The organism is Xanthomonas fragariae, from assembly GCF_017603965.1.
Classification (GTDB): domain Bacteria; phylum Pseudomonadota; class Gammaproteobacteria; order Xanthomonadales; family Xanthomonadaceae; genus Xanthomonas; species Xanthomonas fragariae_A.
Map to the genome: position 1 here is coordinate 973,145 of NZ_CP071955.1, position 115,343 is coordinate 1,088,487.

At 62.1% G+C, this 115,343-nt stretch carries 79 protein-coding genes, 5 other RNA genes, 11 pseudogenes, 1 riboswitch and 1 other annotated feature (2 of these 97 running past the window's edge); of the genes and pseudogenes, 40 read left to right on the plus strand and 55 right to left on the minus strand.

Going from position 1 to position 115,343, the window contains the following annotated elements; all coding sequences use genetic code 11:
• The 4 genes from J5I97_RS04545 to J5I97_RS04560 all read left to right on the plus strand — a co-directional run.
• Positions 1 to 320, plus strand: the 3' end of a protein-coding gene (locus J5I97_RS04545) for an efflux RND transporter permease subunit (protein ID WP_208589419.1). The gene continues 2,806 nt to the left of window position 1, outside the view; 320 of the gene's 3,126 nt are visible here — the last part of the coding sequence; the start codon falls outside the window, past its left edge; the stop codon is at positions 318 to 320.
• A gap of 62 nt (positions 321 to 382) precedes the next feature.
• Positions 383 to 458: non-coding RNA, sX9 sRNA (locus J5I97_RS04550), on the plus strand.
• 137 nt (positions 459 to 595) lie between these two features.
• Positions 596 to 1,492 carry a TrmH family RNA methyltransferase gene (locus J5I97_RS04555; RefSeq protein ID WP_208589426.1) on the plus strand — a complete coding sequence of 299 codons (897 nt, stop codon included), beginning with the start codon at positions 596 to 598 and terminating at the stop codon, positions 1,490 to 1,492.
• A 121-nt stretch (positions 1,493 to 1,613) separates the two neighbouring features.
• Positions 1,614 to 1,689, plus strand: a non-coding RNA gene (locus tag J5I97_RS04560) — sX9 sRNA.
• A 135-nt stretch (positions 1,690 to 1,824) separates the two neighbouring features.
• On the opposite strand, the pseudogene J5I97_RS04565 reads toward J5I97_RS04560, so the two are convergent.
• Positions 1,825 to 2,034 (minus strand): annotated as a pseudogene (locus tag J5I97_RS04565) (transposase); the annotation flags it as partial.
• A 252-nt stretch (positions 2,035 to 2,286) separates the two neighbouring features.
• On the opposite strand from J5I97_RS04565, the gene J5I97_RS04570 reads away from it, so the two are divergent.
• Positions 2,287 to 3,684: a class II 3-deoxy-7-phosphoheptulonate synthase gene (locus tag J5I97_RS04570; RefSeq protein ID WP_208589427.1), complete on the plus strand. Its 1,398-nt coding sequence runs from the start codon at positions 2,287 to 2,289 to the stop codon at positions 3,682 to 3,684.
• 86 nt (positions 3,685 to 3,770) lie between these two features.
• A complete protein-coding gene (locus tag J5I97_RS04575; RefSeq protein WP_208589428.1) occupies positions 3,771 to 4,898 on the plus strand; it encodes a mechanosensitive ion channel family protein in 1,128 nt (375 codons plus the stop codon).
• A 56-nt stretch (positions 4,899 to 4,954) separates the two neighbouring features.
• Here J5I97_RS04575 and J5I97_RS04580 read toward each other — a convergent pair.
• The 3 genes and pseudogenes from J5I97_RS04580 to typA form a co-directional block, all read right to left on the minus strand.
• A pseudogene (locus J5I97_RS04580) lies at positions 4,955 to 5,222 on the minus strand (amidase family protein); the annotation flags it as partial.
• Positions 5,223 to 5,339: 117 nt separating this feature from the next.
• On the minus strand, positions 5,340 to 5,753 hold the full coding sequence (locus J5I97_RS04585) for a DUF2127 domain-containing protein (RefSeq protein WP_208591557.1): 414 nt from the start codon (positions 5,751 to 5,753) through the stop codon (positions 5,340 to 5,342).
• Between the two features lie 69 nt (positions 5,754 to 5,822).
• Complete coding sequence (gene typA, locus J5I97_RS04590; RefSeq protein ID WP_208589432.1) at positions 5,823 to 7,652, minus strand: translational GTPase TypA; 1,830 nt, start codon at positions 7,650 to 7,652, stop codon at positions 5,823 to 5,825.
• Positions 7,653 to 7,870: 218 nt separating this feature from the next.
• Here typA and J5I97_RS04595 point away from each other — a divergent pair, with 218 nt between their 5' ends.
• The 3 genes from J5I97_RS04595 to J5I97_RS04605 all read left to right on the plus strand — a co-directional run bounded on the left by J5I97_RS04595 (position 7,871) and on the right by J5I97_RS04605 (position 18,029).
• On the plus strand, positions 7,871 to 8,365 hold the full coding sequence (locus tag J5I97_RS04595; RefSeq protein WP_208589440.1) for a peptidylprolyl isomerase: 495 nt from the start codon (positions 7,871 to 7,873) through the stop codon (positions 8,363 to 8,365).
• Between the two features lie 115 nt (positions 8,366 to 8,480).
• The gene (locus J5I97_RS04600) at positions 8,481 to 9,467 is read left to right on the plus strand and encodes a malate dehydrogenase (RefSeq protein WP_208589442.1); all 987 of its coding nucleotides are present in this window, start codon (positions 8,481 to 8,483) and stop codon (positions 9,465 to 9,467) included.
• An 816-nt stretch (positions 9,468 to 10,283) separates the two neighbouring features.
• Entirely contained in the window at positions 10,284 to 18,029 is a 7,746-nt protein-coding gene (locus J5I97_RS04605; protein ID WP_208589444.1) for a hypothetical protein, read from the plus strand.
• Positions 18,030 to 18,193: 164 nt separating this feature from the next.
• On the opposite strand, the pseudogene J5I97_RS04610 reads toward J5I97_RS04605, so the two are convergent.
• The 7 genes and pseudogenes from J5I97_RS04610 to J5I97_RS04635 form a co-directional block, all read right to left on the minus strand.
• Positions 18,194 to 18,748: pseudogene (locus J5I97_RS04610) on the minus strand (transposase); the annotation flags it as partial.
• Complete coding sequence (locus J5I97_RS20500) at positions 18,690 to 18,956, minus strand: hypothetical protein (protein ID WP_371885831.1); 267 nt, start codon at positions 18,954 to 18,956, stop codon at positions 18,690 to 18,692. The gene J5I97_RS20500 and the pseudogene J5I97_RS04610, both read right to left, overlap by 59 nt.
• A gap of 212 nt (positions 18,957 to 19,168) precedes the next feature.
• Positions 19,169 to 19,288 (minus strand): annotated as a pseudogene (locus J5I97_RS04615) (glutathione S-transferase family protein); the annotation flags it as partial.
• Positions 19,289 to 19,525: 237 nt separating this feature from the next.
• Positions 19,526 to 19,987, minus strand: coding sequence for a cell wall hydrolase (locus tag J5I97_RS04620; RefSeq protein WP_208589446.1), 462 nt, complete (start codon positions 19,985 to 19,987; stop codon positions 19,526 to 19,528).
• Between the two features lie 581 nt (positions 19,988 to 20,568).
• The gene (locus J5I97_RS19780; RefSeq protein ID WP_238135640.1) at positions 20,569 to 20,805 is read right to left on the minus strand and encodes a hypothetical protein; all 237 of its coding nucleotides are present in this window, start codon (positions 20,803 to 20,805) and stop codon (positions 20,569 to 20,571) included.
• Between the two features lie 44 nt (positions 20,806 to 20,849).
• Positions 20,850 to 22,889 carry an NADPH-dependent 2,4-dienoyl-CoA reductase gene (locus J5I97_RS04630; protein WP_208589449.1) on the minus strand — a complete coding sequence of 680 codons (2,040 nt, stop codon included), beginning with the start codon at positions 22,887 to 22,889 and terminating at the stop codon, positions 20,850 to 20,852.
• 139 nt (positions 22,890 to 23,028) lie between these two features.
• Positions 23,029 to 24,051 carry a zinc-binding alcohol dehydrogenase family protein gene (locus J5I97_RS04635; protein WP_208589451.1) on the minus strand — a complete coding sequence of 341 codons (1,023 nt, stop codon included), beginning with the start codon at positions 24,049 to 24,051 and terminating at the stop codon, positions 23,029 to 23,031.
• 413 nt (positions 24,052 to 24,464) lie between these two features.
• On the opposite strand from J5I97_RS04635, the gene J5I97_RS04640 reads away from it, so the two are divergent.
• From J5I97_RS04640 to J5I97_RS04650, 3 genes are all read left to right on the plus strand, one after another.
• Positions 24,465 to 25,562, plus strand: coding sequence for an OmpA family protein (locus J5I97_RS04640; protein WP_208589453.1), 1,098 nt, complete (start codon positions 24,465 to 24,467; stop codon positions 25,560 to 25,562).
• Between the two features lie 191 nt (positions 25,563 to 25,753).
• Positions 25,754 to 26,266 (plus strand): hypothetical protein, encoded by a 513-nt coding sequence (locus J5I97_RS04645; RefSeq protein WP_208589455.1) that lies wholly within the window; start codon positions 25,754 to 25,756, stop codon positions 26,264 to 26,266.
• Positions 26,267 to 26,285: 19 nt separating this feature from the next.
• Positions 26,286 to 27,143, plus strand: coding sequence for a pseudouridine synthase (locus J5I97_RS04650; RefSeq protein ID WP_208589457.1), 858 nt, complete (start codon positions 26,286 to 26,288; stop codon positions 27,141 to 27,143).
• On the opposite strand, the gene J5I97_RS04655 is transcribed toward J5I97_RS04650, so the two are convergent.
• Positions 27,097 to 27,486: an HNH endonuclease gene (locus tag J5I97_RS04655; protein WP_208589465.1), complete on the minus strand. Its 390-nt coding sequence runs from the start codon at positions 27,484 to 27,486 to the stop codon at positions 27,097 to 27,099. The genes J5I97_RS04650 and J5I97_RS04655 overlap by 47 nt on opposite strands.
• Positions 27,486 to 28,694 (minus strand): glycine C-acetyltransferase, encoded by a 1,209-nt coding sequence (gene kbl, locus J5I97_RS04660; protein WP_208589474.1) that lies wholly within the window; start codon positions 28,692 to 28,694, stop codon positions 27,486 to 27,488. The genes J5I97_RS04655 and kbl overlap by 1 nt, the downstream gene beginning before the upstream one ends.
• A 92-nt stretch (positions 28,695 to 28,786) precedes the next feature.
• Here kbl and J5I97_RS04665 point away from each other — a divergent pair, with 92 nt between their 5' ends.
• The 5 genes from J5I97_RS04665 to J5I97_RS04685 all read left to right on the plus strand — a co-directional run bounded on the left by J5I97_RS04665 (position 28,787) and on the right by J5I97_RS04685 (position 33,770).
• The gene (locus tag J5I97_RS04665) at positions 28,787 to 29,887 is read left to right on the plus strand and encodes a sulfate ABC transporter substrate-binding protein (protein WP_208589476.1); all 1,101 of its coding nucleotides are present in this window, start codon (positions 28,787 to 28,789) and stop codon (positions 29,885 to 29,887) included.
• Between the two features lie 3 nt (positions 29,888 to 29,890).
• On the plus strand, positions 29,891 to 30,760 hold the full coding sequence (cysT, locus tag J5I97_RS04670; RefSeq protein WP_371885830.1) for a sulfate ABC transporter permease subunit CysT: 870 nt from the start codon (positions 29,891 to 29,893) through the stop codon (positions 30,758 to 30,760).
• Entirely contained in the window at positions 30,757 to 31,710 is a 954-nt protein-coding gene (cysW, locus tag J5I97_RS04675) for a sulfate ABC transporter permease subunit CysW (protein ID WP_208589478.1), read from the plus strand. The genes cysT and cysW overlap by 4 nt, the downstream gene beginning before the upstream one ends.
• Positions 31,711 to 31,717: 7 nt before the next feature.
• The gene (locus tag J5I97_RS04680) at positions 31,718 to 32,749 is read left to right on the plus strand and encodes a sulfate/molybdate ABC transporter ATP-binding protein (RefSeq protein WP_208591559.1); all 1,032 of its coding nucleotides are present in this window, start codon (positions 31,718 to 31,720) and stop codon (positions 32,747 to 32,749) included.
• A gap of 313 nt (positions 32,750 to 33,062) precedes the next feature.
• The gene (locus tag J5I97_RS04685; RefSeq protein ID WP_208589486.1) at positions 33,063 to 33,770 is read left to right on the plus strand and encodes a TorF family putative porin; all 708 of its coding nucleotides are present in this window, start codon (positions 33,063 to 33,065) and stop codon (positions 33,768 to 33,770) included.
• A 213-nt stretch (positions 33,771 to 33,983) separates the two neighbouring features.
• On the opposite strand, the gene tdh is transcribed toward J5I97_RS04685, so the two are convergent.
• The 3 genes from tdh to J5I97_RS04700 form a co-directional block, all read right to left on the minus strand.
• Entirely contained in the window at positions 33,984 to 35,018 is a 1,035-nt protein-coding gene (gene tdh, locus J5I97_RS04690) for an L-threonine 3-dehydrogenase (protein ID WP_208589494.1), read from the minus strand.
• A 280-nt stretch (positions 35,019 to 35,298) separates the two neighbouring features.
• A non-coding RNA gene (locus J5I97_RS04695) (sX9 sRNA) lies at positions 35,299 to 35,377 on the minus strand.
• Between the two features lie 93 nt (positions 35,378 to 35,470).
• Positions 35,471 to 37,816, minus strand: coding sequence for a TonB-dependent receptor (locus J5I97_RS04700; RefSeq protein WP_208589502.1), 2,346 nt, complete (start codon positions 37,814 to 37,816; stop codon positions 35,471 to 35,473).
• Positions 37,817 to 38,011: 195 nt separating this feature from the next.
• Here J5I97_RS04700 and J5I97_RS04705 point away from each other — a divergent pair, with 195 nt between their 5' ends.
• Positions 38,012 to 40,093, plus strand: a complete 2,082-nt coding sequence (locus tag J5I97_RS04705) for a phosphocholine-specific phospholipase C (protein ID WP_208589510.1) — start codon at positions 38,012 to 38,014, stop codon at positions 40,091 to 40,093.
• 215 nt (positions 40,094 to 40,308) lie between these two features.
• Positions 40,309 to 40,953, plus strand: coding sequence for a histidine phosphatase family protein (locus J5I97_RS04710; protein WP_208589512.1), 645 nt, complete (start codon positions 40,309 to 40,311; stop codon positions 40,951 to 40,953).
• 86 nt (positions 40,954 to 41,039) lie between these two features.
• Here J5I97_RS04710 and J5I97_RS04715 read toward each other — a convergent pair whose 3' ends face one another.
• Positions 41,040 to 41,261 carry a hypothetical protein gene (locus tag J5I97_RS04715; RefSeq protein ID WP_208591866.1) on the minus strand — a complete coding sequence of 74 codons (222 nt, stop codon included), beginning with the start codon at positions 41,259 to 41,261 and terminating at the stop codon, positions 41,040 to 41,042.
• Complete coding sequence (locus J5I97_RS20505) at positions 41,258 to 41,500, minus strand: hypothetical protein (protein ID WP_238135641.1); 243 nt, start codon at positions 41,498 to 41,500, stop codon at positions 41,258 to 41,260. Before J5I97_RS20505 ends, J5I97_RS04715 begins: the two co-directional genes overlap by 4 nt.
• A 95-nt stretch (positions 41,501 to 41,595) precedes the next feature.
• Here J5I97_RS20505 and J5I97_RS04725 point away from each other — a divergent pair, with 95 nt between their 5' ends.
• Entirely contained in the window at positions 41,596 to 41,985 is a 390-nt protein-coding gene (locus J5I97_RS04725) for an H-NS family nucleoid-associated regulatory protein (protein WP_208589516.1), read from the plus strand.
• A 579-nt stretch (positions 41,986 to 42,564) separates the two neighbouring features.
• Here the strand turns inward: J5I97_RS04725 and glgX are convergent.
• A complete protein-coding gene (gene glgX, locus J5I97_RS04730) occupies positions 42,565 to 44,697 on the minus strand; it encodes a glycogen debranching protein GlgX (protein ID WP_208589517.1) in 2,133 nt (710 codons plus the stop codon).
• Positions 44,698 to 45,062: 365 nt separating this feature from the next.
• Between glgX and J5I97_RS04735 the strand changes: the two genes are divergently transcribed.
• The 5 genes and pseudogenes from J5I97_RS04735 (at position 45,063) to J5I97_RS04750 (ending at position 49,348) form a co-directional block, all read left to right on the plus strand.
• Positions 45,063 to 45,139: non-coding RNA, sX9 sRNA (locus tag J5I97_RS04735), on the plus strand.
• A 141-nt stretch (positions 45,140 to 45,280) separates the two neighbouring features.
• Positions 45,281 to 46,186, plus strand: coding sequence for a 30S ribosomal protein S6--L-glutamate ligase (gene rimK, locus J5I97_RS04740; protein WP_208589518.1), 906 nt, complete (start codon positions 45,281 to 45,283; stop codon positions 46,184 to 46,186).
• A 200-nt stretch (positions 46,187 to 46,386) separates the two neighbouring features.
• Positions 46,387 to 46,852 (plus strand): annotated as a pseudogene (locus J5I97_RS19790) (hypothetical protein); the annotation flags it as partial.
• Between the two features lie 25 nt (positions 46,853 to 46,877).
• Positions 46,878 to 47,555, plus strand: coding sequence for a response regulator transcription factor (locus J5I97_RS04745; protein WP_003490678.1), 678 nt, complete (start codon positions 46,878 to 46,880; stop codon positions 47,553 to 47,555).
• A 458-nt stretch (positions 47,556 to 48,013) separates the two neighbouring features.
• Positions 48,014 to 49,348 (plus strand): sensor histidine kinase, encoded by a 1,335-nt coding sequence (locus J5I97_RS04750; protein WP_208589524.1) that lies wholly within the window; start codon positions 48,014 to 48,016, stop codon positions 49,346 to 49,348.
• A gap of 148 nt (positions 49,349 to 49,496) precedes the next feature.
• Here J5I97_RS04750 and J5I97_RS04755 read toward each other — a convergent pair whose 3' ends face one another.
• From J5I97_RS04755 to J5I97_RS04800, 10 genes and pseudogenes are all read right to left on the minus strand, one after another.
• Positions 49,497 to 49,988 carry a GNAT family N-acetyltransferase gene (locus tag J5I97_RS04755; RefSeq protein WP_208589526.1) on the minus strand — a complete coding sequence of 164 codons (492 nt, stop codon included), beginning with the start codon at positions 49,986 to 49,988 and terminating at the stop codon, positions 49,497 to 49,499.
• Positions 49,985 to 50,275 carry a DUF1778 domain-containing protein gene (locus tag J5I97_RS04760; RefSeq protein WP_014508712.1) on the minus strand — a complete coding sequence of 97 codons (291 nt, stop codon included), beginning with the start codon at positions 50,273 to 50,275 and terminating at the stop codon, positions 49,985 to 49,987. The genes J5I97_RS04755 and J5I97_RS04760 overlap by 4 nt, the downstream gene beginning before the upstream one ends.
• A 75-nt stretch (positions 50,276 to 50,350) precedes the next feature.
• Positions 50,351 to 50,756, minus strand: a pseudogene (locus tag J5I97_RS04765) (SymE family type I addiction module toxin).
• A gap of 372 nt (positions 50,757 to 51,128) precedes the next feature.
• The gene (locus J5I97_RS04770; RefSeq protein WP_208589528.1) at positions 51,129 to 51,461 is read right to left on the minus strand and encodes a hypothetical protein; all 333 of its coding nucleotides are present in this window, start codon (positions 51,459 to 51,461) and stop codon (positions 51,129 to 51,131) included.
• Between the two features lie 390 nt (positions 51,462 to 51,851).
• A pseudogene (locus J5I97_RS04775) lies at positions 51,852 to 52,943 on the minus strand (RHS repeat-associated core domain-containing protein); the annotation flags it as partial.
• Positions 52,944 to 52,956: 13 nt separating this feature from the next.
• Positions 52,957 to 53,196 (minus strand): hypothetical protein, encoded by a 240-nt coding sequence (locus tag J5I97_RS04780; RefSeq protein WP_208589530.1) that lies wholly within the window; start codon positions 53,194 to 53,196, stop codon positions 52,957 to 52,959.
• Positions 53,197 to 53,204: 8 nt separating this feature from the next.
• A complete protein-coding gene (locus J5I97_RS19795; RefSeq protein ID WP_238135642.1) occupies positions 53,205 to 57,674 on the minus strand; it encodes an RHS repeat-associated core domain-containing protein in 4,470 nt (1,489 codons plus the stop codon).
• 137 nt (positions 57,675 to 57,811) lie between these two features.
• Positions 57,812 to 58,444, minus strand: a complete 633-nt coding sequence (coaE, locus tag J5I97_RS04790; RefSeq protein ID WP_208589532.1) for a dephospho-CoA kinase — start codon at positions 58,442 to 58,444, stop codon at positions 57,812 to 57,814.
• Positions 58,445 to 58,457: 13 nt separating this feature from the next.
• Positions 58,458 to 59,321 carry a prepilin peptidase gene (locus J5I97_RS04795; protein ID WP_208589534.1) on the minus strand — a complete coding sequence of 288 codons (864 nt, stop codon included), beginning with the start codon at positions 59,319 to 59,321 and terminating at the stop codon, positions 58,458 to 58,460.
• A gap of 7 nt (positions 59,322 to 59,328) precedes the next feature.
• Positions 59,329 to 60,585 carry a type II secretion system F family protein gene (locus tag J5I97_RS04800; protein ID WP_208591561.1) on the minus strand — a complete coding sequence of 419 codons (1,257 nt, stop codon included), beginning with the start codon at positions 60,583 to 60,585 and terminating at the stop codon, positions 59,329 to 59,331.
• A 367-nt stretch (positions 60,586 to 60,952) separates the two neighbouring features.
• On the opposite strand from J5I97_RS04800, the gene J5I97_RS04805 reads away from it, so the two are divergent.
• The 3 genes from J5I97_RS04805 to pilB all read left to right on the plus strand — a co-directional run bounded on the left by J5I97_RS04805 (position 60,953) and on the right by pilB (position 63,698).
• A complete protein-coding gene (locus J5I97_RS04805; RefSeq protein ID WP_208589542.1) occupies positions 60,953 to 61,363 on the plus strand; it encodes a pilin in 411 nt (136 codons plus the stop codon).
• 74 nt (positions 61,364 to 61,437) lie between these two features.
• Positions 61,438 to 61,845, plus strand: a complete 408-nt coding sequence (locus J5I97_RS04810; RefSeq protein ID WP_208589544.1) for a pilin — start codon at positions 61,438 to 61,440, stop codon at positions 61,843 to 61,845.
• Positions 61,846 to 61,961: 116 nt separating this feature from the next.
• Positions 61,962 to 63,698: a type IV-A pilus assembly ATPase PilB gene (pilB, locus tag J5I97_RS04815; protein ID WP_208589545.1), complete on the plus strand. Its 1,737-nt coding sequence runs from the start codon at positions 61,962 to 61,964 to the stop codon at positions 63,696 to 63,698.
• Positions 63,699 to 63,744: 46 nt separating this feature from the next.
• Here the strand turns inward: pilB and J5I97_RS04820 are convergent, their stop codons facing one another.
• The 4 genes from J5I97_RS04820 to J5I97_RS04835 all read right to left on the minus strand — a co-directional run bounded on the left by J5I97_RS04820 (position 63,745) and on the right by J5I97_RS04835 (position 67,885).
• Complete coding sequence (locus J5I97_RS04820; RefSeq protein WP_208589553.1) at positions 63,745 to 64,341, minus strand: Fic/DOC family protein; 597 nt, start codon at positions 64,339 to 64,341, stop codon at positions 63,745 to 63,747.
• Complete coding sequence (locus J5I97_RS04825; protein ID WP_208589555.1) at positions 64,338 to 64,520, minus strand: YhfG family protein; 183 nt, start codon at positions 64,518 to 64,520, stop codon at positions 64,338 to 64,340. The genes J5I97_RS04820 and J5I97_RS04825 overlap by 4 nt, the downstream gene beginning before the upstream one ends.
• A gap of 74 nt (positions 64,521 to 64,594) precedes the next feature.
• Positions 64,595 to 65,983, minus strand: a complete 1,389-nt coding sequence (locus J5I97_RS04830; RefSeq protein ID WP_238135643.1) for a sigma-54-dependent transcriptional regulator — start codon at positions 65,981 to 65,983, stop codon at positions 64,595 to 64,597.
• Positions 65,984 to 66,271: 288 nt separating this feature from the next.
• Positions 66,272 to 67,885, minus strand: coding sequence for a sensor histidine kinase (locus J5I97_RS04835; protein ID WP_208589557.1), 1,614 nt, complete (start codon positions 67,883 to 67,885; stop codon positions 66,272 to 66,274).
• 232 nt (positions 67,886 to 68,117) lie between these two features.
• Here J5I97_RS04835 and sucC point away from each other — a divergent pair, with 232 nt between their 5' ends.
• The 4 genes and pseudogenes from sucC (at position 68,118) to J5I97_RS04855 (ending at position 72,529) form a co-directional block, all read left to right on the plus strand.
• Positions 68,118 to 69,287, plus strand: coding sequence for an ADP-forming succinate--CoA ligase subunit beta (gene sucC / locus J5I97_RS04840; RefSeq protein WP_208589559.1), 1,170 nt, complete (start codon positions 68,118 to 68,120; stop codon positions 69,285 to 69,287).
• A 176-nt stretch (positions 69,288 to 69,463) separates the two neighbouring features.
• Positions 69,464 to 70,339 carry a succinate--CoA ligase subunit alpha gene (sucD, locus tag J5I97_RS04845; RefSeq protein ID WP_208589561.1) on the plus strand — a complete coding sequence of 292 codons (876 nt, stop codon included), beginning with the start codon at positions 69,464 to 69,466 and terminating at the stop codon, positions 70,337 to 70,339.
• A gap of 239 nt (positions 70,340 to 70,578) precedes the next feature.
• A pseudogene (locus J5I97_RS04850) lies at positions 70,579 to 70,887 on the plus strand (DUF559 domain-containing protein).
• A 1-nt stretch (position 70,888) separates the two neighbouring features.
• A complete protein-coding gene (locus tag J5I97_RS04855) occupies positions 70,889 to 72,529 on the plus strand; it encodes an NAD+ synthase (RefSeq protein WP_208589563.1) in 1,641 nt (546 codons plus the stop codon).
• 167 nt (positions 72,530 to 72,696) lie between these two features.
• Here J5I97_RS04855 and J5I97_RS04860 read toward each other — a convergent pair whose 3' ends face one another.
• Positions 72,697 to 73,578 (minus strand): outer membrane protein assembly factor BamD, encoded by an 882-nt coding sequence (locus J5I97_RS04860; protein ID WP_208589565.1) that lies wholly within the window; start codon positions 73,576 to 73,578, stop codon positions 72,697 to 72,699.
• A 120-nt stretch (positions 73,579 to 73,698) separates the two neighbouring features.
• Here J5I97_RS04860 and rluD point away from each other — a divergent pair, with 120 nt between their 5' ends.
• Both rluD and pgeF read left to right on the plus strand, forming a co-directional pair.
• Positions 73,699 to 74,694, plus strand: coding sequence for a 23S rRNA pseudouridine(1911/1915/1917) synthase RluD (gene rluD / locus J5I97_RS04865; protein ID WP_208589567.1), 996 nt, complete (start codon positions 73,699 to 73,701; stop codon positions 74,692 to 74,694).
• Between the two features lies 1 nt (position 74,695).
• Positions 74,696 to 75,508 (plus strand): peptidoglycan editing factor PgeF, encoded by an 813-nt coding sequence (gene pgeF / locus J5I97_RS04870; protein ID WP_208589576.1) that lies wholly within the window; start codon positions 74,696 to 74,698, stop codon positions 75,506 to 75,508.
• Positions 75,509 to 75,783: 275 nt separating this feature from the next.
• Here pgeF and otsA read toward each other — a convergent pair whose 3' ends face one another.
• The 4 genes from otsA to J5I97_RS04890 form a co-directional block, all read right to left on the minus strand.
• A complete protein-coding gene (gene otsA / locus J5I97_RS04875; RefSeq protein ID WP_208589583.1) occupies positions 75,784 to 77,151 on the minus strand; it encodes an alpha,alpha-trehalose-phosphate synthase (UDP-forming) in 1,368 nt (455 codons plus the stop codon).
• Positions 77,148 to 78,926, minus strand: a complete 1,779-nt coding sequence (locus tag J5I97_RS04880; RefSeq protein ID WP_208589585.1) for a glycoside hydrolase family 15 protein — start codon at positions 78,924 to 78,926, stop codon at positions 77,148 to 77,150. The genes otsA and J5I97_RS04880 overlap by 4 nt, the downstream gene beginning before the upstream one ends.
• A gap of 45 nt (positions 78,927 to 78,971) precedes the next feature.
• Positions 78,972 to 79,730: a trehalose-phosphatase gene (gene otsB, locus J5I97_RS04885; RefSeq protein WP_208589598.1), complete on the minus strand. Its 759-nt coding sequence runs from the start codon at positions 79,728 to 79,730 to the stop codon at positions 78,972 to 78,974.
• Positions 79,731 to 79,859: 129 nt separating this feature from the next.
• Complete coding sequence (locus tag J5I97_RS04890; RefSeq protein ID WP_208589600.1) at positions 79,860 to 82,295, minus strand: TonB-dependent receptor plug domain-containing protein; 2,436 nt, start codon at positions 82,293 to 82,295, stop codon at positions 79,860 to 79,862.
• 203 nt (positions 82,296 to 82,498) lie between these two features.
• Between J5I97_RS04890 and J5I97_RS04895 the strand changes: the two genes are divergently transcribed.
• Entirely contained in the window at positions 82,499 to 82,972 is a 474-nt protein-coding gene (locus J5I97_RS04895) for a DUF3574 domain-containing protein (protein ID WP_208591563.1), read from the plus strand.
• 184 nt (positions 82,973 to 83,156) lie between these two features.
• Here the strand turns inward: J5I97_RS04895 and J5I97_RS04900 are convergent, their stop codons facing one another.
• Positions 83,157 to 84,365, minus strand: coding sequence for an aldose 1-epimerase family protein (locus J5I97_RS04900; protein WP_238135644.1), 1,209 nt, complete (start codon positions 84,363 to 84,365; stop codon positions 83,157 to 83,159).
• 329 nt (positions 84,366 to 84,694) lie between these two features.
• Here J5I97_RS04900 and J5I97_RS04905 point away from each other — a divergent pair, with 329 nt between their 5' ends.
• Positions 84,695 to 86,293 carry a hypothetical protein gene (locus tag J5I97_RS04905; RefSeq protein ID WP_208589602.1) on the plus strand — a complete coding sequence of 533 codons (1,599 nt, stop codon included), beginning with the start codon at positions 84,695 to 84,697 and terminating at the stop codon, positions 86,291 to 86,293.
• Positions 86,294 to 86,460: 167 nt separating this feature from the next.
• On the opposite strand, the gene J5I97_RS04910 is transcribed toward J5I97_RS04905, so the two are convergent.
• The 6 genes and pseudogenes from J5I97_RS04910 to J5I97_RS04935 form a co-directional block, all read right to left on the minus strand.
• Positions 86,461 to 86,536: non-coding RNA, sX9 sRNA (locus J5I97_RS04910), on the minus strand.
• Positions 86,537 to 86,679: 143 nt separating this feature from the next.
• The gene (locus J5I97_RS04915) at positions 86,680 to 87,387 is read right to left on the minus strand and encodes a glutathione S-transferase (RefSeq protein ID WP_208589604.1); all 708 of its coding nucleotides are present in this window, start codon (positions 87,385 to 87,387) and stop codon (positions 86,680 to 86,682) included.
• 44 nt (positions 87,388 to 87,431) lie between these two features.
• Entirely contained in the window at positions 87,432 to 87,740 is a 309-nt protein-coding gene (locus tag J5I97_RS04920) for a GIY-YIG nuclease family protein (protein WP_208589606.1), read from the minus strand.
• A gap of 276 nt (positions 87,741 to 88,016) precedes the next feature.
• Positions 88,017 to 88,712: pseudogene (locus tag J5I97_RS04925) on the minus strand (IS3 family transposase); the annotation flags it as partial.
• Positions 88,713 to 88,745: 33 nt separating this feature from the next.
• Positions 88,746 to 89,959 (minus strand): IS3 family transposase gene (locus J5I97_RS04930; RefSeq protein WP_208589608.1). Its coding sequence is split into 2 segments (ribosomal slippage): positions 88,746 to 89,674 and positions 89,674 to 89,959, totalling 1,215 coding nucleotides; the frame shifts between segments, so codons are not numbered across the junction.
• Positions 89,568 to 89,684, minus strand: a sequence feature (AL1L pseudoknot). (Overlaps the previous gene by 117 nt.)
• Positions 89,960 to 90,005: 46 nt before the next feature.
• Positions 90,006 to 92,198, minus strand: a pseudogene (locus J5I97_RS04935) (type IV secretion protein Rhs); the annotation flags it as partial.
• Positions 92,199 to 92,691: 493 nt separating this feature from the next.
• Here J5I97_RS04935 and clpB point away from each other — a divergent pair.
• On the plus strand, positions 92,692 to 95,277 hold the full coding sequence (clpB, locus tag J5I97_RS04940) for an ATP-dependent chaperone ClpB (protein WP_208589610.1): 2,586 nt from the start codon (positions 92,692 to 92,694) through the stop codon (positions 95,275 to 95,277).
• Positions 95,278 to 95,553: 276 nt separating this feature from the next.
• Positions 95,554 to 95,775, plus strand: a riboswitch (cobalamin riboswitch).
• Positions 95,776 to 95,891: 116 nt separating this feature from the next.
• Positions 95,892 to 97,769, plus strand: a complete 1,878-nt coding sequence (btuB, locus tag J5I97_RS04945) for a TonB-dependent vitamin B12 receptor (protein WP_208589612.1) — start codon at positions 95,892 to 95,894, stop codon at positions 97,767 to 97,769.
• A 24-nt stretch (positions 97,770 to 97,793) separates the two neighbouring features.
• Here btuB and J5I97_RS04950 read toward each other — a convergent pair whose 3' ends face one another.
• The 8 genes from J5I97_RS04950 to J5I97_RS04985 all read right to left on the minus strand — a co-directional run bounded on the left by J5I97_RS04950 (position 97,794) and on the right by J5I97_RS04985 (position 108,504).
• Positions 97,794 to 98,981 carry a type III PLP-dependent enzyme gene (locus J5I97_RS04950; protein ID WP_208589614.1) on the minus strand — a complete coding sequence of 396 codons (1,188 nt, stop codon included), beginning with the start codon at positions 98,979 to 98,981 and terminating at the stop codon, positions 97,794 to 97,796.
• Entirely contained in the window at positions 98,978 to 100,747 is a 1,770-nt protein-coding gene (locus J5I97_RS04955) for an IucA/IucC family protein (RefSeq protein WP_208589616.1), read from the minus strand. The genes J5I97_RS04950 and J5I97_RS04955 overlap by 4 nt, the downstream gene beginning before the upstream one ends.
• Positions 100,725 to 101,921: an MFS transporter gene (locus J5I97_RS04960; protein ID WP_208589618.1), complete on the minus strand. Its 1,197-nt coding sequence runs from the start codon at positions 101,919 to 101,921 to the stop codon at positions 100,725 to 100,727. The genes J5I97_RS04955 and J5I97_RS04960 overlap by 23 nt, the downstream gene beginning before the upstream one ends.
• Positions 101,918 to 103,720 carry an IucA/IucC family protein gene (locus J5I97_RS04965; RefSeq protein ID WP_208589620.1) on the minus strand — a complete coding sequence of 601 codons (1,803 nt, stop codon included), beginning with the start codon at positions 103,718 to 103,720 and terminating at the stop codon, positions 101,918 to 101,920. The genes J5I97_RS04960 and J5I97_RS04965 overlap by 4 nt, the downstream gene beginning before the upstream one ends.
• Positions 103,717 to 104,943 (minus strand): ATP-grasp domain-containing protein, encoded by a 1,227-nt coding sequence (locus J5I97_RS04970; protein ID WP_208589627.1) that lies wholly within the window; start codon positions 104,941 to 104,943, stop codon positions 103,717 to 103,719. Before J5I97_RS04970 ends, J5I97_RS04965 begins: the two co-directional genes overlap by 4 nt.
• 178 nt (positions 104,944 to 105,121) lie before the next feature.
• On the minus strand, positions 105,122 to 107,254 hold the full coding sequence (locus J5I97_RS04975) for a TonB-dependent receptor family protein (RefSeq protein ID WP_208589629.1): 2,133 nt from the start codon (positions 107,252 to 107,254) through the stop codon (positions 105,122 to 105,124).
• Positions 107,255 to 108,016 (minus strand): HpcH/HpaI aldolase family protein, encoded by a 762-nt coding sequence (locus J5I97_RS04980; RefSeq protein WP_208589631.1) that lies wholly within the window; start codon positions 108,014 to 108,016, stop codon positions 107,255 to 107,257.
• 248 nt (positions 108,017 to 108,264) lie between these two features.
• Positions 108,265 to 108,504: a hypothetical protein gene (locus J5I97_RS04985; protein ID WP_208591868.1), complete on the minus strand. Its 240-nt coding sequence runs from the start codon at positions 108,502 to 108,504 to the stop codon at positions 108,265 to 108,267.
• Positions 108,505 to 108,947: 443 nt separating this feature from the next.
• Between J5I97_RS04985 and J5I97_RS04990 the strand changes: the two genes are divergently transcribed.
• Positions 108,948 to 111,377, plus strand: a complete 2,430-nt coding sequence (locus tag J5I97_RS04990; protein WP_208589633.1) for a hypothetical protein — start codon at positions 108,948 to 108,950, stop codon at positions 111,375 to 111,377.
• A 222-nt stretch (positions 111,378 to 111,599) separates the two neighbouring features.
• Positions 111,600 to 112,059, plus strand: a pseudogene (locus tag J5I97_RS04995) (relaxation protein); the annotation flags it as partial.
• 145 nt (positions 112,060 to 112,204) lie between these two features.
• Here J5I97_RS04995 and ybaL read toward each other — a convergent pair.
• Positions 112,205 to 113,902 (minus strand): YbaL family putative K(+) efflux transporter, encoded by a 1,698-nt coding sequence (gene ybaL, locus J5I97_RS05000; RefSeq protein ID WP_208589635.1) that lies wholly within the window; start codon positions 113,900 to 113,902, stop codon positions 112,205 to 112,207.
• 536 nt (positions 113,903 to 114,438) lie between these two features.
• Positions 114,439 to 115,343, minus strand: partial view of a TonB-dependent receptor plug domain-containing protein gene (locus tag J5I97_RS05005; protein WP_208589636.1) — the end only. The gene runs 1,495 nt beyond the window's last position; 905 of the gene's 2,400 nt are visible here — the last part of the coding sequence; its start codon lies beyond the right edge, outside the window — the gene reads right to left on this strand; it ends in the stop codon at positions 114,439 to 114,441.

The window sequence follows — 115,343 nt, forward strand, 5'->3', positions numbered from 1 at the left end:
AGTTGCGCGACCAGGGCCGTAGCGTGCATGAGGCGATCGTGGAGTCGGCATCGGTGCGTTTGCGCCCGATCCTGATGACCTCGATCGCCACCGTGGTCGGTGCGATTCCGTTGGTGGTGGCCGGCGGGCCCGGCTCGGCCAGCCGCGCCACCATCGGTGTGGTGGTGATCTTCGGCGTGTCGTTGTCCACGCTGCTGTCGCTGTACGTGGTGCCGGCGTTCTACAGCCTGATCGCGCCGTATACCAAATCGCCCGAAGCGGTGGCACGCGAGTTGGAAACCCTTGAAGCGAAGACATCGTCGGTAGGTGGACACGCATAAGAGCGGCTGACAAAACCACTGCGCTCACCGCCAGGCGGGCGCGGCCGGTGCTCGGAATCGGCATGTACCACGCGTACACTGCGGTTCCTGTGCGCCGTGAGCATCCACCTGACGACTGCTCGCTACGTTTTGTTAGCCGCTCTTAACCATTTTCGTCACTGTTCCCGCACCACCGGCTCTGTCGGCGTTGGCAGGACGACCAACACAGTAATGGCGGGAAGGAACGAAAACGTCCTTCCCGGCACTGCAAGAAACACGAACTTTTGGATACGGCGATGACACAGCATGACGGACGAGGTGGGCGACCGCCGCGCGATGGCCGCGGTTCTGGCGCTTCGCACAACCCCTGGGGCCGCGCCGCGCCGCGCGTACCTGCGGCACGCGTACCTGCGCAGCACGCGCTATCCGCACCGGCACGGGTAGGCGGCAACGCGTGCGAAGTACGGTTGTACGGCATCAATGCGGTGCAAGCCGTGTTCAAGGCGCGTCCGGAAGCCTTGCGCAAAATTTATCTGAGCGAGGCGCGCATCCCGCAGTGCAAGGCGCTGCTGGCCTGGTGCGTCGCGCAACGTATCGGCTACCGCGTGGTGGAAGATGCTGATCTGAGCAAGCTTGCCGCCAGTACGCACCACGAGGGTGTGGTGGCAGAGGTGCTGCGCGTGTCACCGCAACCGTTGCACGATTGGCTGGCAGCATTGGCGCAGGGCCCGGCGCTGGCGCTGTGGCTGGATGGCGTGGGCAATCCGCATAACTTCGGCGCGATCCTGCGTTCGTCCGCGCATTTCGACGTGGCCGGTTTGTTGCTGCCTGCCGGCTCCACGCTGGGGTTGTCCGGCGCAGCGGCACGTGTGGCCGAAGGTGGTGCCGAAGCGGTGCCGCTGGTGCAGCTCCCCGAGATTGCGCAGGCGATGGCGCAGTTGCGTCGGGCCGGCTTCGCGGTGGCGGCGACGCTGGTCGACGGCGGTCAGGATGTGTTCGCAGCAGCGTTGCCGCAGCGGCTGGTGTATGTGATGGGCGCAGAGAGCGAAGGCATGGACCGCCAGTTCGCACGCGATTGCGACCTGCAGTTGTCGATCCGCGGCAGCGGCAAGGTCGAAAGCCTCAACGTGGCCTCGGCCACCGCAGTCTTCCAGGCCGCCTGGCGCGCCCGCGCGCTTACCGGAAACCAGTGATGCGTGTGTCTGTCTGGCTGCGTGCCGACCTCTCCCCGCCCTGGATAGGACTTGGATTTAGAGCGGCTAACAGAACGACCGCACAGCCGCCAGGCGGGCGCGGCCATTGCGCGGAATTGGCATGTACCACGCGTACACTCCGGTTCCTCCGCGCCGTGAGCACCCACCTGGCGACTGCTCGCTACGTTTTGTTAGCCACTCTTAGAGTCCAGGATTGATGACATCGATCTTGGCCAGATGTTGGGCATAAGCGGACGGTGTCATGCCGCCAATTGCTTTCTTGGGTCGTTCCTCAGTTGTACGCGCATCGCCATCGCTCAATCATTGGTGCGTGCATGCAGCAGTTTCAGCCGGGCGTTCTCGGCCTCCAGGTCCTTGAGCCGCTTGGTCTCGTGCATGCTCATCCCGCCGAACTAGCTACGCCACTGGTAGTACCAGGCTTCACTGAAGCCATGCCGCCGGCATAGATCCTTGATTGCTACGCCGGCTTCGGCTTCGCGCAGGAAGCCGATGATCTGTTCTTCGGAAAAACGCTTCTTCACGTCCAATCTCCTTGGGGTAGGGAATGGATTCCAAACTGGGGCGCTACTCAAACTCGGGGGGGCGTCTGGCGAGCGCAGGTCGAAAGTCATGCTTGCCTGAACGGCTTTGCTCGCCGTTCAGTCACGTTTATCGATGGAGTGTCCGGCCTTGGCGGCTGAACCATGCAACTGCGCCTGGGCGATCCGATGTGCAGGGTGCTTTGCGTGGCGATCCGGCTCTGCCACCATCGCGGGCTGCTCAGGAGCTTTGTCATGAATCTTTCCGCCCCATCTCGCGTTTCCGACTCCACTGCTTCGTCGTGGGCCCCGGACAGCTGGCGTGGCAAACCCGCGCTGCAGCTGCCGGTCTACCCGGATCAGCCTGCGCTGCAGGCCGCGATGGACGAGTTGGGGCAGCTGCCGCCGCTGGTGACCTCGTGGGAAATATTCGCGCTCAAGCGCCAACTGGCGGAGGCGCAAGAGGGTAAGCGCTTCCTGTTGCAGGGCGGCGATTGCGCCGAGAATTTCAGCGATTGCGAATCGGGCACGATCTCCAATCGCTTGAAGGTGCTGCTGCAAATGAGTCTGGTGCTGGTGCACGGCTTGCACTTGCCGGTGGTACGCGTGGGTCGCTTCGCTGGGCAGTACGCCAAGCCGCGGTCGGCCGACACCGAAACCCGCGATGGGGTGACCTTGCCGAGTTACCGCGGGGATGTGATCAATGCGCCGGCGTTCACCCAAGCTGCGCGCGTGCCCGACCCGCGCCGCATGATCACCGCGCATTCGCGCTCGGCCATGACGATGAACTTCGTGCGCGCGTTGATCGACGGCGGCTTCGCCGACCTGCATCACCCCGAATACTGGAATTTGGATTGGGTGGGCTATTCGCCGCTGGCGGCGGACTACCAGAAGATGGTCTCGTCGATCGGCGATGCGGTGCGCTTCATGGAAACCTTGTCCGGAGCGCAGGTGTACAACCTCAATCGCATCGACTTCTACACCTCGCATGAAGCGCTGTTGCTGCCCTACGAGGAAGGCCTGACCCGTCAGGTACCTCGTCAGTGGGGCTGGTTCAATCTCAGTACGCATTACCCGTGGATTGGCATGCGCACTGCCGCGCTGGATGGTGCGCATGTGGAATATCTGCGCGGCGTGCGTAACCCGATCGCGATCAAGGTGGGGCCGTCGGTGCAGCCGGATCAGTTGCTGCGTCTGATCGATGTGCTTAATCCGGAAAACGAACCTGGGCGCTTGAGCTTCATCCATCGCATGGGCGCGGCGCAGATCGCCGAGAAACTGCCGCCGTTGCTGGATGCGGTCAAGCGCGACGGGCGCCGGCTGCTGTGGGTGTGCGACGCGATGCACGGCAATACCGAAAGCACCGGAAATGGCTATAAAACGCGGCGTTTCGATAATATCCGCAGCGAAGTCGAGCTGTCGTTCGATCTGCATGCAGCGGCCGGCACGCGGCTGGGCGGTGTGCACCTGGAACTGACCGGCGAAGACGTCACCGAGTGCACAGGTGGTGCGCGCGAATTGACCGAGCGCGATCTGGAGCGTGCGTATCGTTCCAGCGTGGATCCGCGTCTGAACTATGAGCAGTCGCTGGAGATCGCGATGGCGATCGTGCGCAAGCAACAACAGGTGCCCTCGCAGCCGCTGGGTGCGTGATCGGCATGTGCGTATGACGTGATGCTCATCGCGCTTGCGGCATGCTCTGGCAGCCATCCCTATTTCCCCTCCACAGGAGGAACGGTTTGACTGCCAATTGGAACGTCATCGGCGAATACGCAATCCCGCTCGGTGCCGCGTTGCTGGCGGGGATGGTGATCTGGTCGCTGATGCTGTGGCTGTTTCGCCGCATGCAGGGTCGCGACTACCGCCGTGCGCGCATCATTCGCGTGATTACGCTGCCGGCGGCAGTCATTCTGCCGTTGTTGTTTTTGCGTATTGCGACCGAAGCAACGCCCCTGGAGGGCAAGGGGCTCGTGGCACTGCAGAGCCTGCTGCATGTGGGAATCGTCGGCTGCATTACCTGGTTATTGGTACGAGCGGTGGCGGCGGGGGAGGCGGCGATCCTGCGCAGCAATCCGATCGAAGTCTCCGATAACCTCACCGCACGACGTATCCAGACCCAGGCGCGGGTGTTGAGCCGCGTAGTGATGGGCGCGGTGATCCTGCTCGGCATCTCGGTCGTGTTGCTGGGTTTTGAACAGGTACGCCAGATCGGCAAGACGTTGCTTGCCTCGGCCGGCATCATCGGGCTGGTGGCCGGTATCGCGGCCAAGCCGGTGTTCGGCAATCTGATTGCTGGTCTGCAGATCGCATTGACCCAGCCGATCCGGCTGGACGATGTGGTGATCGTGGAGGGCGAGTGGGGCCGTATCGAAGAGATCGGCAGCGCGTATGTGGTGGTGCGGATCTGGGACGAGCGGCGCATGGTAGTGCCGCTGACCTGGTTTATCGAGCATCCGTTCCAGAATTGGACGCGCAGTAGCGCCGATCTGCTCGGCACCGCATTTCTGTGGCTGGATTACCGCACGCCGATCGCGGCAGTACGCGTGGAACTGGAACGCATCTGCCAGAGCGAACCGCTATGGGATGGACGCGTGTGCGTAACCCAGATCACCGATACCAGCGAGAACACCATCCAGGTGCGCTTGCTGGTGAGTGCACGCAATTCCGGCGATGCGTTCGATCTGCGTTGCCTGGTGCGTGAGCGCATGATCGACTTCCTGACCCGCGAGCATGCCTACGCGCTGCCGCGGATCCGCGCCGAAATCGCCGCGCAGGAAAAACCACCGTCGCGCATCGCCGAGCCGATCGCCCAGGAGAGCGTGCGCTCGCCCGGGGCCGAAGACGGCGAGCCTGCGACGACGGGCTAAGCACTGGTACGGCTGTGTTGTTCGTAGGCGTAGGTCAGTTGGATAAGACGCGGCTCGCTCCAGCCGGAGCTGGACTGCGTGGAGTGGAAGTTGGCTGATTCGCTCAGGCTTGCGTCTTGCCCAGGATCACCGCGCCGGCGCTGCGCAGGCGCGGCACCAGGAATGCGTCACGGCTGGAGCGAAACGCGGCCAGAGCCAGCGGCCGGACTATCGACCATTGGCACGGCATCGATGTTGTCCTTGAGCAGCACCCAGGATGCCGTGCAACGGCTCGCGCACGCGACCAGCGCGACGTGCATCCGCTTCAGTTTGCGGATTGAGTTCATCGCCACTCTAAAGTTGGTGGGTCGCATTGACGGTCTTCCCCGGGAAGTTTCGCAGGCTGACGGCGCTGTGTCCGGGCGACAACGGATGAAGTGCCCGCAGACGGGCAGGGCTTGCTCAGCGACGTCGGAACAGATCGCGCGCAAGCACCCCGACCACGATCAGATTGATCGCCAGCACGCCCCAGGCGGTCCAGCCAGGATGGCGGACGATGGCGTAGATATCGAAGGGTAAATAAATGGCCGCTGACAGGCAGCCCAGTACCGAAGCCCATGCCTTGGCACGCCACAGGCCCCAGGCTTCCACGATATGCAGCAGGCCGTAAGCCAGCATCGCGGCGGCAGCCAGATGCACCGCATCGGGGCTGATGGTCTTGAGCAACGACGGCAGTGCGCCGTGGTCGGGATCCAGATTGAAACGGCGGATCAGGGTGCTGACCGCGTTTTGCAGCGGGAGCGGGCCCAGAATTTCCAGGCCCGTCGCCGCCAGCAGCGCAAGCGTCCCCTTGACCGCCTCTAGCAAGGCGATCACGTGCAGTCCCGGATGCGCACGCGGATCCGGGCTGTAGGGCTTGTTGCTCACGCTTGTCGACCTGACAACTCAGCCCGAACGGCCAGCGCGCTTACGATCGCTTTCGGTCAGGAACTTCTTGCGTAGGCGGATTTCCTTCGGGGTGACTTCCACCAGCTCGTCGTCTTCGATGAAGTCCAGTGCCTGTTCCAGCGTGTACTTGATCGCCGGAGTCAGCTTGATCGCATCGTCCTTGCCCGACGCGCGCATGTTTGTCAGCGGCTTGGTCTTGATGGCGTTGACGGTCAGATCGTTGTCCTTGGAGTGGATACCGATCAGCTGACCTTCGTACACATTATCGCCTTCGGCAGCGAACAGACGGCCACGCTCTTCCAGCGGCCCCAGCGCATAGGCCGGCGTTGCGCCCGGTGCGTTGGCAATCATCACGCCATTCTGGCGCTTGGCGATCGCGCCCTGTTCCTTCGGACCGTAATGGTCGAACACGTGGAATAGCAGGCCCGAGCCCTGCGTCAGGGTGCGGAATTCGTTCTGGAAACCGATCAGACCACGCGCCGGGATCATGTAATCCAGACGCACGCGGCCTTTGCCGTCCGGCTCCATATTCTTCAGCTGGCCTTTGCGGGTGCCCAGCTTTTCCATCACGCCACCCTGGTGCTGTTCTTCGATGTCCACCACGAGCTGTTCGATTGGCTCCATCTGCTTGCCGTCGATTTCCTTGACGATCACTTCCGGACGCGACACGGCCAGCTCGTAGCCTTCGCGACGCATGTTTTCGATCAGCACCGACAGATGCAGTTCGCCACGGCCGGAGACCAGGAACTTGTCGGCGTCTGAGCCTTCCTCGACCTTCAGTGCCACGTTGTGCACCTTCTCGCGGTCCAGACGGTCGCGCAGCTGGCGGCTGGTCAGGAACTTGCCGCCGGACAGGTCCTTGTTGCCGGCGAACGGCGAGTTGTTGACCTGGAAGGTCATCGAGATGGTCGGCTCATCGACGGTCAACGGCGGCAGACCTTCCGGGGCGTCGAGCGCGCACACGGTGTCGGAGATGGTCAGCTCGGCCACGCCAGAAATGGCGACGATGTCGCCGGCCTCGGCGGTGTCCTGCTCGATGCGCTCAAGTCCGAGGAAACCCAGCACTTGCAGCACCTTGCCCTGACGCTTCTTGCCTTCGCGGTCGATCACGCTGACCGGCATGTTCTTTTTCAACACGCCACGCTGGATGCGACCGATGCCGATCACGCCGACGAAGTTGCTGTAGTCCAACTGGCTGATGCGCATCTGGAACGGGCCGTCCGGATCCACGTCAGGCGCTGACACGTGCTGCATGATCGCTTCGTACAGCGGGGTCATGTCGCCGTCGCGCACGTCCGAATCCAGGCTGGCGTAGCCGTTCAATGCGGAGGTGTAGACGATCGGGAAATCCAGCTGCTCGTCGGTTGCGCCGAGCTTGTCGAACAGGTCGAACACCTGGTCGATCACCCAGTCCGGGCGTGCGCCGGGACGGTCGATCTTGTTGACCACCACGATCGGCTTGAAGCCCATCGCGAAGGCCTTCTGGGTCACGAAGCGTGTCTGCGGCATCGGGCCGTCCATCGCATCGACCAAAATCAGTACCGAGTCCACCATCGACAGCACGCGCTCGACTTCGCCACCGAAGTCGGCGTGTCCGGGGGTATCGACGATGTTGATGCGGTTGCCGTTCCAGGTGATGGCCGTGTTCTTGGCCAGGATCGTGATGCCACGTTCCTTTTCCTGATCGTTGCTGTCCATCACGCGCTCAGCCAACACGGTGCGTTCGGACAGGGTGCCGGACTGCTTCAGCAGGCAGTCGACGAGGGTGGTCTTGCCGTGGTCGACGTGCGCGACGATGGCGATATTGCGGAGTTTTTCGATGGACATGCGGAAAGGGCCCCTGTCTGGCGCCAGTCTTGAGATGAGGTAAGCGCGGCATTATAGCGGTTTCGTTGTCACGCCGTTGCGGCCGCCTGCAGGGCGGTTCAAATCGCCCATTCAGCTTGCTGTGCGACCCCCACAATGGTCGCAGCCTGCATGGCCGCTTGCGCGCTGGGGTGTATTCTAGTGGGCTGTCATATACCCTGAAACCTGCAAGGATTTCCATGTCCCTGATTGCCCATTTCGACACCGCCCGAGGCCCGATTGCTGTCGAGCTGTTCGCCGACAAGGCCCCGCTGACCGTTGCCAACTTCGTCAATCTGGTCCAGCGCGGGTTCTATGACGGCTTGAGCTTCCACCGCGTCATCGCCGACTTCATGATCCAGGGCGGCTGCCCTGAGGGATCCGGTCGCGGCGGCCCTGGCTACCGCTTCGAGGACGAAGCCAACAACGGTGTCGGTCACGAGCGCGGCGTGCTGTCCATGGCCAATGCCGGTCCGAACACCAATGGCAGCCAGTTTTTCATCACCCACACCGCTACCTCGTGGCTGGATGGCAAGCACACTGTGTTCGGCAAGGTCAGTCAGGGCCTGGACGTGGTCGATGCCGTCGCCCAGGGCGATGTCATCAACAAGGTGACCATCGAAGGCGATACCGAAGCGGTGCTGGCCGCCAAGGCCGACCGCGTCGCGGAGTGGAACAAGATCCTCGCCGCCTGATGTCGTTACCCGAACGGCCGCCTTGTGCGGCCGTTCGCTTGTCAACGCGCGCCGCCAGGCTGTGTGGCCCCGCCGGCGTGCACCCCAACAACTTTGTTAGCAGAGGAAACTTCCAATGAAAGCACCCGTTCGTGTTGCTGTGACCGGCGCTGCCGGCCAGATCGGCTATGCCCTGTTGTTCCGCATCGCCTCCGGCGAAATGCTGGGCAAGGATCAGCCGGTGATCTTGCAATTGCTGGAACTGTCCAGTGAAAAGGCACAGGCTGCGCTCAAGGGCGTGATCATGGAACTGGAAGACTGCGCCTTCCCGCTGCTGGCTGGCGTGGTCGGCACCGACGACGCCGACGTGGCATTCAAGGACATCGACGTCGCCCTGCTGGTCGGCGCGCGTCCGCGCGGCCCGGGTATGGAGCGCAAGGACCTGTTGCTGGAGAACGCCAAGATCTTCACCGCGCAGGGCGCAGCCCTGAACAAGGTCGCCAAGCGCGACGTCAAGGTGCTGGTGGTCGGCAACCCGGCCAACACCAATGCCTACATTGCGATGAAGTCCGCGCCGGATCTGAACCCGAAGAACTTCACCGCCATGCTGCGTCTGGATCACAACCGCGCGTTGAGCCAGCTGTCGCAAAAGCTCGGCAAGCCGGTCGGCGGCATCGAGAAGCTGGTGGTGTGGGGCAACCACAGCCCGACCATGTACCCGGACTACCGTTTCGCGACCGCCGATGGCGCGTCCATCGGCGCGGCGATCAACGATCAGGAATGGAATGCTTCCACCTTCATCCCGACCGTGGGCAAGCGCGGCGCGGCGATCATCGAAGCGCGCGGTCTGTCCTCGGCAGCGTCGGCCGCCAATGCCGCCATCGATCACGTGCGTGATTGGGTATTGGGCAGTAACGGCAAGTGGGTGACCATGGGCGTGCCGTCCGACGGCTCCTATGGCATTCCGGAAGGCGTGATCTTCGGTTTCCCGGTGACCACCGCCAACGGCGAGTACACCCTGGTCAAGGATCTGCCGATCGACGACTTCAGCCAGAAATACATCGACAAGACCCTGGCCGAGCTGGAAGAAGAGCGCAGTGGCGTGTCGCATCTGTTGGGCTGATCGATCGCGTAAGTAGATAAAAAACGCCGGGTAATGCCTGGCGTTCTGCGTTATGGCACTGGAGAACAACCCGATGTTGCCTGCGGTTTGGCGGCCACGTGCCGATGTTGCCACGGCGCTTGCAATGGGTTGCGCAGAGCCGATGTAGCACCAGGTCATCGCGCGCCCAAGCGGGTGCCGATGCACGCGCGGTCGCAAACCCGATGATGCCGTGCGTTTGCATAGGAACGGCAAGTGCGCTGCCGGTCGAGGTCAGCGCGTCGGGCGTTTGGCTGCCCTGCGCTGCTCGATCAGGCCGCATTGCCGATCACGCAGTTCCCCGTTGCAGATGTCGTGTCGGACCAGCGTGTCTCAGGGATGCGCTGCACCTGCGGTCATGCTCGCGTGTCGCCGCAGCGTTGGCTTCATCTATCGAGACCGGCTTTCGTCATGGGTGACCCATGGCGCATGCGCTGGCAAGAACATGCTGGCCATCGAATGGCTTGGATAAAGGATGCACCTGTGGGCGGATTTCGTAGCATTGGAAATACACGCGGATCGAGCGCTTCTAATCATCTGGAACGAGGCGAAAGCTCGGGTGCATCGACGAGTGGCGCGCCGGCGCAACAATTCGATACGCAGGATGAGCCGGCGGCAGGGATTCTCGGCAATTTGCCACCGCGCGGCGAAGGGCAGCAGCGCAGGCAACACGAGGTTGTACCAATGGACAACGCCCGGCTACGACAGCCACAGCGGCCAGCACATGCGCAGCCGCGACAGCCTCAGCGGGCAGCGCGTGCGCAGCTGCGACCGGGTGCAGCAAGCAGCGGCCCGCGTGTGGCGCATCACGCTGCCTCGCGTAAATTCCAATTCAAGGCATCCGACTATTGGGCGTGCACCAGCGCAAAGATGCTCAACGCCAAGAAAGGCGGCGAATGGGACTGTTGCGCGGCGATTGCCGATGAGATCTGCAACCAGTCGAGCCAGATGTGGTTCCATGTGTCCTGGATCGGCCTTTCCACCATGGCCACTTCGCTCAGCCAATATCCCCAGTTTCGGCTCTCCAAACCGGGATATGTCTATCGCCAGGCGTTGAGCCGGATCGGCCAATGCCTGGCCGATGGTCATCGCGATACGCACGTCAATCCGCTAAGTATGGCCAATCTGGCCAATGCATTGTCCAAGTGCGTGGATCTTCCCAACCCACACGACGATGCGGGCCTTGCAACGCAGATCGCGCAGTGCACGGCTGGGTTGGAGCGTATCGCCAATGAGATCAACCTGATTGCCGCGCACGTGCGCCGCGAGAATAACGAAGAACCGCGTTTGCAAGATTTTGGTGCATATGAACTTACGCAGATCTGCAACGGCTTGTCCAAGGTGTTGAGCAAGGACTTGCAGACGGCAGCGGCAGCGGGCGAGGCAATGGGTGTGATTGCGCGGGCGATCGTGCTGCGCGGAATATCGGCCGAGGGATTGTCGAAGTTGCACCCGAAGGATTTGGCAATTCTGGCTGCCGGGCTGGGGCGGCTGGTCGCCGAATCCGACAGCAGGCGCAGCGAGGTCGAGCGGGCGGGCGACGCGGGGCAGCGGCTGCGCTGGGCAGGCGCCAGCGAGGATGCACGCGCCGCGTTGGCGGAACTGGGGCAAGAACTGGCGCAGCGGGTGCAGATGCGCGGCGGGTTGTCGAAATTCAATGCCCAGGATCTGGCGATGCTGGCCAACGGGATCGGCAAGGTTGCCGGGGATGCCGACGTGCCCGGATTGAGTGCGGTGGGCGGCGAAATGGCGCGGCGCGGCAGCATACCGGCAGGGTTTGACGACTTCACCATTCAGGGCTTGGCAATGGTCGCGAACGGTCTTTCCAGGCCACCCACCAGCGGCCGCAATATCGCTCCCGGCCTGGTCGCGGTGGGTGGGGCGGTGGTGCAGCGCGCGAAAAATCCGCGATGGGCGCAGGACGTCCAGGAGCAACAGTTGGCGATGCTGGCCAATGGACTGGGCAAGGTGGCGCAGGACCAGGCCAGTGCGGCTGCATTGGCGGCCGTGGGTGAGGAAATCGCCCGGCGGCTGGTGGAGAGGTCGGGCGGTCTGTCGGACTTCCAATGTTCCTCACTGGCGATGCTGGCCAATGGACTGGCCAAGCTGCCTGGGATGCAGGCCTGCGCGAACGGGTTGAAGGCGGTGGGCCGCGAACTGGCACAACGCATCGAGGTCAACGGTGCATTGCCGAGCTTCAGGCATGAGGAACTGACGATGCTGGCTGGTGCGCTGCGTATTGTGGCCCAGGACGATCCTGCCTGCGAAACGGTGCTGAATGCCTTGGGGGAGGATGTGGCGCAGCGGGCCGAGGAGCTTGACGGGCTGTCGCATTACGATGCCAAGCAGCTGGCCGTCTTGGCCAACGGACTGAGCAAGTTGGCCGAGGGGGGCGGCGCGAGTCAATCTGCGCTGAGTGCATTGGGAGAAGAAGTGGCGCAGCGCAGCGCCAAGCACGGCGACCTTGCGCACTTTGCGGACCAGGGCCTGGCGATGCTGGCTAACGCACTGGGCAAGCTGACCCAGCCGGAAGACGCGCTCCCCGGGTTGAGCGCGCTGGCACGGGAGGTGGTACGCCGCCGCGATCCGCTGGATGGGTGGCCTGGAGTGACCTTGCAGGGCCTGGCGATGCTGGCCAACGATCTGGGTAAATGGGTCGAGGATCGGGACTGCGCCGCCGGCCTGATCGCGGTTGGTGAGGAGTTGCTGCAGCGTGCCGCAAGGGAAGCCGGATCGCCGCCTCTTTCCCTGGTCGATATGGCAATGCTGGCCCGCGCTTTCGGCAAAGCGGTCGAAGGCCACGACCACGCGCCCATTTTTTTGCCCTTGCTCACCTTGTTGAGTCGCCAGGTGGCCTCGCGCGCCGGCGAGCTCGATGGGTTGTCTGCCCTGCACGGTCAGCATCTGGCGATGCTTGCCAATGGCCTGGGCAAGCTCGCAGAAAATGGGGGGCACGTGCCCGGATTGAATGCGATAGGCCGGGAAGTCGCGCGGCGTGGCGACACGCCCGATGGCTTGTCGGACGTTGCGAGCGAGCATTTGGCAATGCTGGCCAACGGCCTGGGCAAGCTGCCTGACGAGCGCGATTGCAGCGCAGGCCTGGTCGCGCTGGGTCAGGAAGTGGTGGAGCGGGCCGGCAGGTTGTCGGACATCTCCTTACTGGGTCTGGCAATTCTGGCCCAGGGCTTGAGCAAGACGAACGAGAGCGATTCCGGCACGGATATGCAGGCTGCACTGGTCGTGCTGGGCCGGGAACTGCTGCGGCGTGCCAGGTTGCCGGACGGCTTGTCCGGCCTGGGCGCCAATCAGCTGGCGATGTTGAGCAACGCGTTGTCCAAAGCCAGTGCCCAGCGCGACAGCGTGGACGCGCTGCTGGCGCTGGACGGGGAGGTGGCGCGGCGGGCCGTGCATCATGACCGGCTGTCGGACTTCAATGCCCAGCAACTGGCCTCGGTCGCCAATGGCCTGAGCAAGGCGGCCGAGGACGTCGATCGCCTACCCGGGTTGAGCGCCCTGGGCCAGGAAGTGGTGCGGCGTAGCGGCTCAGGCAGTGGCTTGTCCGGGTTCTCCAGCCAGGGCCTGGCAATGCTGGTCAATGGGCTGGCCAAGATAGTCGGTGACCCGAACGCGCGCCAGGCGATGGCCACGCTTGGCGCCGAGGTGGCACGGCGCATCCAGTCGCCGGGTATGGCGGGAGAGTTCAATCCGCAGCAGCTGGGAATGTTGGCCAATGGCCTGGCCAAGGTCGCCGACGTCCATGATGGCCTGGCCGGGCTGAGCGCCATCAGCCGCGAGATCGTGGACCGCGCGGAGGAACCTGCGGGCCTGTCGGCATTCAGTCAGCAGACTCTGGGATTGCTGGCCGGCGCTTTCAGCCGCCGCGAAACCATGGCCGACTGCATTGCGGGGATGCAGGTCATCGCCGAACGGTTGGGGGTCGGAAACCATACCTATGCGACCTTCTCACCAATCGGACTGGCACAGCTTGCCAACGCGTTGTCGCGCATGTCGCGGTGGGCAGAAAGTCAAGGCTACGAGTCTGTGGAAACATTGATGCGCGGCCGGCTGCACGCCTTGGCCGTGCATCTGCTGCAGGAGCCCAAGCGGCTGGCTGAGTTTCCGATGGTGGAGTTGTCGATCCTGCTCAAGGCGCTGGCCAAGGCGGAGCAGTACGACACCTTGGCCGCGTTGGTCGAGCCGGCGCTGAAACGACTGCAGGACCTGCACGGCCAAGGCAAGGCGGGCGGCATCAGCATGGAGGCGAACGGCTCGCTGTGTGTTGGGCTGCTGCCGCTGGTGCGCAGCAAGGACCCAGGGCTGCACCGTCACCGTCGGAAGACGCTGGAACTGCTCAATCGCCTGCAGCCAGACATCGCCCATGAGATCGAGCTGGTGCTGCAACAGCATGCGTGCCAGGCGCAGGACATCTCGGCCGCCGATCACCGTGGAAACGCCCGCACCGTGCGCAAGCCGGGACATTCGCTGTATCTGACCCTCAAGACCTATGCCGCGGTCGCGCGGAAATGGCGGTGGAGCGAACTGGGCGGCACGCCCGCGCATGTCAACGTCCGACGCGCCGAGCTGGGCGCATGGTTGCGTACGGTTGTCCAGCAGGCGCAGCCCTTACTGGATGCCGAACTCGGTGCATCGAGCTGGGCGGTGCGGGCGATGATCGAATCCGACGAGGTGTCCGGTGCGCTGCACCAGTACCTGTCCAGAAACGCCGCAACGGTGAAGGCGGAGCTGGCACGTGCAGGCCACACCCAGGCGCGGGTGCGGCTGGATGCCGTGGCGCGGCAGTGGAACCATCCGCCTGCCGTTCCGCAAGCAGGAGCCGGGGTGGCGCCACTGCCGCCCCGGGTGGATAGCTTTGGCCGGTTGATTGCCCGCAGTGCGAGCGAGACCGCATCCCCGCGCTACTCGCTGCTGACCCGGCTGACCGGCAACATGCCGGTGATCGAGGTGGAACTGGACGGCTCGCCGAGTTCCTTCCAGTTGGAGCGGACGGTAACCCATCAGGGCGTGCCGTATTGCTTCAACATGTTCGGCGGCAGTGCGTTGAAGTTGCGCGCCTCGGAGTTCCAGGGCATTCAGGACAGGCAGGCCCGGAAGAAGAATCGCAATCCCAAGCTGATGGGCGTGCGCGCTTGCGATGTGTTGCCGGATGCGCCTTTCATGACGTTGTTGACCAAACTGTTCCCCAACAAGGAAAGCTTCTGGTACTTCCAGCGGCTGATGAGGCCGTCCCCGCCAGCGGGCATCGCCGGGTTGGGGCCGGCCGACCATGTTCTGGAAGGGCGCTTCCGCATGCTGTTCATGCCCGACCTGCCCGATCGCCTGGATGCGCCGGCGCATCCCTTCAAGCTGCAGGACCAGCAGGGCCGCGCGATCGCCATACAGCCCTACGACGGCTGTGGCTTCATCAAGGCATCTGTCGCCCAGCGCATGCCGGCCTATCGGCGCGCGCTGGGCCAGGAGGGCGGACAGCCGATGAAGCCGATCGGTCACGACCGTCCGTCGAACTTGTCGTTGAGCGCGCTCCAGTATTACGCGCCGAACGAGGCCGTTGCGCAGGAAGCGGTCGAGGCGTTGCGTGAGCGGTTGCCTGCACTGCAGCAGAAGCAGGAGTTGAGCGGCGAAACGCTGTTCCGCTGTGCGGCCAACGGTCTGATCCAGGGCAAGACGGGGATTCTGGTGGCGTCGGCAGACGATAGGGCGCATCTGCCCGAGGCCAAGAGCTCGCACTGGGACGGGAAGGATCTGTTGGTCGGAAAATCGCCTTTCGATAAAGCCAACATGGTGGTGTTCGAGCCTGAGCGCATCGGCACCGAGGCAGAGCAGGATGCGACAGCGCAGTTCCTTGGCAGCTGTGCCGCCCTGCAATACAGCTATGTCGGCGTGGAAGACGCGGTGCAGGTACCGGGCGAAGATGCCGCGCCGCGGCGAGCGGAGAGCGACCGGCCCTGGTTCGGCTTGAAGGGCATCGACATCGTGGTGCCCGATGCGCTGTGGCCAGCGGAATACAAGGATTGCGACCGGGTCGGACCGGCCAAGGATGTAAAAGTGCACAGCGACTGGCAGCACGCCAAGGCGCCGGTACAGCGTGACACCGCGGTGGACGGCCGCGGCGCGTATATCGGCACGGAAGTGTTTGCACCGGGTTCGCTGGTCGCCCTGCCCCTGTCTACGATCGAGCGCCTGGATGCCGATTGCGATGGCGATCCGGTGCAGTTGTTTGCGGGTCTGCCGGCGTTGAGCCAGCACGTGCGACGGGACGAGCAGGAGCGGCAGGCCAATCCGCACCCTTCGTTCAAGCCGCCCAAGACCCATACCCCGGCGATCGATCCGGACACTGGTGCCTACGATCCGAGCCGCACAGCGCAGATCATGGCGATTTACCAGAATGTGATCCAGGACTTCACCGGGTTGCAGGTCAGCCTGTACGCGCAGGCCCCCGAGGTCCAGGCATGGGTGGCCGAGCGCGCGGTACTTGGAACCTACGAGGGCACGGACGCAACGCTGCGTAGCGAAGTGCTTCGGCAGCTGGATGCAGACGCGCCCGATCCTGCGGTGGTCGAGCGCCTGGTGCAGACCGCAGACGAGGACGTGGCCCACGCATTGCACGCGCCGGCCAAGCAGGTGGCCGAGTTGCTGCGGGCGCTGCTGCAGCAATGGCGTGACGGCCGGGAAGAGCCGTTGCCGCTGCCCGGCTCCATGACGGAACTGCTACCGCATCTGGCGAACGCCTATGCGCAGGCCAGCAACACGCGCGCGCGCCTGCATGCACTGGTGGACAGGTATCCACGGCGCAAGCTGCGGTCGCGGTTGGGCTATACGCCAGACGATCTGCTCGGAAGCCTGCGCAACCTGTTGAGTATCGGTATCAAGGTCGGCACCGACGCATACAAATCCGACACGGCCACGCGCGAGTTCAGCGCCTGTGTCTCGTCACTCAAAAGCTTGTTGGGGCATGCGCCCAGTCGGCACAGCGTGCCCTATACCAAAGGTGCCGGGGCCAAACTGGCGGCCGGTCGGCTTGAGGCGCAAGACACCTTGGAACTGCTGGAGCGTATTCCCACACTGGCCGCGCGCGTGATGTTGCGGTGTAGCGAACACATCGTGGATGAGGGCCTGTGGCCTTCGTCGCAGCCGATGCCACCACTTACGGAGGAAATGCGCATGGAAGCCCGTGAACATGCGCGGCAACTTGCGCTGCGCGCGCAGCAGGAAGAGCCGGGCGTCAGTGCGCTGATGCGCAGGCTGGTGGATCAGGACCAGGGCCGCAGCCGCTTGGCGTTGTCCCACAAAAAGCTGCGATCGCCGCAGTCGCTGAGCGACGACATCCTGTTGCGGGCCCGCAAGCAGCAGTTGAGCGTGGAGGACGCTGCGCGTCAGATGAGCAGCGCGCTGCGATATACCGTGGAAGTCGATCCATCGGCACTGGCTGAGACGGTGCGCACCGCACTGGATACGCTGCAGAAGCAAGGAATCAGGTGCATCGGGGTGCAAAACCACTTTGTGTCCAGCTCAACCTACAGCGGTGTCGTGGCCCAGCTGCGCATGCGCGAACAGGTCGAATTTCAGGTGGAATTCCATACACCGCAGAGCCTGCAGCTCAAGCTCAAGTTGCACGCGGACTACAAGCGTAGCCAGGCCGAACAGTTGGCGGATCGACCCGATAACGCATCGCTTCAGACCTTCATCGAACGCATGCGAGAAGCCCGCGCGCAGGTGCCGTTGCCCCCCGGCGTCGAGCGCATCGTCGCTCATGCCGAACATGCGCCATTGCGGCGGCAAGCCACGGTCGGGCCATCGCGCATGGTCAACCAGCAGCTCCAAGGCGCCGCCGGGAAGCCGTCGACGCGATTGGCCACCCGGTTGCGCAACTTGGCGCTGGAGCGCGAAGAGCAGATCAACGCCGCCATCCGCGAGGTCGTGCCCGATACCGTCGGCGGGCCGAAGTTGCTCGTCAGCGAGCACGGCAAGAAAAGGGACTCGATCCGCAGCAAGATCGAGCGCAAGGTCGGTCAGCCCGAGACACCGCAACAGCAACTCAAGGCGGCAGCCAGCGTGTTGGACGTGTTGCGCTACGAGGTCGAAATCGAAGGGGACGCGTTCGCGGCGCAATGCACAGCGGTCCTGGAGGGCCTCGAACGAAAGGGCATGACCTTGCTGAAGGTAAAGAACGCATTCGTCGCACCGACGGACCCGGCCAATCCATACAAGGGCATCAATGCGGTTTTCATGGATGGTGTCGGGCAGGGCTTTGAAGTGCAATTCCATACTCCGCAGAGCAGGGAGGCAAAAAAGACATGCCATACGCAGTACAAGATGGCGCAACTCCTCCAAGCCAAGCAGGCCAAACAGCCGCTTACAGAGAAGGAGCAGGCACGCCTGGCGAAAGCCATTGACCAGTTCAGCACGACTTGGAGCCTGGTGCCGACGCCAGACGATGCTGTGGAAGTTGCGGCGCGATCGGCTTCCGAAGAGGTCCAGGCGCGACAGATGGCACTGTTGCAGCAGCGTCTGGATATCCCGCAGTGATGTGCTGAAAGGTGTTGCGTCGCCGTCGCCTGTTTCGCGTTCGTTGCCGATGGACGGCTTCAGCCAGGAATGCATCGACCAGCCCTTGGTCGAGCCGGAAGAAGAGCGCGGCAGCATGCCAGCAAATGAGTCGCGAAAACGCCGGGCATGGCCCGTAATGCTGTTCACTTAAGCGGAGCAGCCTTTCGATCTACCGGATAGCGGGTCTTCGAGATCTTCACCGTCCTTGGCCGCGTAGGCCTTGGACGGTGATCGAAGAACAGGCTCGCGATGCCTGAGCGAAGCTGGGATAGGCGTCTTCCTGTGGCGGAAGCCGGATTGGCTGCGGCCATCACGATGAGTTGCACTGCGATGTACTGGCAGACCGGTGTGAATCGGATGTCCGCAGGCGTTGTGCCAAACGCCACAGCTGCCTGACCGGCTTCACGTCCAATGATGTTGTAAGCCAGCAGCAACCCCCAGACCTCCTGGTACACCAAGTCGATCTTCTTGCTGCGTAAGGTCGTTGCGTTGTGCTGCATCGAGCTTTTGATGTCGCGCAAACCCAGTTCGATTTCCCATCGCTGCTGGTAAAGCGTTGCGACAGACTTGGCGCTGTAAGTGGTGGCAGGCAGCGAGGTCAGTACCGACTTTCTTTTCCCCTGATGCAGATAGCTCACTTCACGCACGTCCCAGTGCGTGGGAAGCGCTGGATTGCGTTTTCTGGCCTGTGGCGAGAGATGGTGGACCGGATCGGCACCCAGTCGCGCGCGCCTGACTGACGCCACTGCGCGCCAACAGATCTTCTGAGGCCAGCCCTTGTGCGCAGATGTTCAAACGACGTGCGAGCTCTTGCACCCACTCCACCGGAATATTCTGCGTAAAAGTGCTCAGGTCGGAGAAGTTGAACAGGTCGCCAAGGTCGAACAGCTGCTGTTGAAGGGACACAAAAAAATCCGATACCAGAGGTCTGGTATCGGATTTTCGGTGACTATTTGCTTAAGTGAACAGCATTATGGGCATGGCCCGGCGTTTTCGTCTGTGCATCGCGTCCGTTAAGCGTTTCGATGTTTCACGTAACGACGTCGGCCTGCGCTGCCCAATCCGCGTGCGCCTAAGCCACTGCACAGAATGCATCACCGATGCGGCCTGCGGCTGGCTCAGGCCAGACCTTCCGCCTTCAATGCAGCCTGCACATCGGCATCGGCATCGGCATCGGTGTGGGCGTCTCCGGCAAGCCAAGTACGACCCTGCCGATACGTATCGACGCCTTCGTACAGTGCGGGCCGGCACCACCGTGTGGACGCGCGCTGCGGCGGTCCAAGGCAACGCAAGATTCGTTTGCTTAGACGCAGCAATCGCGGCTTGTGCGTCCATGGGCTGCTGCATGCAGCCTATGCAATGCGTGAGACGTCTCGGCGCGTGTTTATCGATCATCAACGCCGTTGTAGCGCCGATGCATCGCAGACGCACTGGCCTCGTGCGCCCTGCGAGGGAGTCACTGCGACGCGCTGTGCTCAGGAGGCGGTGCGCGGACGCAGCTTCTGTACGCGATAGAACGTGTGGTTGCCAATGATGGCTACTTGATACGCATTGCGCCAGCTCGGGCTTGCAATCGCGCTTGCGGCAAAGTGACTTGCGCCCGGCACGATTTCCTTGCGCTGCCCGATCGGCAATGCCCAGTTACGTTGCGCTGCCAGCGCCACATCCAATGCCTTGTTCCAGGCATCGTCATTTTTCAGCTGCGTGCCCGGTGACACGATCGTGGGCGCGAACTGCTTGCGCGCGGTGACCACCTGACACACCGAATCGCCCCACAAACCGCTATCAAGACGACGCAACGCAACTTCGGCAACGGCTTGTTGACCACGCAAGGTCTGGTCACGCGCTTCCAGGTACACGGTCGTACTCAAACACAGCGAATCCGCAGCCGGCTGCGGCAATACGTGCGACAGCCAAAGTATCCAAACAAGTTTCATAGAACTCCTTGCTCCGTATGGGCCGATCCGCAGAGCATCCAAGGCGGATGCATCAGTGCAGAGGACTTGGCGTCATGGGGAGGCGGCCTGCCACGGGTCGCCCGGTCTTCGGCGTAAAGAAGAAACCGCCGCAGGTGCCCACCAGATGGGGTGGACCAAAAAGGTGACGCAAAGTAGACGGAAATCACATAATCGCGGCTGAATGCGCCAATTTTAAGCTTGCGATCGCTTGCAGCGTTTGGCGTTGCGTGACACCGCACCACGTAATGCAGCATTGAATCTGCGTCGCATCGATGCGGCGACGGTTGCCTTGCGCCGTATCAAAAACCACAGCGCCACGTATGGGCTTGCGGTGATGCAACGAAAGTGAGCTTCAACGCGCGACAGCACCACGTGGTGGCTGCTCGCTACGTTTTGTTAGCCGCTCTGAATGGTATGCATGCGGCGTGGTGTCGGCCTATATGCCGCGGTGTCCGTGACGCAGATGACGTGGTGCTCCGTCGACGCGCAATAGTGCTTCTATGCATACCGTTAAAAGACATTTCGGTAGTGAGAAAGCAAGGGTTCCAATCAGTTTCTCATCATCGCGAACATGCAAAGGGGCCAGGTATTAACGTGCCGAAGCAATCAAAGATGCCGCGGCACGTGCGCTGCGGCGACAGGTGTTCCTTTTGCGAAGTTGCATGGCGCCACTGCGCCAGATACGGTGTCGGCTTGGCGAAGGTCGGTAGCGCCAGCGTCGCGATCACTGCCAGCGGCAACAGTTGATCGCGCTGCCACAGCGATGCAGCGGTATGTGCGCCGGCTTTCAGCATCACTCCGATCGCCGTGCCGACCAACAAAGAACGTTTCGAAAAATGTCCTATAACGCAGCCGCCAACCGACACGCCTGATTGATGGCGCGCTTGGCATCCAACTCGGCTGCCACGTCCGCACCTCCGATCAGATGTGGTTGCTGTCCATCGGATTGCAGCGCAGCAAGCAGTTCGCGGCGCGGTTCCTGCCCGGCGCAGACCACTACCATCCCGACGTCGAGCAACTGTTCGCTGCCGTCCACACGAATTCGCAGCCCTGCATCGTCCACGCCCAGATATTCCACGCCGCCAAGCATCTTGACGCCCTTGGCCTTGAGCGTTGCGCGATGGATCCAGCCGGTGGTCTTGCCCAGGCGTGCACCTGGTTTGCCCGGGCTGCGCTGCAGCAGCCAGACCTGACGAGCGGGGCGCTCGGGTTGCGGTTTGACTAATGCACCGCGTGTCTCGAAGTTGGGGTCCACGCCCCATTCGGCCATCCAGCGTGCCGGATCCAGCGTCGTCGATTCGCCTGCATGCACCAGAAACTCGCCGACATCGAACCCAATGCCGCCGGCACCGATGATCGCCACCTTGTCGGCGGCCACATGGCGGCCCAGTACCACGTCGAGATAGCTGACTACCATCGGGTGATCGGCGCCGGGGAAGTCCACCTTGCGCGGCTCGATGCCGGTGGCCAGCACCACCTCGTCGAAGTCCCTCAGATCGGCCGCTTGCACGTGGGTGTTCAGACGTAGCTGCACACCGGTCGCTTCGATGCGATGGCCGAAGTAGCGTAACGTCTCGTTGAATTCTTCCTTGCCCGGGATGCGCTTGGCTACGTTGAACTGGCCGCCGATTTCCGTGGCGGCCTCGAACAAGGTCACGCGGTGGCCGCGCTCGGCCGCCACCGTCGCGCAGGCTAGGCCGGCCGGGCCTGCGCCGACCACGGCGATGCGCTTGGACGTGCTGGTCGGCATGTAGATCAGCTCGGTTTCGTGTGCGGCGCGTGGGTTGACCAGGCAGGTGGCCAGCTTGTTGTCGAAGACGTGATCCAGGCAGGCCTGGTTGCAGGCGATGCAGGTATTGATGGTGTGCGACTGCCCAGCGCGGGCTTTGTTGGTCCACTGCGGGTCGGCCAGCAGCGGCCGGGCCAGCGACACCATGTCGGCCGCGCCATCGGCGAGGATGCGCTCGGCCACTTCCGGCATATTGATGCGGTTGGTCGCCACCACCGCAATGCGCAGATGCGGCTTGAGCTTGGCGGTCACGCCGGCAAATGCCGCACGCGGCACCGAGGTGGCGATGGTCGGAATGCGCGCCTCGTGCCAACCGATGCCGGAATTGATGATGGTTGCGCCGGCTGCTTGGATTGCCTGCGCCTGTGCCAGTATTTCCTGCCACTGGTTGCCGTCTTCAACCAGATCCACCAGCGACAGCCGGTAGATGATGATGAAGTCCGGCCCGCAGGCCTCGCGGATGCGCTGCACGATCTCCACCGCAAAACGCATGCGCTTTGCAGCATCGCCGCCCCAGGCATCGCTGCGCTGATTGGTGCGCGCTGCGGTGAATTCATTGATCAGATAGCCTTCCGAACCCATCACCTCGACGCCGTCGTATCCGGCTTCGCGCGCCAGCCGCGCCGCCCGCGCGTAAGCGGCGATCTGCCGGTCCACTGCACGTGCCGACAACGCGCGCGGGGTGAATGGGTTGATCGGTGCCTTGAGCCTGGACGGCGCTACCGACAGCGGGTGATAGGCATAGCGCCCGGCATGCAGCAGCTGCAGGCAGATCTTGGCGCCGTGTTCGCGCACCGCTCGGGTGATCTGGCGATGCGGGCGCACCTCCCAAGGCCACGACAGCTTGCCGCCAAACGGCTTGAGCCAGCCGACCACATTCGGCGAGAACCCCCCTGTGACGATCAGGCCCACACCGCCGGCGGCGCGCTCGGCGAAATAGGCAGCCAGCTTCGGGAAATCGCGCGCACGGTCTTCCAGCCCCGTATGCATCGATCCCATCAGGACGCGGTTGCGCAGTTGCGTGAAGCCCAGATCGAGCGGCGTGAACAGGTGCGGGAAGGGAGGGGCGGACAGGCCGGTGGCGGGCGACATGGCATGGATACGCTGGCGTACGGAGTGCGCACGATGCAGGCAAACAGAGTTTTCGGCAAGTTTTGACGCGCACTGCCGATGGTGTGGGCGATTTGCAAGCCCACGCAATGCAGCACTCGAACTCAACAACAAGCGCCAATTACCAACCCGCCAGCACCAACTTACCGATGGTGCTGCCGCTTTCCAACCGACGATGCGCCTCGCGCAACTGTTGCGCATTGATCGGCGACAGCGTTTCGGTATGCGTGGTACGCAACTCGCCCGCATCGATCAGGCTGGCGGCGCGATTGAGGATGCGGTGCTGCTCGACCATGTCATCGGTCGCATAGCGCGAGCGGGTGAACATCAATTCCCAGTGGATGCCGATGCACTTGGATTTGTATGGGTCGCCGATCGACAGCGGTCCGCGCGGTTCCACGATCAATCCCACGTGTCCCTGCGGTGCCAGGATCTCGCCTAGTTGCTGCCAGTAACGATCGGTGTCGGCCAGATTGAGCGCCGCATCCACCATCTCCAGGCCCAGCGCCCGCAATTGCGGATGCAGCGGCTGGTGATGGTCGATTACATGCTGCGCGCCCATCTGCCGCACCCACTCGATGGTCTCCGGGCGCGAGGCGGTGGCGATCACCGTGAAGCCTGCATGCCGCGCCAACTGGATCGCGATCGAGCCCACGCCGCCCGCGCCGCCGATGATCAATAAGTGCTTACCGCGATTGCGTGCGCCGTCGAAGGCGAAGGGCATGCGCTGGAACAACAGCTCCCACGCAGTCAATGTGGTCAACGGCAAGGCAGCGGCCTGGGCGAAGCTGAGCGAGGTTGGCTTGCAGCCGGCAATACGCGCGTCGACCAGCTGGAACTGCGCGTTGCTGCCTGGCCGCCCGATGTCTCCTGCGTAGTAGACCTCGTCGCCGACCGCAAAGGCGGTGACCTCCGAGCCCACCGCTTCGATCACGCCGGCTGCGTCATAGCCCAGGATCTTCGGCGCATCCAGGGTCTGCGGTTTGGGCGCGCGCACTTTGGTATCGACCGGATTCAACGCGATCGCTTCCACGCGTACCAACAAGTCATACCCCGAGGGGGCTGCGGGCGACGGGAGGTCCATGTCGAGCAGCGACTCGGGATCGTCGATCGGAAGATGGCGGGTGAGTGCGACAGCTTTCATCGGAGGACTCCTGGTGGGGAGTTCAGGGTGCTTTGTAGCGCAAGTCGCCTGCAACTACCGGCCCCGCAATTCAGCTCAGGCGGGACTTGGCGTTCACCAATATGGGTTTGGCGCCACGCTACAACTCATGACAACCCGTCTAGTTGGAAGCGTATTCAGCGGCTTGGTTAGGCTACGGTTCATGCGTGTAGAATGTCCGAACTGAGCGCTCGGTCCTTTCCTTCATCAAACTGTATACGTAGTATCGCGTGGGATTGCGGGGTCTGGTGATTGCTTTCACATGTTATATGACCGTTAACGCGATCTTCACTGAGCCCGGCTTAATCTGCGCCCCGATGGCTCTTGATGTGACGAGCATCTTTACCAAGAACGACGCCTCTATCGGTTTATCTCCCAAAGAAGGAGCTGTATAAATGAACAAGAAAATTCTCACTGCCGCGTTGCTTGGCGGTCTGGCAGTTGCCCAGGCTGCGTCCGCGCAGGAGTTCGATGACCGTTGGTACCTGACCGGTAGCGCTGGCTTCAACTTCCAGGACAGTGATCGTCTGACCAATGATGCCCCGTTCGTCACCCTGGGTCTGGGCAAGTTCGTCAGCCCGAACTGGTCGATCGACGGCGAGCTGAACTATCAGAATCCGAATTTCGATGCCAATCAGGATCAGAACTGGAGCCAGTACGGCATCTCGTTCGACCTGCGCCGCCACTTCATCCAAGAAGGCCGCGGTTGGAACCCCTACTTGCTGTTCGGCCTGGGCTATCAGCGTTCGGAAGAAGAGTTCGACGCAACGCCGAACCCGGTTTCGCCGGGCCAGCAGAAAAACGGCAACTTTGCCGCCAAGGCTGGTGTCGGTCTGCAAACCACCTTCGACAAGCGCATCGCCGTGCGTGCCGAGTTGGCCTACCGCGCTGACTTCAACGACCAGAGCGTTGCTGCTCCGCAGGAAGACTGGTTCGGCGACGTGCTGGCCTCGGTCGGCGTCGTGATCCCGTTGGGACCGGCTCCGTCGACCGCTCCGCCGCCGCCGCCGGCTCCGGTCGCACCGAGCTGTGCAGACCTTGATGAAGACAATGACGGCGTCAACAACTGCGACGACAAATGCCCCGCTTCGCAGCCTGGCCAGACCATCGGCCCGGACGGCTGCCCGGTTCCTGTGTCGATCGACCTGAAGGGCGTGAACTTCGACTTCAACAAGGCGACCCTGCGTCCGGACGCTGTGTCGATCCTGACCGAAGCGACCGAGATCCTGAAGCGTTACCCCGACCTGAAGGTCGAGGTTGCTGGTCACACCGACTCGAAGGGTAGCGACGCGTACAACCAGAAGCTGTCTGAGCGTCGCGCGACTGCCGTGTACGACTACCTGACCAAGAACGGCGTCGATGCGTCGCGTCTGGTTGGCCCGATCGGCTACGGCGAGAGCCGTCCGATTGCTCCGAACGCCAACCCGAATGGTTCCGACAATCCGGAAGGCCGCGCGAAGAACCGTCGTACCGAGCTGAACGTCCAGAACTAATTGGACCGCTAGTTTGCTGCATACAAAACCCGGCCTTGCGCCGGGTTTTGTCTTTGTAGAGAACCCAACATGTGTCATCAACCAGCGCCAATCCTGTCTGTGTTGCCATCCAGGCACGGTTCCGGTTGAAACAGCGTTCATCGCTGCCTACACTCGCCGCGCAATACCACACTCATAATTGGAAGAACCCGATGCTGCGTACCGCCACGGCAGGATTGCTCTGTTTCGCTTTGATTCCCGCCGCCTACGCCGTTACGAACTGTGCCGGCAGCACGGTGTCCCCGCCGCTGCCGTTGCCTGCCACCGTCATTGCGCCAGCGGCCGCCGAGTTCTACACCCGCAGCGTGCAACTGGGCATGCCTACCGGCGTGCTGGCGCAGCCTTATAGCAACGAGCAATCGGTGGATCGCGTGCTGCTGCGTTTGCGTGTGGAAGGCTGTCAGGACCTGACCAAGGTCATTGCGCCTGGCGGCACCGTCAACCCAAACGATCCGGCCGCCTACAAGGCCACCACCGCGTTCGACAACACGCCGTGGCGCTTCGACATGAGCCAGAACGGCAAGCGCATGACCGCCGAGGAATTCGATGCCTGGATGAAGGCGCGCGGAGTGCGCGTGGTCAAGGCACTCCCGGTGGCCGCCCCGGCTCCGGCTGCTGCAACCGCGACACCTGCTGTCGATGCCAAGTCGGTCGAAAACAAGTAAACGGCACGGTCGGGACGGCATGACTCGGCGGCCTGCGCCGGCCACGTCCCGGCGATGTCGCCGTGGCCCGCTATCGGCAAGCGCTTCACGCGCTTCTGGTGCAGGGCCTGCTGCCACTGCGCCACGCTATGGACTGGCGCGCGTGTTGTCCAAGCTTGGTGTATGTTCGCGTACTGAAGCGACGCGCTGGATCGCCGAAGGGCGCGTCAGTGTGTCCGCACGCGTGGTGCGCGACCCCGAATTTCCGATCCGCGCAGATCAGCAGTCCAGCATCGCCGTCGATGGGCAGCCGCTGGCCCAGCCGGCGCGCTGCTATCTAATGCTCAACAAGCCGCGTGGGGTTGTCACCAGCGTGCGCGACGAGCATGGCAGGGACACGGTGTATCGCTGTTTCGATGGCGCTGGGTTGCCGTGGATCGCCCCGGTCGGGAGGTTGGACAAAGCCAGCGAAGGCTTGCTGCTTTTCAGCAACGACTCGCAATGGGCGGCGGCGGTGACCGACCCCGCGACCGGGCCGGACAAGACCTATCACGTGCAGATCGATTGCTGCCCGAGTGCAGAGCAGTTGGCGCAATTGCAAAGCGGTGTCATCGATCCTGATCCTGATGGCGATCGCACGCTGTTGCGCGCCAAACGGGTCAGTCTGCTACGCGAAGGCGAGCGCAATGCATGGCTGGAGATCGTGCTGGATGAAGGCCGCAATCGGCAGATCCGCCGCTTGCTGGCTGCGGCTGAGATCGGCGTGCTGCGCTTGGTGCGGGTGGCGATCGGCGCGCTGGCCATGGGTGAGTTGGGCAAAGGTGCGTGGCGGATGCTCAGCGCAGAGGACGTTAGGGCGCTGATGTTGGGTCCCGCCAGCGCGCCAGACGTGCGTTGAGCAAAGCGCTCACCACTTCAAAGGCGCGTGTGTCGCCAGCGCCGTTGGAATCGTGGCGACGGCCTTTGGCGTGATTGCAACCGGCACAGGCCAAGGCGAGATTGCGTGCCGCATTCGCATCGTCGCCGACCAGTGCGCAAAGTTCTGCCGCAGCGCGACGGCCGAACCAGGCTTGCGGCACCACGTGTTCCAGCGTGGCGTGTCCAAGCGGTTCGCCGTCGGCGCGCACCTGCAGGCGCCGACGGCAATGCAGGCAACGCGTATCCCAGTTGCCGTCGAACAAGTGCGCCTGCGCATCGGTCCGCGCCGCCAGCAGTAGCCGTTGGCGCAGGACCGTGCGCATCAGTCTTTGATGACGTCGAGTTCGTGCCCGATCTTGATGAACGCGGCGATCGCCTGATCCAGGTGTTCACGGGTATGCGCGGCACTGATCTGGATGCGGATGCGCGCCTGGCCTTTGGGCACCACCGGGAAGAAGAAACCGATCGCGTAGATGCCTTCTTCCAGCAGGCGCTCGGCGAACTTTTGCGCCAGCGGTGCGTCGAAAAGCATCACCGGGCTGATCGGATGCACGCCGGGTTTGACGTCGAAGCCGGCGCCGCTCATACGCTCGCGGAAGTAGCGGGTGTTCTCGACCAACCTGGTGCGCAGCGCGCCGGCGGCTTCCAGCATCTCGAACGCCTTGATGCCGGCGGCCACTACATGCGGCGGCAGTGAATTGGAAAACAGATAGGGGCGCGAGCGCTGGCGCAGCAGTTCGATTACTTCGCGCTTGGCGGTGGTGAAGCCGCCCAGGGCGCCGCCCATTGCTTTGCCCAGCGTGCCGGTGAAGATGTCGATCTGGTCCAGCACGCCCTTGACCTCGGCCGAGCCGCGGCCGGTTGCGCCGAGAAAGCCGGTGGCGTGGCATTCGTCGATATGTACGAGTGCGTTGTACTTGCGCGCCAACGCGGTGATTTCATCCAGCGGGGCGATAAAGCCATCCATCGAGAACACGCCGTCGCTGGTGATCAGTTTGGTCTTGCAGCCAGCGGCATCGGCGGCCTGCAACTGCGCTTCCAGATCGGCCATATCGCAGTTGGCGTAGCGGAAGCGCTTGGCCTTGCACAGACGCACGCCATCGATGATCGACGCATGGTTGAGCGCGTCGGAAATGATCGCATCGTGCTCGCCGAGCAGCGGTTCGAACAGGCCGCCGTTGGCGTCGAAACAGGCCGCGTAGAGAATCGTATCTTCGGTTCCGAAGAAGTTGGCAATGGTGCCTTCGAGCTGTTTATGCAGATCCTGGGTGCCGCAGATGAAGCGCACCGAGGCCATGCCGAAGCCGTGGGTGTCCAGCGCATCCTTGGCGGCCTGGATGATGTCGGGGTGGTCGGCCAGGCCCAGATAGTTGTTGGCGCACAAGTTGAGCACGCTGCGACCATCGGCCAAAGTGATCCGGGCAGACTGCGGGCCGGTGATGATGCGCTCGGACTTGAACAAGCCTTGGGACCGGATCGTTTCCAGTTCGGCGGCGTAGTGGGCGGTCAGCGCGGCGGGAGCATTGGCCATGTCGATTGCAATAGCAGAAATGAGGAGTAATTCTAATGATCACAGTGGCATACCACTACGTCATGCAAAAATCGGCATAAGCGGCGGCGTGGATGTCATTTTACCGGCTGCGTGCCGGTGCGCAGCATGGCATGCTTGCTGTTCAGCTTCGCCCAACCGGCCAGGAGATTGCTGTGCCCCACCCCCGCTTCCGCCTTGTTTCGACCCTCTTATGCAGCTTTCTGGCCCTGGCCGGCACGGCTGCGGCACGCGACATCGGTCTGCTCAATGTGAGCTACGATCCCACCCGCGAGTTCTATCGCGACTACAACACCGCCTTTGCCGCGCAATGGAAGCAGCAGCATCCGCATGACACGGTCACCGTAGAGACCTCGCATGGCGGCTCCGGCAAGCAGGCGCGCGCGGTGATCGACGGTATCGAGGCCGATGTGGTGACGCTGGCGTTGGCCTATGACGTGGATGCGATCGCCGAGAAGGCCAAGCTGATCGACAGCGATTGGGAGACGCGTCTGCCCGACAACAGCGCGCCGTACACCTCGACGATTGTGTTTCTGGTGCGCAAAGGCAATCCGAAAAACATTCACGACTGGCCGGACCTGCTGCGCTCGGGCGTCTCGGTGGTGACGCCCAACCCCAAGACCTCCGGCGGCGCGCGCTGGAACTACCTGGCCGCCTGGGCCTACGCAGACCATATCTTCAAGGGCGACCGCGAGCGCATCGTGCGCTATATGCAGGCATTGTTCCGCAACGTGCCGGTGCTGGACACCGGCGCGCGCGGCGCCACCACGACGTTCGCGCAGCGTGGCATTGGCGATGTGCTGCTGGCCTGGGAAAACGAGGCGCTGCTGGCGCGCGAAGAACTGGGCAAGGACAAGTTCGAGATCGTGGTGCCGAAGCTGTCGATCCTGGCCGAGCCATCGGTGGCGCTGGTCGACAAGAACGTCGACAAACACGGCACCCGCGACGTGGCCGAAGCCTACCTGCGCTATCTGTACGCGCCGGAAGGCCAGAAGTTGGCGGCCAAGCATTTCTATCGCCCGCGGCATCCGGAATTTGCCGATGCGGCAGACCTGGCGCGTTTCCCTGACATCAAGCTGGTGACCATCCGGCAAGCGTTCGGGTCATGGGACAAGGCGCAGCAGGAACACTTCACCGACGGTGGCGTGTTCGATCAGATCCAGGCCAACAAGTAGGCAATGCAGATGCCGGTTGCACCCCTTGCACCCCATCCAGTGCATTCATTGCGCCGGCGCGTCATGCCAGGGCTGGGCTTGAGCTTGGGAATCACCTTGACCTGGCTGGGATTGATCGTGCTGATCCCGCTACTGGGTATCTTCCTCAAGACCAGCGGATTGGGCTGGGATGGCCTGTGGCGGGTGTGGAGCGAGCCGCGCGTGCTGTCGGCGCTGCGGGTGAGCTTCGGCACCGCGTTCGTGGCTGGCGCCTTCAATGCGGTGATGGGGACCTGGGTGGCGTGGGTATTCGTGCGCTACAGCTTTCCCGGCAAGCGCTTGTTCGACGCGGTGATCGACCTGCCGTTCGCGTTGCCGACCGCTGTGGCCGGTATCGCCTTGACTGCGTTGTACGGCGGCAATGGTTGGGTTGGCCGTTGGCTGGAAGCGATCGGCATCAAGGTGGCCTACACCCAACTGGGTATCGTGCTGGCGCTTGTATTCGTGGGCCTGCCGTTCGTGGTACGGGTGGTGCAGCCGGTGCTGGCCGAGAGCGAGCGCGAACTGGAAGCGGCTGCCGCCACGCTGGGCGCGTCGCGCTGGCAGACGGTGTGGCGGGTGGTATTGCCGGGACTCTGGCCGGCAGTCTTGACCGGGTTTGCGCTGGCGTTCGCGCGCGGCGTGGGTGAATACGGCTCGGTGATCTTCATTGCCGGCAACCTGCCCAACTCCACCGAAATCGCACCGCTGCTGATCACCATCCGGCTGGAAGAATTCGACTACGCTGGCGCCACCGCAATCGCAGCGGCGATGTTGCTGCTGTCGTTTGTGATCTTGTTGCTGGTCAATACGTTGCAGGCACGCCTGCTGCGCTATCAACGGAGACCCGCATGAACGATATTGTTTCGTCGCTGCCCTCCATGCAGCAGACACATGCGGCGACCACGCAAGCGCGCCGCATCACCGACTCGGCTACCAACGAGCCGCGCTGGGTGCAGTGGCTGATGATTCTGGGCGCATTGGTCTTCTTGCTGGCGTTCCTGCTGCTGCCGCTGGTGCTGGTGTTTGCCGAGGCCTTGCGCGGCGGCTGGGAGACATTCCTGCGCGCGGTTGTCGACCCGGACGCGTTGTCGGCGATCAAGCTGACCCTGATCGTGACCGCGATCGTGCTGCCGTTGAATCTGGTGTTCGGCGTGGCGGCGGCGTGGGCGGTGAGCAAGCACCAGTTCGCTGGCAAACGCCTGCTGATCAGCCTGATCGACTTGCCGTTTTCGGTCTCGCCGGTGGTGGCAGGTTTGATTTTCGTGCTGATCTTCGGCCGCAGCGGCTGGGCGTGGCCGTTGATCGACGAAGGCTGGCACGTGCCGTTACCGTTGCTTGGCGAAACGCTGATCCAGCTGCCACGGGTCGTGTTTGCGCTGCCGGGGATTGTGCTGGCGACAACCTTCGTGACCTTTCCCTTCATCGCGCGTGAGCTGATGCCGCTGATGGAGCAGCAGGGCAGCGATGAAGAGCTGGCCGCGCTGAGCCTGGGCGCGAACGGCTGGCAGATGTTCTGGCGGGTGACACTGCCCAATATCCGTTGGGGTCTGTTGTACGGCGTGCTGTTGTGCGCGGCGCGCGCGATGGGCGAGTTCGGTGCGGTGTCGGTGGTGTCCGGGCATATCCGCGGCCGTACCAATACGCTGCCGCTGCACGTGGAAATTCTCTACAACGAATACGCCTACAGCGCAGCGTTCGCATGCGCCTCGCTGCTGGCATTGACCGCGCTGCTGACGCTGGCGCTAAAAACGTATGTGGAATGGCGGCATGGCGATTCGCTTGCCGCCAACCACCGCCACTGAGGTGAACATGGGCATTCGCATCCACCGCCTGCGCAAGCAGTTCGACACGTTTACCGCGCTGGAAGACATCACCTTGGACGTGCGCCAGGGCGAATTGCTGGCCTTGCTGGGGCCGTCAGGCTCGGGCAAGACTACCTTGCTGCGCATCATGGCCGGGCTGGAGCACGCCGATGGCGGGCAGGTGCTGTTCGGCGACGAAGACGCCACTCGCATGAGCGTGCAGTCGCGCCGGGTCGGGTTCGTGTTCCAGCACTACGCGCTGTTCAAGCACATGGACGCGTTCGAAAACATCGCTTTCGGGTTGCGGGTGCGGCGCGGCAACGAGCGTTGGCCCGAAGCGCGCATCCGCGCACGCGTCGAGGAATTGCTTGCGCTGGTGCAATTGCAGGGTCTGGAGCAGCGCTATCCCACTCAACTGTCCGGTGGCCAGAGGCAGCGCGTGGCGTTGGCGCGTGCGCTGGCGATCGAACCGCGCGTGCTGCTGCTGGACGAGCCCTTCGGTGCGCTGGATGCGCAGGTGCGTCGCGACCTGCGCCGCTGGCTGCGCGAACTGCACGAACGCACAGGCCTGACCACGGTCTTCGTTACTCATGATCAGGAAGAAGCGCTGGAGCTGGCCGACCGGGTGGCGATCCTCAACCATGGCCGCATTGAGCAACTCGACACCCCGGCGCTGATCTACGACAAGCCGGCCTCGCCGTTCGTGTACTCATTCGTGGGCGCGGTGAACCGCATTCCCGGCCTGCTGGCGCAGGGTCAGATCCGGGTGGCGGGTCACGTGTTGCCTGCAGCCAGCGCCGCGCTCGCGGCTGGCCCTGTCGAGGTCTACGTACGGCCGGAAGATCTGGTGCCTGACGCCGCCGGTTGGCCGGCAACGGTGGCCTGGTCGCAGCGCAGCGGGGCGCGCTTGCGCCTGCGCGCAACGCTGCAGCCGGAAGGCAACGAGGTGGAAGTGGAGCTGCCGGCCTCGGCAGGGAGTTTTCAGCCTGGGCAGCAGTTGCGGCTGGCAGCGCGGCATTACGGCGTCTTTCCGGCGTGATTCAACACCAACCGGAGTCGGTATTTGATTGGGGATTGGGAAGTAGAGATCAGGGAGTCGCAAGGCATGCGGCGCCGTTCGCTTTGGCCGTTACAAATCACCCAATCCCGAATCCCGAATTTAGTGCATCGAGATTCCGCGCAGGCGGTCGATAGGACACAGCCCTGGCACGCACCATCAGTTTCCAAATGATGTGCGCTGGATCAAGCGAGCGCGACTTTTATGTTGCGCTGCAATGAAAGTTGGACTAATTAAGTCATGGCAGCACCACTTCGCGCCACCCTACCACCCCATCGTTTCCAGGAGATGCCCAATGAAGCCGTCCCCACTCGCTTGTTGTCTGTCGTTGTTGTTCGTAGGTGTTGTTCCATTGGCGCAGGCGCAAGACCAAGCAGCGCCCGCCTCGCCGTTCAGTGGCACCTTTGCGGTGACCAGCGACTATCTGTTCCGCGGTATCTCGCAGACCAATGAAGAGCCCGCGTTTCAGCCCGGATTGACCTACAAGACGCCGTTCGGGCTGTACATCGGCACCTGGGCATCCAACGTCGCCGGCGACCCGGATTGGGAAGTGGACGGCTTTGTCGGCTACAACACCGACCTAGGCACCAATTGGAACTTCGACGTGATGGTCAACCGCTACCAGTTTTTGGGAGCAGCCGCGTCCAGCTATTCCGAGTTGATCACCAAGACCACGTTGCTGAAGACTTACAGTCTCACCGTTGCCTACACCAACGATCTGTACGGCACCCAGACCGATGGCTATTACTATGCGCTGGATGCCAACTGGTCGTTGCCGCACGACTTCACTTTCGGTGCGCATGCGGGGCACAGCGTTTATACCTCCGTGCTGAGTCAGGTGGACCACGACTACAACGATTTTGGAGTGACCGTGGGCAAGGCCTTCGGTCCGCTCGGGTTGAGCGTGGGCTATTACGACACCAACAAAGCGGCAGAATTCGGCTTCGGTCGACAGAATTCGCAGAGCCATCTGGTAGCTACTGCGACGGTCACCTGGCCATAAGGGCGATCCATTGAGAGCGTGCTGACGCCTGCGCTGCTGCGCAGAGCTACCCGCCTGCGCTGCTCGACGACGATGCGGGCCTGTGCCGCGTCTCTGTTTGTTCGGGCAGCGATACCAGGTGCGTGCGGCCATCATCGCTGACGACGTCGTTGTCGATAATCCAGCGGTGAGACACACACAAGGCGCCTTGTGTGTGTCTCACGTGTCGGTTGATCAGTTCCAGCTCAACACGACCTTTCCGGCCTTGCCTTCTTCCATCAGGTCGAAACCCTTTTGGAAATCGTCGATCGGCAACTGGTGGGTCAGCACCTTGTGCAGCGGGAAACCCGACAGCACCAGCTGGGTCATCTTGTACCAGGTCTCGTACATCTTGCGGCCGTAGATGCCTTGCACGGTAAGGCCCTTGAAGATGATCTTGTCCCAATCGCAGCCGGCGCCGCGCGGCATGATGCCGAGCATGGCGATCTTGCCGCCGTGGTACATGCAGTCGAGCATGTCGTTGAACGCGCGCGGATTGCCGCTCATTTCCAGGCCCACGTCGAAGCCTTCCATGTGCAGGTCGGCCATGACGTGCTTGAGCGAGGTCTTGGACACGTTGACCACGCGCGTAGCGCCCATGTCGGCGGCCAGCTTGAGGCGGAAGTCGTTAACGTCGGTGACCACCACATTGCGTGCGCCGATGTGCTTGCAGATACCCGCCGCAATGATCCCGATCGGGCCGGCGCCGGTGATCAGTACGTCCTCGCCAATGACATCGAACTCCAGCGCGCAATGCGCGGCGTTGCCATAGGGGTCGAAAAACGCGGCCAGTTCGGACGGAATCTGATCGGTGATCGGCCACAGGTTGCTGGACGGCATCACCATATATTCGGCAAACGCACCGTTGATGTTGACGCCGATGCCCACCGTATTGGGGCACAGATGCTGGCGGCCGCCGCGACAGTTGCGGCAATGTCCGCACACGATGTGGCCTTCGGCCGACACCCGCTGGCCGACTTGGTAACCGGTCACCGCCGAACCGAGCTCGGCCACGCGGCCGACGAACTCATGGCCGATGGTCAGGCCGGGCTTGATTGTGCGTTGGCTCCACTCGTCCCACCGATAGATATGCAGATCGGTGCCGCAAATCGCGGTCTTTTCCAGCTTGATCAGCACCTCGTTGGGGCCGGGCGTCGGCACGGGGACCTGTTCCAGCCAGATGCCTTTGTTCGCTTCGCGCTTGACCAGCGCCTTCATCGTCTGCGCCATCTTGCCGGACCTGCTGAGTGAAAGTAATTCGACGATTATATGCGGGGTGCGCCTCAGAGACCTGCGCTAGCCAGCGATGCCAAACGCGTCGCCGCGCGCCAGGAAGGTGAACCGCCGACTGCCGAATGCAGAGCTAGTGCCAGAGCCAGTGCCTTCCGTATCCTCACCTCAACTACCGCTGCGTGCCCAGGCCTGCGCTGCGACGCAGGCGCTCCCAGCCCCGCGTCGATGGCGCGCCGCGCAGTGCCTTTTCGCCCCCGGCAGGAGCGGGACTAAGAGCGGCTAACAAAACGTAGCGAGCAGTCGTCAGGTGGGTGCGGACGGCGCAGCACAGGAACGGCAGTGTACGCGTGGTACATGCCGATTCCGAGCACCGGCCGCGCCCGCCTGGCGGTGAGCGCAGTCGTTTTGTTAGCCGCTCTAATACAGTGGCGCTGTTACGCGCCGATTGCTCAGAACTTCACATCCAGACTCATGAAGTACTGCCGTGGTGCGCCCACCACCATGGTCTGGTTATAGCCGTCCGGATCGGAGGCCACGTAGCCGTTGGTGCCGGTGCTTGCGAAATAGCGTTTGTCGGTGAGGTTGGTGATGTTGAGCGCCAGCGCCACATCGGCCACCCCGCCCACGCGACCGAAGTCGTAACGCGCGCCCGCATTGAACAACCAATACGAAGGCACCTGCGAATCGTTGAGGAAGGTGATGTAGCGTTTGTCGACATACTTGCCGTCCAGGTCCAGGCGCAGGTTGCCAAGCTGGTAGCTGGCGCTGGAGGAGAACATCAACGCCGGGATGCCGACCACGTCTTTACCGGAGGTGGCGACCAGGCCGTTGTTGAGGTAATCGTCCTGATAGCGCGAGCGATTCCACGACAGCGAGTTCAACCAGCTCAGGCCTTCGACCGGGCGCCACATCAAGGCTAGGTCCGCACCGGCGCTATGCACGGCGCCGACATTGCTCAGGATCGAGGCGCAGGTCTGCACTGCAGTACACGGCGAAGTGGTCAGCAGGCGGTTGGAGAACTTGGTGAAATAAGCGTCGGCCGAAAGCTGGAATTGCGCATCCTGCACGCGGTAGCCCACCTGCACGGTCTGCGATTGTTCCGGCTCCAGCGTGGATCGGCTGCGGTTGAAGGCCGCTTGCGAAGTGGCGAACGGAGTGAAGCCGAATGCGGCGATGTTCTTGCTGTAGGACGCGTAGATGTCCTGGCGATCGTCGAGTTTGTAGTTCACGCCGACCTGCGGCAGAAAATGACCTTCGGCGCGAATGCGGCCCTGTGCCAGCGCGGTGGTCGGCACCAGCGATTGCGCGCGCGTGGTGGTGCTGAGCGCCTTTGCGCCATAATTCAGCGTCAGGCGGTCATCGAGCAGGCGCACGGTGTCCTGCAGGTGCAGCATGCGGGTCTGCGTGGTGTAGCGTTGCAGGAAGTCGCGACGGAACGGGGTCTGCGTTTCGTACACGTTATACAGCGAGGTATAGCCCTGGTTACCGAGCGCAAAATAATTGCGCTGCTGCGTGGTACGTGCGTTTTCTGCCCACACGCCGGCTTCCAGATCGTGGTTGCCCAACGACCACTTCAATGCGCTGGTGCCGCCGAAACGAGTCAGGCCGTAGTCGGTGGTACGCATCGATACCGGGATCTGCGCCGAGGTCGGTACATACGGTGTCGCCCACTGACCTTCGCCACGATTGCCGTGGTAATAACCGGTGGCATCGAGCGTGGCGCCGCCGAACACGAACGTGCCTGACAGCCCTGCCAGGTTGTCGCGACGCAAACCGCCGCCAGCGTAGTAACTGGCATCGAGCCAGCTGTAATCGCTGGGCAGGCCGGCTAGCGATTGCGGATAGCCGTTGGCCACCCCGCTGGTCGCGCCGGTGGTCTGGTAGGCGCGTGCCATCTGCACCGCGCTCGCCCAATCCGGCTGCAGATAATCGTAGTCCCAGCCCAGCGCACGCTGGCTGGTCAACGACAGATCCATGTAGTCGTATTCCTTACGGCGCGATGTGTCCAGAAACAGGCTCAAACGGTTGCCGTCGCCCCATTGGTACACGGTCTTGAGGTTGGCCTGCTCGGACTGCTGGTCGCCAAAGCCTTTCCACTTGTCGGTACTGGCGTTGGCGTAGGACAGGTATGCCGACAAGCCATTGCGATCGCCGGTGTCGCCGCGCACGAAAGTGCGTCGTGTGGCATCGCTGCCGACCGTCTGCACCAGCCGCAGGCCGGGCGTGGTCTGCGGATCGGCCGAATAAAACTGCATGGTGCCGCCGAGATTGGTGTTGGATGCGGTGCCGAGCGCGCCGGCACCTTGCGCAATTTCCACCGAGCCGAGATTTTCCGAAATGATGGCGCGGGTGATGTGCAGGCCATTGGTCACGCCGTAGCTCATATTGCCGAGCGGAATGCCGTCGAGCGTGTAACCCAACCGGCTCTGATCGAAGCCGTGCAACGTCACCTGCGTGGACCATTCGTAGGTGCCGAACGGATCGGCCGACTGGAACTGCACGCCCGGTAGTTTCTCGACTGCCTTGAAGGCGCTGCTGCCCGGTGTCAACTGCTCGATGTCCTGCCGGCTGATGCGCTGCACCTGACGGGTGCTGCCTTGCGACACCACGTTGATCGCATCCAGTTGGGTAGCGTTGGTTGCGGTATCGGCACCGGTTGCCTGTGCATCGGCAACCGGTGTGTCGGCAATCGCAACCGGATCGGCAACCGGCGTGGTGGCCTGCGCCATGACGGGAAGCAGGGCCGCCAGGGCAAGCGCCAGCGGGGTGACGTGAAAGCGACGAGCGGAAGTCATAGGGGAGTCCTGTTGGGGCACGGCTTGAGAGCGGACGCACGGTGCAGAACCGGCGTTTCGTGACGCAGATTGTCAATGAATCATGAAAAATTGATGACGGTCACTTTCGCAAAACTGTCGCAATCGCCCGCTATACGTGTTGTCTCCAGCCGCGCTGCGCGGCAACGCACACGCATTCTGGTAGGCCCTGCACCCATGACGTCTTCCCCATCGCGCCGTAATTTCCTCAAGCGCGTCGCCGCGCTGACCGCTGCCGGCGCCTTGCCGTCCTCGATCGGCCGTGCACTCGCGCTGCCGGCCAACTCGCGTACCGGCACGCTGCGCGACATCGAGCATGTGGTGATCCTGATGCAGGAAAACCGCTCCTTCGATCATTACTTCGGCGCACTGCGCGGCGTGCGTGGCTTCGGCGACCCGCGCCCGCTACAGTTGCGCGATGGTCACCCGGTGTGGAGTCAGCCGGCAGCCGATGGTCGCCGCCTGCTGCCATTCGCGTTCGACTCGCAAAACACCTGCGCGCCGTTGATCAAGAGCCTGGATCACTCCTGGAAAGCCGGACACGGGCAAGACCCGGCGCGCTGGGCCGAATACGACGCCTGGGTGCCTTACAAGGGTGAATTGACGATGGGCTATTTCCAGCGTCACGACATTCCGTACTACCACGCACTGGCCGATGCCTTCACCATTTGCGATGGCTATTTCTGCTCGTTGCATGGGCCGACCAATCCCAATCGCATGTATCTGTTCACTGGCACCAGCGGCCCGAGCGTGGGAAATGTCGGTGCGCAAGCGGTGACCAATGCCGACGATGGCAACTCCACTGCCGACATGTTGCGCGACAAGCCCGGTTATGCCGCGATGGACTGGATGACGTACGCGCAACGTCTGCAGGCCGCGGGTGTGGATTGGCGCGTGTACCAGGAGTACGACAACTTCGGCTGCAATCCGCTGGCGTATTTTTCGCACTATCGCGATCTGCAACCCAGCGACGAACGCTATCGGCGCGCACGTGCCTGCGTGCCCGGTTCCACTGCAGAGAATGCGGCCACCACGCAGGCCGATCATCTGGTCGCCGCAATTGCCGCCGATGTACAAGCCAACCGCTTACCGCAGGTGTCTTGGATCATTCCGCCGACTGCGTATTGCGAACATCCGGAAGCGCCGCCGGCCTACGGCGAATCGCTGGTCGCGCGTTTGATCGATGCGCTCACCAGCAATCCCGCCGTATGGGCCAAGACCGCGCTGATCATCAACTACGACGAGAACGACGGCTTCTTCGATCACGTGCCAGCGCCATTACCGGCGCTGGATGCAGGCATGGGCCGCAGCAATGTCGATACACGTGGCGAAGTCTACGAAGGTCTGCCGATCGGGCTGGGCATTCGCGTGCCAATGCTGGTGATCTCGCCGTGGACGCGCGGCGGCTGGGTCAATTCGCAGGTGTTCGATCACACCTCGGTGCTGCGTTTGCTGGAGCGCCGTTTCGGCGTCGCCGAGCCGAACATCAGCCCATGGCGTCGTGCGGTGAGTGGCGATCTCACCAGCGTGTTCGATTTCCGCAATCCCGATGATTCGGCACTGAGCGCATTTCCTGCGATCGCGGACTATCGTGCACGCACTGCGGCTATCGGCAACAAGCCGTTGCCGGTGCCGCCGATAGCGGCCAGCATGCCGCGGCAAGAACCCGGCCAACGTCCGGCGCGCGCGCTGCCGTACGCCTTGCAGGTGCATGCGCGCGTGCACAACGAAAACCACGTGCAGTTGCAGTTCGTCAACAGCGGTGCTGCTGCGGCCGCATTCAACGTCTACAGCAGCACTGCAAATGGCGGCCCTTGGTACTACACCGTGCTGCCCGGCACGCAGCTGGACGATGTGCCGGTCGGCGCTGCGCACAACGGCAGCTATGCATTGAGCGTGCATGGACCGAATGGATTCCTGCGCGAATTCGCTGGCGAACTTGCTGCCGCTGCGAGGCAATCGGCGGCGCCGTGGTTGGAGGCGCGGCAGGACGGCGAAGTGTTGGTGCTGGAGATCGGCAATGCCGGGCACCAGCCGTGCACGTTGCAATTGCGCGCGCTGGACTACGCGGCTCCGACCGTGCGGTCGTTGCCTCTGGCTGCAGGTCAGCGCGAAACCATCCGTCTGGCACTGGCCGCAAGCGATCACTGGTATGACGTTGTCCTCGATCAGCCGGGCGCGACATTCCGCCGCCGACTAGCCGGGCATCTGGAAACCGGCAAGCCTAGCCGCAGCGACCCAGCGTTCGGTCGCGTCTGAGTTGCTGATCCGCCACGTTCGCTTGCGCGGGCATCTGGCTGGCGCAAGCGGCGCGGATGGCCGCAAGGCAAGGAGGCGGGCGAAAAGCCCGCACCGTTTCGGTCATGCGTCGATAACAGCCATCCAACGCAAACCATGGAGAGCGCGGGGCTGTATCATGCCGCTCCCGTCTGGCCGCAAGGCACGTCGGTCCCTTCCCAAGGAATCTCTCGCGCATGCGCATCCTGCTTGCTCGTCACGGCGAGACGCCGTGGAACGCCGAAGGCCGTTACCAGGGCCAGATCGATATCCCGCTGTCGCCGGTCGGCGAAGGCCAGGCCGCTGCGCTCGGCGCACGCCTGCAATCGCTGCAGATCGACCGCGCGGTGGCATCGCCGCTGTCGCGCGCGCAGGCCACCGCCAAGCTCGCACTCGGCAGCACACGCGCGAGTCTGTTGCAGACCGATGCCGACCTGCAGGAAATCGCGCACGGGGAATGGGAAGGCCTGCTGGCCAGCGAGATCAACGACAAAGACCCGGCACGTCTGCGTGCCTGGCACAAAGAACCCGACACTGTGTTGATGCCTGGCGGCGAATCGTTGCGGCAGGTGCTCGACCGCAGCTGGCGCGGCCTGATGCGCGCGGCCGATGGCCTGGGCGCAGACGAGACCTTGCTGGTGGTCGCCCACGACGCGGTCAACCGCGTGATCCTGTGCAAGATTCTGGGCCTGCCACTGTCCAAGTTATGGACCTTCCGCCAGGCGCCGACCACGCTCAACCTGCTCCAAGGCGATGACGTGGATCACCTGGAAGTGGTACGTCTCAATGACTGCGCGCACCACACGCCGTTCTTTGGTGAAGCCAAGCATCGGGCGCTGTAAGTCTTCGATCGAAAAAGTGAAGGATCGACCTGTGGCGCGTAAGAGTGATAGCGCCGATATTGCTGGTCGGAAGCGTGCCGAGGGCATTACCGTTTTGGTACGCATATCGTCATGAGCGACTGAAGAAAATCACTGGCAAAGGGCTTGCTTGATATGCTCTTGGCGATCTTCGCGATGCCACTGCTATTTGGCTTTATGTGCTGGCTGTTGCCGGCCAGAGCCAGGCCGTGGATGTACACCCGCATTTGTCGACTCCCCGCAATTTCAGTGCCACAGAGAATGACAAGTCTGCGGTCGATGTTGATCACGGAACTCGGCGGGTGTTAGAGCGGCTAACAAAACGACTGCGCCGCCGCAAGGCGGGCGCGGCCGATGCAAAGAGCTGGGCGAGGCGGTTTGCCATGTTTGGTCGATCAATGTCGGCGATCTGAAGCAGGTAGTGCAGCGGTTTTCTGCGCCACGGGTCCCATTCTCCGGCAAACCTTGCAGCGAACTGATCCGGGCTGGACGGATCGGTATGGCCCGCGAGCACGCATTGCTGCGCCATCGCTGAGCGCCAGCAGACCCGCGCAGCCCCGAACGCTTTACGCTAAGCGGCGTAGCGGCAATACTCGCTGACCCGTCCAACCTTAAGTTTTGCCAATGCGCCAGGTTACGTCCGCTTCATCCGCCGCCGCCAAAGCCCAATTGTTGGAAGAGCTGCGCAAGCTCGAGCAGGAAGAAGCCCAACTGAAATATGCCCAGACGCTGGAAGCTTTCGATCAGGTCATCGAGGTGCTGACGCAGTTCGGCAGCCGTTTCAACACAAAGCAGAAATCCCAAATCGCTTCATTGGCCATGACCGGCAAGTCCAGGGGCAAGCTGTCGTCTACTGGCGAAGTCGTGGCCAAGTACTGGATTCCGCACTCCGGCGAGACCTGGTCTGGGCGTGGCCGCAAACCGCGTGCCTTCAAGGCATGGGAAGGCACCAGTTCTTACAAAGAATGGAAGGCCAATCACCCTGACAAGCCCTTCCCGCTGTATCCGGGCTGAGTTTTTCCGGTTTACAGCTATTTTGGGCAGTCTTGGATCGATAGGGCAATGCGTACAACGCGCTGCAGCGAATTTTTAGCGCATCAGGGCTTGAACGATGGTTATTTCTGTGCTTTGAGGGAGCAGGCAGTGGCGGTTGCTCGCGATAGGCGTGCTCTTTACATGCAATATCCTGCTTCTCCGGCGGCGTGTGTTTTGCTCGTCGATAAATGCTGATTACTGCATATCGCCGACCTGCATTGTTTTCGAAAGACTGCCGGTTTTATGCGTCGCACTGTATGCGGAAAGTTTGAGCATTTACGCCATAGACATCACTATTTTGACCAAAATCCGCAGCTTGAATCCATCGATCCGGCAGCATTGTGTCCGAGGATAGATCCATATCATGGAGTGAATTCAGGACAAGTGCCGTCGATTCAATTGAATGCGCCGCCCGCCCGCCCGCCCGCTCGGTCGTCGGCATTGGCCTGCGCAAAGCAGTGCTAAGACGAGGCTTCGCTTCCGAGCGATAAAAACGAAAAAGCTCGCTGCCCACCGCCGAACATCGGCAGGCAGCGAGCTTGTTTCACCGCTCAAGCGTTACTGATCGCTCTTGCACTCGAACACCGACACGCTGCGCGGCGGCGCCAGGAATTGGCTGGCGCCGGCCGGCATCATGTCCGCTTCCAATGCTTCGTCGGTCGATAGCACCAGCTTCCAGTGCAGCGGCTCCTCGGAGGAGGGAAGGGTGAAGGTCACACCCTCGTAGTAGGCGTTGATGACGATCAGTAAGGTCTCGTCATTGGCCAGTTCCTTGACGCCTGAAGTCTGTGCCTTGCCTTCCAGCAGCAAACCCACCGACCGCGCGCCGGCATCGGTCCAGTGCGCATCGTCCATTTCGGTGCCAACCGGATTGAGCCAGGTGAGATCGCACAGGCCGGCTTCTTGGTTGTATTGCCCATTGAGAAAGCGCCCGCGCGACAAGATCCGATAGCGCTTGCGCAACTTGGTCAGCGCCTTGACGAACTCGATCAGACGGCCATCGGTCGGGTCGTTCTCCCAATCCAACCAGGTGATTTCGTTGTCCTGGCAATAGGTGTTGTTGTTGCCGCCTTGCGACTGTGCGCGCTCGTCGCCAGCGAGCATCATTGGCGTGCCTTGCGACAACAGCAGCGTGGCGAGCAGATTCTTCATCTGCCGCTCGCGGATTTGCAGGATGTCTGCGTTATCGGTCTGGCCTTCTTCGCCGTAGTTGCACGAACCGTCGTTGGACGAACCGTCTCGATTGTCTTCGCCGTTGTCGATGTTGTGTTTGTCGTTGTAGCTCACCAGATCGCGCAGGGTGAAGCCATCGTGCGCAGTGATGAAGTTGACCGACGCCCACGGACGACGGCCGCGGCGATCGAACAGATCGGCAGAGCCGGTAAAGCGGGTGGCAAACTCGGCGAGCTTGCCGTTTTCGCCTTTCCAGAATTCGCGCGCATTGTCGCGGAACTTGTCGTTCCACTCCGACCAACCCGGCGGGAAATGGCCCACTTGGTAGCCGCCAGGGCCGCAGTCCCACGGCTCGGCAATCAGCTTGACCTCCGACAGCAGCGGGTCCTGATTGCACGCGTCCAGAAAGCCGCCGCGCTGATCGAAACCGCTCGGCTCGCGTCCAAGAATCGTTGCCAGATCGAAGCGGAATCCGTCTACATGCATTTCGCCCGCCCAGTAGCGCAGCGAATCGTTGACCATCTGGATTACCCGCGAATTGCTCAGATTCAGCGTGTTACCGGTGCCGGTGTCGTTGATGTAGTAACGCTTGTCTTCGGCAAGGCGGTAGTAACTTGCGTTGTCGATGCCCTTGAACGACAGCGTCGGGCCCAGCTCGCTGCCTTCGGCGGTGTGGTTGTAGACCACGTCCAGAATGACTTCCAGTCCCTGCTTGTGCATGGCCTTGACCATGTCGCGGAACTCGTCGCGATGCCCGCTGGCCAGATAGCGTGATTTCAACGCGAAAAAGCCGATGGTGTTGTAGCCCCAATAATTGCGCAGACCCTTGTCCAGCAGATGTTGGTCGTCCAGATACGCATGCACCGGCAACAATTCGACCGCAGTGATGCCCAGATCCTTGATGTATTGCAGCACCTGCGGCTGCGCCAGGCCGGCAAAGGTACCGCGCATAGCTTCCGGCACCTGCGGGTTGCGCATGGTGTAGCCGCGTACGTGGGTCTCGTAGATCACCGTTTCGTTCCACGGCTTGAGCAGGCGCGCATCGTCTTCCCAGTCGTAGGTGTCTTCGACCACCACGCACTTGGGCATGAACGGCGCGCTGTCGCGCTCGTCGAAGCTGAGATCGCCATCCGGGTGACCCACGGTGTAACCGTAGAGTTCGTCGGCCCACACCAGATCGCCATCGAGCTCGCGAGCATAGGGATCCATCAGCAACTTGTTGTGGTTGAAACGGTGGCCTTCGGTCGGCTCGTACGGGCCGTGCACGCGGTAGCCATAGCGCTGGCCGGGTCTGGCATCGGGCAAATAACCGTGCCAGATTTCGTTGGTGTATTCGGGAAGATCGATGCGCGTCTCGTTGCCTTGTTCGTCGAACAGGCACAACTCCACACGCGTGGCATGCGCAGAAAACAGCGCGAAATTAGTGCCTTTGCCGTCGAAAACGGCGCCGCGGGGGGACGGGCGCCCCTGGCGGATGCGGGAGGGATTGGCATAAGCCGCGCTTGCTGGACGTCGCATGTAGAGTCTCGAGTGCGCCGGCACGCCGGCATTAAGGGGGCTCAAGCATTGCGTTTTTGCCTGTGCAAAACGCGTTACGGTCACAGGGACGCGGTGTGAGGGAGGTGGTCGGGATCGTCGATACACAATGCGTTGGAGCTGTGCATATCAAGCGCGTTGGCATTGGCACGATCGCGTGGGTGCGCGATGTCGCGCTTGGTTCGTCGCGCATATCAGCACCATTGCGCACGCAACACATTGCGCAAAGCACGCATTCGCTGCTTGAGCGTCGGGCGGGCGCCCTGCTAGCATCGATCCGGTCAAGAGGGGTTAACAAAACGACTGCGCTCACCACCAAGCGGGCGCGGCCGCTGCTCGGAATCGACATTTACCACGCATACACTGCGGTTCCTTACACGCCGTTCGCACCCCCCCGGCGACTGCTCGCTGCATTTTGCCAGGCACACCAAGGCGCTATCGCTCTTCCATTCCCGGGACCGTTGCATGCCAGTCCGATCGCAGCATACAGAGCAGGATGCTGCCTACGTATACTTTCGGCCTGCAGACGTACGGACTTTGATCACTCTGTCATCACACTCCGTCCATGTCCAAGCCGCGCCGTGTACCTGAAGCGATGAAAATCGCCATTCTTTCCCGCAACAGCAAACTGTATTCGACCCGCCGGCTCATCGAAGCCGGGCGCAAGCGTGGTCATACCGTGCGCACTCTCGACCCGCTGCGCTGCTACATGCGCATCGCCGCCGACGGCTTCAGCCTGCACTACAAGGGCAAGCCCATCACCGGCTTCGATGCGGTGATCCCGCGCATCGGCACTTCGGTTACGCGTTACGCTACCGCGGTGCTGCGCCAGCTCGAATTCATGGGCACCTACACGCCGAACCCGTCCGATGCCATCTTGCGTTCACGCGATAAATTGCGTGCGCATCAGTTGCTGGCCGCCCAGGGCATCGACATGCCGGTGACGGTGTTCGGCGACAACCCTGACGACACCCAGGATTTGTTGTCGATGCTCGGCCCGCCGCCGCATGTGGTGAAGTTGAATGAAGGCGCGCAGGGGGCTGGCGTGATCCTGACCGAGAAGGCCAGCGCCTCGCGCGGGGTAGTCGAAGCACTGCGCGGGCTCCACGCCAACTTCATCGTCCAGGAGTTTATCGGCGAAGCTGCGGGCGCGGACCTGCGCTGCTTGGTGGTCGGCGACCGGGTGGTTGCTGCGATGCGCCGCCAGGCCGCAGAAGGCGACTTCCGCTCCAACCTGCACTTGGGCGGCACCGCAGCAGTGGCCGAAGCCAGCGCGCAGGAACAAGAGGTCGCCGTGCGTTCGGCGCGTGCCTTGGGTCTGGCCGTGGCCGGTGTCGACCTGATCCGCTCCAAACGCGGCCCGCTGGTGCTGGAGGTCAATTCAACTCCCGGGCTGGAAGGTGTGGAGGGCGTCTGCGGCGTGGATGTGGCCGCGGCCATCATCGAGCACTTGGAGCAGTCGGTCCGTTGATCGGGCCGCTACTGTTTTTATCGAAAAATTAACGAAACTCTAATCCTTGCCTCGCTAGCCTCTTCCGACCGTAGCTCCGCTCTCGGCAGTGACGGTGATCGGGATGAACTTTTGGCCCAGGTGCGGTGTCGCACTTGGGCCTTTTTATGGACGGCTTGCCGCCCTCGAGGTTCGCGTCTACATTCGCCAAATGTTAACAGTCAGGCACAAGGAGGCGTCAGCATGGCAAGGCAAGTGAGCGCGGGGTTGCTCCTGTTCGCGGCGAGTCTTACAGCCAGCCATGCCTCGGCGGCGCTGACCCAGGTCGGCAAACCGTTCCAGCCGCAGGCAGAGCAGATGCGGGCCGATTTGAACAAGTGCGAGAAGTGCTCCGAGAGCAGTCAGCAAGAGCACGCTAAGGTGGCGGCGGCGCTCGCTTCGGAGTGGAGCGGTGTTGGAGGCGCAGCAGGACATCAGTGCACTGTAGCCTGACCAGCGCGCAGCCGTCCGCAACGATCAGGAGCCCGTCACCAGAATTTTGACCGAGGCAGGCGAAGATAGCCGGCTGATTGCCTGCGCAAGCGTGCTTTTGGTTCGCAGATGAGTACGAAGCAGTGCCTGACGGCCGCCCAGCGCCGCCGTCAGACCACTGTGAGGCAAGACGACATTTCTCGGCGCCAGCGCTAAAAACAGCTTAACAAATGAGGTTCCAGTGCGAATTCTAGTCATCGAAGACAACAGCGATATCGCCGCCAATCTGGGCGACTATCTGGAAGACCGCGGCCACACCGTGGATTTCGCCGCCGACGGCGTGACCGGTCTGCATCTGGCCGTGGTGCACGAGTTCGACGCCATCGTGCTCGATCTCAACCTGCCCGGCATGGACGGCATCGAGGTGTGTCGCAAGCTGCGCAACGAAGCGCGCAAGCAGACACCAGTACTGATGCTGACCGCGCGCGACTCGCTGGACAACAAGCTGGCCGGTTTCGACTCCGGCGCCGACGACTACCTGATCAAGCCGTTCGCATTGCAGGAAGTGGAAGTGCGGCTCAACGCGCTGTCGCGTCGCGGCAAGGGCGTGCACACGCGGGTGCTGGAAACCGGCGATCTGGAATACAACCTGGACACGCTGGAAGTGCGCCGCCGCGGCAAGCTGCTGCAGCTCAACCCAACCGCGTTGAAGATCCTGCAGGCGCTGATGGAAGCCTCGCCGGCCGTGGTCACCCGCCAGGAACTGGAAACCCGCGTGTGGGGAGAAGAACTGCCGGATTCGGACTCGCTACGTGTGCACATCCACGGTCTGCGCGCGGTGGTGGATAAGCCGTTCGACGTACCGATGATCCAGACCCGTCACGGCATCGGCTACCGCATCGCCTCTCCCGATGCCTGACTGTCGTCCCTCCGGAAACGCGTGTTGTTCGGGTCACATGGTCGACATGGTTCCTGAGGATCGCCGCCTTCTCTATTGGATGGTGTATTTTAAATGAATGGATGCAAATATTTTGTATCGAGAGATGGTGGATAGCTGACAAGCGTGTCTGGACGACGGGAGAGTAAATGATGAGGAAGTTATTTGCGGTTGTCATTTTGGCTGGGCTGACGCTTGGAGCTAGTTCTGCATCTGTCGCCAAATCGGCATGCACCGTTTGCACCTCAACTAGTTACGATTCAGGGTGGCTTGGTACATGGTCTTTCGACACTGGCTGCCATTCAGTTCCTTCTTGTTCTAACCCATTTCGATGGTAACGATTTGCGATAGCGGCCCAATGGGCCGCTATTTTTTGCGGAGTGTGACTTGCTGATTCGCGTGATTATCTGCAGTATCGGCATTCCTATGCAGGTCATGCCATGAGGTCCGAATTAGTGGGGCGAATAATCAAAGCCCGTAGCAGGCGGCGTCTACGCACCCGCATCATACTGTCGTTCTTGTTGTTCGGTACTGGGCTGGTGATTCTGTTTGCGCTTGCGACAGTCTGGGCTAATCGATACATCGAAACCAAGATGATCGAGGACGTGATGAATCGCAACATCGAAGTGATGGCGCGGTCGTATGCGGCGAATCCGAATGCGAAGCCCACGCTCCAAGTCGAAGAGATGTATGCGCGTGCGGTTAATCCAAACGATCCGGAGGCGATGGCGCGGCTTGCGCGAGATTTTCCGGGCTGGGGAAAGATGCAGGAAGGTATCCAGGGCTACAGTGGGACAGATGAATTCAATAAACCGCTGGTGTACAAGGTTGCAGTGCGAAAAACGCCAAGTGCTTGGTTCTTCCTTGCGTACGATACGACGCGAGCCAGTGTTGCTCAGGATCGGCTAAGAACTTGGTTGTACATTTCTGTGCTGCTGTTTGGTTTTTTTTCACTGCTGATCGGTCGGTGGTCGGCGTCCAAGGTCATGCGCCCGGTGTCGGACCTGGCCGCACGCCTGCGCGCCTATCGCGGTGGCACCAGCGAGCCCAAACCGCTAGCCGCGTATTTCCCCGACGACGAAGTGGGCCAGCTCGCCGAAGCGCTGGACGATTATTCGGCCCGCCTCACCGAGGTCGTGCAGCGCGACCGCGAATTCAACGCCGACGTCAGCCACGAACTGCGCACCCCGCTGGCGGTCATCCGCGGCGCCACCGAACTGCTGCTCAGCAAGCCCAATCTCGACGAAAAGATGCTGCAACGCCTGCAGCGCATCCAGCGCGCCGAACTGCAGTGCAGCGACCTCATCGGTTCGCTGCTGCTGCTCTCGCGCAATGAGCGCGTGCAAGGCAGCAGCAACGTCGCCAAGGTGGCCGAACAACTGATCGACGCGCACCGCGCACAACTCGGCGGCAAACCGCTGGAACTTCTGCTGGAAGGCGAACGCGACCTGATCATCGACGCACCGGAATCCGCGCTATCGGTCGCACTCGGCAACCTGATCGGCAACGCCGTCAAATACACCCAGGACGGCCAGGTGCGCGTGCGTGTGCTCAGCGATGCAGTAGAGGTGATCGACTCCGGCCCGGGCCTGAGCGAAGAGGACGCCGCCAAACTGTTCCAGCGCGGTTACCGCGGCACCCACGCCGGCCACTCGCAAGGCGGCGGCATCGGCCTGTCGATCGTCAGCCGGCTCTGTGATCTGTACGGCTGGCGCGTCAGCGTGCGACCAGGCCAGGAGCGCGGCGTCATCGCAACACTGGCATTCCATCGCTAACCAACCACGCGCGCTTTTGTAGGAGCGCACTCGTGCGCGAGGGCTTTACCGGCAATACTTCACCCGGCGATTGGTGGCAGTTCTGGAATCATGAAGCGCACCACCTTCCGCGACTGTCTCCCACCTTCTACCGCGTCCCTCGACCAGATCACAGACTGGCTTTCAGGTCTTCCAGCGTGACGACCAGCACCATGGGATCCAGCGGGGAGGGCTCAAAGCCGATGCGCTCGTAAAACGCCTTGGCGTCCGCCGAGAGCGCATGCACGAGCAGCCCGCGAATGCCGATGGTGTCGGCCGCATGCAGGATGCGCTTGCCAGCATCCTGCACCAGGGCGCGGCCAAAACCTCTGCCATGCAGGGATTGGTCAACAGCAAGCCTGCCAAGCACCACCACGGGGATCGGGTCTGGCATGTTGCGACGGAAGCGGCCGGGCGTCGCGTCCACGGCGACCGCACTCGACGCCAGGGCGTAATAGGCCACCACGCGGTCATCCGCGCAGGCAACGACGGTCCGTGACGCACCGGTCGCCTGATTTTTCAGGGCGCGGCGCTTGAGCCAGTGATCCAGGCTCTCCAAGCCCGATGCGAACGGTTCGACCCGGTGATGCGCTGTCAGCGGTTCCGGCGCCGATACCGTCATGCCTTCTCCCAAGGAGCGGGCGTCTGCATCGTCTTGCGCAGGCGCGCGTTCGGCTGCGGCGGCATGTCCAGCCGTGCCAAGAAGGCGGCGTAGGCGTCCGGGCTGGCCGCGATGAGGGTCTGGTCCAGCAAGGCTTCCTCGGCCGCCGAGCGCGCTGCGTCCAGCATGAAATCGGTGCGGTTCTTCCCGCGCGCCTTGGCGGCCCGGTCGATCAGACTGCGCTCCTCCGGCTTGATGCGCAGATTCAAGGTTTCGCGCTTGCCGGGCGTAGTGTTGGGTGTGGACATGGCGTTGGCTCCTGCTAGTCGGCGCAGTGTAGCGCCTCCGTAATGTCGATGTCATTACGATGATGTGTCACTCGTTCATTGCGAGGGTGCGCGCTCCACCGTCACCACCAATTCGCCCTCGCGCGCCAGTGATCTGCAACTTGCAGCCAACCGCAAACCCCAACTGCTCCAGCCACAGCCCGCGCAAGCGCACGCTGGGAATGCGCTGGCTGTGCGGCCGGCCCGGTTCTGCATCGTAGAACGCGTAGCCCACCGTGCAGCGCGTGGGGGTGCGCGCCTTGCGGGGTGGCCGCGGCGGCAGATCGTCCATGCGAGGCTTGGGGCGACGGTCGAAGTCGAGGTTGCCCACGTCGAACGTGGGCGACGGCACCAGCCGCATGGGCTGCGCGCCCTTCACCGGCGTGGCCGCCCGCTTCGCGGTAGCGGCGGGCTTGGCATTTGATTTGGATCGCTTGGCGCTTGAAGACTGCGCCCGGTTCATCGCCTCACCTCCGCCAGCACCATGGAGCGACGACGCCCGCCGACCTGCACTATCGATACATTTGCCATGACAACGCCTCCTTTGAAGAACAGCCGCCGCCGCCGGCCGGCGACGGGATGTCGGGAGGTTAGAAACCGTGCATAGTCGGCGGGCGTATTCCTCCCGAAGGAGTGTTGTATTAGCCGCCCTCCCGACGCAGGCATCGCGTCGGCTTGCACCTGCAGGCAGGCACAAAAAACCCACCGGTTTGACGGAGGTGGGTACCGCTATGCACGGAGTTTCTACGCTCCTTGGGGTAGAGGTTGCTACTGGCTGTCTAGGATGTCAACTGTGCGCACCAGGACCCGTGACAGAGATGGTATTGCCAGTCGCTCACTTTGTCTTCCATTTGTGCCACAGCCACGGAAATAATACGAACCATTGCAGATAGCCTGCTATGCAGAACGTGAGCCATAGCACGGAGAATCCCACATAATTCGATCCAATAAGATCAAGAAGTGGCACCCCCAGCTGCTCTTGTAGCAACGCTAGCGATGCAAATAGTCCTGCAACAACAAGGCTGACCGGAAAGGAAAGTAGCATCATTCCATACGTTAAAAAGATGCCAATATCCGTTGCAGCACCGGGCGTATAGCGAGTCAATGTGATGACGAGCACTGCCACGGAAGATAGAATCCAAACAATCTTCAGAAACTTGGTAAGCATAATCAACTGACCTCACTTCATCTTGCATTTTGTCTGACAGGCACTAAGCGAATCGTCTGACCACTCTTGGCAGTCAACGCCGAACGGAATTCCATAGCGTGGACGCGGGCCTGCAAATTTCTTGAGCAAGCATTGCTCAATGCAGGTGTTGTCGGGCTCTTTTTGCTCACACGTTTTCGCGTCGTATTTGTCATTACTTGGTTTGCCTGGGCCATTTATCGGGTCGTACCAATTTTGACCGCGTTGATCTTGCCCGCCACATGTATATCCATTTTTGCCATCTTTAATGCACAAGTATTGGTGATACAGAGGATTGCCAGGAATATCCAATCCAGATCGCTTACCTTTACCGCCAAGTGCATGCAGTGGTTTCGTGCACATGAATGTCTTCAATCCGAGTGGGTCATTTCCCACCGTAGGCGACCCATCCGCGTAAGAGTAGGGATTGATGCCGCCATCAAGACCAATCGGATCACTCTGCCCATACCGCCCGGTAGCAGGATCATAGTCCCGGAAGTAGTTCTGATTCAGCCCACTCGCCGCATCGTACCGCTGCCCCGGAAAACGCATATCCAACACCAACGCCGCGCCATCTCCATCCGGATCCTGATTCGGCGCGGTATTGCCGAATGCTTCGCCCTTCAGGCTCCACGTCCACACCGCCACATCGCGGGTCGGGTCGATCACGACGCGTGGGCTGCCCAGGTGATCCGGTTCGATGTAATGCAGCTTGTTTGCGTTGGCCAGCAGGCCGACCGGTAGGTCATCCAGCCAGATCGCTTGTTGCTTGGGTGCTGCATTGCTGTCGTAGTCGCCTAGCCAGTGGCCGGCTTCGTCAAAGAGCGTGTAGGTGTTGCTGGTGCCGAGGGAGCGCTGCACCTGTTCGCCTTTGCCGTTGTAGCGGTAGTTCATGCTCGCCACGCCGGCGCGGCGGGCCTGGGTCATGCGGCCGCTGGCGTCGTAGGTGTACTGGCGGGCGGCGCCGCCGATGGCGGTGGTGTTGCCGGTTGTGTCGTAGCTGCGTGCCACGCCGGCGACCGCGCTGAGGCGATGGCTGTCGGCCGGGTAGGCGTAGGCCTGCGTAGTCGCGCCGACCTTGGCGCTGCGGCGGTTGCCGGTGGCGTCGTAGCTGTAGCCGTCGATCAGGGTGCCGGTGCCGCCGTCTTTGAGGGTGGTCAGGCGGCCCAGGGCGTCGTAGCTCAAACCTATCTCCGGCGTCGTGTTGCCGGCTGGCGTGAGTGCGCTGAGGTTGCCAGCCGGGTCGAAACCGAAGCCGACTCCCAGCCCGCCTGGGCGGGTGTCCTGGATCGCTTGCGGGCGATCATCCAGATCGTACCGGCGAGTGAGCGTGCGACCGTTGCCGTAAGTCCAGCCAGCTGCCGGGCCGAACGGGTAATAGCTGGCTTTGCCCAGTAATACCTGACGGCTGCCGCCGACCGGGGTCACGCCCACCTCGGTGGTCTGGCCTTGCGCGTTGCGCACGCACTGATGAGGGTCATAGCTCCACAATGCCTCCTCTTCGAATGAGTACTAAATTTAAGTTGGATTGCTCGTGAATTAAACCAGCATCCTCTGTAAGCACCAATACTCCTTTGCCAAGATATGACCAGTCACGCTCACTGTATCCCTCCGCATAATCTGCCTGGTCGATGATTGCCACTACAGTTCCACGCAGATCAGATCCAAGTGAAACAATATCACCTAGAAGAATACTCTCGCCACTTTCATAATTCATGGCATCACCTAATTCAAAAAATCAGCTATGGGGATGGAGCCAGGGGGAGGCGGTAAGCCGTTAGAGGCATCGCTGGCTCCAATATTGACCCAGAAGCACTGGCAATTGTTAGGGTTTTGATTTGCACGGTAGAGATTGTAATGATCGCCTGGATAAGGGTGGTGAGGCTTCGATGGTGGAACCAAATCATGCCTATATCCAATCGTTCCAACGGGTACAGTGAGGCCATTTACTGTTTTGCAGGGAGGACATGGCTTTTCATCTGGACAAGCTATGCCAGCTGTTAATCCACCCAGTATCCCGCCTGCGGAGGCTCCTCCCATTCCACCTAATTGTGACCCCGCCACAAATCCAGCTACATTTCCTACTATTGGAACTTCGGAGCCGGCCACACCCCCTAAAATACCACCACCCCAGTATCCCACTCCACCGCCGACAACAGAACATGCTGCAATCCAGCCAGCAGCGCACGCTGGATTAGTTGCCAATCCTAGAGGGTCAATAAGCGAAAGCGGATTGCCTAATGCATAACCATAAGTGCTAATTCCGCCTTCTAATCCAATCGGATCACTCTGCCCATACCGCCCGGTAGCAGGGTCATAGTCCCGGAAGTAGTTCTGATTCAGTCCGCTCGCGGCATCGTACCGTTGCCCCGGGAAGCGCATATCCAACACCAACGCCGCGCCATCGCCATCCGGATCCTGATTCGGCGCGGTATTGCCGAATGCTTCGCCCTTCAAGCTCCACGTCCATACCGCCACATCGCGGGTTGGGTCGATCACCACGCGTGGGCTGCCCAGGTGATCCGGTTCGATGTAATGCAGCTTGTTCGCGTTGGCCAGCAGGCCGACCGGTAGGTCATCCAGCCAGATCGCTTGTTGCTTGGGTGCTGCATTGCTGTCGTAGTCGCCTAGCCAGTGGCCGGCTTCGTCAAAGAGCGTGTAGGTGTTGCTGGTGCCGAGGAAGCGCTGCACCTGTTCGCCTTTGCCGTTGTAGCGGTAGTTCATGCTCGCCACGCCGGCGCGGCGGGCCTGGGTCATGCGGCCGCTGGTGTCGTAGGTGTATTGGCGGGCAGCGCCGCCGATGGCGGTGGTGTTGCCGGTTGTGTCGTAGGTGCGTGCCACGCCGGCCACTGCGCTGAGGCGGTGGCTGTCGGTTGGATAGGTGTAGAGCTGCGTAGTCGCGCCGACCTTGGCGCTGCGGCGGTTGCCGGTGGCGTCGTAGCTGTAGCCGTCGATCAGGGTGCCGCTGCCGCCGTCTTTGAGGGCGGTCAGGCGGCCCAAGGCGTCGTAGCTCAAACCTATCTCCGGCGTCGTGTTGCCGGCTGGCGTGAGTGCGCTGAGGTTGCCAGCCGGGTCGAAACCGAAGCCGACTCCCAGCCCGCCTGGGCGGGTGTCCTGGATCGCTTGCGGGCGATAATCCAGATCGTACCGGCGAGTGAGCGTGCGGCCGTTGCCGTAAGTCCAGCCAGCTGCCGGGCCGAACGGGTAATAGCTGGCTTTGCTCAGTAATACCTGACGGCTGCCGCCGACCGGGGTCACGCCCACCTCGGTGGTCTGGCCTTGCGCGTTGCGCACATAATCCACCACTGCGCCATCGGGGTAGGTCATGCGCCGTAGTTGGCCGCCGACGGTGTAGTCGTAGCGCAGCACCAGCGCTTTGCCGTTGCTGGTCTGCACCTTACGCACCAGATCGCCGAAGCGGTTGTAGCAGTATTGGGTGATGGCGGTGCCGTCCTGCATGTTGGTCAGGCGGCCGATGGAGAAGGTCTCGCCGCTGGTACACGCCGTCTGCGTTACGTCGTAGGTGTAGGCGACGTTGAGGCTGGTGGTGGGGTAGATGACCTTGGTCAGGCGATTGAGGGCGTCGTAGCTGTAGGTCGTGGTGTTGCCGCGTGCATCGGTCTGGGAGGCGCGGTTGCCGGCGCTGTCGTAAGCGTAGCGGGTGACGCCGGTGTCCGGGCTGGTGAGCTTGGTCAGATCGCCGAAGCCGTTGTAGGCGTATTTGGTGTCCAGGCCCTTGGGGTCGGTGACCTTGGTGAGGTTGTCCAGCGCGTCGTAGTCGAATTTGGTGTCGGCCTTGATGCCGGCAACGTCCTGCAGCGTGCGTGAGAGGCGATTAAGCGGGTCGTACTCGCTCTGCGTGGCGGTGCCCAGCGCATCGGTCACCGCGGTGGTGTTGCCATTGGCGTCATGCCCGAAATCGGTGGGGTCGCCCACCGCACTGGCTTGAGTTTTGAGTTGGCCAAGTTGGTTGTAGACACGCGAGAGCGTGCGCTTCAGCGCGCCAGATGCATCGGTGGTGTCTTCCTTGATGCGATTGCCGGCATTGTCCAGCGTGTAATGGACGGTGTTGCCCGCGTTGTCTGCGATGCCGGTCAGGCGATGCGCCGCATCGTAGGTAAAGGCGGTGAACGCGCCATCGGGCTGGGTGACCTGCTTGACCAAGCCGGTGGGCCAGTAGTCGATGCGGGTGATGCGGTCGTCGGCTTCGCTGGAGGCATCGGCGCCGCGCACCTTGGTAGCGGTGAGCCAACCGCGCGGGTGGTAGGTGTAGTCGGTGACGATGCCGTTAGGGTCTTTGATGGACAGCGGGCGGCCGGCGCCGTCGTAGCTTAAATAATTAGTTGCCTGGCCGGAAGGCACAATTACCTGTTTTAAGTCTCCTTTTCTATAAAGGCAAGATCCTGCCACATTTGTGCATGTTGCGTCGTCGGCAGGATAATACTCGTAGCTTGTTCGGTCAGTGGTCCCGTGCTGCGGTCCATCTTTAGAGCTAGGTAGCCCTAGCAAAGGACAGGAATTTCCTGCCAGGTTGCAGTATTCGTACGCAATCGACCTGTCTGAAAGACCACTTGCCTGTTCGGATAGAGAGGTAACTTGACGCCTAGAGTTGTAAGTGTAAATTGATTTTTTCAATAAAATGCCGGAATGGCTGTAGGCTCGCAAGGAAATAGGCGTCTTATTTGATTTATCCCAGTCCGTTTCATTGCGACGTTCAAATTTTGATGCGGGGGCTTCTAATCTAGTTTTTTCGTTATTTTCATCATCATACTCGTATTGTGTCAGAGTTCCGTTACGCACAATGCTTGCGAGTAGTCCATTTGTGTATTTATAAATAACGGACTTTGGGGTGCACCCATCACATCCGTCACTAAATGAAGATTCAATCAAGTTTCCATTCTCGAACTTCATTAGCGACTCTCGCCAGCCGCCTGTAGGCTTATTTGCAATCGACTGAAGACTGCCGCCCATGGTTGAAAAGCTAATGCTAAAGGTGTCGGCACCGTTTGCCAGTCCAGTCTTATAAGCTTTGTCGTTTGCATCATACCAAGTAGATGAAAGCCGATTTCCTGATTCATCTATAACCCCAGTCAGCGATCCGGAGCTTGTGTATGGACTGACATAGCCTTCTTCATTGTAGAGGTAAATTTTTTGAAATCCATCTGGATAGGTTACGGATCGCAATAGCTTGGAGTCATAGTTAAAGACTATTTTTTCTCCATCAGAAGCAATGATGTGGTCTACTAAGTTGTCGTTGTTGTAATGAAAGGATAACGTCCGTCCTTGGTCGTCTCGTACATTTTCGAGAAGGCCAGATACAGAATAATTTAGTATTGCAAAACGGCCGGACGCGTTTGAAATCCTCTTAAGTTCCCCTAGCGATGAGTATTCCTCTTTCTCTCCATTGGTAAGCCTAACAATCCAGTCCGAGGAGTTGGGTAGCTTCTCAAGAATCTCGGAACGCCCAGTATCTGGAATCCACATTCCTTCCACCTGGGTGAACTGAATTGCCTGACCATCAGGTCTGGATAGATATGCGATAGGCTTGCCGACAGTCTGTGGCCAAATTAGAGACCGCCCGTAGGTAAATGTTCTTTTTTCACCGAATATAGAAGAGCGCGCTCCGGCATAGCCAGGATTATAATGAGAGTTATAAGTCCAGGAGAGGTCAAGGAAGCCACTCGGGGATGATTTTATTTCTTGTATTGTCTCAAACTTATTGCCAGTAATAGCATTGATAGGGTCGCCTAGGCATTGCTCTGGGCATCCTGGCGCCCCAAGTGATTTTCGTTTTGGTGGAGGCTCAGCGCCGCCAAATGTCAGGTTCGAAAAATGGAATGGAATAGCCTTGATTGTGTTTTGCTCCCAAAACCAACCTCCGCCAAGTCGACCTTCAGTCGGAGTATTTCCGCCACTCTGCCCGCAGTAATCGGATGTATAGCCATGCTTGTTAGCCAATGCGGCGCACGTCGCAAATGCCTCGCCGTATGTTGCGCAGTGTCCCTCATAAACGTAGTGAGTGTTAGATTCGGGAAATAATGAATAAACCTCTTGGGTGCAGGCGGCAGAGGCATTTGTAGAAAATACGGATGTGGCGATCAAGAAAATCGCGACAACCACTGATCGTAAGTGATGGGTTGAGATGGACTTCTTGATTCTAAAAAAGTGTGTGATGACCCCTTGTAGATTTTTCATAGTTCAATCCTTGTAATGATATATTGCTATCTGTCTAGTGTGACACTGTGGGTTTTGCTTAGCTTTGAGGTTGTTTAACGCGGGGGGGTATTGGTTTGAATTTGAATATATTTATATTCATGCTGCATGATTCTGTGTCAGGATTCCAGGGTGGAAGATTTACTTCCTATCGCTGCCGTTCGAAACTGCATATTTAATCTTCGTGCTTCCACTGCCAGTAGCCCTGGCTGATCACAGTTGCTTACGACATCATCTGCAATGGACAAGCGCTGTTCGCGCGAGGCCTGAGCGGCAATCATCCGATCAGCAAGTGCTTGTGTGCTGCCGTCGCGCCGCATCAAGCGAGCGCGTTGCAGTGCAACCGGTACATCGACGACAAGGGTGCGGTCGAGCCAAGGGTAAGTGGCCCGTCCGCCAGCTTCGGCGAGGAGTGGGATCGCCACGATGGCGTACGGGCCTTCGGCGGTCACTGCCGCACGTTGTAGCTCGGCGCGGATAGCAGGATGAGTAATTGCTTCGAGAGTTCGCCGTTGCATCTGATCGCTGAAGACAATCTGCCGGAGCGCTTGGCGGTTCAATGTTCCATCCGGCAACAGAATCTCGCGGCCGAAGTGTTCGGCGATGGTGTCAAGGATGGGGCCGGGTGCGACCACTTGCCGTGCAACGACATCGGCATCGATCACCGGCACGCCCAGCTTTTCGAATTCAGCGGCAAGTGCGCTCTTGCCGGAGGCGATGCCGCCGGTGAGGCCGACGATGAAGTCGCTCATTGCCGTGCCCCAGTCAACGCAAGCCTGCGAAGTGCAGGTAGCCGTTGATCAGGTCGTTGCCCCAGAAGAACACCACCCAGCCAGCGATGGCCAAGTAGGGACCAAAAGGGATAGGGGTGGCGCGGTCGCGGCCTTTGGCCACCAGCCAGATCGAGCCGAGGATGGCGCCGACCAGCGAGGAGATCAGGATGATCGGCAGGATGCCTTTCAACCCGCACCAGGCGCCGAGCGCGGCCAGTAGCTTGAAGTCGCCGTGGCCCATGCCTTCCTTGCCGGTAAGCTGCTTGAATAGCCACCACACCGTCCACAGCGAGACATAGCCGACCGCCGCGCCGAGCAGGGCGGGCTTGGCAGGCATATAGAGGTTGTCCATCGAGCCGACCAGGCCCAGCCACATCAGCGGCAAGGTCAGTTGGTCCGGCAGCAGCTTGTGGCGCAGGTCGATACCGGACATCGCCACCAGGAAGCAACTCAGCACGATAGCGCCGAAGCCCTGCCAACCGAAGCCGAAGCGCCAGACGCTGGCCACGCAGAGGATGGAGGTGAGCAACTCCACCAGCGGGTACTGGAGGGAGATCGGTTTGCCGCTGTAGCGCGACTTGCCGCGCAACATCAGCCAACTGAAGACCGGGATGTTTTCCCACCACTTGAGCTTGTCGCCGGTGATCGGATCGTGCGAGGGCTCCACCACGATCCCCGGAGGCGGCGGCTCGTAGATGTCCGGCAGCTCCAGGATCTCGCGCGCATCGCGCCGCCACTGCCACTCCATGCGCTTGGGCAAGCGCAGGATCACCACATTGAGGAAGCTGCCGATCAGCAGTCCCAGTCCGGCCGCGGCGGGAAAGCCGAGACCGGGATGCTGGTCGAGAAATGCCATTACGTCCTTATCCAACCACCGAGGCGAGCTTGAAGATGGGCAGGTACATGCCGATGACCATGCCACCGACGATGGTACCAATGAACACCATGATCAGGGGTTCGATCAGGCTGCTCAGTGCGTCGACCGCATTGTTGACTTCCTGCTCGAAGTACTCTGCCACCTTGAACAGCATCGCGTCTAACGCACCAGCCTCTTCGCCGATGGCGGTCATCTGCACCACCATGTGCGGGAACAGGTTGACCTGCTTCATCGCCACGTTGACGGGATATCCCACAGATACGTCTTCGCGCATGCGAAGTACCGCTTTCTCATAGACAGAGTTGCCTGTAGCGCCAGCCACGATGCCGAGTGCCTCAACTAAAGGTACGCCTGCTTTAAATGTCACGGCCGTGGTGCGGGCAAAACGCGCGATAGAGCTGTTGTGCATGACCTGCCCAATGATCGGCACTTTGAGGATCAGGCGATCCATGCCGTGCTGCATTGCAGGTGAGCGTTTGTAGGCAAAGATGAAGCCCACGACGGCACCGATGGCAACGAACAGGATCAACCACCACCACGACACCATGAAACGCGACATGTTGACGATCATCTGTGTAAATGCCGGAAGTTCCGCGCCGAAGCCCTTGAAGACATCTTCGAATTGCGGCACGACAAAGATCAACAAGATCGCACTGACCAGTAGCGCCACAGCGACTACCATCGCCGGGTAGAACAGCGCCTTCTTGATTTTGCCTTTCAACGCTTCGATGTTTTCTTTGTAGCTTGCAATTGTGTCGAGCACTGTTTCAAGGACGCCGGCGCCTTCGCCTGCCTTGACCAAATTCCTGTACAACTCGTCGAACTGAACGGGATGCTTGCTTACCGCCTCGTGTAGCGACGAGCCTCCCTCGATGTCAGTGCGGATCTGGCCGACCATATTCCGCATACGCGGATTTTTCTGGCCACTGCCAATGATTTCAAGTGCGCCGACGATAGGCACGCCCGATTTCATCATGGTTGCCATTTGCCGGCTGAAGAATGAAATATCCTTCGCTGTAATCTTCTTTCCAGCAGCGCCAAATAAAGGCTTGGGTTTCGCTTTCACTACTGTCGGCGTGATCCCCTGGCGTCGTAGCTCCGCACGTAGCAAGTTTTGGTTCTTGGAAGTCTGTTCACCCTTCATCTTCACGCCACGCTTGTCGGTTCCCTCCCAGACAAACGTGCTCATCTGTTCGACCTGTGAGGTCGGCTTGCTCTTGACTGCACTACGCACTGCTGCCATATCAAATCCCCATCCGGCCATCCCCAGGCGGATACAAGCGAGATGGTAGTCGTTTCTGTGTCGCTTGACACCCATGCCATCCCGCACTCTGGCTCGTGCTATGTAGGGCTTCGTAGCAGACTGACCTTCCGCGTCACCTAGTGACATGGCGAGACCTGCTTGGTAGTTGGTCGCAATTCCATAAATTCGCCCGTTTTTCCAGACAAAGATCCTGCATCATCTGCCTCAGGAGACACTTTAAGGCAGGGGCAGCAAACTTGGCATGCATCCTGCTTGGTCATCCCTGCACGCCGAGGTTGCCGTGCGGCGCAAAATATGTAGTGGCCCGCGGGCAAACACTATTTTCAACAACTCGTAGGGGATACCCATGAAGAAGCAGAACGGTTTTACGCTGATCGAACTGATGATCGTTATTGCGATCATCGCCATCCTGGCCGCCATCGCGCTGCCGATGTACCAGGACTATGTGGCCAAGTCGCAGGTGACAGCTGGCCTGGCTGAAATCAATCCTGGCAAGACGCAGTACGAAGTTGCCTTGAACGAAGGCAAGACTGCTATCACCGGTATTGGTGATTTGGGCCTGCGCTCGCCGACTGAACGCTGTGCCATCACCGAAATCACGACGCTGAGCGCGACAGGTACGATTGTTTGCACCTTGAAGGGTAATACTCAGGTGAAGGACAAAACTGTCACTCTGACGCGTCGTACGGATGGTACTTGGACCTGCGCGACCACTGCTGCCGCCAAGCATGCGCCGGCAGGCTGCCCGGGCGTCTAACGGATACCGGCGCCGCCAGAAAGGCCCCGCTACAGGCGGGGCCTTTCTATATCTAAGAAATTGGAGGGGGCAATATGTCTGGGCAGAAAGGCTTTTCTCTAATAGAGTTGATGATTGTCATAGCGATTATTGCCATATTAGCTGCTATAGCATTTCCGGCTTATCAAAGTTCCGTGGCAAAAGCGCAGCTTACCGCTGCATTGGCCGAAATAAGGCCAGCGAAAACAACGCTTGAAACGGTGGTGCAGGATGGCAGGGATCCATCGCTCGTTGATAAAAGTTACGTGGGTTTGACAGCATCTACCAGGTGTTCCAGCGTCAGTGCGACTCTGGATTCCTCCGGGGTTGGTGAAATTAGTTGTACTCTTCAAGGGTCTTCCCTGGTTTCAGGACGTGATTTAAAGTTGAAGCGTTCTGCTGCTGGTCTATGGGCCTGTGACGCCTCTGCTTTTGACCAAAAATATCGCCCTGCTGGTTGTTGAGCATGGCTGCATCGCTGTATCCACTGACTGACAGACGAAATAGTGGGCTACCGGTTTCAGAGGATTTGACCGACTAGCGTAAGCTAAGGCTGATATCAAAAATCTGTGAGAAGCTTATGAGCGCGGTCACTTCTGCTAATTTGGTCGGCATTACCGGCATAGCCAGACGCCTAGTTCAGGACGGCGCCTTGGAAGAAACGGTGGCGCGGGTTGCAATGGACCAGGCTGCGGCAGCTAAGATTCCTCTGCCACAATGGTTTTCAGAGAAAAAGTTGGTTTCGGCTTCACAACTGGCTGCTGCCAACGCAGTCGAGTTCGGCATGCCGCTGATGGACGTGTCGGTGTTCGACGCTAGCCAGAATGCGGTCAAGCTGGTCAGTGAGGAGTTGCTCCAGAAGTACCAGGTGCTGCCGCTGTTCAAGCGCGGCAATCGGTTATTCGTGGGGGTGAGCAACCCGACCCAGACCCGGGCGCTGGACGACATCAAGTTCCACACCAATCTGGTGGTGGAGCCGATCTTGGTCGACGAGGACCAGATCCGTCGCACCCTGGAGCAGTGGCAGGCCAGCAATGCGGCGCTTGGCTCGTCGCTCGGTGACGACGATGAGGGGATGGGGGACCTGGACGTGTCGGCCGGGGACGAGGACATGGGCGCCGGCGGGGATTCCGGGGTCGATGCCAAGGGCGACGACACGCCGGTGGTGAAGTTCGTCAACAAGATGCTGGTGGATGCGATCCGGCGGGGGGCCTCCGACATCCATTTCGAGCCGTATGAAGACGATTACCGGGTGCGGTTGCGGATCGATGGGCTGCTGAAGAACGTGGCCAAGGCGCCGGTGAAACTGAGCCAGCGCATCGCGGCGCGCTTGAAGGTGATGTCGCAGCTGGACATCGCCGAGAAACGGGTGCCGCAGGACGGGCGCATCAAGCTCAATCTGTCCAAGACCAAGCAGATCGACTTCCGTGTCAGCACCTTGCCGACCTTGTTCGGCGAGAAGGTGGTGCTGCGTATTTTGGACGCTAGCGCGGCCAAGCTGGGCATCGAGAAGTTGGGCTATGAGGCGGATCAGCAGAAGCTGTTCCTGGATGCGATCCACAAGCCGTACGGCATGGTGCTGGTGACCGGGCCGACCGGTTCGGGCAAGACGGTGTCGTTGTATACGGCGCTGGGCATCCTCAACGATGAGACGCGCAATATCTCCACGGCCGAGGATCCGGTGGAAATCCGCTTGCCGGGCGTGAACCAGGTGCAGCAGAACGTCAAGCGGGGCATGACGTTTGCGGCGGCGTTGCGGTCGTTTCTGCGCCAGGATCCGGACATCATCATGGTCGGCGAAATCCGCGACCTGGAAACGGCCGAGATTGCGATCAAGGCGGCGCAGACCGGCCACATGGTGTTGTCGACGTTGCACACCAACGATGCGCCGCAGACCATTGCGCGTCTGATGAACATGGGCATTGCGCCGTACAACATTACCTCATCGGTGACGTTGGTCATTGCACAGCGTCTGGCGCGGCGGTTGTGCAACAACTGCAAGCGCAAGTCGACGTTGCCCGAGCACGCATTGCTTGCGGAAGGATTCACCGCAGAGCAGGTGGCTGCAGGTATCGAACTATATGAGGCGGTGGGCTGCGACGAGTGCACCGCAGGCTATAAGGGCCGTACCGGTATTTACCAGGTGATGCCGATGACCGAAGAGATCGGCGCGATCGTGCTGGAAGGCGGCAATGCAATGCAGATCGCCGAGGCGGCGCAGAGTATCGGCATCAAAGATCTGCGGCAATCGGCGCTGATCAAGGCGGCGCATGGGGTGACCAGCCTGGCCGAGATCAATCGGGTGACGAAGGATTGAGTCGCCTCAGTTGTCAGTGTGATCGACCAAGAGTTCTTCGGTCTCATTAGAGCTCTTCGATCTCACCGACGCACGTATCGAACAGGTGGGTTAGCGGCCTGTAGTCACATGAAACGGCTGCGATGCAGGCTGCGATCCATGGTTCGGCGTAGACGCGCTTCCAGGAGACTGCCAGCCCGTTGAGCAGTAACCAGTGTTCGAAGAAAAGCCGCTGTGTGCGGCCGTTGCCTTCGCGGAACGGGTGAATCATATTGAGCTCGCCGTAGAGCTCCGCGATCAGGCGCATCTGTGCCGAGCGCGGCAGAGCGGCTAGATCGGTGGAGTTCAACTGGTTGAACAATTGATTTGCTTCGGGCTCTATGCGGCTAGCGATGCAGAATCGCGTGGCGCCTTTGGCGATATCCACGGTTCTGAGGCACCCAGCCCAATCGTAGACTTCGTCGAACAGTTGGCGATGCAGGTTACGCAGGTAATCGAGATCGAAAGGCGGTGCGCCAATCTCTATGGATTCCACTGCAGTTGCGGCGAAGTCCGCTTCCGCCACTTCCAAAGTATCAGGGTCAACAATGTTGAGCTTGTTTTTTAGGACGGCAGTGCCGGGATAACACGTGGGGTCGGCAGAGACCGCGTACTTGCCTTTCATCCTTGGCGCGAGGAGGCCATGTATTTCTTACGCAGTGTTTCTTTGCTGGGCAACGGAGCTTGACTGTTTGCGGCTGTTGCGGTGGTTTTAATGCCTTCCAATCGTTGACTGGCGGCAAAGTTGTCCCTGCGGGTGGCGCGATAGTGCTCGACAACGGTCTCAAGCCTGGACTTTTTCATGACGACTTCTCTGAACACGTGGCTGTCCCAATTATACCCGGACGGGCTAGGGCGAGATTTGTTGTGCCCCAACCTCACTCCATCCCCAACTTCTTGAGCTTGTAGCGCAGCGCGCGGAACGTAATGCCCAGTTGCGCGGCGGTCTTGGTCTTGTTCCAGCGATTTTCTTCCAGGGCTTTCTTGATCGCGGCGCGTTCCAGTTGCTCGATGTAGGACGGTAGCGCAGAGGCGGCGGGGTCGATGTCGACGACGGCTTCGCGCGGTTCGACAGCGGCGCTGCCAGGGGGGGCGGCGAGACGATGGCCGCCGTGGGCGGGCAGGCGCAGGTCGCTGGCATTGATCTGGTCGGCTTCGGCCAGGGCCAGGGCGCGTTCGAGGATGTTTTCCAGCTCGCGGACGTTGCCGGGGAAGCCGTAGTGGTCGAGCGCATCGAGTGCGGATTGGGTCAGTAGCGGAATCGGGCGGCCATGGCCATGCGCCAGGCGCGCGATGATGGCGGCGGCCAGTTGCGGGAGGTCGCCACCGCGTTCGCGCAGCGGTGGAACCCGCAGTTCGATGACGTTGATGCGGTAGTACAGGTCGTGACGAAAACGGCCGTCGGAAACCAGGTCGCCGAGATCCTTGTGCGTGGCCGAGAGGATGCGCACGTCCACCAGCATTTCGCTGGATGCGCCGACCGGGCGCACCGATTTTTCCTGGATCGCGCGCAGCAGTTTGACCTGCATCTGCAGCGGCAACTCGGCCACTTCGTCCAGAAACAGTGTGCCGCCATGCGCGGCCTGGAACAGGCCCGGCGTGTCGGCATGCGCCCCGGTGAAGCTGCCCTTCTTGTGGCCGAAGAATTCGCTCTCCATCAGTTCGGCGGGAATGGCGCCGCAGTTGACCGGGACGAACGGCCCGGCCGCGCGTGCTCCTTGTTCGTGGATGGTGCGTGCGACCAGTTCCTTGCCCACGCCCGATTCGCCGACGATGTAGACCGGTGCCTGGCTGCGGGCGACCTTGCCGATGGTGGCGCGCAGGCTTTCCATCGCGCTGGAGTCGCCGAGCAGGCGGCTGGCCTGTTCCGGCCGTGGCGGGGCGGGGCGGTCGCGGTTGTTCAATTCCAGCGCGTGCTTGACCAGGCCGCGCAGCACGCTGATGTCCACCGGCTTGCTGACGAAGTCGAACGCGCCGGCCTTCAGGGCTTCCACTGCCAGATCCATGCTGCCGAACGCGGTGATCATCGCCACCGGGGTCTGCGGATAGCGCTTGGCGATCTCGGTGACCAGTTCGATCCCGTTGCCGTCGGGCAGACGCATGTCGGTCAGGCACAGGTCGTAGGGATTGTTGGCCAGCAGCTCGCGCGCTTCGGCCAGGTTGGCGGCGGTGCTGATACGCAAGCCCATGCGGCCGAGAGTGAGAACAAGCAACTCGCGGATATCACGCTCGTCATCGACAACCAGGGCACTTTTGGGTTCGCTCATGTTGCGCACGATAGCCCAGCGTGACGACAGTGGACAATTGTCGGTCGGGTTCGGGCGCAACGCTTCACTCGGTCGCCAGCGCGTCAACAGGGCGGTGCTGTAGCAGGTCACGCACTTGTCGGCGGCACGCCTTTGCTGCGAGGCGTGAGGAGGACAGCGCGCCGCGTTGCATCGCACTGCGCTCGGCTGGGGTCAACGAGGTGCAGATCTGTGCATGCCTACGGGGCATCGCCCTGGGCAGAAGACCTGTGGCGTCACGTGTTGTTGGCTACGGGATAGCGACTGGCGCTAGCTCTTCCCAAGCAACCCATTCGGTCGTTGCAACACGATCCGGAAACACGCACCGCCCCCCGGCACCGAGACGTAATCCAGTTGCGCCTGGTTGGCGCGGCACAGCTCCTGAGCGATATACAGGCCCAGTCCGGTGCCATGCTCGGAGGTGGTGTAGAACGGGCGGAACAGTTGCGCGGCCACCGCCTCCGGAATGCCGGGGCCGCGGTCGACCACATCGATCACCGCCATGCGCTCCCGATGTTCGACACGTAGCTTCACCCGCGCCGGCTCGTCCATGCCCCGGCCATATTTGAGCGCGTTGTGGACCAGCGTAGTCAGGATCTGATGGAGATGCTTGGGGTCGATCAAGGCATGCACCGAGCTGCCCTGGATGCTGGCTTCCAGGATGTCTGTCTCCATCGACATGGTCTGCCGATATTCGACCACGAAGCGACGTACGAACGCGGCCAGATCCAGATTCTCCGGGCTCGCGCGCTCGCGGCGGGCCAGCCCGAGCACGCTTTCGACGATGCCGTTGGTGCGCTGGCATTGCTGGTTGATGATCTGCAGCAGGCGGCGGTCGGCAGCGCCGATGTCCGGCGATTCTTCCAGCAGCTGCGAGGCGTAACTGATCGCGGTCAGCGGGTTGCGGATCTCGTGCGCCAAGCTGGCCGAGAAGCGGCCCATCGCCGACAGGGTCAGTGATTCGGCGCGGCGCGAGACCACGGTGGCGTCGTCCAGAAATACCAGCGCCAGGTCGCTGTCGGCCAGCAGGCGCACGAAACGTGGTTGCACTTCCGGGCGGTCGGAACCGAGTTGCAGCGGAGCTTCTTCCTGGTGCCAGCCGCTGCGCCAGCGTTGCAGGCGCAACGCCAGTTCCGGCGTGAGAGCGGCCAGCGACAGGTCGGCCGGGGCGTTGCGCTGGTCGCCATCGCCGAGCAGTGCCAGCGCCGCTTCGTTGGCCAGGGTGATGGTGTTGTGCGTATCGACCACCAGCACGCCGGTACGCAGGCGGCGGATGATCAACTCGTTGATCTCGTACAGATTGGCGACCTGCGCCCCGCGTTGTTCGGCCAGCACCTGATTGTTGCGCGCGCGCGAGGCGATCTGCTGGCAGATGTAGGCCACTGCCACATAGCTGGTGGCGAACATCGCCAGCTCGGCCAGTGGGCGGGTGGTGCCGTCCTCAAGCAGGGTCCACAGGTATTCGAGCACGATGGCGGCGCTGGCGAGCACCGCAATGCTCATGCCGTAGCGCAGCCGCAGCAGGATCGAGGCAGCGGCGACATTGAACAGCAGCATCATCGCGATGCCGGCGCTGGCGCCGGGCAGGGCGTGCGTGGCCAGGGTGGCGGCGAGGATGTCGGCCAGCACCGAACAGAATACGGTGGTGGTCAGCCGACGCTCGCTGCGGCCCCAGAACAGCAGCGGCACGGCCATGCATAGGTAGCCGATCGCGACCCCGGCGGCCAGGCGCGGATAACGCGGGTCGGGAATGGCATCGGACAACGGGCTGAACACCAACGCGGCGATCAGGCCGGCCACCAACAGCCGGTACAGCGAAAAGAAATACAGCTCGCGCTGCGGCGCGGACTGGATCCGGTCGATAAGCGATGTGCTGGATGCCAAACGCGATTCCCCGCTGGAACAAGCCGCGAGTATAGGCAGGTACGGCGCGCATCCGCCGCGCGTGCGCAGTGTCCGGCGGTGCGCATGCGCGGCGATCTGGGGGCCAATCCGGTCGGCTTTTGCGCCGCACGACGTGGTCGGCCACAATAGGCGGCCCGTTCGCGTCTCATGACGCGCCGCCTAGGCGGTCTGCGTTGCAGGTAGCGGTCGTTTCCTTTTCCCACGGTGACGCATGAATTTCCACGAATACCAGTCAAAACAGCTGCTTGCCGAGTACGGCATCCCCGTCCCGACCGGCAAGGTCGCAGCGACCCCGGATGAAGCGGTTGAAGTCGCCAATTCCCTGGGCAAGGGCCCCTGGATGGTGAAAGCGCAGATCCACGCGGGCGGCCGCGGTAAGGCTGGCGGCGTCAAGTTCTGCAAGACCACCGACGAGGTGAAGGCCGCAGCAGCCAAGATGCTCGGCACCAAGATGTCCACCTACCAGACCGCCGGCGTGGAGCTGCCGATCAACCTGGTGCTGGTGACCACCGCCGGTGAGATCGTCAAGGAGCTGTACCTGTCGATCCTGGTCGACCGTGGCACCAAGACCATCACCTACATCGCCTCGTCCGAGGGTGGTGTGGAGATCGAGCAGGTCGCCGCCGAGACGCCGGAGCTGATCCATTCGCTCAATGTCGATTTCGTCGAAGGCGTGCAGGGCTACCACGGCCGCGATTTCGGCTTCAAGCTCGGCCTCAACGCCAAGCAGGCCGGCCAGTTCGCCAGCATCATGGTCAACCTGTATCGCCTGTTCAACGAAAAGGATCTGGCGCTGGTTGAAATCAACCCGCTGGCGATCCTGGACGACGGCAACCTGTACGCGCTGGACGGCAAGTTCGACAGCGACGATAACTCTGCATTCCGTCAGAAGCAGCTGATCGCCATGCGCGACAAGACGCAGGAAGACGAGACCGAAGTGACCGCGTCGGAGTTGGACATCAACTACGTCACCATGGACGGCAACATCGGTTGCATGGTCAACGGCGCAGGCCTGGCCATGGCCACCATGGACGTCATCAAGCTCAATGGCGGCGAGCCGGCGAACTTCCTGGACGTAGGCGGCGGTGCCAACAAGCAGCGCGTCATCGAAGCGTTCAAACTGATCCTGTCTTCGGACAAGGTCGAAGGCATCTTCGTCAACATCTTCGGCGGCATTGTCCGCTGCGACATGATTGCCGAGGGCATCATCGCGGCAGTCAAGGAAGTGGGCGTCAAGGTTCCGGTCGTGGTGCGCCTGGAAGGCACCAACGTGGAAGAAGGCAAGCAGCTGCTGCGCGATAGCGGCATGGCCATCATCCCGGCCGACAACATCAACGACGGCGCCAAGAAGGTCGTCGAAGCTGTCAAGAACGCCGCCTGATTCCCCCCGGCCTCGGATCGCCGACAGGCCGCCGCTGTCGCTCCCTTGCGTCAAGGGGGCAGGCACTCCGCGTAGCGGAGGGACGGGGGTCCTGGAGGAACGCAGCGCGGACATCGGCTCACGCTGGTTCCGATGCGTCCGAAGCCGGCCCAACACATTACGAAGGACTCAACGAAATGTCCGTTTTGATCAACAAGAACACCAAGGTGATCGTGCAGGGCTTTACCGGCCAGCAGGGCACCTTCCACGCCACTCAGATGATCGAGTACGGCACCCAGGTCGTCGGCGGCGTGACGCCGGGCAAGGGCGGCACCACGCATATCGACCTGCCGGTGTTCAACACCGTGGCCGATGCCGTGCAGAGCACCGGCGCCGATGCATCGGTGATCTACGTGCCGCCGCCGTATGCGGCCGATGCGATCCTGGAAGCGGCTGCGGCCGGTATCAAGGTCATCGTGTGCATCACCGAGGGCATCCCGGTGCTGGACATGCTGCGCGTCAAGAACGTGCTGACCCGTTCGCATCCGCAGACCGTGCTGATCGGGCCGAACTGCCCCGGCGTGATCACCCCGGGCGAGTGCAAGATCGGCATCATGCCGGGCCACATCCACAAGCCGGGCAAGATCGGCATCGTGTCGCGCTCGGGCACGCTGACTTATGAAGCGGTCAAGCAGACCACCGAAGTCGGCCTGGGCCAGTCCACGTGCATTGGTATCGGTGGCGACCCGATCAACGGCCTGAACTTCGTCGACTGCCTCAAGCTGTTCAACGAAGACCCGCAGACCGAAGGCATCATCATGGTCGGCGAAATCGGCGGCGACGCCGAGGAAGCCGGTGCCGAGTACATCAAACAGTTCGTGAACAAGCCGGTTGTCGGTTTCATTGCCGGCGCCTCGGCTCCGGCCGGCAAGCGCATGGGCCATGCCGGTGCGATCGCATCGGGCGGCAAGGGCACCGCCGAAGGCAAGTTTGCTGCGATGGAGGCTGCTGGCGTCAAGACCGTCCGTTCGCCGGGCGATCTGGGTGCCGCGATTGCTGCGCTGGTGAAGTAAGCACGCATCGCGCGCAAGCGTGTGCGTAGGAGAGGCCGCCTTCTGGCGGCCTTTTTTTGGCTCGCGTTGCCCTCATCCGCCCTTCGGGCAGCTTCTTCCGCAGGCGGGAGAAGAGCAGGCGGGAGAAGAGATGGTGCGCGTGAGTTGCGATGTCGCGTTCGAGCAACGGCAACACCAGCAGCAGTTGTGCATGAGCGCGTTGAGGCGCTGCCTCCAGAAATTTCCGGCTCTGGTATCGCCTGCGCGATTGGCGTCTGTTGGTTTCAAGTTTCGGCGGCAATGCCCGATCGGGCCCTACATCGCAGATTCCGCCTGCCTGAGGCCAGTGTTGGTCGTCGAGTCCGATGGCAGTCAGCACCTGGACGTCTGCTTCGATGCCGCGCACGGTCTACCTGCGCCGGGAAGGCTTTGAGTTGCTGCGCTTCTGGAATAATGACGTGCTGATGCGCACCGACGTCGTGTGTGACGCAATTGCGCGACGTCGGTGCGTTGCCCGCTTTTCTTTCTTTCCTGCCAGCATCCAGCAGGAACCTGCAAAAGGCCGCTGATATGTCCCAAACCCTCCGCATCGCCATGGCTCAATTCGACTTCCCGGTCGGCGCCGTGGCGCACAATACCGATCGCATCATCGCGTTCATTTCGGCGGCGCGTGACGAGTTCGACGCGGACATCGTGCTGTTTCCCGAGTTGGCCATCAGTGGCTATCCGCCGGAAGATCTGCTGCTGCGGCCTGGGTTTCTCGCGCATTGCCAAGAAGCACTGGCGCGCATCGCGGCCAGCACGCGCGGCATTGTGGCGGTGGTCGGTTGGCCGCAGAGCGCCGCCAGCGTGGTCTATAACGCGGCCAGCGTATTGCGCGACGGGCGCATCGAGGTCACCTACCGCAAGCGCGAATTGCCCAATTACGCAGTGTTCGACGAGCGCCGCTATTTCGACGTCGATCCGGATGGCAGGAGCTGTGTGGTCACGATCCAGGGCGTGCAGGTGGGCGTGGTGATCTGCGAAGACCTGTGGTTTGCCGAGCCGCTAGCCAAGACCGTGCAGGCCGGCGCCGAGCTGGTGCTCGTGCCTAACGCCTCGCCGTACGAGCGAGGCAAGCATGCGCAACGCGATGCCTTGCTGGCCGAGCGCACGCGCCAGAGCGGGGCGGCAATCGCTTATCTCAACGTGGTCGGCGGGCAGGATGCATTGGTGTTCGATGGTGCATCGGTGGTGGCCGATGGCGACGGCACCGTGCATCCGGCCGCCTCGGCGTTTGTGGACCAGTGGCTGGTGGTGGACTACGCTGCCGGCGAGCGCAGCTTCACGCCGGTGATGTGGGTGGACGATGGCGATGAGAGCATGGACGCGCTGGCTTGGCGCGCGGTGGTGCGCGGGCTGCAGGACTATTGCCGCAAGAACGGCTTCAGCAAGGTCTGGCTGGGTTTGTCCGGCGGAATCGACTCGGCGCTGGTGTTGGCGATGGCAGTCGATGCGCTGGGTGGCGACAACGTCACCGCCGTGCGCCTGCCATCGCGCTACACCGCAGACTTGTCCAACGATCTGGCCGACGAGCAATGTCGCGCGTTGGGCGTCAAGCTGGAAACCATCGCGATCGAGCCGGCCTTCGAAGGGTTGCTCGCCGCGCTGGGGCCGATGTTCGATGGCACCCAGCCGGACATCACCGAAGAAAACCTGCAGTCGCGCAGCCGTGGAGTGATCCTGATGGCGCTGTCCAACAAGTTCGGCGGGCTGTTGCTGACCACCGGTAACAAGAGCGAGTACGCGGTGGGCTACGCCACCATCTACGGCGATATGTGCGGTGGCTACGCACCGCTCAAGGATTTGTACAAGACGGAGGTGTTCGGCCTGGCCAAGTGGCGCAACACCGTGGGCGGCGCGCCGGTGATTCCGCCTGCAGTCATCGCGCGCGCGCCCTCGGCCGAGTTGCGCGACAACCAGACCGACCAGGATTCGCTGCCGCCGTACGATGTGCTCGACGGAATTTTGTATCGCTATGTCGATCAGGAGCAGTCGCGCGAGGACATCGTCGCCGCCGGCTACGCGGCCGACACGGTCGAGCAGGTACTGCGGCTGGTACGGCTCAACGAGTGGAAGCGCCATCAGTCCGCACCGGGACCCAAGGTGTCGCGACGCGCATTCGGTCGCGAGCGGCGCTATCCGATCACCAATGGGTATTGTGGCCAGTAGCGCAATAAGTTAAGGCGACAGACACACGGCATCGGCGCAACGACATTGGATCGCATCCTCCAGGCAACGCCTGCACCGCGGAGCTCGCGCCGAACATCCACTAGTCACGAAATAAAAAAGGGGCCTTTCGGCCCCTTTATGTGTTCAGCTCAGCGTCGACTGAAATCTCAATCGCGATTCATCTGCGCATTGCGCTGGCCGCTCGCGGCAGATTTCTCGCCAGCAAACGGGTTGAGCTTGCGCAGCGCCCACGGATACTTCGGCCAGTCGCCGGTCAGCCAAGGGTGCTGCGGGCTATTGAGCTCCAGTACGCGGCGTGCGTCTGCGGCCAGGGTCTTGTTGCCCAGGCGCGTGTAGGCCTCGGCCAGCACGGCGACGGCGTCGTACTGGTACGCGCTCTGCGGGTAGGTTTCCAGCAAGTAGTTGGCACGGCCGGCTGCCGATACCCAGGCATCGCGACGTAGGTAGTACAACGCGTTGTCCAGTTCGTGCTGGGCGAAGATGTCGCGTAGCTCGATCATCCGTTTGCGCGCATCTGCCGCGTAACGGCTGTTCGGGTAGCGGTCGGTAACGGTGTTGAAGTCGTTGTAGGCCTGCTGCGGCGACGACAGGTCGCGACGGCTCGGATCCAGCGACCACACGCGGCGCAGGAACACCGTGTCGCGGTTGCTGTTGGCCAGCCCACGCAGGTAGTACAGATACGAGATGTTGCGATGGGTTGGGTAAGTACGGATGAAGCGATCCACGCTGGACACCGTATCGTCGTGCTTGCCAGCCTTGTACTGGGCGTAGGCGGTTTCGATCATCGCCTGCTCGGTGTACGGGCCATAGGGGTACTGGGCGATGAGGCGCTTGAAGCTGGCTTCGGCACCGGCCCAGTTGCCTTTCTCCATCAACCCATGGCCCTTGCCGTAGAGCTGCTCGACCGGCATGCCCTCGTCGGGATTTTTGTCCTTGGTGCCGCGGTGGCAGCCGGTGACGACGAACGCCATGACCAGCATGAGGGCGATGAGGCGCGCAGGCGCGTAAAACGTGGACCGTCGGATCATGGGTCTGGGCAGGACGCATCAGGAAAACCAGAGCGCGATGATAGCCTAGTGGCCTGTCCGGCGACTGACTTCCGCCGTCCAGGCCGCCAAATTCCCGCTTTTGCCTGAGTGTCCGTGTCCATGTCCGACCCATCTGCCCAATCCCTCGCCCCGTCCATCCGCCAGGCCATCGTGCCCGACAGCGCCGCAGGACGCCGTTTCGACGCGGTGCTGGCCGAGTTGTTCCCCGAATTCTCGCGCTCGCGGCTGTCGGAGTGGATCAAGTCCGGCGATGCGCTGTTGGATGGCGAAATGGCGCGTCCGCGCGACACCTTGCGCGGCGGCGAGAGCGTACAGGTGCAGGTGGTGCTGGAAACCCAGACCCACGCCGCGCCGCAGGACATCGCGTTGAACGTGTTGTACGAAGACGACCAGGTGCTGGTGATCGACAAGCCCGCGGGTCTGGTGGTGCATCCGGGCGCTGGCAATCCGGACGGCACTCTGGTCAACGCCTTGCTGTTCCGCGACCCGGCGCTGTCGGCCGTGCCGCGCGCTGGCGTGGTGCATCGCCTGGACAAGGACACCAGCGGCGTGATGGTGGTCGCACGCACCCTGCAGGCGCAGACCGCGCTGGTGGAGCAGCTGTCCGCACGCGACGTGCATCGCCAGTATCTGGCAGTCGTGGTGGGAGCGCTGGTGTCCGGTGGCACCGCCAATGCGCCGATCGACCGCCACCCGCGCGATCGCCTGAAGATGGCAGTGCGCGATGATGGCCGCGATGCAGTCACCCATTACCGCCTGCGCGAGCGCTTCCGCGCGCACACTGCGCTGGAATGCCGCCTGGAAACCGGGCGTACCCATCAGATCCGCGTGCATATGGCGCACCTGAAATCGCCGATTGTCGGCGACCCGCTGTACGGTGGCGCGCTCAAGCTGCCCAAGGGCGCCACCGACGAACTGGTGCACGAGCTGCGCACCTTCAAGCGTCAGGCGCTGCATGCCGAAACGCTGGAGTTCCTGCATCCGGTGAGCGGCGAGCCGGTGCGCGTCAGCGCGCCGGTGCCTGCCGACCTGCAGCGGCTGATGACCGCGCTGCGCGAGGACGGTGCGCACGCAGCCGAGCTGGCGCGCCGCTGAGGTGACGCTCGCCATGCCTTTCATCCTGTCGGCCAATTGGCCGGCGCCGCCGCGTATCCGCGCCCTGACCACGCTGCGCTACGGCCTGGGCGAATCGCTGGCGCCGTTCGATACGCTCAACCTCGGCAACTGCAGTAGTGCAGAGGGCGATGTGCCCGCGCGGGTGGCGCGTAACCGAGCGCTGTTGGTCGAGGCGTTGGCACTGCCGAGCACGCCACACTGGCTGCGTCAGGTGCATGGTGTGGAGGTAGTGCGCGTCGAGGCACCACCAGTTGCCGCCTGCACACGCGATGGCGTGGTAAATGTCGCGCTGGATGCGCAAGAACCTGTCGCCGATGCGGCCGTAGCTGATGTGCCCGGTGTGGTACTGGCGATCCTTACCGCCGATTGTCTGCCGGTGGTGCTCGCCGCCATCGATGGCAGCGAGGTAGCCGCCGCGCACGCCGGTTGGCGTGGGTTGGCCGATGGCATGCTGGAGCGCAGCGTCGCCGCCATGCGCACGCCGCCGCAGCACGTGGTGGCGTGGTTAGGGCCGGCAGCGGGGCCGCAGGTGTACGAAATCGGCGAGGAGGTGTTCAACGCTTTCCTCGCGCACGATACGCAAGCGCAAGCTGCGTTTGTCGCGACCTGTCCGGGACATTGGTTGGTGGATTTGTATGCGCTGGCACGTCAGCGTTTGCAGCATGCCGGTGTGCCGATGAGCGCTATCCACGGGGGTGGCCTATGCACCATTTCCGATCCACAACGCTTCTTCTCGCATCGCCGCGATCGCCGCAGCGGACGCATGGCCACACTGGCCTGGATCGCGCCTTGAGCACGCCGCTCTAAGGACCACCGTTCCAAGCTGCGCGCCCGATACACCGGAAATACCCAAAATCCGAACGGACGAGCGAAATTGCCGCTTGTGCCGGAGCGCAGACGATGAAGACTTCTCGCCACCACGTGCAGCGGTACCCTGGTCCGGTGCGAGGCGCCAGCTTCGCACCGTGAATGAGCCACTGTCCCGGTAGGAGAAGGGAAGGGCATGTCTCGGTGCGCCGGTGTGACTTCATCGCGCTGGATTGCGTCAAACAACCCGTCGACATCAACTCATATATCTGCAAGCGCTTGCAGATAGCGTTGACGCCAGTGATTGATGTTGTTCTTGCGCAGGTGATCCATCATCGCCCGCCAGCGCTCGATGCGCGTCGCCAACGGCATGCTCGCTGCCGTGGCGATCGCATCGGCCACGCCGTCCAGGTCATGCGGATTGACCAGCAATGCCTCTTTCATTTCATCGGCCGCACCTGCCAACAGCGAGAGCACCAGCACGCCCGGGTTCGCAGGATCCTGCGCGGCCACGAACTCCTTGGCGACCAAATTCATGCCATCGCGTAATGGCGTCACCAGGCCAACTGCGGCCGCACGATAAAAACCGGTCAATGTGGCGTGGCTGAAGTTCTGATTGACGTAGCGCAGCGGCGTCCAATCCGGCTCGGCGTGCCCACCGTTGATGTGGCCGGCGATCTGCTCCAGCTGCCCGCGTAGTTGGCGATATTCGTTGACGTCGCCGCGCGACACCGGTGCGATCTGCAGATAGGTCAGGCTGCCGGATTGATCCGGGTAACGCTCCAGATAGCGCTCGAAACCCTGGAAGCGCTCCGGCAATCCTTTGGAATAATCCAGCCGGTCCACGCCGATCGCCAACTGGCGGCCACGCAAACTTTCGCGTAGATCGCGCACCGCCTGCTTGCCGACCGAGGCCTTGGCCTGATTGGCGATCAGATCGGTATCGATGCCGATCGGAAAGGCCGCAGCGCTGAAACGACGCCCGCCCGGGCCTTCGACGAGATCGCCTTCCAGAATGCGGCCACCGCCGAACAGACGCACATACGCCTTGAAACGCTCGGCATCGCGCTGGGTCTGGAAGCCGACCAGATCGTAGGCATAGAAGGTGCTGAACAAGCGCGCATGATCGGGCATGGCCTGCATCAAGTCGGCCGAGGGCATCGGTACGTGCAGGAAAAAGCCCATCTTGCAGCCCACACCCAGCTCGCGCAGCATCGTGCCCAGCGGAATCATGTGGTAATCGTGGATCCACAGCGTGTCGCTATCTTTGAGCAATGGCGCCAGCTTCTGGGCGAACAGCCGGTTGACGCGCATATAGCCTTCGCGGGTGGCGCGGTCGTAATCGACCAGATCCAGACGGAAGTGCAGCAGCGGCCACAGCGTACGATTGGCGAAGCCGTTGTAGTACGAATCCATGTCGCGCTTGTTGAGGTCCATGGTGACGAACTTGATGTCGCCTTCGGTCTGTTCGTGCATGCCGCCGCTATCGCCGCGTACGGTCTTGCCACTCCAGCCGAACCACATACCGCCGCGCTCCTTGAGCGCTGCCAACAAGCCAACCGCCAGACCGCCGGCACGGTTCTCGCCGGGCACTGCAACGCGATTGGATACCACCACCAAACGACTCATGACGCCTCCTGCCAGCTCCGCGACAAGCGCATCGCTGCAATGATCAACCCCACATGCGAATAGGTCTGAGGGAAATTTCCCCAGGCTTCGCCGTCTTCAAACGATAGATCCTCCGATAGCAAGCCGAGGTGATTGCGGCGCAAGAGAATGCGCTCGAACAATTCACGCGCCTCGTCCTTGCGACCGATCGCGGCCAGCGCGTCGATGTACCAGAATGTGCAGATGGTGAAGCTGGTTTCCGGCTCACCGAAGTCATCCGGCGCGATGTAGCGATACAGCGCATCGCCATGCTTGAGCACGCGACCGACCGCTTCCACGGTGCGCATGAAGCGGCTGTCGTCGTTGGCGACGATGCCGATATCGGCCAGCAACAGCAGCGATGCATCCAGACGGTGGCCACCGAGCGTATCGGTGAAGTGGCCGTGTTCTTCGCTCCAGGCTTCAGACAACACGCGCTCGCGAATGCTGTCGGCGCGTTCGCGCCAATACACGCTGCGCTCGGGCAGGACAAGCCGGTCGGCGATCTTGGACAGGCGATCGCAGGCCGCCCAGCACATCGCGGCGGTATAGGTATGCACTTCGGCGCGGCCGCGGAATTCCCACAGGCCGGCATCGGGCACATTGTGCAGCGCGTATGCGCGCTCGCCCAATGGCTCCAGACGGCGGAAGGTGTCCGCATCGCCTGGATCCTTCAAACGCAGATCGAAGAACAGTTGCGTGGAGGCCAGCACCACGCTGCCGTAGACGTCGTGCTGCTGCTGGATCCAGGCCAGGTTGCCACGCCGCACCGGGCCCATACCCCGATAGCCCTTCATCGTGTCGACTTCGTGCTCTTCCAGCTGCGATTCGAAACCGATACCGTACAGCGGTTGCAGGGTGCCGTCGCTGGTGGCGATATTGAAGATGTAGCCGATGAATTGCTCCATCGTACGCGTAGCGCCGAGCCGGTTGAGCGCACGCACCACAAACCCCGCATCGCGCAACCAGCAATAACGGTAATCCCAATTGCGCGGCGTATTCGGCGCTTCCGGAATCGAAGTGGTCATCGCGGCGATGATCGCGCCGCTGTCTTCGTACTGGCACAACTTGAGCGTGATCGCACTGCGGATCACAGCGTCCTGCCAGTCCAAGGGGATCGACAGATAACGCACCCATTCGCGCCAATATTCTTCGGTGCGTTCCTGCGCTTCCTGCACATAGCCGCTGAGAGAGCGAGTCAGTGATTCATCGACGCCCAACACCAGATTCACCGGGTGGCTGAGTACGAACGGCAAACCGTCACGCACGAACCGCACCGGTACATCGGTGGTCAGGCGCAGGGTGAATTCCGGCAACATCCAACGGATGTGATTGCTGCCCCAGGTGGTATCGGGGGTACGGCCACCCCAATCGGCCAGCGGGCGTGCGCGCACCACGATGCGCGGGTTGCCAGCCAGGGGGCGAATCTGCCGGATGATGCTCACCGGCCGATAGAAACGGCCGTTATTGCGCCAGCGCGGTGCGAAGTCGATGACTTCCACTTCGCCACCGTGGCGATCGCGCAAGACGGTGCGCAGCACTGCGGTATTGGGTAGGTAGTGTTGCTCGCTGCCGACGAAATCTTCCAGCTCCACGGCAAAGTCCCCACCTTCGCCCTTGGGCGAAAGCAACGAGCAGAACGCCGGGTCGCCGTCGAAGGCCGGCAGGCAACTCCACACCACATGTGCCTGCCGATCGACCAATGCACCGAAGCTGCAGTTGCCTATAACGCCCAGATCCAGGTTTGGCTTGGTCATGGAGTGCGGACGATCCTATGTAAGACGAGAGGAGGCGCGCTGCGATCAAAGGCTGCGCGCGTTTTGCTGTAACCATGCATGCACATCCGCCGTGCCATCGACGCGGAAATGTGCGCTGGTCTGTGTGCGATTGCCGACCAGCACACTCCAACCGCCGAGACGATTTGCCGCTGCGAAGCCGAATTCGTCGGTGAGATCGTCGCCGACGAACACCGGCGTGCGGCCGGCGAATGCGCCGTGCTGCATCAGTTGTTCGACCGCCACGCCTTTGTTGCTGCCTTGCGGGACGAATTCGACTACGTGATCGCCAGGTTGCAGGCGATAGCCGGAGAGTTGGGCGATCTCCTGCTGCGCGAAGGCGAGGACGTCGGGGCCGGCGTGCGGTTGTGCGCGCCAATGCAGTGCGACGCTGACGCCTTTGTCTTCCACCAGCACGCCAGGGTGCTGGTGCGTGAGCTCTGCGGCGCGTCGATGCAAACCATGCAGCCGCTCGGAGGTGTCTTGCGGCATCGCGACACCTGCAGCGATATCGCTGCGCAGTTCGTGTCCATGCAAGCCTGCCGCTGGGAGCAGCAGGGGAGCGAACACTGCGTCCAGTTGCGATAGCGCTCGTCCGCTGACCAATGCGACTGCGCCGTTGAGGCGATCGCTCAAGCGCCCGATGGCCTCGCGGACATCGGGCAATAGCCGCACTGCCTCGGGGCTGTCGGCGAAGTCGATAAGAGTGCCGTCCACGTCCAGAAACAATGCACAGGCATCGTCCAGCAATGGCGGCGACGGAAGGGGGGAGTGCACGTCTGCCATCGCGCCAGTGTGCGCAATCGAGTGTGAGATTCAGGTTATGGAACGGCAGGCAATGAAGAGCTTGAAATGGGGGATTGGCCATAAAAGCCGGCTCTTTCCAATTCCCACTGGCGGCTCTCCATCCCGGCTTCAGAACGTGTACCGCACTCGCCCGTACCAGTACGCGCCGTTGCTGCCGATCGGCGAAAGCACGTCATAGGGCAGGTTGCCGAAGTACGCGATGTCGTCGATGGAGCGGTCCGAATAGTTGTCCAGGATATTCTGCCCGCCAATCGCCAGTGTCCATTGGTTGCCCAGGTGGTACTCGGCTTCCAGGTCGAGCTGCCATTGCGCGCCGTAGGTCTGGCGCGGCACGAAACCGCCGCCGAAGTCGAACACGCGCGTGGCGCTGCCGTAGCGGTTGACGCGGGTCTGCAGCGTCCAGTATGCGTTGTTCCAGTTGGCCGCCAACGCCGCACGCGTGCGCGGCGCGGCATCGGTGAGCGTGTTGCTCTCCTGAACGCCGAACAGCACGTACTCCGGGTCCAGTGCGAGCAATTGCGCCGGGGTGGCGATAACGTTCTTCAACTCGGTCTTGGCGTAGCTGTAGGTGCCGGTCAGCAGCAGGTCGCCGCCGAAGATGTATTGGCGCCAGTTGGCGACCAGCTCGGCGCCGCGCGTGCGAGTGTCGGCAGCGTTGAGGAAATAGCTGGCGCTCTGCACGCCTGTAACGCCGAAGTTCTGCTGCACGAAGTCGGTGAGGCTGTCGCCGGTGATGTCTTCGGATAGCGCAATGCGGTCGTCGATATCGATCTGGAAGATGTCCAGCGACAGGTCGAAGTGATCGCCTAGCTGGCTGGTGAAGCCCAGGCTGTAGTTGAGCGATGTTTCCGGTTTCAGATCGGTGGCGCCGAGCGCGCGCGCGATCGGGTTGTTGACCGACAGCAGGCGGCCCTGGGTGAGGCGACCGGCCGCATCGTAGCCGGTGGAGGTGGCTTCATAGCCGATCTGGCTGAGCGAGGGCGCACGCACGTTGCTGGAGACGGCGCCACGCAGCGCGAACGCCTGTGCGAGCGCGTAGCGCGCGGCCAGCTTGCCAGTCCACTGGCTGCCGAAGTCCTGGTAATGCTCGTAGCGGCCGGCCAGGTCGGTGGAGAACTTGGTGCCGAACTGGCTGGAGACGTTGGCGTAGGCGCTGGCGACATTGCGCGACAGGTCGGCTTCGTCCTGCGGGGTGAGGCCGCCGCCGGCCTGCGAACCGGTCGGGCGATCGGTGAACGGGCCGGCGGCGGCGCTGGCCGGGTCGCCGGCATGGGTGCGGTATTGCTCACGGCGGAATTCGGCGCCGGTGCCGAAGGTATGGGTGGCGCCGGCTGCGGCGAATACGCGGGTCAGATCCAGATTGCCCACAGTCTGCGCAAACGCAAAATCGCCGGTCTTGAAGCGAGTGGTGCTGCCCGGGCCGAGCGAGGCGTTGAGCGAATTGCGTAGCCGGTAGGTGAAGTCGTTGCGGCCATCATTGACGCTGGCGTCGTAGTCCCAGTTGCCCAACTGCCCGCGTGCACCGGCCACGACCTGCAGATCGCGATTTTCGCCTTCCGAAATGGGGCGATAGCCGTTGGGGTAGATCTCGCGCCAGTTGGCGCTGCCATCCGGGTAACGGAAGTAGTTGGCGCCTTCGGTGTCGCGCTGGTTGTAGGTGCCGAACGCGTAGAACTCGCCGCTGTGGCTGAAGGGAATCTTGGTGTTGAGCCAAGCGTTCAGGCCCTTGGTGGCGCCATCGCCGAGCACATAATTGCGCTGGCCGGCCAGCGCCAGATTGGCCGGGGTCTGCTCTTCGAACGGCGGAATCCGATCGAAGCCGGCGCGGTTGGTCGCCTCGCGACTCTTCAGTTCCAGGCCCACCTTAAAGAAGCTGCCGTCATCGCCGAGCAGGGTGCCGACCTTGGCGCTGGCATAGCTGGTCTGGCCATCGGTGATGCGGCGGTTGATCGGCTCCACATCGGTGTTGTAGGCGCCGAAGCTGGCATCCAGCTCGCCGCGTGCGGGGTTGTCGTCCAGGATCACGTTGATGACGCCTGCGATCGCATCCGAGCCGTACTGCGCACCCGCGCCGTCGCGCAGCACTTCGATGCGCTTGATCGCGTTGATCGGGATGGAATTGAAATCCACCGGCGTGGTGCCCCTGCCGATCTTGCTGTCGGTATTGACCAGCGCGGAGGTATGCCGGCGCTTGCCGTTGACCAGCACCAGCACTTGATCGGGCGAGAGTCCGCGCAACTGTGCGGCGCGGATGTGGTCGGCGCCGCCGGAGTTGGACTGGCGCGGGATATTGAACGACGGCAACAGCGCCTGCAGCGCGCTGCCGAGTTCGCCGTTGACCACGCCGGCCTTGCGGATGTCCTCGGCGGTGAGCACGTCCACCGGCACGGTCGATTCCAGCAACGTGCGGTCGCTGGCACGGGTGCCGGTGACGATCACGGTGTCCAGCGTGGTGGCGCCTGGGGCGGCCTGCTGTGCCTGCGCGTTGGCGCTCAACACGGTGGCGATGGTCATGCCGATAGCCGTAAGGGTGGGGCTAGTCATGCTCTCTCCTGCAATTGCAAACGCGCCGCGCGGTGGGCATCCGGCCGGGCTGGGGCGCTAAAGGGTCCAAGTATCCTCATCACCCGGATTAGGAAGAGATTATCGCCTCGTTCAGGCAAGCGCGAGATGGCACAGTATGCACGCCGGCATCAGCTGATGCCGGGCCTGCATGCACCCGCTACAGACCCGTCATGGAGAAGTCGATGAAGGTGTTGCCGTCCTGCCTGCTTGCCGCCACGTTGGCTTTGTCCGCCTGCGCTACCATGCCCGGCGCCGCACCGACATCGGCCACCGCCAGCCTGCAAGGCGATGCGGCACGACCGGCCGCGGCGCATGGCTGGGTGCGCAGCGAGCTGTACTTTGGCGTGGGCGAGGAAACCGGCCCGGCCGATCGCCCGCAGACCCGTACCATCGACGAAACCCAATGGCGTGCCTTTCTGGACAAGGAAGTGACCCCGCGCTTCCCGGACGGGTTGAGCGTCTTCGATGCCTACGGCCAGTGGCTGTTTCGCGGCGCCAAGGAGCCGAACCGGCTCGGCACCAAGGTGCTGGTGATCCTGCACGAAGACACCTCGCAGCGGCGCAACGATATCGAGGCGATCCGTCTGGCCTGGAAGCAGGCGACTGGTCACCAGTCGGTGCTGTGGTCGCGGCAGGCGGTGGATGTATCGTTCTGAGCAAGGCCCGTCATGCGGTCCATCGTTAGGCAATCGCTGCTTTTTCGTCTTCGCCAAGCAAATGCAGCGGCGTCTGTGTCGATGGCGCCGTAGCGCCATCGACACCTCCAATCACACTGTCCAGCAATCACACTGTCCAGTGGCATTGCGCAATCGCCTCGCCACTGCCGGTCAGGGGTGTGCGCTAGCGCTCCTGTGCCAGCGGTGTCTGCCGTATCTTGGCGGGATGACCGTTTTGCAATGTCGTGATGTCGTGCAGCGCTGTCCGCACGGCTGCTGTACTAGGAAGCAGTCGATAGTGAAGAACGAAATCGCGCGTCCCGCCGGCTTCAATCGTGGGGACCAGGCCGAGATCGCGTTGCAAACTGCGGTTATACGAAAAGCTGGTGCCCGGCTCCAGACCCGCGACATAGCCGGTGGTTTGACTGTCGGTATTCTTCCACAGGGAGAATACCGGCAACTGCTTGACGTTGAATGCCAGTGCGACGCCTCGCTGTGCGCTCTTGTCATGCAGAACCGCCAGACTCTGCCCACTGTCATCACCGAGGGGGTAAATGTTGTACACCGTTTCGCCATATCCGGCTGTAGGGCCGCGGAACGTTTGCCAATTGGCCAGTTCCTGCTGCGCTCGCGCATTGAATGGAGAAACTTCACGCGCCGGCATTGCAAAGCGGGCCCCCTCTCCAAGTAATGGCGCGCCGAAGTTGCTGTGGTAGAGAACCTGATATTCGGCAGGCTGGTCGCTTCGATTGGTAAGCCGGTCATGCAGCGTGAAAGCGGTCGCGCCAGGCTCGGTGATCAGTTCGGCATCGATCTGAAAATCCACCTTCTTGAAAGCTTGCTCGTTCAGCACGCCTTTCAGGCTGATTCGGTGCGGTGGCCGGTCGTCGATGCTGAGCACGACAGTGCGTGCGGGCAAGTAGGACGCGCGCCCATGAAGGGTCAGCAGTTCTCCCCGATCTTCGCCAGGGTGGCCGACCCATTCGAATCCGCAACGCGCCACCAATTCGTTGAAACCCTCCAGCCAGCCCAGCCCACTGCGGCTTTCCAGGTTGACGAAAGCGGGATTGACCACCTCGCTGACCGGCGAGTCCCAGCCGAGGCGTAACGCGCCGGCCTGAGCGCGCAGAACGTTCATGCCGCGGGTGGGCACCACGGTTAATTGCATGGCTCCGGTATCGATCTCGATCAGTGCGCTGCCTTCCTGACGGCCGCCATTGAGGCGGCGCAAGCTGACTTTGAAGGGGGGACCATCGTGGAAACCAAGCTGATCGTTGCCGATGCTCCAGTCCTGGAGGGGTTTGTCCGGTGCGATGAGTGTGTAGTCCACGGCATGGGCTGGCAGGGCGACAAGGACAACGATGCAACCAACGAGCGAGCGAACAGGAATCATGGGGGTCTCCGTTTTGAGGGGCGGCCGTGTGTGTTTAAACGCACTCGATGGTCAGAGTAGCCGTTCGTCCGGCTCCGTCTGCACAGGTTGTGCATCGCTACGCTGGGCGAGCGCTTTTTTCGTCTGCAGCGGTTGGAATGCCTTTTTTCGATTCAATGCGCAGCTGGATGGTTCTTCATTTCGCAGTGCTGCTGCCCGGCAGGACCGCGCCGCTGCACCAGTGCACCAGGTCGTGCAAAAAAACGATCGCCTGCGTTGGGTTGTCGAGGCTGCGCTGCGCGAGAACGCTTCCGGTTACTATCGCCCTATCCTATGCAGTCGCTTGCCCCATGTCTGCCGCTTCTACCGCTTCGCCCCGCTGGTTCGTTGCCGGCGACTTCAATGGCTTCTTCGGCCTGGTCGTCGACAATCTCTCCATCCTCGGCTTCATCGCGATGGCGCTGGCCGGGATGTTCCAGTTCCCGGCCGAGGTGGTGTTCGGGCGTATGTTCCCCGGCACTGCGTTCGGCGTGCTGGTGGGCAATCTGCTCTATACCTTGATGGCACGCCGGCTGGCTGCCCGCACCGGGCGCGATGACGTCACCGCAATGCCGCTGGGCCTGGATGCGCCCACCAGCATCGGCATGGCGCTGCTGGTGCTCGGCCCGGCGTTTGCCGGCTTCAAGGCGCAGGGGTTGGACCCGCAGGCCGCCGCGATCGCCACATGGAAACTCGGCATGGCCTCGCTGGTGGTGATGGGCCTGCTCAAACTGGTGCTGTCGTTCGTCGGCGAAGCGGTCGCCCGCGCGCTGCCGCGTGCGGCTTTGCTCGGCTCGATCGCCGGCATCGCGCTGGTGTTGATGGGCTTGCTGCCGCTGCTGGAAACCTTGCGCTCGCCGGTGGCCGGCTTGGTCACCTTGGGCCTGCTGCTGTACGTGCTGCTGGCCAAGGGTCGGCTGCCGACCAAGTTGCCTGGCGTGCTGGTGGCGTTCGTGATCGGCACCGCGTTGTACTACGGGTTGGGGCTGGCGGGCCTGGGCGCGCCGGGTTTTGCCGTGCCGGAATGGACGCAGCCGCAGATCGTGCTGCCGCTGCCGAACCTGGGCTGTATCGATGGCTTGCCGGCAACGGTGACGTATTTGCCGTTGCTGCTGCCGTTCGGCCTGTTGATGGTGGTCGGTGGCATCAATGTCAGCGAGAGCGCACGCGCGGCCGGCGATGATTACCGCACCCGCGACATCCTGTTGGTGGAAGCATTCGCCACGCTGGTGGCCGGCGTGTGCGGTGGCGTGGCGCAAACCACGCCGTACATCGGCCAGCCTGCGTACAAGCAGATGGGCGCGCGCTCCGGCTATACGTTGCTGACCGGCGTGTTCGTCGGCATCGGCGGCATGCTGGGCGTGATCAGCGGAATGGTGCAGTGGCTGCCGTTGGCGGTGCTGGCGCCGATCATCGTGTACGTGTCGATCGACATCACCACGCAGGCGTTTCAGGCCACGCCCAAACATCACGCTGGCGCGATGGTGCTGGGATTTCTGCCGTCGGTGGCTTACTTGCTGACCATCAAGGCGCCGGGCTGGATCGCGCCGGATCGGCTGATCGCACTGACCACCAAGCTCGATGGCCATGGCTTGCCGGAGCTGGCGGTGATCTTCGCGCTGGGCAACGGCTTCATCATCACCGCAATGCTCTGGATCGCCACGGTGGCGGCGATGATCGACGGCCGGTTGCGGCGCAGTGCGGTGTTCCTGTTGGTGGCGGCCGGCTTGACGCTGTTCGGCCTCATCCACTCGGTGGACCCGCGCGGCGGCATCTATCTGCCGTGGTCGCTGCAAGGATTGGCGCGGCTGATCAGCTGGCAGTTTGTCGGCGCCTATGTCGCTCTGGCGCTGACCTTACTGTTGCTCTCGTTACTGCCTGCACGTAAGGATGCAACGAGCATAGCGTGATCGAGCAGGCCAACGCTGCGCGCTATGCGCCATAGGTGGCCGCGTTTACCAGCGTGGATGCGCAGGCATTGGTGCGCAGCTATTTTGCAGTGCCGCCGAGCTTCAGATCGGATGCGATGACACGGTCGCACTCGGTTCGGACGTGTGTGCTTTGGTTTTCTAAGAGCGGCTAATAAAACGTAGCGAGCAGTCGTCAGGTGGGTGCGGACGGCGCGGAGAAACCGGAGTGTACGTATGGTACATGCCGATTCCTAGCACCGGCCGCGCCCGTCTGGCGGCGGCGCAGTCGTTTTGTTAGCAGCTCTAAACGCAATCTCCGCTGCTGAGCCAGAACAAGCCGAGCTTCAGGCCTGGAACGCGGGCGCAGGCGCCAGCGCTAGTCTCACCTACGCCGAATCCAGCTCCGGGTAGTGACGGAAAATACCGTTGGTGTTGAAGGCGACGCGTCGCTCGGAAGCAAGATAGGTCGCAATGCGCGGCCGCTCGGCCACGCGCTGTTGCAGTGACTTGAGGCTTGGCAGGTCGCTCGTCAACGTCGTCATACGCTTGGGAAACATGTAGTCCAAGCCGCTGATCAGCTGGAACAGCGACAGGTCCACATACGAATGCGCGCCGAGCACATGTGTGCCGCCAGCCCGTTGCAGCATCTGTTCGAAATAGCCCAGGAACTTGGGCAGGCGATTGTCGCGCAGGTCCTTAGCACGCTTGGCCGCCTCGGTCTTCTGATCTTCGTAATACAGCACGGTGCCGATCGGATGATGGGTGTCGTGCACCTCTGCGACCAGATCGGCAATGGTCAGCTGCAATTGCAGCGCCTGCAGACGCTGTGCCTGCGATTCGGGCACCAGCTGCAACTGCGGGCCGATGAAATGCAGGATCGCCGCGACCTGCGCCACCACGACATCGCCCGCTTTGAGAAACGGCGGTGCGAACGGCTGCGCACCCGCTTCATTACCCTCCAAGAAGGCATTCATCGCGTCATCTCCTTCTACACGCGCAACGTCGGTGTAGCCGGCGCCGACATCTTCCAATGCCAGCCGCACGAATTCGCCGCGGCCTTGCAGGCCGGTCCAGTAATACAGCTGGTAATGCATGTGCTGCTTCCGATCGAGGACGCCGCAGCGTAGAAAACAAGCGGCTAGGCGGGCGTGATCGGTGTGTCAGTGCGCTGTGACTCGGTACCGTGGTGCGGCTGGGCCAGCAACCAGGCCAGCTTGCGTGCACGCGGTTGACGCTTGAGCGCCCATTCCGCGCGCGCGGCGCTGGCACGGTCTGGGTATGTGCGGCTGGCAAGCACTTCCAGCGGCGGATTTGCCCGCGTGTAGCGCGCGCCGGTGCCACGCAGGTGCGCCTGGAAGCGCCGCTCCACGTCGTTGGTGATGCCGGCGTAATAGCTGCCGTTGCGACACAGCAGCAGGTAGAGGTGCCAGGGCTTTGGTGCTTCCATCGGCCCATTATCGCTACTGGTTGACGGTTGTGCGGTGCCCGTCGTCGAGAGTGGTGGCGCCGGCCGTGGGCGTCCACTCCAGCGCGTGAGTGAATAACCACCTCAACATTGGGCTGGACCGGCGCAGCTTCCAGCAGTTCTTCGGGTTGGTACACAGCGGCAAGCACTCGTTTGCGCGATTGGCGCAACAGCGTGGCAAATGCCTGTCGCAGGCTGGCCAGGAGCCAGCACCAGCCGAGAGACGCCGAACTGATACGCCCAGGGTTCCGTAGACACTCAGGACCCTCGTTGCGCGTAGCGCCGCTCGAACTCTACAGGCGACAGGTCGCCAGTTGAACCATGGCGGCGTTTTGGGTTGTAAAACATTTCGATATAGTCGAACACCTCGGTGCGTGCGGCCTCTTTGGTGGAATAGATCCGCCGCCTGATCCGCTCGCGTTTGAGCAGGCCGAAAAAGCTCTCCACGGGTGCGTTGTCGTGGCAGTTGCCACGTCGACTCATGCTGCACACCAAGCCATGGGACGCCAGGAAACTCTGCCAGTCATCGCTGGTATAGACCGACCCTTGGTCCGAGTGAACCAGGCAACCCGATCCGGGTTTGCGCCGCCACACCGCCGACAGCAAGGCCTGCACGACCAACTCGGTATCGGCCCGATCGCGCATCGCCCAGCCGACGACCTGCCTAGAAAACAGATCGATCACAACAGCCAGGTACATCCAGCCTTCCTGCGTGCGGATGAAGGTGAAATCGCTCGCCCAGGCCGTGTCCGGCTTCGTCACGTCGAAATGCCGATCAAGCAGGTTGGCCGCCGCCTTGCACTGCGTTGCACCATGGAAGCGCGGTTTGCGGCCATAGCCCACCTGAGCACGCAGCCCCTCGGCGCGCATCAGCCGATGCACCCGATGGCGACTGCAACGCTCCCCCAGATCGCGCAGATCCTTGGCAATCTTGCGATGCCCATACACTGAACCGCCCCGGGATTTCGGGAGGCTGTTTGGTTTGAGTCACGCCGCTTTGGCGTAACCGGCCTGTTGTCGATAGTAAGCCTCTTCGGCTTCCGCTGGCGGAATGTTCCCGATCGACCCCAGCAAGCGTTTGTGGTTGTACCAGTCCACCCAATCCAGCGTGGCCAGTTCCACATCCTGGCGGTTGCGCCACGCGCGCCGGTGGATCACCTCGGCCTTGTACAACCCGTTGATCGTCTCGGCCAACGCGTTGTCGTAGCTATCGCCCACGCTGCCCACCGACGGCTCGATCCCGGCGTCGGCCAGCCGCTCGGTGTAGCGGATCGACACGTACTGCACGCCGCGGTCGGAGTGGTGGATCAGGCCGCCTTCGGTGGGCCGCCGCGCATGCAACGCTTGCTCCAGTGCGTCCAGCACGAAGTCCGTGTGCGCCGTCTGCGACACCTTCCAGCCCACGATGCGCCGCGCGTACACGTCGATCACGAAGGCCACGTACACGAACCCGGCCCAGGTCGAGACATAGGTGAAGTCGCTGACCCACAGTCGGTTCGGCGACGGCGCATGGAACTGTCGGTTCACCTGGTCCAGCGGGCACGGCCGCTTGTCGCTGATCGTGGTCTTGACCACCTTCCCGCGCATCACCCCGTGCAGGCCCAGCTCGCCCATCAGCCGCTCCACCGTGCAGCGGGCCACCTGGTAGCCCTCGCGCTTGAGCTGCCGCCAGACCTTGCGCACGCCGTACACCTGTCGGTTCTCCTCCCATACCCGCCGGATCTGCGGGCGCAGCGCCTGGTCCTTCCACCAGCGGTTCGGGCGCAAGTTCGCGTCCGCTTCCCGCTGCGCGTGGCGGTAATACGTCGACGGGGCAACCTGCAGCACCTGGCAGATTGGCTCGACCCCGTGGACATCGCGATGTTCGGCCACGAACTTGGTCAGGGCTTGAAGCGGCGGTCGAGCTCCGCCTGGGCGAAATATGCGCTGGCCTTGCGCAGTATCTCGTTGGCTTGCCGCAGCTCGCGCACTTCGCGTTCCAGCGCTTTCATCCGCGTCCGCTCGTCCGTCGTCAGCCCCTGACGCTTGCCGGCATCACGCTCGGCCTGACGCACCCAGTTGCACAGCGTCTGCGCCGAACAGCCGATCTTCCCGGCAATCGACTCGATCGCCGCCCACTGCGAGCCGTACTCGCCCTGATGCTCCCGCACCAGCCGAACCGCGCGCTCTCGCACTTCCGGTGAATATTTCGTCTTGCTCATCGCCCCATCTTCTCAAGAGTTGGAGCCTCCCAACTTCCCGGGGCGGTTCATAACCATACGTGGTCTCAAACCCATTTTCGTCGTTGGTCTGACGGACCCACCCATTGTCGTCCACAGAGGCGGACTTGGATGTCCCATCGGCATGTGCAACGGCCTGAGGAATGCCCCGCTTCCAATCAGACAGGGTGGTTGCATTTCCCAAGCCATCCTTGACTTGGGCCAGGGTCCCATCGGGATTGTAGGTATAGGTTGCAACCAGCTTCCCGTTGCGCCGTTCCGTCTGGGGCAACGCGTTACTGCCGTATTCGATCTGAGAAGTGACGACGCCCGTATTGACGTTGCGAGCAATGGCGGTTTGCCCCAAGACCCATGCGCCGCGTTCGTCGTAATACGTCGTTTCATCTGTGCGGCTGTGCCAAGGGCTGAACCGCTCGATGCGAGTTGGCCTTGCGAACTCGTCGAAACACGGCTGGCCGCTGCAGTCTGCTACGCGCCAGACAAACCGATCGCCATTATCGATGGTCGTCACTTGACGGACTGGTCGATGCTCTGCCGCCACAGTGTTATCGCCCCAGTCGCCTGCTGGATACATGGTGCCGGCTGCATAAGAGGAGGCGGACGCCAATGCGTAATCGGTCAGCTTGCTTCGCGTTGCACCCGAACCGTTCCATCCGAAGTCTTGCTGAAGCAGCAAGCCCTCGTTGGCTCGATAGCGATTACCAAAACGGTAGCGGGTGGTTTGGCCCGCAGGATCCTCGACCGTGATGTCTCGGGTGATGGGCGAGCTGGCAGTGCACTCAACGTATCTGGCTGGGTCGATGGGGTTTGGGTTGGGACTTGGTTGCCAGCAATTATTGGGGTTGCCATAGTTGTAGGACCACGTCAGGCCTTGAGCCGGCAGCCCGGGCCCAGAAATACGCCGGCTGGTGACGGCCATGGCGTAGAACTGGTAGGGGATGTCTGAGTAGGCCTCCTGGAGACGGCAGACCCTGGGCACCCACGACCGTCCCATCAACATGGAGTTGACGGTGTAGTCGCTGCGAGCGCCGGTGGGGGCAACAATGCTGCCAACGACATTGTTACGAGACCATGGGCGAATGTTGTCGCAGTCTGGCGGTTGGCCGTAAGTCACGCGTGCACGAGACAAGGCGAGCAAATCGAATGTCCAGCTGCTGCCGTCAGGCAACGTGACTGTATCCACGGTATCGCTGTAACCGTAAGACCATGTTCGGCCTCCCGTGGTCACGGAGGTGATGACATTGCCGTCTCCGCCGGCATACGACAGGTCGATTCGCCGTCCATCGCTGGCAACAATACTCAGTAGCTGCCAAGGCGCGCCGGGATTCCAGTTATAGACTACGGTGTTGCCAAAGCGATCTGTCACCCCAGATGGATAGATGAGAACCTCCTCTCTCGCCAGGTTGTAGTTGGCGCTTACCATCGGGACGATTCCACCAACGGCTGCCGTCCGGGCAACCGTTCCGGCAGAGATCGATTGAGGGTTAGGCGATGACTTGTGCAGCGCTGGATAGATGCGAGACACCAGATGGTTAAAGGAGTAAATCGAGCCTTGTGTATCCACCAGCTCAAATCCCTCACCGCCAGCACCCGCTTCACTTGCTCCGTCAAGCGAGGCTAAGCATCGGATCGCAGACCCATCCTTTAGGACGATGGGATAGGCCCGTCCATCAGTTGGCCTGAGAGCACCGGCAGACGCTTGAAGAAGCTCTTGGTCGCCAGCACCAGGGCGATATGCAAAGCTTCCGCGCCAATACTCCGGAGCGTCGAAGAAGCCTCCCTGGTTCTCGATCACTGGGGGGCGACCGTAGAGGCTGCAACGCTTGTTAACGACTTCCGGTGCGCCTTCAACAGTCCACCCGCCCGAAGAAAAGACCCCGTGCATGTAGGGGATGTCCAAGTCCCAGAGTTTGAAGTGCCCCTTCGTAGGGCTCCCCACCGAGAAGCGACGGCCGATGCGCACCGGCAGGGCGTTGTTGCCCTTCAGATCCACGTCGGTTTGGACAATCTCCATCGACCCGGTGTAGAGGTTGATGTTTTCTCCGAAGAGCTGGTTGCCGGGACTTCTCACCACTGCGCCCGATTGGATCAACTTGCCATAGTCGTCGTAGACATCCTCGGCGGCGCCCAATGCCGGGGACAATCCTGCCAAAGCAGCCAGTGCCAATCCAAACGCGCGCATCTGGCGCGGCCTTGTGCCCGAGTCCATAGAATTTTCCAGGTTGATGACTGACTAAGATCCGGGTAGACCTCATCGCTCCCACGAACTCGCGTTCATGCAAAGGCGAGGCATGACAACGCATGCCCAGCCAAGCCATTGGCGGGTGTTCGTGTTCGAAAGAATCCGTGAGGGTGCGCTAAGCGCGACCGCGAGGTCATTCCCCAATACCCCCACGTGAACTATTAAGGTTGCACGACGCCAATTCGATGTCAACTACCTGCCAGTGCGCCGGGGATGTTGATGGAGTCAGGGCATTGCTGCGCGTGCCGGGTCGTCGCTGCGGCGTCTGGTCTAGCGCGCTGCGCGCGTCGGTTGCGTCGGTCCGTGGCAACGCGCGACACGCGCAACGCACAGCCCCACACCAGCAGCGTGAGCCGGCCTCATCGCCCTGCGCCAGCACGTCCCGCATCCACCACACCTTGAAACCCTGCACAGCAGCCGCATCTGCACGGTATCGCCGGATCTGCCGGCCACCAGTTCAGAGGATTCTCCCATGCGGATGGACAAGCTCACCTCGCGGTTTCAGCAGGCGCTGGCCGACGCGCAGTCGCTGGCTGTGGGTCGCGACCACAACATCATCGAACCGGTGCACGTGCTTGCTGCGTTGCTCGACCAGAGCGGCGGCAGCACGCGCCCGTTGCTGTCGCAGGCCGGCGTCAACGTGCCGTTGCTGCGCGAGCGGCTGGGCGAGGCGCTGGACACGCTGCCCAAGGTCTCCGGGCAGGAAGGCAACCTGTCGATCGGAAACGATCTCAACCGCCTGCTCAACCACACCGACAAACTGGCCCAGCAGCATGGCGATGCCTTCATCGCCAGCGAGTGGTTCGTGCTGGCCGCTGCCGACGATGCCAGTGCGCTGGGCGTGGCCTTGCGCGCGGCCGGCGGCGACAAGAAGAAGATCGAAGCTGCTATCGACAAGTTGCGCGGCGGCGAAACCGTGCAATCGGAAAACGCCGAAGAACAGCGCCAGGCGCTGGAGAAATACACCATCGATCTGACCGCGCGTGCGGAGAGCGGCAAGCTCGATCCGGTGATCGGCCGCGATGAAGAAATCCGCCGCACCATCCAGGTCTTGCAGCGTCGCACCAAGAACAACCCGGTGCTGATCGGCGAACCCGGCGTGGGCAAGACCGCCATCGTCGAAGGTCTGGCGCAGCGCATCATCAACGGTGAAGTGCCCGAAGGCCTGCGCGGCAGGCGCGTGCTGTCGCTGGACATGGGCGCGCTGATTGCCGGTGCCAAGTTCCGTGGCGAGTTCGAAGAACGCTTGAAGGCGGTGCTCAGCGATCTGTCCAAGAACGAAGGTCAAATCATCCTGTTCATCGACGAACTGCACACCATGGTCGGTGCAGGCAAGGCCGATGGTGCGATGGATGCCGGCAACATGCTCAAGCCGGCGCTGGCACGCGGCGAGCTGCATTGCATCGGCGCCACCACGCTGGACGAATACCGCAAGTACATCGAAAAAGATGCGGCATTGGAGCGGCGTTTCCAGAAGGTGTTCGTGGGCGAGCCGACGGTGGAAGACACCATCGCGATTCTGCGCGGCTTGAAGGAGCGCTACGCTGTGCACCACGGCGTGGAGATCACCGACCCGGCGATCGTCGCGGCCGCCACACTGTCCAATCGCTACATCACCGACCGCCAATTGCCGGACAAAGCCATCGACTTGATGGACGAAGCGGCATCGCGCATCCGCATGGAGATCGACTCCAAGCCGGAAGAGCTCGACCGCCTGGAGCGCCGCCTGATCCAGCTCAAGATCCAGCGCGAGATGTTGAAGAAGGAAAAGGACGACGCCTCGCGTCAGCGCCTGGCCGATCTGGAAAACGACATCGGCAAGCTCGAGCGCGAGTTCTACGACCTCAACGAGCTGTGGAAGTCGGAAAAGGCCGCGTTGCAGGGCACCACCAAGATCAAGGAACAGATCGAGCACGCCAAGCTGGAACTGGAGGCCGCACAGCGTCGCCAGGACTACGCCAAGATGAGCGAGATCCAGTACGGCGTGTTGCCGCAGCTGGAAAAGCAGATGGCGATGGCCAACGAGGTCGAACATCACGACTTCAAGCTGGTGCAGGACCGCGTCACTGCCGAGGAAATCGCTGAAGTGGTGTCGCGTTGGACCGGTATTCCGGTCAACAAGATGCTCGAAGGCGAGCGCGACAAACTGTTGCGCATGGAAGACGAGCTGCATCATCGCGTGGTTGGCCAGAACGAGGCGATCAAAGTGGTCTCCGATGCGGTGCGGCGTTCGCGCGCCGGCCTGTCCGATCCCAATCGCCCGAGCGGTTCGTTCCTGTTCCTTGGCCCGACCGGCGTGGGCAAGACCGAGTTGTGCAAGGCGCTGGCGGACTTTTTGTTCGACAGCACCGAAGCGATGATCCGCATCGACATGAGCGAGTTCATGGAGAAGCATTCGGTCTCGCGTTTGATCGGTGCGCCTCCGGGGTATGTGGGCTACGAAGAGGGCGGTTATCTGACCGAGGCAGTGCGTCGGCGCCCGTATTCGCTGATCCTGTTGGACGAAGTAGAAAAGGCGCATGCCGATGTCTTCAACATCCTGCTGCAGGTGCTCGACGATGGTCGCCTGACCGATGGTCAGGGCCGCACCGTGGATTTCCGCAATGCCGTCATCGTGATGACCTCCAACCTGGGTTCGCACCAGATCCAGGAGCTCGGCGGCGACGGCAGCTCCGAGGCCTACACGCAAATGAAGGCAGCGGTGATGGGCGTGGTGCAGGCGCATTTCCGCCCGGAATTCATCAACCGGCTGGATGACATCGTGGTGTTCCATCCGCTGGACAAGGCGCAGATCAAATCGATTGCGCGCATCCAGTTGCATGGTCTGGAGAAACGTTTGTCAGAGCGCAGCCTCAAGCTGGATCTGGACGATGCCGCGCTGGAATTGCTGGGCAACGTCGGTTTCGACCCGGTGTACGGCGCGCGCCCGCTCAAGCGCGCGATCCAGTCGCAGGTGGAAAACCCGCTGGCCCAGCAGATCCTCTCCGGCCAGTACCTCGGTGGCGACACCGTGCGCGTGCGCGTTGAGGGTGGGCGGCTGGTGTTTACCAAGGGCTGAGGTTGGTGATGGTCGTGCGCTACATCGGCGGCGAGTGTTGAAGTGACGAACGGGTATTGCGCAGGCAGTGCCCGTTCGCGTTAGGTGGGCAGCCAATGCGGTGCATCGTTGCGCTCACAACGTGACTGCATACCGCCCTTTCGGGGCGCCTGCTTCCCATGCGGCGGATACTGTCCCGATGAGGGAAGGGACCGGCAAAACTCACCATACGGTGCTTGGCGACGCGTTGCTCCTGGCAGGCTGGAAGAACCCTCAGAGGCGCGCCGGCCAATCCTGATACCATGCGTGCTCTTGAGGTGGCTGCCGGTTAGCCATTCTTAAACGGAAATCCGGTGCGTGGATCGTCTTGGCGAGACGCAATTGCGGAGCTGCCCCCGCAACGGTGGGCGAGGTCGGATGCCGCAACACGCCACTGCGCGCACGCATGGGAAGGCGCGGCATCGGAGGCGCAAGCTTCCACTCGCAAGCCCGGAAACCGGCCTGAGAAATTGACCCGGCACGCGGTGGGCGTGGCCTTGATCGTCTGGCGCTGCTGCGTCGACCGTCTGGCCCGTTGCTGCTTGTCGCCCCATTGTCCCCGCGCGGGTAGGCGCGATTCGCAGGAGCAGCAGCCGATGTCCCTTTCTTCCGTTTTGCCGCCTCGTGCCGTGTTGGCCGTGAGCCTGTCGTTGTGCTTTGCCAACCGGGCGCAGGCCGAGGTTGCCATCGATCTCGATGAGGTCGTGGTCACCGCCTCGCGTACTGCGCAGACCCAGGACCAGACGCTGGCCCCGGTCACGGTGATCGACCGCGCGCAGATCGAGCGTCGCCAGGCGAACGCGCTGCAGGATCTGCTGCGCGGCGAAGCCGGCGTGTCGCTGGCCAATAATGGTGGCCCAGGCAAGGCAACCTCGCTGTTCTTGCGCGGCACCGGGTCCGATCATGTGGTGGTGTTGATCGACGGTGTGCGCATCGGCTCGGCCACCTCCGGCGGTGCGGCGTTGCAGGATCTGCCGATCGAGCAGATCGAGCGCATCGAAATCGTGCGCGGTCCGTTCTCCAGCCTCTACGGTTCCGAAGCGCTGGGCGGCGTCATCCAGATCTTTACCCGTCGCCCACATGGCAGCTTCGTGCCGACCTTCAGCGCCGCGGCCGGCAGCGACAACGCACGCCGCTACAGCGCGGGCGTGGCTGGGCGCAGTGAGGGCGATCTTAGCGAGACCGGCGGTTGGTATTGGGTTAATGCGGTGCACGATCAAACCGATGGCATCAATGCGTACCTGGACACCAGCTCCATCGACTACGATCCGGATCGCGACGGCTATCGCAACGATTCGTTGAGCGTGCAAGGCGGCTGGCGCTTCAATCGCCAATGGGATGCCGACGTGCACGCCTTGCGTGCGCGCAGCCGCAACGAATACGACGGTTCGGCGTTCGGCGGCACTGTGTCCAAGGGCGTGCAGCAGGCGGTCGGTGGCCAGGTGCGTTACGTGCCGACCGATGCGCTCACGCTCACCGCCAGTCTCGGCAGCAGCACCGATCTGGGCGATACGTATTATGAAGGCGCGTATGTGTCCACCTACGACACCCGTCGCAAGCAGGGCGCGTTGCAGGCCGATATCGATGCAGGCCCGGGCCTGCTCACGGTTGGCTTCGATTGGCAGCGCGATGAGATCGCCAGCAGCGACACCTACGATGCCGATAGCCGCATCGACCGTGCTGCTTTTGCGCAGTGGCAGCAGACATTCGGCACGCAGTCGCTGCAGGCCAGCCTGCGCCGCAACGACAACAGCCAGTTCGGCGGCAAAACCACCGGTAGCCTGTTGTGGGGGTGGAATTTTGCCCAGCATCTGCGCCTGACCGCCAGCTATGGCACCGCGTTCAAGGCACCGACCTTCAACGAGTTGTATTACCCGGACTACGGTAACCCCTTGCTGGGGCCGGAAACCTCCAAAAGCGCCGAGCTCGGCCTGCGCGGCAATGACGATTGGGGCACCTGGACGCTGAGCGCGTTCCAGACCCGCATCGACGATCTGATCGCCAACGACGCGTCGCTGGTGGATGCATTGCATCCGTTCGGGCAGCCGAACAATATCTATCAGGCACGCATCCGCGGCGTGGAAGCCGGCTACGACACCGAGCTGGCCGGCTGGACCGTGCGCAGCGCGTTGACTTGGCTGCAGCCGCAGGCCGATGGCGAGGCCAACCATGGCAACTGGTTGCCGCGGCGTGCGGGTCAGAGCGGTCGCATCGATGCGGATCGCAGCTTCGGCGCGTTGGGGGTGGGCGCAAGCCTGTTCGGGTCCGGCAAGCGTTTCGACGACCTGAACAACACCGAGCGTTTGGCCGGTTATGGCCTTCTAGATCTGCGCGTGAGTTATGCGATCAACGCCGATTGGACCATCCTGCTCACCGCCAACAACGTGTTCGACCGCCACTACGAAACCGCACGCTGGTATGCGCAACCGGGGCGCAATTATCTGCTCACCTTCCGCTACCAAGCAGCGCAGTAACAGCAGCGATCACACCGACTGGGCTCAAGGAAAGAACACCATCTGCGGCGGCGGATGCATCAGGAACTGTTGATGCGAAATATTCCACGCATACGCACCGGCCAGCGGGAAGGCAAGGCAGTCGCCCGGTGCCAGCGCCGCGACGTGCCGATTGCGTGCCAGCACGTCCTTGGGCGTGCACAACTGGCCAACCAGCGTGACCGGCGTGTCGCGCAGCACCGGCGCGCGATCGCCACGCAGCACACGGAACGGATGATCGTGCGCTTGCGCGGCCGGGGTGCGGAAGTGATGGGTGCCGCCGCGGGCGATCGCAAACCACGCGCCGTGGCTGCGTTTGAGATCCAGCACTTCCATCAGGTACCAGCCGCAGCTGGCGCTGACATAGCGGCCCGGTTCCAGACGTAGACGAAGATCGGTACCGTGTTCGCGTAGCAGTGCAGCAAGCCCGGCGCAGAAGCTGGCCCAATCGAACGACGACTGCGGCGACAGATAATCCACACCGAAGCCGCCACCTGCATTGACCCGCAGCGGTCCAAGTCCATAGGTCTGCCGCCACTGCTGCACGGTGCGCAGGTAGGCGGCGACCAGATGCAATTGCGCACCGGCGTCGCGCTGGTGCGACATCAGATGGAAATGAAAGCCTTCCAGACGCAGCGAGGGGCTGGCACGCAGCCGATGGATCGCCGCATCCAGATCGTCCGGGTCCAGACCGAACGGCGAGGGCTGCCCGCCCATCATCAGGCGCGTGTTCTGTGCGCCGGGTACGGTGATATTCATGCGCAAGAACACCGGCACGCAGCGGCCGGCCTGCGCCGCGATGGTGGCCAGACGTTCCAGTTCGCCCAGGCTTTCCACATGCACGGTGCAGTCGGGCAGCGCGGCGGCCTGGGCAAGCTCGGTATCGAGCTTGCCTGGTCCACCGAACAACAACGCGGCGTGCGGTTGTTGCTGATGCAGCCAGGCGAGTTCGCCGCCGGATGCGGCTTCCAAGCCCTCCATGTGCGGGGCGAGCGTGCGCAGGATCGGCGGCTCCGCATTGGCTTTTGCCGCATAGAACAACTCGCACTGCGCCGGCAGCTGCGCGCGCATCCATGCCGCATGCGCATCCAGTGCGGCCAGGTCGTAGACATACGCGCAGATCGGGCCATCGCTGCGTTCGCGCACGCGTGGCAGTGCATCCATCAATGCAGCGGTGTCGATGCTCAGGCTCATGCCGCCACCTGTCGTGCTGCTGTGATCGGTGGAATGGGATTGGGCAGCGCGGTGTAATCGGACTGGCGATCCGCGCGTTGCCATAGCCGCGTGCCCAGATTGTTCTTTCCAGGCAGCGGCGCGCCATCGATCAAGCCCTGCAACACGGCCTGCGCGCCATGGCGTCGCTGCCAGCGTGCTGCAATCTCGCCCACGCATTCCCACAGGCGCGCTTCCAGCGCGGCATCGCCTTCGGTGAGATGGAAGATCGCTTCGGCCAGATTGTTGACCAGTGCGCAATACGCCACGCGATTCCAGCCTTGTTCCGGCGTGTAGTACAGCGATTGCCGTGCGCGCTCGCCGACGTCCCGCAAGCGGGTGGTGGGCCAGTGATGTGCGAGCAGCTTGGTGCCTTCCAGATCGCGGATCCACACCCGTGTCGGCCAGCCATCGGCAAACCCGATCACGGTGTTCTGCAGATGCGGTTCCAACGCGATGCCGTGCTCAAACAACGCACTCCACACGCCATCCAGCAGCAACCCGGCATACGCACGGAACCATAGCAACGTGGCGCTATGGCGATCCATCTGCGCGCTGACCAGTGCCTGCAACTTCGCCGCACACACGCCATTGCCCTGCGCATCGCAGGTAAACAACGCAGCGGCCACCTGCGGCTGCCAACGCGCCCGTTGTGCGGCAGGAATGGTCTGCCGATACAGAATGCCGAAGCTCTCCGACAAGCCGCGCGCTGCCAGCGGGTCGGCGTCGTGCAGTGCTGCATCGACCTGCGCGATATCCAGCGACGTAGCCGCCGGCTCCAGCATCACATCGAAGCCCGGCACCTGTGTCGCCAGCGCACGCCAGCTGGGTGCCAGCAGCTCGGTGAGCGCGACTGCGCTTTCCAACTCGTACCATGCGTTCTTGCGCACGCAGTTGGTCAGCCGCACATGCACCGAGCACTTGAGGAAATAGTCCAGCTCCGGGTGATACAGCGTGCGTACCGAGGAGGTTGGCCGCAGTGCATCGCCCAGCGCACCGACCGGCGCGATCAGGCCGCGCGCCTGCAGGGTGCGCAGCAACGGATCGTCGAGCAGACGCTGCGCTTCCCAGGGATGACATGGGTACAAATCGTCGCTGCCGGAGAGTTGCCGCAAACTCGCACGCACATCGCGGCCCTGCATGCGCAACAGCTGCGGATCGATGCGGAACCAGTACAGCTGAAACGCCGCGCGTGCTTCCGGTGCGCAGGCCAGCACCTGCGCAAGATCGATGCCTTCGCGGCTTTTAGGCGTGGGATGCAGCGCATGCCCCCACAGCATCGATTGTTCGGCATCGATCATCGCCTCACCGGTCGGCGCAGCGGTCTGCGCGTGTCGCAATAACGCAGCAGTGATCGCCACGCTATTGGCGCTTTGCGCGAGCAGCTCCGGGTTGACCGCCTGCACGCTACCGAGCGACTGCACCAGGCAGCGTGCCAACGCGTGCGCATCCAGGCTTTGCCACGGTTGGCCGGCGCTCTTGAGAAATGGCGTGGAGGCCAAGCGGCAACGGCCCAGGCGATCGGCATAGGCAATGCGCACGCAGAGTGCGCCGGTCTGGCCCAGATCGATACGTAGCCAACGCTGCTCGGTCACGCGCGGACCGGGGCGATCCAACCCGCGATAGTCGAAATGCACCGTCTGCTGCGGAATCGCGAATTCGCGCAGGTAGCAATTCAACCAGCAAGTGCAGGCCTGTGCGTCGGCCATGCTGTCGTACCAGGGGTCATGCATCGTGTGCGGCGGCATCGGCGGATCTCCTCGAAGGGAAGCGCACCAGAACGGTGAGCGCAGCGGCCGCCGCAGCCAATGCGGCAGCCAGGAAAGGGGCGGCCGGGCCGGCGGCCTGTGCCAACGCACCGGCGGTAGCACCGGCGAATACGCCGGCCCATTTGCCACAGGCATCGAAGCGGCCGAACAAGCGCCCGGCGCCATGTCCGCTAGCGACCAGCGCCAGGCTACGGTTGAGCCCACGCAGGCCGAGCAACATGCCAAACCCGAACAGCACACGCGCAACCGCCAATGCGATGGCGTCGTGCAATAGCGCCTGCCACACGCAGGCGAGTGCGAACACCAGCAGGCCAGGCACCAGCCACCCTTGGCCATCGCCGCGTCGCCACCACGGCAGTACCACCAGGTAGACCAGGTGCGGCAGGCTATACAGCAGGCCGGCCAGTGCATCATGGCCGGCGCCACGCGCCAACGCATACGGGATGAAATAGGGGAACGTCACTACCATCGCGAAGCAGAACAGGAATTGCGCGATCAGCAGTGCGGGCCACAGTGCTGAGGTGGTTGTTGAAGCCGATACGGTCGGTACACCTGTGTGCTGGAAGGGCGTTGACGCTGTAGTGGACGGCCTCGGTCGGGCTGCTGGTCGATCTGCGGGCAAACGCCACGTCAGCGCAAATGCTAGCAGCGGCAATACCGCAAGCGCGCGATACAGCGACTGCGCCGGGCCAAGCGCCACTGCAAGACCCAACAACGCAGGCGCACTGACCATCGCCAGACGTGCCGAATATTGCGTCCAGTCGAGCGCGCGCGCCAACGTGCCGGCCTGCGGCTGGCTGGCCAGATACGCATTGGCCGCCGCCAGCGAGCCGCCGCAGGCGCCTTGCACAATCAGCCCGATTACCAGCCAGGTCAGCGACGGCGCGAAGCCGGCCATCGCAAAACCCAGCGCCAGCCCAAGTTGCGCGCGCAGCAGCGAGCGCTTGCGTCCATAGCGATCGGCCAAGCGCCCCCATGCGCTGGCCGTCGACGCTGTGCACAGCGTCGGCAGCACATACAGCACGCCGCTCCAGCCTACCGAGGCCGATGGCGCCAATTCGGCCAATATCTGCGGCAGAAACAACGGCATGCCCAACGCGGTGAAGGCCGCCAGATAATGCGCCGCCAGCACGGGGCCTAAAACGCGCTTCATCGCTGACTGCCTGCCTGCCGATGCGGCGCATGATGGGTGTTGGCGAACGCATCGCCAAACGGATTGGGCGCACTATCGCCGTAGAACTTGTTGATGTCCCTCGCACCGGTGAGCTGCTTGCTCAGCAGGCTGCCGGCGCTGAGCAGATATTTCACTGGCAGCCTTGGCGCGGCCAGCAATTGGCGTGCGGGTGCGGTGTCGATGCCGTCGACATCCAGCTGCGCCAGCGTCAACGCCAATTGCGCTTGCAACTGCGTGTACAGCGGCGCACGCAGTGCGGGCTGCCAGTCGGCCAGGCCTTCCAGCACCGCTTGCAGGTCCAGTTGCAGCACGATGGTGCAGAACATCTGCGCCAGTGCCTGCGAATCGTCCACCGCGATACGTGCATCGTGCAGCGGGCCCAGCGCATCCAATTCCGGCAGCTGCGTACGCAACTGCGGCATGGCGATGCGCGCGGCATCGTTGTCCTTCATCAACAGTCGCGTTGGTTGGCCGTCGGCATAGACCAGCACGCTGTTCTGCTGGTTGGCTTCCAGCGCGATGCCGTAGCGCAGCCACAAGCGCAAATGCACCGCGAGCAGAAGCTCGGTGTAGTCGCGCCACCAACTGAGTACATCGCCATGTGCGAACCGCTCGGTCAGATGGATCGCCATCGGGCGGCCATCCGGCAACAGCGCGCACAGCGCGGCAACCGGCACCAGCGTGGTGGCGTCCAGCGGCGGATAACCTCGCACCAGATAGACCAGATGGCGAGTGTCGCCGACGTGCCCGCCATGCGACTCGTCCACGTACACGCAGCGGCCGTGCAGTGCCGGGTCCAGCGCATCGATGCGCCGTAGCGCGCGCTCCAACCAATGGCCGTCGTATAGTGTTGATGGCTTGATAAGACGCAGATTGAGCGCGCCCAGCGTGCGCATCGGGATCGGTAACTTGAGATGCAACTGCGGATGCTGCAACGGCACCAGTGTGCGCACCGATAGAGTAGGGCGTACGTCCAGCCATGCATGCGGTGCACGCAAGGTGCCTGCCGGAAGCGCGAAGTCCTCCTGCTCCAGGCGTGCCCATACCAGCGGATGCACCGGCCAGGCGACATGCGTGTCGGCCAGTTCGGATGGCAGCCCCAGTGTGGCGAAGTCCGGCCATAGCGCGGCTGGCGGCATGCTGGTGCAGGCGACCGACGTACGCGCAATCGCCAGCCAGCGCAGCGCGAAGGTGGGCGCGAATTCTGGCGCGTAATCGCGTAATTGCGCTGCATCCAGCCCGGCTTTGGCGCGTGCAGTCGGATAGAACGGATGGTCGCGGTAGCTTGCCAATTGATCGCAGCGATACGCACGCTCGGCAGCATCGGCATGCTGCAAGGCGGTGATCAGCGCAGGCGCTTGTTCGTCATACGCCTGGCGCGCCAGACAACGGTGCGCGGCGGCGCATTCGGCTTCCTCGGCATAGGCGCGATGCAGCTGCTGCGTCTTTCTGTCGAGCCGGGCACTGATGCGCTGCAACCATGCCTGCGCACCGCGTTCTACGAGCGCGCCATCGGCAGTCTGCACGATCCAGCTGTCGCCGCAGGCGCTGATGTCCTGCAGATAACCTTGCCGATGAATCGGCAACCACAGCATTCCGTTGGGCAAGTGGGAGATGCGCCACCAGCCTTCCGCCGGGCTTGGGTCGGTCCATGCCGCCAGCACCGTTGCGTCGGGTGTTGCGGCACTGCCGCGCGTGACAATCCCGCGCAGGTCTTCGCGCAGGCACGCGTCGATGATACGGGTGGCGATGTAACGGTGGTCGCCCGTGCTGCTCATACGCGCAGCTCCGCATTGTCGATCCGCCATTGCAAGCCCGCTTCGGCATGCACCACCGCTTGTTCCAGCGTCTGCGCGTCGCTGGCCAGCGCACTCAGTACGCCCAGGTAATCCTTGTTGGAATGGCTAAGCCGGATGCGCTCGCCCGGCGTGCGCATGCGCCGGTACTGCACATCGCTGTGCGCAGCGTGATGACGACGGTCTTCGCTGGCAGTCACCAGTTCGCCGTCATGCTCGGCGATGTAGTAACGCAGCAATGCATGTGCGCGATCGCTGTGCAGCTGCGGCAGCGGCAAGCCCAGGTGCGGTGCCAGTGCAGCAGTGAACCACTGCTTGCCGAACATCTCGTCGAGCAGGAATTCGCGGCGGTCGCCGATGCTGCGGTAGTTGATCTCCACCAACACCGGGCCGTCGGCGGTGAGGATGAATTCGCTATGGCACAGCCCAAAACCCACGCCGAAGCTGCGCAGTTGTTGCAGCGCCTGTGCAATCACCGGCGTGTCGATGCATGAATCCCATTGCGCTTCGCATTCAACGAAGTGCGGCGGTGGCGACAGCCGCACCTTGAAGCCGCCCAACGCCTGCAATCTGTGGCCATCGCCCAGCGTTTCCAGCGTAAACAACTCACCTTCGAGCATGCCTTCCAGCAACGCGGTGCGCTGCGGATGGCGTTGCCACACATCGTCCAGATACCGCTGCAATTGCGTGGCATCGGCGCAGTGCCGCACGTCCAGGCTGGCGACGCCTTCACGCGGTTTGGCGACCACCGGCCACGGAATATCGGCCGGCAGCGCGGCACCTGGCGCCAGCGTGCAGAACCAAGGCGATGGCAGTCCACGCGCACGCAAACGCTGGCGCATCGCCGCCTTGTTCTTGGCCGCATAGCACACCCGCCAGTCCTTGCCGGGTAGGCCAAGACCTGCAGCGACCAATGCGGTGCTGGTCTGCAGATGATCGCTGTTGCTGAACACCGCGCGCGGCGATGCATCGGCATCGTGCAGCACATCCACCACGCCGAGCGGATTGAATACATCGCATTCGATCACCCGCTGCGGCGCATGCGTCGGGTGCTCGCGAAAATGGCTGAGGTGATCGAGTCGATGATCGGTCAGCAGCCACACCGGCAGGCCCAGTGCGTGCGCGGCTGGCAGAAAGCCTTCGGTGATGGCCGGATGGCAGACATGGGTGAGGATCACCAACGGTGTAGCGGATGTCGCAGTCATGGCAGCTCTCATTCAACAGGACGGTGGAAAAACCGGTATTGAAACGGGCTGCCTGGCGTCGCGTGCGGCAGCGCTTGGTGGCCTGCGACGTCGTAATCGCATCGCCGCGTTGCGGCGTCAGGCGCGCATCGTGCGCGACGTTACAGCTGCGGTGGTCGATGCGATCACCGGGTTTATCTCAGAACGTGTATTCCAGCCCTGCGGTGACCGTGCGCGCAGGTGCGGCCTGACGTCCCCACGGGCTGTTATCCACGCCACGGAACCAGTACTGCCGATCGAACAGATTATTGATCGCCAGCGATGCGCTGAACTTTTGTCCGTTGCGTTCCAACAAGAGGTGGCTCACCTGTGTGTTCCACACCCAGTACGACGGCAATTCACCGACCGAGGCGATGGCGTTTTCTTGCACGGTGTTGGCCGCATCGCTGTAGGCCTTGCTGAAGTAGACGCTCGACAGTGCGACAGTGGTGCGACCGAACGCGTAGTTGCCGCTCAGGGTGATCTGATTGCGCGAGGTGTAGGGCACGCGCAAGCCGCGAAAGGCGCCAGATTCCTGGCTGGCATCCAGATACGCGTAGCCGGCGTTGAGGGTCAGTGCGCGTAGCTGCTCCGGGCTCCACTGCAGTTCCAGCTCGCCGCCTTGATGACGGGTCTTGCCGAGATTGCCGAATGCGCGCGTGGTGTTGTCCAGCTGGATCTGCCGATTGAAATCGATCAGATACGCACCGAGCTGGATGCGGGTGCGATCGTTGGGCTGATAACGCGCGCCGGCTTCGTAATTCCAGGCCAGTTCGGCATCCAGATTATTGCCGAAGATGATCTGGGTGACCTGTGGCGCGCGCATCGAACGCTGCCCATCTGCATAGAAAAACCACTGTTGGTTGGCCTGAAAGCCGACCGTCAGACCGGGCAATACATCGCGCGTCTGGTTGACCGTGCTGACGCCGGTGGCGCGGTTGAAATAGCGCGAGTCCAGCCGCTCGTAGCGCAGGCCCGGGGTGATGGTGAAGCGTTCGTCGGGCAGGGTGATCGCATTGCTGACATACGCCGCCAATGCGCGGTCTTCGAACTGCCAGTCGCGCACGGTGGTGAACAGGCCATCGCGCAGGCGCAGATTGCCGACCAGAAAATCGATGTCCTCACGCACCGCACGCGCACCGGCACTCCACTGCTGACGCACGCCCCCGGCATCGCCCATGCTCCAGGTCAGCTGCGGTTCGCTGCCGAACACACGGAAGTTGCGCGGTGCGGTCTGGCGCAGTTGCGGCGGCAGATCCGAGCGCCAGGTTTCGGTGGCTGCCTGACGCATGCCGACGATGAAATTGCGGCTGCTACGCGCGCTGAAAGTGGTCCAGTTCAGGCGCACATCCTTCATCGGGCCCCAATCGCCCAGCAACTGTTCGTAGCCCAGCGACGCACGCGTGGTGCGGCCGTTGAAGCTGTCCAGCGGGCGCATGGACTGGCGCAGGTCGCGCAGATAATTGTCCGGGCTCAGCGCACCGGCCAGATCCATGTCGACCAGATAGCGCTGCACGCTAGCCTTCAGCAGTTTGGTGTCGTCCAGCCACCATTCGGCACGCACGCGTAGATTGCCGATGTCGGTATCGCTATGCGCGCGCCAATACGCGCCGTCGGTGCGATTGGCATCGACCTGCATGCCGACGTTGTTGGTGAGATAGCCGCCGCTACTGAGAGCGCTGTCCTGCAGAAAACGGCCCTGGCCGCTTGCGGTGATCTTGTGCGCCAGCGTGGTGTTCCATTCGCTGGGGATCTGCTTGCTGACCAGATTGATCACCCCGCCCACGTTGTTCGGCCCGTACTGCACGGCCGCGCCGCCGCGCACGATGTCGATGCGATCGATCTGATTCAGACCTGCCGGAAACAGCGACAAACTGGTCTGCCCATACGGCGCCAGTGCGAGCGCAATGCCGTTTTCCAGCACCTGCACACGGCCGCTGCGGCTTTCGTAGAGACCACGCAGCATCAGCTGCGGCAGCGCGCCGGTACCGGTCTCATCGAAGATCTTGATGCCCGGCACGCGCTGCAAGACATCGTCCAGCGAACGGTTGCCGCCGTTGCGCAGTTGTTGGCGATCGATCACCTGGCGGCTACCGGCATAACGCTGCACATCGTCAGGTCTGGAGCGACCGAGCAGATTGCCTTCTACCTTGATCGCGTCCAGTCTACGGATCGGCGTGGCGCCATCGGTGGTATCGGCATCCGGCGTATCGACTGCGAACGCCGACAGCGGCATGGTCGCAGTGGCCGCAGCGATGGCGATGGCCAGGGCGTGGAAACGCAACGTCGACATCTACGGCGTGCTCCTGCTGGCTGGGAGTGAAGTGGGCGCGGCAAACGTGGCCAGGTGGCTGCGCAGTGCGCGTTGAATCAAGGCACGATCTTCCCCGGCGAGCAGCCAGCGCAGCTCCGGCTGTTGCAGCCAGTGCGCACGCTGCGCATTGGTGCGGGGGTTAGGGCAGAACGGCACATCGGCGGCACGGCATTGCGCATGCACTTGCAGCAGCAGTTCCCACACCCGCGGATGGGTGGGGTGCGCGCCAAGGCCCAGGTCCAGCGCAAGATCCAACGCGCCTTCCATCACCAGCGCCACGCCGGGCACCGCAAGCATTTCGGGCAGTGCGGCAATGCCGGCTGCGCTTTCGATCATCGGCACGATGCGGATATCGCGATTTGCCTGTGCGATATAAGTGGGCAAATCTACGTTGCCGAAGCCGGTGACGCGGCCACCGGTGATGCCACGCCGGCCCAGCGGCGGGAAGCGTGCGGCGGCGATGGCGTTAGCGAGTTGCGCTGCCGATTCGCTACGCGGAATCACGATCCCGCGCGCACCAGCATCGAGTACGCGGCCGATCAGCTTTTCGTCCACTTCAGGTACACGCACCCAGGCCTCGCAGCCGGAGAGTTCGCACGCGCCGATGGCGTGTTCCAGTGCGTCCGGCGCACGCAGCACATGCTCCAGATCGATCACCACAAAGCCATAGCCAATGCGGCCCAACAGCTCGCAGACCTGCACGCTTGGCACTGCATTGAGAACGCCAACCGCAAACGCCATGTAAGGGGCCGCCCAAGCGAAGTGGCGATCATCCTGCACTTGATGGGAATGATTATCAAGTGTATTACGTAACTGTTCTTGCGTAACCAGGGCACTTGAATGCTGCAGTTACTGTCCTTGGACCTGGCGGCATTTGCTGCTCCTGGCCGCATCGCGATGGGAGACCCCGCTAGCGTCGGTCGGAGGGATTTGCCGGAACTGTGCGTTGCTTCACTGTCGGAGCGGCTTAGGCTCTATGTGGCCAACATCTATGCGGCCAACATGATTCCGGAGATTTTCTTGCCCGCCTCATCACCCTTATGAGTGGCCGTGTCCGTGTTCTTAACGCTCTGCGCGTCCGCGATGCGAGGCGCGGTCTTCTTGCGTGCACCTTCAAGCAAAGCGCGGATCTGATCGAACTGCTCGCGGCTGATGTCACTGGGATAGCGCGTTCTCATCTCCACTATGATCCGATAATTCGAAAAGTCTTTGAACAGGCTCTTGGACATTCACGTCGATGTTCGGCAAACCCGCTACGCCTTCGCCATTTGCGCACCAGGTTTGCGATCGATCGATCACGATGCTCGATACGTGAGAGCTGGATCGGCAGCGCTTCGACCAGACAGCAAGCAAGGTCGCCAATGGCGCCAATGCGCGAGAGCTGGCGGTGTTCGGCGGATATCGCTGAGCCGCATCAGCTTGACCAGATCCAGGAACGAGCCGTCTTTTTCATCATGAAGCGGAGCGAAAAATGCGGGGCCCAAACCCAAAGAGCAGCAATCTGCGGACGCATTCCCAGAGCACCTACCAAAGCGTGCCAGCGAAGACTAATGGCGGGCCGGCGAGCACAGGCGCTGCTCCGTCCGGAATGCCATCGTCCTCAGCACCCTCAGGCGCCCTCAGCGAACTGGCAGCTCGACCGACCAACCGCCGTCGCACCGAGACATCTGCTGTGCGTTCGGCGCCGGGATCGGGATCGGGGATATTTCCGGCTCGGAACAGCGCATCGATACCGCTTCCCTTCGCGCTGCAGTACGACGACCTGCCCCCCAACAGTGATGTTCATCATTCTCTGCCTTGGCGCGCTGATGCGCCTGAGCCCCACTGGGCAACAGTGCAGCAGCCCGCTTCTGAAGATCCGGTAGTTCATGCAGAACGTCAGGCACCAGTTGATCGTCCATCAACCTCGTGCAATAAGCACTTGTTCGCCAAGCTAAGCGACAAGATTCGACATGGGACCGGGCGGTCATGCTCCGAGGGAGTCTATCCAGCCGACAGGAAACTCATCGCGCGGTTTGTAGACGGTGCCGTGGGGCTGGAGAAAAACTTCGATACCGTAGAAAAATACACCAATTTGTTGATGAATTTTAGCGATTGGCTCAGACGGCAGAACAAGCGTGGGCTGCAAGAGCGGCTCTTCAAAGACGAGCTGACACGCGATGCCTCGACGTTGCTAAACGGGAGCAAATCCAATCGTCTGAACGCGGCACTGAAGCATCTGCGTGCCGTGGAATCTACCACCCACGGAACGCTAAAGATCCGGGGTTTCTGCCGCCACCAGGCTCCTGAAGGTGATGAACAACTGATCAATCGTGCGCTTTCTGCTTACAGCGATTATGCAAGCACGTTGCGTGCGTTCAGTGCATGGCTCGATGCCACGGGTAAAGCACCATTGTGCGCACCGAACAGGCTGCACTCCAAAACCTTGATGGATGAGGCGCGCGCCTTTGCAAAAACGGGCGTGTCGACCAGTAAAAGTTCGGTTAGGGCGCTGCGGCAACTGCAGACCTTTGACCGCACCGGAACGACGGCCATCGTAAAGAAGCTTAATACCCGTGAGATCCCCGAAGTCGACCACCAACTCAGCGAGCAATTTAAAGCTGCTTTGGTGGCGTCCGGCCGCGACAAGAAATATGCTGGCGGGCGAAGCTATGCTTATCATATGTCAGTCTTTGTTCGCTCCTTCAGCGCTTGGCTACAGGAGAATAATAAGGCACCACTGGCATTGCGTTTACACGACCGAACGTTGGATGACGATTTGGTTCCCTACTTGGATAGCAAAAGCGCAAGTTACCGCAAATTCATTGTGGGCAGACTGAAGCAACTGCGCGAGATATTTCCTCCTGACCTGCAGTCCCCCGCCCTCGGAAGCAGCGCTGAACCGTCGGGATCCTCTTACTCCTCCCTGCTTTCACCTACTCCTCCAGATGGATTGCCGCAGGCGCCTGAAAACGTCTTGACTCCCGATACGCCCGAGGAGGAAATGGCGGGGCCTTCGTTGCCAGCCCAACCCGAAGCGTCGAGTCCCATATCCGAATTCGACTGGGATGCAATGGATGAAGTGGATGGTTTGCAGCCGCCGCCTCAAAGCAGCTGGACTCTCGAGACACTTGCGGATGAGTTGATGGCACCTTCGTGGTCGGAGCAGCCCGGGGCGTCGAGTTCCACTTTTCCATTCGACTCGGATGCAGTGCATCAAGCGGGTGGTTTGCCGCAGGCGTCTCAAAGCAGCTGGACTCTCGAGACACTTGCGGATGAGTTGATGGCACCTTCGTGGTCGGAGCAGCCCGGGGCGTCGAGTTCCACTTTTCCATTCGACTCGGATGCAGTGCATCAAGCGGGTGATTTGCCGCAGGCGCCTCAAAGCAGCTGGACTCTCGAGACACTTGCGGATGAGTTGATGGCACCTTCGTGGTCGGAGCAGCCCGGGGCGTCGAGTTCCACTTTTCCATTCGACTCGGATGCAGTGCATCAAGCGGGTGGTTTGCCGCAGGCGCCTCAAAGCAGCTGGACTCTCGAGACACTTGCGGATGAGTTGATGGCACCTTCGTGGTCGGCGCAGCCCGGGGCGTCGAGTTCCACTTTTCCATTCGACTCGGATGCAGTGCATCAAGCGGCTGATTTGCCGCAGGCGCCTCAAAGCAGCTGGACTCTCGAGACACTTGCGGATGAGTTGATGGCACCTTCGTGGTCGGAGCAGCCCGGGGCGTCGAGTTCCACTTTTCCATTCGACTCGGATGCAGTGCATCAAGCGGGTGGTTTGCCGCAGGCGCCTCAAAGCAGCTGGACTCTCGAGACACTTGCGGATGAGTTGATGGCACCTTCGTGGTCGGCGCAGCCCGGGGCGTCGAGTTCCACTTTTCCATTCGACTCGGATGCAGTGCATCAAGCGGGTGGTTTGCCGCAGGCGCATGAAAGCAGTTGGGATCTCAAGAAACTTGTGGAGGAGGAAATGGGGCTTTCGGGGTTGGCCCAATCCGGAGCGTCGATTTCCAACTTTGCATTCGACTGGAATGCGCTGCATCCGGAAAATGCAGTGCCGCACTGCAACACCGCTATGCAGCAAGCGTCATTACCGACCTTCGACGAGGATGACAGTTAACCTAAATGGAAACATGGCCCATAGCCTGTTTCCGAATGGCTATGGCATCATGGGGTTTGCGATCGGCAGATCGTTCTTGTCCGCAACGCGGACTATCCCGTCGTTGCTATACAGAGCACAGTCAATGTGTTGAACCAGACCCGACTTTATCTCAATCCGTATTTTTCAAGTGGCTGAGCGATTTTCCTTATCGTGTGTAAACGTTAGCAGCGTCTTCCGTAGCAGCTGGAGCAGGTAGCGCAGTCGTTGCCTGGGGTGTTGCCCGTTCGACGGAACAGATACTGCAGCGCGTCCCTGACACGTTGATTGGCAGTATCCAGCAGGGCATTGACCGACCAGTCGCCGGTTTCGAGAAGCGGGCAGCAGGCCGGTCGCTTGATCGGCGACGGCGCGCAGTCCCTGTCCGATCAACTCCGACGCATCGAGCGCGGGCAGCTCCTGTTGTTGTGGAAAGGTGCGACGGTCATCTTGGGCAGTCTGCTGCTGTTGCTGGGCGGCGGCGGATGGTCGCTGATCCAGTATCGCCAGGAGATCGGCGATAACCAGTTGCGTGCCGAGCAGTTACGCGCCTACAACGCCGCCGACGTGACACTATGCGGCGGTCGGCTGTGTGCCAATGTCGAGATCAAGAGCGCTGGCTTCGACGATCGCCGGCAAGTATCGGCTGGTCAAGCCGCGCTGATTTCGGCAGCGCCAGAGGCATTGCCTGCCGCATATCCTGGCTTGGCAAACGTGGCGCGCGCGGCGGGGGCAGGCTCCATTGCTGGCGCATGGCGCATCAGCTTGCTCGGCGATGGACTGGACGCCGTTGGAATACGCGGCAGGCATCACGACGCTGGCACCTTCAACGCCCGATACGGCGGGGTGGACATCACCATCTCGGCCAGCGAATAGGCCAGCTCGCGTTCGGCCAGCACCGCGCCGTCGGCGCCGTGTTCGAGCAGATGCTTGACCTCGGTATCGCTATGGGCGCGCGCCAGCAGCGTCAGCGACGGGTTGATCGCGCGCAGCTTGGTTAACGCTTCACCGGCTTCCAACGGTTGCGGAATGGCCAAAATCGCGATCTTTGCATGCTCTGGGCGCGCTTCGGCCAACACGCGATCGGCTGCCGCGCTACCACGGATGCCGGGGATACCGGCGGCATGCGCTTTGGCTACATGGTCGCCGTTGTCGTCGATCACCAGCAACGGCACGCCACGGCTGCGCAGCAGCTGCGCCAGTGCGCTGCCGACGCGGCCGTAGCCGATCACGATGGCGTGGCCGTCCAGCGGCAGCGCCGGGCCGGGTGGCGTCTCCGGCTGCGCTGCCGTGGGTGCGCCCTGCGTCTGTTTAGCCTGCCAACGGTCCAGCAAGGAGAACAGGAACGGGTTGGCGATGATCGACAACAGCGCGCCGGCCAGGATCAGATCGCGCCCGGTTTCGGGCAGGATCGCCAACTGCACACCCAGCCCGGCAAGAATGAAGGAGAACTCGCCGATCTGCGCCAGGCTGGTGGAAATGGTCAGCGCCGTGCCGGTGGGGTGGCCGAACGCGCGCACGATCACGAACGCAGCCAGCGACTTGCCGAGGGTGACGGTCAGGAACGTGGCCAGCACCTGCCATGGATGTTCGACCAGGATCATTGGGTCGAACAACATGCCCACAGACACGAAGAACAGCACCGCGAACGCATCGCGCAACGGCAGCGAATCGCTGGCGGCCTTGTGGCTGAGTTCGGATTCCTTGAGCAACATGCCGGCGAAGAACGCACCCAGCGCGAACGACACGCCGAACAGCTTCGCCGATACGAACGCCACGCCCAGCGCGATGCCGAGCACGGCCAGGGTGAACAGTTCGCGCGAGCCGGTGGCGGCGACCTTTTCCAGCGACCACGGAATCACCCGGCGCCCGATCACCAACATCACCGCCACGAATGCGACCATCTTCAGCACGGTCAAGCCGAGCGCGGCCAGCAGCGAGGTGGACCCGCCAGTGTGCGTGGCCGCCGGTGCGCCGATGCCCAGCACCTCGGCCAACGCCGGCAACATCACCAGCGCGATCACCATCGCCAGGTCTTCGACGATCAACCAGCCCACTGCGATGCGGCCACGCTGAGTTTCCAGCAAGCGGCGTTCTTCCAATGCCCGCAGCAAGACCACGGTACTTGCCACCGACAGCGCCAGACCGAACACCAGGCCATGCATCAACGGCCAGCCCATGCTCCAGGCCAGCGCCCAACCGAGCAGTGTGGCCACCACGATCTGCGCCAGCGCACCGGGAACCGCGATCCACTTCACTTCCATCAAATCGTCGAGCGAGAAGTGCAGGCCCACACCGAACATCAGCAACATCACACCCAGCTCGGACAACTGATTGGCCATGGTCTGGTCGGCCACGAAGCCGGGCGTGAACGGACCAACGCAGACACCGGCAAGCAGATAGCCGACCAGCGGCGAGAGTTTCACTTTCTGTGCGAGCGTGCCCAGCACGAAAGCGACCGCGAGGCCGATGGCGATAATGTCGATGAGGCTGGTGTCGTGATGCATTCCTATCCGTTGTGGGACTGTCCCAAAGAACGTCGAGGCCGACCCGGCCAAGGGCGCTGCGCCGGGCCTTGCCTGCTGGCATTGCGTGGTGATGGCTGGCGTCCTGCGCCGGGATCAGGACCGCACAGCAGGTCCAGTTAGTGTGGATGTCTATAGCACACAGCGCATGATTAACGCGATGCGACATGCACCGCTCGTGCGCATGAGAGATGGCGGCGTTGGGCCGCGTTTGGATCGCACGGTAATGCCGATGCCTTTACGACATCGAGACCGATATCGAGACCGCTGCGGCCGCGGCCGCAGTCGTCCAGCATCGCACCGATGCAGTTGCGCGTGCGCCATCATCTATCGCGTGGCGCCACTGGCCGGACCGACATGGTCGATTCTCGCCCTCTCCGCATGTGATGCGGATGCATATGGCATCAAATCGAATTTGACGACAAGGCGAGGCGCGCAACGACAGACACCGCCGAGCGATCGGCGGTGTCTGTCGTTGCGAAAGAGCCGATCGGAGGCTCCGATCGGCTCTTTACTGATCAGAACCGGTAGGTGACCCGGCCGTACCAGTAACGTCCGTTAAAGCCGAACGGCGATAGCGACGAATATTGCAGACCGCCAGCGCGGTCGTCGTAGGCGGTGGTCAGCTGCACCTTGGTCGGATACTGATTGGTGATGTTGTCGACACCGACGGTGACGGTGAATGCGTTCCAGGTCTGGCTGGCTGCCAGATTCAGCAGCCAACGCGCGTCGTAGGTCTGATCCTGGCTGCCATCGGCCGGGTCGCTGATGCGCTTGATCGAGCCGTAGCGAGTGGCGTTGAAGTTGAGCTCAAACCCGCCCAGCGTCCAATCTGACGACGCCATGTACTTGGTCCGTGGCGTGGCATCGGTAAGCAGACCCTGGCTGGCGCGTCCGAAGTTCGGGTTGGACAACTCCAAGATAGCGGTCTTGTTGTAGTTGGCGCTCGCGCTCAGGTTGAGCTTGCCGTACTCGCCCAGATCGGCGAGGTAGCTGTTGATCCAGTCCACGCCGCGGGTGCGGCTGGTAGCGCCATTGACGAAGAACTGCACCGCAGCGACCTGGCCGATCGGCTGCGCCAGCTGCAGCTGGTCCGAATACAGGATCTGATCCCAGATGCGGATCTGATAAACGTCCAGGCTGGAAGTGACGTTGGACGTCGGCTGCCATACACCGCCGAGACCGTAATTGGTGGATTTTTCCGGGCTCAGCGGACCGGCGCCCAGGGCAACCGCTACCGGGTCGGAGGTGCGATAGGTGCCGACCTGCACCAGCCCGCCGTTCCCGGTCAGGGTCACCACCGACGCATAGTTCTGCTGTGCCAGCGACGGCGCGCGGAAGCCGTTGGAAATGGTGCCGCGCAGCGAGAACGTATCGCGGAACGCGTAGCGCGCCGACACCTTGCCCGAGCGCGTTGAGCCGG

What these genes read in the sequence shown, in the direction of transcription:
- J5I97_RS04810 (WP_208589544.1), top strand. Translation starts at nt 61,438, where the DNA reads ATGTCTGGGCAGAAAGGCTTTTCTCTAATAGAGTTGATGATTGTCATA.
- J5I97_RS04960 (WP_208589618.1), bottom strand. Translation starts at nt 101,921, where the DNA reads ATGAAGCGCGTTTTAGGCCCCGTGCTGGCGGCGCATTATCTGGCGGCC.
- kbl (WP_208589474.1), bottom strand. Translation starts at nt 28,694, where the DNA reads ATGGCCAATGCTCCCGCCGCGCTGACCGCCCACTACGCCGCCGAACTG.
- rimK (WP_208589518.1), top strand. Translation starts at nt 45,281, where the DNA reads ATGTCCAAGCCGCGCCGTGTACCTGAAGCGATGAAAATCGCCATTCTT.
- rluD (WP_208589567.1), top strand. Translation starts at nt 73,699, where the DNA reads ATGTCCGACCCATCTGCCCAATCCCTCGCCCCGTCCATCCGCCAGGCC.
- J5I97_RS04570 (WP_208589427.1), top strand. Translation starts at nt 2,287, where the DNA reads ATGAATCTTTCCGCCCCATCTCGCGTTTCCGACTCCACTGCTTCGTCG.
- J5I97_RS04800 (WP_208591561.1), bottom strand. Translation starts at nt 60,585, where the DNA reads ATGGCAGCAGTGCGTAGTGCAGTCAAGAGCAAGCCGACCTCACAGGTC.
- J5I97_RS04685 (WP_208589486.1), top strand. Translation starts at nt 33,063, where the DNA reads ATGAAGCCGTCCCCACTCGCTTGTTGTCTGTCGTTGTTGTTCGTAGGT.
- J5I97_RS04595 (WP_208589440.1), top strand. Translation starts at nt 7,871, where the DNA reads ATGTCCCTGATTGCCCATTTCGACACCGCCCGAGGCCCGATTGCTGTC.
- J5I97_RS04915 (WP_208589604.1), bottom strand. Translation starts at nt 87,387, where the DNA reads ATGCATTACCAGCTGTATTACTGGACCGGCCTGCAAGGCCGCGGCGAA.
- J5I97_RS04890 (WP_208589600.1), bottom strand. Translation starts at nt 82,295, where the DNA reads ATGACTAGCCCCACCCTTACGGCTATCGGCATGACCATCGCCACCGTG.
- J5I97_RS04965 (WP_208589620.1), bottom strand. Translation starts at nt 103,720, where the DNA reads ATGAGCAGCACGGGCGACCACCGTTACATCGCCACCCGTATCATCGAC.
- J5I97_RS04955 (WP_208589616.1), bottom strand. Translation starts at nt 100,747, where the DNA reads ATGCCGCCGCACACGATGCATGACCCCTGGTACGACAGCATGGCCGAC.
- J5I97_RS04980 (WP_208589631.1), bottom strand. Translation starts at nt 108,016, where the DNA reads ATGGCGTTTGCGGTTGGCGTTCTCAATGCAGTGCCAAGCGTGCAGGTC.
- J5I97_RS04795 (WP_208589534.1), bottom strand. Translation starts at nt 59,321, where the DNA reads ATGGCATTTCTCGACCAGCATCCCGGTCTCGGCTTTCCCGCCGCGGCC.
- J5I97_RS04750 (WP_208589524.1), top strand. Translation starts at nt 48,014, where the DNA reads ATGAGGTCCGAATTAGTGGGGCGAATAATCAAAGCCCGTAGCAGGCGG.
- btuB (WP_208589612.1), top strand. Translation starts at nt 95,892, where the DNA reads ATGTCCCTTTCTTCCGTTTTGCCGCCTCGTGCCGTGTTGGCCGTGAGC.
- J5I97_RS04705 (WP_208589510.1), top strand. Translation starts at nt 38,012, where the DNA reads ATGACGTCTTCCCCATCGCGCCGTAATTTCCTCAAGCGCGTCGCCGCG.
- J5I97_RS04920 (WP_208589606.1), bottom strand. Translation starts at nt 87,740, where the DNA reads ATGGAAGCACCAAAGCCCTGGCACCTCTACCTGCTGCTGTGTCGCAAC.
- J5I97_RS04905 (WP_208589602.1), top strand. Translation starts at nt 84,695, where the DNA reads ATGTCTGCCGCTTCTACCGCTTCGCCCCGCTGGTTCGTTGCCGGCGAC.
- ybaL (WP_208589635.1), bottom strand. Translation starts at nt 113,902, where the DNA reads ATGCATCACGACACCAGCCTCATCGACATTATCGCCATCGGCCTCGCG.
- J5I97_RS04600 (WP_208589442.1), top strand. Translation starts at nt 8,481, where the DNA reads ATGAAAGCACCCGTTCGTGTTGCTGTGACCGGCGCTGCCGGCCAGATC.
- J5I97_RS04900 (WP_238135644.1), bottom strand. Translation starts at nt 84,365, where the DNA reads ATGATTCCTGTTCGCTCGCTCGTTGGTTGCATCGTTGTCCTTGTCGCC.
- J5I97_RS04895 (WP_208591563.1), top strand. Translation starts at nt 82,499, where the DNA reads ATGAAGGTGTTGCCGTCCTGCCTGCTTGCCGCCACGTTGGCTTTGTCC.
- coaE (WP_208589532.1), bottom strand. Translation starts at nt 58,444, where the DNA reads ATGAGCGACTTCATCGTCGGCCTCACCGGCGGCATCGCCTCCGGCAAG.
- J5I97_RS04780 (WP_208589530.1), bottom strand. Translation starts at nt 53,196, where the DNA reads ATGAATTATGAAAGTGGCGAGAGTATTCTTCTAGGTGATATTGTTTCA.
- J5I97_RS04630 (WP_208589449.1), bottom strand. Translation starts at nt 22,889, where the DNA reads ATGTCGCCCGCCACCGGCCTGTCCGCCCCTCCCTTCCCGCACCTGTTC.
- J5I97_RS04555 (WP_208589426.1), top strand. Translation starts at nt 596, where the DNA reads ATGACACAGCATGACGGACGAGGTGGGCGACCGCCGCGCGATGGCCGC.
- J5I97_RS04950 (WP_208589614.1), bottom strand. Translation starts at nt 98,981, where the DNA reads ATGAGCCTGAGCATCGACACCGCTGCATTGATGGATGCACTGCCACGC.
- otsA (WP_208589583.1), bottom strand. Translation starts at nt 77,151, where the DNA reads ATGAGTCGTTTGGTGGTGGTATCCAATCGCGTTGCAGTGCCCGGCGAG.
- cysT (WP_371885830.1), top strand. Translation starts at nt 29,891, where the DNA reads ATGCAGATGCCGGTTGCACCCCTTGCACCCCATCCAGTGCATTCATTG.
- J5I97_RS04760 (WP_014508712.1), bottom strand. Translation starts at nt 50,275, where the DNA reads ATGTCCACACCCAACACTACGCCCGGCAAGCGCGAAACCTTGAATCTG.
- J5I97_RS04770 (WP_208589528.1), bottom strand. Translation starts at nt 51,461, where the DNA reads ATGCTTACCAAGTTTCTGAAGATTGTTTGGATTCTATCTTCCGTGGCA.
- J5I97_RS04725 (WP_208589516.1), top strand. Translation starts at nt 41,596, where the DNA reads ATGCGCCAGGTTACGTCCGCTTCATCCGCCGCCGCCAAAGCCCAATTG.
- J5I97_RS04855 (WP_208589563.1), top strand. Translation starts at nt 70,889, where the DNA reads ATGTCCCAAACCCTCCGCATCGCCATGGCTCAATTCGACTTCCCGGTC.
- clpB (WP_208589610.1), top strand. Translation starts at nt 92,692, where the DNA reads ATGCGGATGGACAAGCTCACCTCGCGGTTTCAGCAGGCGCTGGCCGAC.
- J5I97_RS04640 (WP_208589453.1), top strand. Translation starts at nt 24,465, where the DNA reads ATGAACAAGAAAATTCTCACTGCCGCGTTGCTTGGCGGTCTGGCAGTT.
- J5I97_RS04975 (WP_208589629.1), bottom strand. Translation starts at nt 107,254, where the DNA reads ATGTCGACGTTGCGTTTCCACGCCCTGGCCATCGCCATCGCTGCGGCC.
- J5I97_RS04635 (WP_208589451.1), bottom strand. Translation starts at nt 24,051, where the DNA reads ATGAAAGCTGTCGCACTCACCCGCCATCTTCCGATCGACGATCCCGAG.
- sucD (WP_208589561.1), top strand. Translation starts at nt 69,464, where the DNA reads ATGTCCGTTTTGATCAACAAGAACACCAAGGTGATCGTGCAGGGCTTT.
- glgX (WP_208589517.1), bottom strand. Translation starts at nt 44,697, where the DNA reads ATGCGACGTCCAGCAAGCGCGGCTTATGCCAATCCCTCCCGCATCCGC.
- pilB (WP_208589545.1), top strand. Translation starts at nt 61,962, where the DNA reads ATGAGCGCGGTCACTTCTGCTAATTTGGTCGGCATTACCGGCATAGCC.
- J5I97_RS04985 (WP_208591868.1), bottom strand. Translation starts at nt 108,504, where the DNA reads ATGTCCAAGAGCCTGTTCAAAGACTTTTCGAATTATCGGATCATAGTG.
- J5I97_RS20505 (WP_238135641.1), bottom strand. Translation starts at nt 41,500, where the DNA reads ATGGCGCAGCAATGCGTGCTCGCGGGCCATACCGATCCGTCCAGCCCG.
- J5I97_RS04805 (WP_208589542.1), top strand. Translation starts at nt 60,953, where the DNA reads ATGAAGAAGCAGAACGGTTTTACGCTGATCGAACTGATGATCGTTATT.
- J5I97_RS19795 (WP_238135642.1), bottom strand. Translation starts at nt 57,674, where the DNA reads ATGAAAAATCTACAAGGGGTCATCACACACTTTTTTAGAATCAAGAAG.
- J5I97_RS04880 (WP_208589585.1), bottom strand. Translation starts at nt 78,926, where the DNA reads ATGACCAAGCCAAACCTGGATCTGGGCGTTATAGGCAACTGCAGCTTC.
- J5I97_RS04645 (WP_208589455.1), top strand. Translation starts at nt 25,754, where the DNA reads ATGCTGCGTACCGCCACGGCAGGATTGCTCTGTTTCGCTTTGATTCCC.
- sucC (WP_208589559.1), top strand. Translation starts at nt 68,118, where the DNA reads ATGAATTTCCACGAATACCAGTCAAAACAGCTGCTTGCCGAGTACGGC.
- J5I97_RS04700 (WP_208589502.1), bottom strand. Translation starts at nt 37,816, where the DNA reads ATGACTTCCGCTCGTCGCTTTCACGTCACCCCGCTGGCGCTTGCCCTG.
- J5I97_RS04825 (WP_208589555.1), bottom strand. Translation starts at nt 64,520, where the DNA reads ATGAAAAAGTCCAGGCTTGAGACCGTTGTCGAGCACTATCGCGCCACC.
- otsB (WP_208589598.1), bottom strand. Translation starts at nt 79,730, where the DNA reads ATGGCAGACGTGCACTCCCCCCTTCCGTCGCCGCCATTGCTGGACGAT.
- J5I97_RS04650 (WP_208589457.1), top strand. Translation starts at nt 26,286, where the DNA reads ATGACTCGGCGGCCTGCGCCGGCCACGTCCCGGCGATGTCGCCGTGGC.
- J5I97_RS04830 (WP_238135643.1), bottom strand. Translation starts at nt 65,983, where the DNA reads ATGAGCGAACCCAAAAGTGCCCTGGTTGTCGATGACGAGCGTGATATC.
- J5I97_RS04710 (WP_208589512.1), top strand. Translation starts at nt 40,309, where the DNA reads ATGCGCATCCTGCTTGCTCGTCACGGCGAGACGCCGTGGAACGCCGAA.
- J5I97_RS04820 (WP_208589553.1), bottom strand. Translation starts at nt 64,341, where the DNA reads ATGAAAGGCAAGTACGCGGTCTCTGCCGACCCCACGTGTTATCCCGGC.
- J5I97_RS04655 (WP_208589465.1), bottom strand. Translation starts at nt 27,486, where the DNA reads ATGCGCACGGTCCTGCGCCAACGGCTACTGCTGGCGGCGCGGACCGAT.
- J5I97_RS04970 (WP_208589627.1), bottom strand. Translation starts at nt 104,943, where the DNA reads ATGACTGCGACATCCGCTACACCGTTGGTGATCCTCACCCATGTCTGC.
- J5I97_RS04680 (WP_208591559.1), top strand. Translation starts at nt 31,718, where the DNA reads ATGGGCATTCGCATCCACCGCCTGCGCAAGCAGTTCGACACGTTTACC.
- tdh (WP_208589494.1), bottom strand. Translation starts at nt 35,018, where the DNA reads ATGGCGCAGACGATGAAGGCGCTGGTCAAGCGCGAAGCGAACAAAGGC.
- J5I97_RS04665 (WP_208589476.1), top strand. Translation starts at nt 28,787, where the DNA reads ATGTCATTTTACCGGCTGCGTGCCGGTGCGCAGCATGGCATGCTTGCT.
- typA (WP_208589432.1), bottom strand. Translation starts at nt 7,652, where the DNA reads ATGTCCATCGAAAAACTCCGCAATATCGCCATCGTCGCGCACGTCGAC.
- J5I97_RS04860 (WP_208589565.1), bottom strand. Translation starts at nt 73,578, where the DNA reads ATGATCCGACGGTCCACGTTTTACGCGCCTGCGCGCCTCATCGCCCTC.
- J5I97_RS04620 (WP_208589446.1), bottom strand. Translation starts at nt 19,987, where the DNA reads ATGAAACTTGTTTGGATACTTTGGCTGTCGCACGTATTGCCGCAGCCG.
- J5I97_RS04755 (WP_208589526.1), bottom strand. Translation starts at nt 49,988, where the DNA reads ATGACGGTATCGGCGCCGGAACCGCTGACAGCGCATCACCGGGTCGAA.
- cysW (WP_208589478.1), top strand. Translation starts at nt 30,757, where the DNA reads ATGAACGATATTGTTTCGTCGCTGCCCTCCATGCAGCAGACACATGCG.